Annotated in this window: 96 protein-coding genes, 1 tRNA gene and 2 pseudogenes (2 of these 99 running past the window's edge); 46 read left to right on the top strand and 53 right to left on the bottom strand. The window is 71.1% G+C overall.

Translation table 11 applies throughout. The features are described from left to right. Positions 1-871: the 3' portion of a chitinase gene (locus tag J2Z30_RS12730; RefSeq protein ID WP_044574826.1), read on the top strand. It extends 182 nt beyond the left edge of the window; 871 of the gene's 1,053 nt are visible here — the last part of the coding sequence; its start codon lies off the left edge, out of view; the stop codon is at positions 869-871. 356 nt (positions 872-1,227) lie between these two features. On the opposite strand, the gene qcrB is transcribed toward J2Z30_RS12730, so the two are convergent. The 5 genes from qcrB to J2Z30_RS12705 form a co-directional block, all read right to left on the bottom strand. Next, a complete protein-coding gene (gene qcrB, locus J2Z30_RS12725; protein ID WP_044574827.1) occupies positions 1,228-2,922 on the bottom strand; it encodes a cytochrome bc1 complex cytochrome b subunit in 1,695 nt (564 codons plus the stop codon). 177 nt (positions 2,923-3,099) lie between these two features. Then, the gene (locus tag J2Z30_RS12720; RefSeq protein WP_044574829.1) at positions 3,100-4,530 is read right to left on the bottom strand and encodes a GH1 family beta-glucosidase; all 1,431 of its coding nucleotides are present in this window, start codon (positions 4,528-4,530) and stop codon (positions 3,100-3,102) included. Positions 4,531-4,611: 81 nt separating this feature from the next. Then, positions 4,612-5,526, bottom strand: coding sequence for a carbohydrate ABC transporter permease (locus tag J2Z30_RS12715; RefSeq protein WP_044574831.1), 915 nt, complete (start codon positions 5,524-5,526; stop codon positions 4,612-4,614). 17 nt (positions 5,527-5,543) lie between these two features. Further along, entirely contained in the window at positions 5,544-6,569 is a 1,026-nt protein-coding gene (locus tag J2Z30_RS12710) for a carbohydrate ABC transporter permease (RefSeq protein WP_044574834.1), read from the bottom strand. A 7-nt stretch (positions 6,570-6,576) separates the two neighbouring features. Then, the gene (locus tag J2Z30_RS12705; protein WP_044574838.1) at positions 6,577-7,911 is read right to left on the bottom strand and encodes an ABC transporter substrate-binding protein; all 1,335 of its coding nucleotides are present in this window, start codon (positions 7,909-7,911) and stop codon (positions 6,577-6,579) included. Positions 7,912-8,190: 279 nt separating this feature from the next. On the opposite strand from J2Z30_RS12705, the gene J2Z30_RS12700 reads away from it, so the two are divergent. Both J2Z30_RS12700 and J2Z30_RS12695 read left to right on the top strand, forming a co-directional pair. After that, positions 8,191-9,237: a LacI family DNA-binding transcriptional regulator gene (locus J2Z30_RS12700; protein WP_044574841.1), complete on the top strand. Its 1,047-nt coding sequence runs from the start codon at positions 8,191-8,193 to the stop codon at positions 9,235-9,237. Between the two features lie 22 nt (positions 9,238-9,259). Further along, a pseudogene (locus tag J2Z30_RS12695) lies at positions 9,260-9,373 on the top strand (YdcF family protein); the annotation flags it as partial. Between the two features lie 82 nt (positions 9,374-9,455). Here J2Z30_RS12695 and J2Z30_RS12690 read toward each other — a convergent pair. From J2Z30_RS12690 to J2Z30_RS12680, 3 genes are all read right to left on the bottom strand, one after another. Next, positions 9,456-9,767, bottom strand: coding sequence for a hypothetical protein (locus J2Z30_RS12690; RefSeq protein WP_044574843.1), 312 nt, complete (start codon positions 9,765-9,767; stop codon positions 9,456-9,458). A 198-nt stretch (positions 9,768-9,965) separates the two neighbouring features. Next, complete coding sequence (locus J2Z30_RS12685) at positions 9,966-11,333, bottom strand: glycoside hydrolase family 6 protein (RefSeq protein ID WP_078956866.1); 1,368 nt, start codon at positions 11,331-11,333, stop codon at positions 9,966-9,968. Beyond that, positions 11,330-12,496, bottom strand: coding sequence for a glycoside hydrolase family 5 protein (locus J2Z30_RS12680; RefSeq protein ID WP_044574846.1), 1,167 nt, complete (start codon positions 12,494-12,496; stop codon positions 11,330-11,332). Before J2Z30_RS12680 ends, J2Z30_RS12685 begins: the two co-directional genes overlap by 4 nt. 315 nt (positions 12,497-12,811) lie before the next feature. Here J2Z30_RS12680 and J2Z30_RS12675 point away from each other — a divergent pair, with 315 nt between their 5' ends. From J2Z30_RS12675 to J2Z30_RS12665, 3 genes are all read left to right on the top strand, one after another. Then, positions 12,812-15,703: a glycoside hydrolase family 48 protein gene (locus tag J2Z30_RS12675; protein ID WP_209468655.1), complete on the top strand. Its 2,892-nt coding sequence runs from the start codon at positions 12,812-12,814 to the stop codon at positions 15,701-15,703. A gap of 142 nt (positions 15,704-15,845) precedes the next feature. Next, on the top strand, positions 15,846-16,118 hold the full coding sequence (locus tag J2Z30_RS12670) for a hypothetical protein (protein ID WP_044581897.1): 273 nt from the start codon (positions 15,846-15,848) through the stop codon (positions 16,116-16,118). A 53-nt stretch (positions 16,119-16,171) separates the two neighbouring features. Further along, positions 16,172-16,921, top strand: a complete 750-nt coding sequence (locus tag J2Z30_RS12665; protein WP_044574852.1) for a Clp protease N-terminal domain-containing protein — start codon at positions 16,172-16,174, stop codon at positions 16,919-16,921. Between the two features lie 35 nt (positions 16,922-16,956). Here J2Z30_RS12665 and J2Z30_RS49500 read toward each other — a convergent pair whose 3' ends face one another. Next, a complete protein-coding gene (locus J2Z30_RS49500) occupies positions 16,957-17,397 on the bottom strand; it encodes an STAS domain-containing protein (protein ID WP_308279917.1) in 441 nt (146 codons plus the stop codon). A gap of 108 nt (positions 17,398-17,505) precedes the next feature. Between J2Z30_RS49500 and J2Z30_RS12655 the strand changes: the two genes are divergently transcribed. Both J2Z30_RS12655 and J2Z30_RS12650 read left to right on the top strand, forming a co-directional pair. Beyond that, positions 17,506-17,907, top strand: coding sequence for a helix-turn-helix transcriptional regulator (locus J2Z30_RS12655; RefSeq protein WP_044574855.1), 402 nt, complete (start codon positions 17,506-17,508; stop codon positions 17,905-17,907). A gap of 36 nt (positions 17,908-17,943) precedes the next feature. Continuing rightward, entirely contained in the window at positions 17,944-18,321 is a 378-nt protein-coding gene (locus J2Z30_RS12650; RefSeq protein ID WP_044574857.1) for a MerR family transcriptional regulator, read from the top strand. A 10-nt stretch (positions 18,322-18,331) separates the two neighbouring features. Here the strand turns inward: J2Z30_RS12650 and J2Z30_RS12645 are convergent, their stop codons facing one another. Continuing rightward, entirely contained in the window at positions 18,332-19,168 is an 837-nt protein-coding gene (locus J2Z30_RS12645) for an SDR family NAD(P)-dependent oxidoreductase (protein WP_044574860.1), read from the bottom strand. Between the two features lie 120 nt (positions 19,169-19,288). Between J2Z30_RS12645 and J2Z30_RS12640 the strand changes: the two genes are divergently transcribed. Both J2Z30_RS12640 and J2Z30_RS12635 read left to right on the top strand, forming a co-directional pair. Beyond that, positions 19,289-19,918 (top strand): TetR/AcrR family transcriptional regulator, encoded by a 630-nt coding sequence (locus J2Z30_RS12640; RefSeq protein ID WP_044574862.1) that lies wholly within the window; start codon positions 19,289-19,291, stop codon positions 19,916-19,918. 523 nt (positions 19,919-20,441) lie between these two features. Next, positions 20,442-20,675 carry a hypothetical protein gene (locus tag J2Z30_RS12635; protein ID WP_209468654.1) on the top strand — a complete coding sequence of 78 codons (234 nt, stop codon included), beginning with the start codon at positions 20,442-20,444 and terminating at the stop codon, positions 20,673-20,675. Positions 20,676-21,130: 455 nt separating this feature from the next. Here J2Z30_RS12635 and J2Z30_RS12630 read toward each other — a convergent pair. The 4 genes from J2Z30_RS12630 to J2Z30_RS12615 all read right to left on the bottom strand — a co-directional run bounded on the left by J2Z30_RS12630 (position 21,131) and on the right by J2Z30_RS12615 (position 24,149). Then, positions 21,131-21,203, bottom strand: a tRNA-His gene (locus J2Z30_RS12630). Positions 21,204-21,311: 108 nt separating this feature from the next. After that, entirely contained in the window at positions 21,312-21,920 is a 609-nt protein-coding gene (gene orn / locus J2Z30_RS12625; RefSeq protein WP_044574870.1) for an oligoribonuclease, read from the bottom strand. Between the two features lie 5 nt (positions 21,921-21,925). Next, entirely contained in the window at positions 21,926-23,245 is a 1,320-nt protein-coding gene (locus tag J2Z30_RS12620; RefSeq protein WP_044574874.1) for a helix-turn-helix domain-containing protein, read from the bottom strand. A 520-nt stretch (positions 23,246-23,765) separates the two neighbouring features. Beyond that, positions 23,766-24,149 carry a hypothetical protein gene (locus J2Z30_RS12615; protein ID WP_308279916.1) on the bottom strand — a complete coding sequence of 128 codons (384 nt, stop codon included), beginning with the start codon at positions 24,147-24,149 and terminating at the stop codon, positions 23,766-23,768. Between the two features lie 497 nt (positions 24,150-24,646). Between J2Z30_RS12615 and J2Z30_RS12610 the strand changes: the two genes are divergently transcribed. Further along, positions 24,647-25,168, top strand: coding sequence for a universal stress protein (locus tag J2Z30_RS12610; protein WP_020871124.1), 522 nt, complete (start codon positions 24,647-24,649; stop codon positions 25,166-25,168). A gap of 513 nt (positions 25,169-25,681) precedes the next feature. Here the strand turns inward: J2Z30_RS12610 and glmS are convergent. From glmS to J2Z30_RS12595, 3 genes are all read right to left on the bottom strand, one after another. Beyond that, positions 25,682-27,514 carry a glutamine--fructose-6-phosphate transaminase (isomerizing) gene (glmS, locus tag J2Z30_RS12605; protein ID WP_044574881.1) on the bottom strand — a complete coding sequence of 611 codons (1,833 nt, stop codon included), beginning with the start codon at positions 27,512-27,514 and terminating at the stop codon, positions 25,682-25,684. Between the two features lie 134 nt (positions 27,515-27,648). Beyond that, complete coding sequence (locus J2Z30_RS12600) at positions 27,649-27,924, bottom strand: hypothetical protein (protein WP_044574882.1); 276 nt, start codon at positions 27,922-27,924, stop codon at positions 27,649-27,651. A gap of 134 nt (positions 27,925-28,058) precedes the next feature. Further along, the gene (locus J2Z30_RS12595; RefSeq protein WP_044574885.1) at positions 28,059-28,970 is read right to left on the bottom strand and encodes a DUF4429 domain-containing protein; all 912 of its coding nucleotides are present in this window, start codon (positions 28,968-28,970) and stop codon (positions 28,059-28,061) included. 103 nt (positions 28,971-29,073) lie between these two features. On the opposite strand from J2Z30_RS12595, the gene J2Z30_RS12590 reads away from it, so the two are divergent. Next, positions 29,074-30,729 carry a beta-N-acetylhexosaminidase gene (locus tag J2Z30_RS12590; protein WP_044574886.1) on the top strand — a complete coding sequence of 552 codons (1,656 nt, stop codon included), beginning with the start codon at positions 29,074-29,076 and terminating at the stop codon, positions 30,727-30,729. Positions 30,730-31,053: 324 nt separating this feature from the next. Here J2Z30_RS12590 and J2Z30_RS12585 read toward each other — a convergent pair whose 3' ends face one another. The 4 genes from J2Z30_RS12585 to J2Z30_RS12565 are packed head-to-tail and all read right to left on the bottom strand — an operon-like array spanning position 31,054 to position 37,402. Then, complete coding sequence (locus J2Z30_RS12585; protein ID WP_209468653.1) at positions 31,054-32,220, bottom strand: acyl-CoA dehydrogenase family protein; 1,167 nt, start codon at positions 32,218-32,220, stop codon at positions 31,054-31,056. Between the two features lie 3 nt (positions 32,221-32,223). After that, on the bottom strand, positions 32,224-33,156 hold the full coding sequence (locus tag J2Z30_RS12580) for a hydroxymethylglutaryl-CoA lyase (RefSeq protein WP_044574888.1): 933 nt from the start codon (positions 33,154-33,156) through the stop codon (positions 32,224-32,226). After that, a complete protein-coding gene (locus J2Z30_RS49495) occupies positions 33,153-35,690 on the bottom strand; it encodes an ATP-binding protein (RefSeq protein WP_245387948.1) in 2,538 nt (845 codons plus the stop codon). The genes J2Z30_RS12580 and J2Z30_RS49495 overlap by 4 nt, the downstream gene beginning before the upstream one ends. A gap of 59 nt (positions 35,691-35,749) precedes the next feature. Then, complete coding sequence (locus tag J2Z30_RS12565) at positions 35,750-37,402, bottom strand: carboxyl transferase domain-containing protein (protein WP_044574890.1); 1,653 nt, start codon at positions 37,400-37,402, stop codon at positions 35,750-35,752. Positions 37,403-37,517: 115 nt separating this feature from the next. Between J2Z30_RS12565 and J2Z30_RS12560 the strand changes: the two genes are divergently transcribed. The 3 genes from J2Z30_RS12560 to J2Z30_RS12550 all read left to right on the top strand — a co-directional run bounded on the left by J2Z30_RS12560 (position 37,518) and on the right by J2Z30_RS12550 (position 40,416). Beyond that, positions 37,518-38,141 (top strand): SACE_7040 family transcriptional regulator, encoded by a 624-nt coding sequence (locus tag J2Z30_RS12560; RefSeq protein ID WP_044574892.1) that lies wholly within the window; start codon positions 37,518-37,520, stop codon positions 38,139-38,141. A 164-nt stretch (positions 38,142-38,305) separates the two neighbouring features. Next, the gene (locus tag J2Z30_RS12555) at positions 38,306-39,463 is read left to right on the top strand and encodes an acyl-CoA dehydrogenase family protein (protein WP_044574893.1); all 1,158 of its coding nucleotides are present in this window, start codon (positions 38,306-38,308) and stop codon (positions 39,461-39,463) included. A 59-nt stretch (positions 39,464-39,522) separates the two neighbouring features. Continuing rightward, complete coding sequence (locus J2Z30_RS12550) at positions 39,523-40,416, top strand: acyl-CoA thioesterase (RefSeq protein WP_044574896.1); 894 nt, start codon at positions 39,523-39,525, stop codon at positions 40,414-40,416. Positions 40,417-40,476: 60 nt separating this feature from the next. Here the strand turns inward: J2Z30_RS12550 and J2Z30_RS12545 are convergent, their stop codons facing one another. The 3 genes from J2Z30_RS12545 to J2Z30_RS12535 all read right to left on the bottom strand — a co-directional run bounded on the left by J2Z30_RS12545 (position 40,477) and on the right by J2Z30_RS12535 (position 43,186). Then, entirely contained in the window at positions 40,477-41,286 is an 810-nt protein-coding gene (locus tag J2Z30_RS12545; protein WP_372453270.1) for a phosphatase, read from the bottom strand. Between the two features lie 165 nt (positions 41,287-41,451). Beyond that, complete coding sequence (locus J2Z30_RS12540) at positions 41,452-42,885, bottom strand: DEAD/DEAH box helicase (protein ID WP_044574901.1); 1,434 nt, start codon at positions 42,883-42,885, stop codon at positions 41,452-41,454. Between the two features lie 97 nt (positions 42,886-42,982). After that, positions 42,983-43,186: a cold-shock protein gene (locus tag J2Z30_RS12535; protein WP_020871138.1), complete on the bottom strand. Its 204-nt coding sequence runs from the start codon at positions 43,184-43,186 to the stop codon at positions 42,983-42,985. 297 nt (positions 43,187-43,483) lie between these two features. On the opposite strand from J2Z30_RS12535, the gene J2Z30_RS12530 reads away from it, so the two are divergent. The 3 genes from J2Z30_RS12530 (at position 43,484) to J2Z30_RS12520 (ending at position 44,875) form a co-directional block, all read left to right on the top strand. Continuing rightward, positions 43,484-43,783 carry an SCO5918 family protein gene (locus J2Z30_RS12530; protein ID WP_044574903.1) on the top strand — a complete coding sequence of 100 codons (300 nt, stop codon included), beginning with the start codon at positions 43,484-43,486 and terminating at the stop codon, positions 43,781-43,783. An 84-nt stretch (positions 43,784-43,867) separates the two neighbouring features. Next, positions 43,868-44,239, top strand: a complete 372-nt coding sequence (locus J2Z30_RS12525) for an ArsR/SmtB family transcription factor (protein ID WP_044574906.1) — start codon at positions 43,868-43,870, stop codon at positions 44,237-44,239. A gap of 3 nt (positions 44,240-44,242) precedes the next feature. Then, entirely contained in the window at positions 44,243-44,875 is a 633-nt protein-coding gene (locus J2Z30_RS12520) for an SRPBCC family protein (RefSeq protein ID WP_044574907.1), read from the top strand. 26 nt (positions 44,876-44,901) lie between these two features. Here J2Z30_RS12520 and J2Z30_RS12515 read toward each other — a convergent pair whose 3' ends face one another. From J2Z30_RS12515 to J2Z30_RS12500, 4 genes are all read right to left on the bottom strand, one after another. Beyond that, complete coding sequence (locus J2Z30_RS12515) at positions 44,902-45,759, bottom strand: endonuclease/exonuclease/phosphatase family protein (RefSeq protein ID WP_044581901.1); 858 nt, start codon at positions 45,757-45,759, stop codon at positions 44,902-44,904. A gap of 388 nt (positions 45,760-46,147) precedes the next feature. Then, positions 46,148-47,386 (bottom strand): sensor histidine kinase, encoded by a 1,239-nt coding sequence (locus J2Z30_RS12510; RefSeq protein ID WP_044574908.1) that lies wholly within the window; start codon positions 47,384-47,386, stop codon positions 46,148-46,150. 1 nt (position 47,387) lies between these two features. Beyond that, entirely contained in the window at positions 47,388-48,158 is a 771-nt protein-coding gene (gene cseB, locus J2Z30_RS12505) for a two-component system response regulator CseB (RefSeq protein WP_044574910.1), read from the bottom strand. A 46-nt stretch (positions 48,159-48,204) separates the two neighbouring features. Then, positions 48,205-49,740, bottom strand: coding sequence for a M1 family metallopeptidase (locus J2Z30_RS12500; RefSeq protein WP_044574912.1), 1,536 nt, complete (start codon positions 49,738-49,740; stop codon positions 48,205-48,207). A gap of 300 nt (positions 49,741-50,040) precedes the next feature. On the opposite strand from J2Z30_RS12500, the gene J2Z30_RS12495 reads away from it, so the two are divergent. The 5 genes from J2Z30_RS12495 to J2Z30_RS12475 all read left to right on the top strand — a co-directional run bounded on the left by J2Z30_RS12495 (position 50,041) and on the right by J2Z30_RS12475 (position 57,230). Then, entirely contained in the window at positions 50,041-50,964 is a 924-nt protein-coding gene (locus J2Z30_RS12495; RefSeq protein WP_044574913.1) for an alpha/beta hydrolase, read from the top strand. Beyond that, a complete protein-coding gene (locus J2Z30_RS12490; RefSeq protein WP_044574914.1) occupies positions 50,957-52,213 on the top strand; it encodes an acyltransferase family protein in 1,257 nt (418 codons plus the stop codon). The genes J2Z30_RS12495 and J2Z30_RS12490 overlap by 8 nt, the downstream gene beginning before the upstream one ends. Positions 52,214-52,223: 10 nt before the next feature. Beyond that, positions 52,224-53,579: a sensor histidine kinase gene (locus J2Z30_RS12485; RefSeq protein ID WP_044574918.1), complete on the top strand. Its 1,356-nt coding sequence runs from the start codon at positions 52,224-52,226 to the stop codon at positions 53,577-53,579. Next, positions 53,576-54,250 carry a response regulator gene (locus J2Z30_RS12480; RefSeq protein ID WP_044574920.1) on the top strand — a complete coding sequence of 225 codons (675 nt, stop codon included), beginning with the start codon at positions 53,576-53,578 and terminating at the stop codon, positions 54,248-54,250. Before J2Z30_RS12485 ends, J2Z30_RS12480 begins: the two co-directional genes overlap by 4 nt. Positions 54,251-54,479: 229 nt before the next feature. Next, positions 54,480-57,230 carry a glycosyl hydrolase family 65 domain-containing protein gene (locus J2Z30_RS12475; protein ID WP_044574922.1) on the top strand — a complete coding sequence of 917 codons (2,751 nt, stop codon included), beginning with the start codon at positions 54,480-54,482 and terminating at the stop codon, positions 57,228-57,230. A 158-nt stretch (positions 57,231-57,388) separates the two neighbouring features. On the opposite strand, the gene J2Z30_RS12470 is transcribed toward J2Z30_RS12475, so the two are convergent. Both J2Z30_RS12470 and map read right to left on the bottom strand, forming a co-directional pair. Then, positions 57,389-58,381, bottom strand: coding sequence for a helix-turn-helix domain-containing protein (locus J2Z30_RS12470; RefSeq protein ID WP_044574923.1), 993 nt, complete (start codon positions 58,379-58,381; stop codon positions 57,389-57,391). A gap of 221 nt (positions 58,382-58,602) precedes the next feature. Continuing rightward, complete coding sequence (gene map / locus J2Z30_RS12465) at positions 58,603-59,370, bottom strand: type I methionyl aminopeptidase (protein WP_044574924.1); 768 nt, start codon at positions 59,368-59,370, stop codon at positions 58,603-58,605. 75 nt (positions 59,371-59,445) lie between these two features. Here map and J2Z30_RS12460 point away from each other — a divergent pair, with 75 nt between their 5' ends. After that, entirely contained in the window at positions 59,446-59,730 is a 285-nt protein-coding gene (locus tag J2Z30_RS12460) for a helix-turn-helix domain-containing protein (RefSeq protein WP_044574925.1), read from the top strand. Between the two features lie 691 nt (positions 59,731-60,421). Next, positions 60,422-64,558 (top strand): ABC transporter ATP-binding protein, encoded by a 4,137-nt coding sequence (locus tag J2Z30_RS12455; RefSeq protein ID WP_052702103.1) that lies wholly within the window; start codon positions 60,422-60,424, stop codon positions 64,556-64,558. 169 nt (positions 64,559-64,727) lie between these two features. On the opposite strand, the gene J2Z30_RS12450 is transcribed toward J2Z30_RS12455, so the two are convergent. Continuing rightward, the gene (locus J2Z30_RS12450) at positions 64,728-65,171 is read right to left on the bottom strand and encodes a hypothetical protein (RefSeq protein ID WP_044574931.1); all 444 of its coding nucleotides are present in this window, start codon (positions 65,169-65,171) and stop codon (positions 64,728-64,730) included. A gap of 182 nt (positions 65,172-65,353) precedes the next feature. Here J2Z30_RS12450 and J2Z30_RS12445 point away from each other — a divergent pair, with 182 nt between their 5' ends. Beyond that, on the top strand, positions 65,354-66,760 hold the full coding sequence (locus J2Z30_RS12445) for a S28 family serine protease (protein ID WP_044574932.1): 1,407 nt from the start codon (positions 65,354-65,356) through the stop codon (positions 66,758-66,760). Between the two features lie 31 nt (positions 66,761-66,791). On the opposite strand, the gene J2Z30_RS12440 is transcribed toward J2Z30_RS12445, so the two are convergent. Further along, entirely contained in the window at positions 66,792-68,714 is a 1,923-nt protein-coding gene (locus tag J2Z30_RS12440; protein ID WP_044574934.1) for a glycoside hydrolase family 3 protein, read from the bottom strand. Positions 68,715-68,949: 235 nt separating this feature from the next. Between J2Z30_RS12440 and J2Z30_RS12435 the strand changes: the two genes are divergently transcribed. Beyond that, a complete protein-coding gene (locus J2Z30_RS12435; RefSeq protein WP_044574935.1) occupies positions 68,950-70,170 on the top strand; it encodes a macrolide family glycosyltransferase in 1,221 nt (406 codons plus the stop codon). Positions 70,171-70,268: 98 nt separating this feature from the next. Here J2Z30_RS12435 and J2Z30_RS12430 read toward each other — a convergent pair whose 3' ends face one another. Further along, complete coding sequence (locus J2Z30_RS12430; protein ID WP_044574937.1) at positions 70,269-71,183, bottom strand: LysR family transcriptional regulator; 915 nt, start codon at positions 71,181-71,183, stop codon at positions 70,269-70,271. Between the two features lie 97 nt (positions 71,184-71,280). Here J2Z30_RS12430 and J2Z30_RS12425 point away from each other — a divergent pair, with 97 nt between their 5' ends. Next, a complete protein-coding gene (locus J2Z30_RS12425) occupies positions 71,281-72,309 on the top strand; it encodes an EamA family transporter (protein ID WP_107073352.1) in 1,029 nt (342 codons plus the stop codon). Here the strand turns inward: J2Z30_RS12425 and J2Z30_RS12420 are convergent. The 3 genes and pseudogenes from J2Z30_RS12420 to J2Z30_RS12410 all read right to left on the bottom strand — a co-directional run. Beyond that, positions 72,293-72,937: pseudogene (locus tag J2Z30_RS12420) on the bottom strand (sugar phosphate isomerase/epimerase family protein); the annotation flags it as partial. The gene J2Z30_RS12425 and the pseudogene J2Z30_RS12420 overlap by 17 nt on opposite strands. A gap of 587 nt (positions 72,938-73,524) precedes the next feature. Next, the gene (locus J2Z30_RS12415; RefSeq protein WP_044581903.1) at positions 73,525-74,667 is read right to left on the bottom strand and encodes a methyltransferase; all 1,143 of its coding nucleotides are present in this window, start codon (positions 74,665-74,667) and stop codon (positions 73,525-73,527) included. A gap of 197 nt (positions 74,668-74,864) precedes the next feature. Then, positions 74,865-75,815, bottom strand: coding sequence for a bifunctional helix-turn-helix transcriptional regulator/GNAT family N-acetyltransferase (locus J2Z30_RS12410; RefSeq protein ID WP_245387924.1), 951 nt, complete (start codon positions 75,813-75,815; stop codon positions 74,865-74,867). 112 nt (positions 75,816-75,927) lie between these two features. Between J2Z30_RS12410 and J2Z30_RS12405 the strand changes: the two genes are divergently transcribed. Continuing rightward, complete coding sequence (locus tag J2Z30_RS12405; RefSeq protein ID WP_052701571.1) at positions 75,928-76,341, top strand: hypothetical protein; 414 nt, start codon at positions 75,928-75,930, stop codon at positions 76,339-76,341. 44 nt (positions 76,342-76,385) lie between these two features. Here the strand turns inward: J2Z30_RS12405 and J2Z30_RS12400 are convergent, their stop codons facing one another. After that, positions 76,386-77,435: a LacI family DNA-binding transcriptional regulator gene (locus J2Z30_RS12400; RefSeq protein ID WP_044574940.1), complete on the bottom strand. Its 1,050-nt coding sequence runs from the start codon at positions 77,433-77,435 to the stop codon at positions 76,386-76,388. 180 nt (positions 77,436-77,615) lie between these two features. Between J2Z30_RS12400 and J2Z30_RS12395 the strand changes: the two genes are divergently transcribed. The 7 genes from J2Z30_RS12395 to J2Z30_RS12365 all read left to right on the top strand — a co-directional run bounded on the left by J2Z30_RS12395 (position 77,616) and on the right by J2Z30_RS12365 (position 84,442). Beyond that, positions 77,616-78,773 carry a Gfo/Idh/MocA family protein gene (locus tag J2Z30_RS12395; protein WP_044574944.1) on the top strand — a complete coding sequence of 386 codons (1,158 nt, stop codon included), beginning with the start codon at positions 77,616-77,618 and terminating at the stop codon, positions 78,771-78,773. A gap of 7 nt (positions 78,774-78,780) precedes the next feature. Next, complete coding sequence (locus J2Z30_RS12390) at positions 78,781-79,728, top strand: DUF6807 domain-containing protein (protein ID WP_044574945.1); 948 nt, start codon at positions 78,781-78,783, stop codon at positions 79,726-79,728. A gap of 14 nt (positions 79,729-79,742) precedes the next feature. After that, complete coding sequence (locus J2Z30_RS12385) at positions 79,743-80,483, top strand: cupin domain-containing protein (protein ID WP_044574947.1); 741 nt, start codon at positions 79,743-79,745, stop codon at positions 80,481-80,483. A gap of 247 nt (positions 80,484-80,730) precedes the next feature. Next, positions 80,731-82,020: an ABC transporter substrate-binding protein gene (locus J2Z30_RS12380; protein ID WP_044574950.1), complete on the top strand. Its 1,290-nt coding sequence runs from the start codon at positions 80,731-80,733 to the stop codon at positions 82,018-82,020. Beyond that, positions 82,017-82,979 (top strand): carbohydrate ABC transporter permease, encoded by a 963-nt coding sequence (locus J2Z30_RS12375; protein ID WP_044574952.1) that lies wholly within the window; start codon positions 82,017-82,019, stop codon positions 82,977-82,979. Before J2Z30_RS12380 ends, J2Z30_RS12375 begins: the two co-directional genes overlap by 4 nt. Beyond that, positions 82,976-83,848, top strand: coding sequence for a carbohydrate ABC transporter permease (locus tag J2Z30_RS12370; RefSeq protein WP_044574955.1), 873 nt, complete (start codon positions 82,976-82,978; stop codon positions 83,846-83,848). Before J2Z30_RS12375 ends, J2Z30_RS12370 begins: the two co-directional genes overlap by 4 nt. Positions 83,849-83,854: 6 nt before the next feature. After that, positions 83,855-84,442: a hypothetical protein gene (locus tag J2Z30_RS12365; RefSeq protein WP_044574957.1), complete on the top strand. Its 588-nt coding sequence runs from the start codon at positions 83,855-83,857 to the stop codon at positions 84,440-84,442. A 28-nt stretch (positions 84,443-84,470) separates the two neighbouring features. Here J2Z30_RS12365 and J2Z30_RS12360 read toward each other — a convergent pair whose 3' ends face one another. After that, complete coding sequence (locus J2Z30_RS12360) at positions 84,471-85,673, bottom strand: RNA-guided endonuclease InsQ/TnpB family protein (protein ID WP_044574960.1); 1,203 nt, start codon at positions 85,671-85,673, stop codon at positions 84,471-84,473. A 152-nt stretch (positions 85,674-85,825) separates the two neighbouring features. Between J2Z30_RS12360 and J2Z30_RS12355 the strand changes: the two genes are divergently transcribed. The 5 genes from J2Z30_RS12355 (at position 85,826) to J2Z30_RS12335 (ending at position 91,901) form a co-directional block, all read left to right on the top strand. Next, positions 85,826-87,664, top strand: coding sequence for a hypothetical protein (locus J2Z30_RS12355; RefSeq protein WP_044574963.1), 1,839 nt, complete (start codon positions 85,826-85,828; stop codon positions 87,662-87,664). A 115-nt stretch (positions 87,665-87,779) separates the two neighbouring features. After that, a complete protein-coding gene (locus tag J2Z30_RS12350) occupies positions 87,780-88,940 on the top strand; it encodes a Gfo/Idh/MocA family protein (protein WP_044574965.1) in 1,161 nt (386 codons plus the stop codon). 110 nt (positions 88,941-89,050) lie between these two features. Beyond that, positions 89,051-90,220 carry a dihydrodipicolinate synthase family protein gene (locus J2Z30_RS12345; RefSeq protein ID WP_044574968.1) on the top strand — a complete coding sequence of 390 codons (1,170 nt, stop codon included), beginning with the start codon at positions 89,051-89,053 and terminating at the stop codon, positions 90,218-90,220. Beyond that, on the top strand, positions 90,217-91,050 hold the full coding sequence (locus J2Z30_RS12340; protein ID WP_044574970.1) for a sugar phosphate isomerase/epimerase family protein: 834 nt from the start codon (positions 90,217-90,219) through the stop codon (positions 91,048-91,050). The genes J2Z30_RS12345 and J2Z30_RS12340 overlap by 4 nt, the downstream gene beginning before the upstream one ends. A gap of 167 nt (positions 91,051-91,217) precedes the next feature. Beyond that, complete coding sequence (locus J2Z30_RS12335) at positions 91,218-91,901, top strand: pentapeptide repeat-containing protein (RefSeq protein ID WP_044574973.1); 684 nt, start codon at positions 91,218-91,220, stop codon at positions 91,899-91,901. A 218-nt stretch (positions 91,902-92,119) separates the two neighbouring features. Here J2Z30_RS12335 and J2Z30_RS12330 read toward each other — a convergent pair whose 3' ends face one another. The 4 genes from J2Z30_RS12330 to J2Z30_RS12310 are packed head-to-tail and all read right to left on the bottom strand — an operon-like array spanning position 92,120 to position 95,337. Then, the gene (locus J2Z30_RS12330) at positions 92,120-93,274 is read right to left on the bottom strand and encodes a methyltransferase domain-containing protein (protein WP_052701574.1); all 1,155 of its coding nucleotides are present in this window, start codon (positions 93,272-93,274) and stop codon (positions 92,120-92,122) included. Beyond that, positions 93,262-94,215: an ATP-grasp ribosomal peptide maturase gene (gene tgmB / locus J2Z30_RS12325; RefSeq protein WP_044574975.1), complete on the bottom strand. Its 954-nt coding sequence runs from the start codon at positions 94,213-94,215 to the stop codon at positions 93,262-93,264. The genes J2Z30_RS12330 and tgmB overlap by 13 nt, the downstream gene beginning before the upstream one ends. Further along, a complete protein-coding gene (gene tgmA, locus J2Z30_RS50885) occupies positions 94,212-94,493 on the bottom strand; it encodes a putative ATP-grasp-modified RiPP (RefSeq protein WP_044574977.1) in 282 nt (93 codons plus the stop codon). Before tgmA ends, tgmB begins: the two co-directional genes overlap by 4 nt. A gap of 52 nt (positions 94,494-94,545) precedes the next feature. Further along, positions 94,546-95,337: a hypothetical protein gene (locus J2Z30_RS12310; protein ID WP_063790972.1), complete on the bottom strand. Its 792-nt coding sequence runs from the start codon at positions 95,335-95,337 to the stop codon at positions 94,546-94,548. A 151-nt stretch (positions 95,338-95,488) separates the two neighbouring features. Here J2Z30_RS12310 and J2Z30_RS12305 point away from each other — a divergent pair, with 151 nt between their 5' ends. Both J2Z30_RS12305 and J2Z30_RS12300 read left to right on the top strand, forming a co-directional pair. After that, entirely contained in the window at positions 95,489-96,745 is a 1,257-nt protein-coding gene (locus J2Z30_RS12305; RefSeq protein ID WP_078956872.1) for a helix-turn-helix domain-containing protein, read from the top strand. A gap of 17 nt (positions 96,746-96,762) precedes the next feature. Next, on the top strand, positions 96,763-97,236 hold the full coding sequence (locus J2Z30_RS12300; protein ID WP_044574980.1) for a hypothetical protein: 474 nt from the start codon (positions 96,763-96,765) through the stop codon (positions 97,234-97,236). Between the two features lie 39 nt (positions 97,237-97,275). Here the strand turns inward: J2Z30_RS12300 and J2Z30_RS12295 are convergent, their stop codons facing one another. The 8 genes from J2Z30_RS12295 to J2Z30_RS12260 form a co-directional block, all read right to left on the bottom strand. Further along, complete coding sequence (locus J2Z30_RS12295; RefSeq protein ID WP_044574982.1) at positions 97,276-97,635, bottom strand: hypothetical protein; 360 nt, start codon at positions 97,633-97,635, stop codon at positions 97,276-97,278. Beyond that, positions 97,632-98,264: a SigE family RNA polymerase sigma factor gene (locus tag J2Z30_RS12290; RefSeq protein ID WP_044574985.1), complete on the bottom strand. Its 633-nt coding sequence runs from the start codon at positions 98,262-98,264 to the stop codon at positions 97,632-97,634. The genes J2Z30_RS12295 and J2Z30_RS12290 overlap by 4 nt, the downstream gene beginning before the upstream one ends. A gap of 70 nt (positions 98,265-98,334) precedes the next feature. After that, positions 98,335-98,673, bottom strand: coding sequence for a hypothetical protein (locus tag J2Z30_RS12285; RefSeq protein ID WP_044574988.1), 339 nt, complete (start codon positions 98,671-98,673; stop codon positions 98,335-98,337). A gap of 303 nt (positions 98,674-98,976) precedes the next feature. Further along, positions 98,977-99,372, bottom strand: coding sequence for a D-ribose pyranase (gene rbsD, locus J2Z30_RS12280; RefSeq protein WP_044574991.1), 396 nt, complete (start codon positions 99,370-99,372; stop codon positions 98,977-98,979). Further along, positions 99,369-100,295 carry a ribokinase gene (gene rbsK / locus J2Z30_RS12275; protein WP_044574993.1) on the bottom strand — a complete coding sequence of 309 codons (927 nt, stop codon included), beginning with the start codon at positions 100,293-100,295 and terminating at the stop codon, positions 99,369-99,371. Before rbsK ends, rbsD begins: the two co-directional genes overlap by 4 nt. Positions 100,296-100,334: 39 nt before the next feature. Further along, positions 100,335-102,284, bottom strand: coding sequence for an ABC transporter permease/substrate-binding protein (locus J2Z30_RS12270; protein ID WP_044574996.1), 1,950 nt, complete (start codon positions 102,282-102,284; stop codon positions 100,335-100,337). Further along, on the bottom strand, positions 102,274-103,842 hold the full coding sequence (locus J2Z30_RS12265) for a sugar ABC transporter ATP-binding protein (RefSeq protein ID WP_044574999.1): 1,569 nt from the start codon (positions 103,840-103,842) through the stop codon (positions 102,274-102,276). Before J2Z30_RS12265 ends, J2Z30_RS12270 begins: the two co-directional genes overlap by 11 nt. Beyond that, positions 103,839-104,855 carry a LacI family DNA-binding transcriptional regulator gene (locus J2Z30_RS12260; RefSeq protein WP_044575002.1) on the bottom strand — a complete coding sequence of 339 codons (1,017 nt, stop codon included), beginning with the start codon at positions 104,853-104,855 and terminating at the stop codon, positions 103,839-103,841. The genes J2Z30_RS12265 and J2Z30_RS12260 overlap by 4 nt, the downstream gene beginning before the upstream one ends. Positions 104,856-105,041: 186 nt before the next feature. On the opposite strand from J2Z30_RS12260, the gene recD2 reads away from it, so the two are divergent. Continuing rightward, positions 105,042-107,285 (top strand): SF1B family DNA helicase RecD2, encoded by a 2,244-nt coding sequence (gene recD2, locus J2Z30_RS12255; RefSeq protein WP_044575004.1) that lies wholly within the window; start codon positions 105,042-105,044, stop codon positions 107,283-107,285. A gap of 151 nt (positions 107,286-107,436) precedes the next feature. Beyond that, complete coding sequence (locus J2Z30_RS12250) at positions 107,437-108,726, top strand: citrate synthase (RefSeq protein WP_044575006.1); 1,290 nt, start codon at positions 107,437-107,439, stop codon at positions 108,724-108,726. Positions 108,727-109,170: 444 nt separating this feature from the next. Here J2Z30_RS12250 and J2Z30_RS12245 read toward each other — a convergent pair whose 3' ends face one another. The 3 genes from J2Z30_RS12245 to J2Z30_RS12235 all read right to left on the bottom strand — a co-directional run bounded on the left by J2Z30_RS12245 (position 109,171) and on the right by J2Z30_RS12235 (position 112,661). After that, a complete protein-coding gene (locus tag J2Z30_RS12245) occupies positions 109,171-111,480 on the bottom strand; it encodes a heavy metal translocating P-type ATPase (RefSeq protein ID WP_044575007.1) in 2,310 nt (769 codons plus the stop codon). 87 nt (positions 111,481-111,567) lie between these two features. Continuing rightward, the gene (locus tag J2Z30_RS12240; RefSeq protein ID WP_044575009.1) at positions 111,568-111,792 is read right to left on the bottom strand and encodes a heavy-metal-associated domain-containing protein; all 225 of its coding nucleotides are present in this window, start codon (positions 111,790-111,792) and stop codon (positions 111,568-111,570) included. 209 nt (positions 111,793-112,001) lie between these two features. Next, positions 112,002-112,661 (bottom strand): TetR/AcrR family transcriptional regulator, encoded by a 660-nt coding sequence (locus J2Z30_RS12235; RefSeq protein ID WP_044575011.1) that lies wholly within the window; start codon positions 112,659-112,661, stop codon positions 112,002-112,004. Positions 112,662-112,828: 167 nt separating this feature from the next. Here J2Z30_RS12235 and J2Z30_RS12230 point away from each other — a divergent pair, with 167 nt between their 5' ends. After that, positions 112,829-113,346, top strand: the start of a protein-coding gene (locus J2Z30_RS12230) for an MMPL family transporter (protein WP_044575014.1). The gene runs 1,897 nt beyond the window's last position; only the first 518 of its 2,415 coding nucleotides appear in the window; its start codon is at positions 112,829-112,831; its stop codon lies off the right edge, out of view.

Here is a 113,346-nt window from a genome sequence, read left to right as displayed (position 1 = left end):
CATCGACACCTCGCTCTACCCCGCCTACGACATGGTGGGCACCGCGGACAAGACGGGCGTCAAGGAGTTCAACCTCGCCTTCATCACCTCCGGCGGCGGCTGTACCCCCAAGTGGGGCGGCGTCACCGAGGTCGGTGACAACGAGGTGGCCAAGCAGACCGAAGCGCTGCGCGCGAAGGGCGGCGACGTCCGGGTCTCCTTCGGCGGCGCCTCCGGCTCCGAGCTGGGCCTGGCCTGCACCTCGGCGGACGAGCTCGCCGCGGCCTACGGCAAGGTCGTGGACGCCCTCAAGCTCACCAAGGTCGACTTCGACATCGAGGGCAGCGCGCTCCCGAACAAGGAGGCCAACACCCGCCGCGCCCAGGCGATAGCCAAGCTGCAGCAGCAGCACTCCGATCTGGACGTCTCCTTCACGCTGCCGGTGCTGCCGACCGGCCTCACGCAGGACGGTGTCGACCTCGTCGCCGACGCCAAGAAGAACGGCGTGAAGGTCTCCGCCGTCAACATCATGGCGATGGACTACGGCGCGTCCTTCGACGACGACATGGGCCAGTACGCGATCGACGCCGCCACCGCGACCCAGGGGCAGATCAAGGAGGCGCTCGGGCTGAGCGACGACGAGGCGTGGAAGGCCGTCGCGGTCACCCCGATGATCGGCGTCAATGACGTCAAGAACGAGATATTCAAGGTCGACGACGCCTCCCAGCTGGTGGAGTTCGCCAAGTCCAAGGGCCTGGCCTGGCTGTCGATGTGGTCCGCGACCCGCGACAAGCAGTGCCCCAGCCCGCAGGACACCGCGTCGCCGACCTGCAGCTCGATCGACCAGGAAGAGCTCGCGTTCACCAAGGCGTTCGGCACCGTCAACGGCTGACGCCTACGGCAGCTGAGACGGCGTAGCCGTCGCACAAGCCCCACATCACCACCCCCCACGGAAACCCCCCACACGGCGGGGCGCGGACGGAATCCCCCACCCACCGCGCCCCGCCGTTTCCGTCGTCCTGGAGTCCTACGGGGTGTCCGGCGGGCCACGCGGCGGAGCCGCATATCGATGCTTTCCCCTACCCGCCCCTTCCCACAACTGGGGCTCCGCCCCAGACCCCGCTCCTCAATCGCCGGAGGGGCTGATTTCAGCCCGTCCGGGGTCCAGGGGCGAAGCCCCTGGTAACGGGAAGGGGCGGGTAGGGGAAAGCAGCCCGCCGCAGGCGTACGCGTACCGCCGGACACCCCCTAAGGCCGCTGCGGTTCCTCCGCCCGTTCTTCCGCCCGCTCCTCCGCCTCGTGCTCCTCGTGCTCCGCCACCTGCTCCTTCGTGATCTTGGCGACCTGGCCGTCGCGACCGAAGTAGCTCCGGGACAGCGAGACCCGCAGGCGCTCCTTGAAGGAGAGCTTCCGGGCGACCCCGGCCTCGTCGACCGACGGCGGCAGCTCCAGCGGCAGATACTGCTCATACGCGGTCAGCGTGTACTTCTCCCCGGGCGAGAGCGGCTCGTGCACCTCGACGTACTCGCCGTGCGGCAGCCGCTGGACGGTGCCGGTCTCGCGGCCGTGCAGCAGCTTCTGCCGGTCCTTGTGCTGGAGGCCGAGACAGATCCGCTTGGTGATCACGAAGACCACGACCGGTACCACGAAGAAGCCGATCCGGCAGGTCCAGGTGATCGCGTTGATCGACAGCTGGAAGTGGGTGGCGATGAGGTCATTGCCGCCGCCCGCCAGCAGCACCGCGTAGAGGGCGGCCCAGGCGGCGCCGAAGGCGGTACGGGTCGGGGCGTTGCGTGGGCGCTCATTGAAATGGTGCTCGCGCCGGTCCCCGGTGATCCACGCCTCCAGGAACGGATAGAGCCAGATGACCAGCAGCACCGTGGGGAAGACCAGGAACGGAATCAGCACCCCGAGCACCAGGGTGTGGCCCCAGAGATTGATCTCCCAGCCCGGCATCAGCCGGATCAGCCCTTCGGAATAACCCATGTACCAGTCGGGCTGGGCGTCGGTGGACACCTGGTCGGGTCGGTAGGGGCCGTAGGACCACACCGGATTGATCTGGGCGATGGCCGACATCAGGGTGGTGACGCCGAAGACCAGGAAGAAGAATCCGCCGGACTTGGCCACATAGACCGGCCAAAAGGGCGGCCCCACGATATTCATGTTCTTCTTTCCGGGCCCCGGTTGATGGGTGTGCTTGTGGTAGACGAGCAGAATCATATGGAGCGCCAGCAGCCCGAGCATGATGCCCGGAATGAGCAGCACATGCACGGTGAACAGCCGTGGTACGACCGCCGTTCCCGGGAATTGGCCGTCGAAGAAGAAGAACGACAGATAGGTGCCGACGATCGGAACGGACAGGATCGCGCCCTCCACGAAGCGCAGACCGGTGCCCGACAGCAGATCGTCGGGCAGCGAATAGCCCATGAAGCCGTCGAACATCCCGAGGATCAGCAGACCGGCGCCGGACAGCCAGTTGATCTCGCGCGGTTTGCGGAAGACGCCGTTGAAGAACGTCCGCATCATATGGACGATCATGCTGGCGATGAAGACGATCGCCGCCCAGTGGTGAACCTGCCGCATCAGCAGTCCGCCGCGCACATCGAAGCTGATGTCCAGCGTGGACTCGTACGCCTGCGACATGCGGATGCCGGTCAGCGGCGTCCACCGGCCGTCGTAGATCACCTCGTTCATCGCCGGTTTGAAGAACAGGGTCAGATAGACACCGGTCAGAATGATGATGACGAACGTATAGAGGGCGATCTCACCGATCAGAAAGGACCAGTGGTCGGGGAAGACCTTACGCAAATTGGCCTTGGCCATCGTGAACAGGCCCACCCGGCCGTCGAACCAGCCGGCGAGGGCCTCGCCTTTTCCGGCGGGTGCGCGCCGACCGGATGGCTCATCGCGGAACCTCTGCCGACGCTCCGGAAATGCTCTCATGTCTCAATGGGTTTACCAGGCATTCTCGCGCGGTGACGGCGCCCTTCCGCCGGGTGGATCAGGGCGTAACCCCTTTGAAGGAAGAACGCTCCGGCCGGCTTGCGCCCGTGCGCCCGCCATCGCCATCCGCGGCGCCGCCCGCCCCCCAGCGGGCGGCGCCCCGGACGCGGACCCCGGTCAGACCGCCGGAAGCTCTCCGGTGCGGGCCACCCGGGCGTACCAGCGGGCGCTGGACTTCGGCACCCGGGCCTGCGTCGGATAGTCGACGTAGACCGCGCCGAAGCGCTTGCTGTAGCCGTACGCCCATTCGAAGTTGTCCATCAGCGACCACAGGAAATAGCCGCGCAGATCGGCGCCGTCCGCGATGGCCTGGTGGGCCACGGCCAGATGGGCCTGGAGGTAGTCGATCCGCCGCGGGTCGTGCACCGCGCCCTCCGCGTCCGGCTTGTCGTCGAACGCGGCGCCGTTCTCGGTGATGTACAGCGGTACGCCCGGCGCCTCACGGCTGTAGCGCATCAGCAGGTCGTGCAGCCCGGTCGGGTCGATCGTCCAGCCCATCTCGGTGCGCTCGCCCGGGGTCTGGTGGAACGCCACCCCCTCCGAGCCCGGCCACGGGGAGTGGGCACTGTCGCCGTGGCCGTCGTGACGGGCGGGCGAGCCTTCCTTGTCGGTGGCGGCTGATACCAATGACGGTGTGTAGTAATTGATGCCCAGCGCGTCCAGGGGGTGCTTGATGACGGCCAGATCGCCATCGCGGACGAACGACCAGTCGGTGATCGAGGCGGTGTCCTTGATCAGGTCGCTGGGGTACGCGCCGCGCAGCAGCGGCCCGGTGAAGACGCGATTGGCCAGCGCGTCGATACGCCGCGCCGCGTCCAGGTCCTCGGGCTTGTCGCTGAGCGGCCGGACCACGGCCGGGTTGAGGCTGATGGCGATCTGGGCGCGGGCGGGGAGCGCGGCGCGCAGCGCCTGGGCGCCGAGGCCATGGGCCAGGTTCAGATGGTGAGCGGCGCGCAGCGGGGCCAGCCGCTCGGTGCGGCCCGGCGCGTGCACCCCCGAGCCATAGCCCAGGAAGGCGCTGCACCACGGCTCGTTGAGGGTGGTCCAGAACTCGACGCGGTCGCCCAGCGCCTCCGCCACGATGCCCGCGTACTCGGCGAACCGTTCGGCGGTCTCCCGCTCCGGCCACCCGCCACCCGCGGCGGAGCCGCTGGGAAACCGGGTCTCCAGCTCCTGGGGCAGGTCCCAGTGGTAGAGGGTGACCACCGGCTGGATGCCCGCGCCCAGCAGCTCGTCCACCAGCGAGCGGTAGAAGTCGAGCCCGCGCTGCACGGCCGGTCCCCGGCCGGTCGGCTGCACCCGTGACCAGGACACCGAGAAGCGGTACGCCCCCAGGTTCAGCTCCGCCATCAGCCGGACGTCCTCGCGGAAGCGGTGGTAGTGGTCGACCGCCACATCACCGGTGTCACCGGCGAGCACCCTGCCCGGGGTGTGGCTGAAGGTGTCCCAGATGGAGGGGGTGCGGCCGTCCTCCTGGGCGGCGCCCTCGACCTGATAGGCGGCCGAGGCCGCGCCCCACAGGAATCCGGGCGGGAAGGTAAGAGTCATGGAAGCGCTCCCATTCGAGGTCGTGGGGAGGGGAAACGGGGCGAAGCGGGGAGGGAGGACGGAGTGGTGGTGGCGGGCCGCTCAGCCCTTGACCGCGCCCTGCATGATGCCCCCCACAATCTGCTTGCCGAAGAGGACGAAGGCGATCAGCAGCGGCAGGGTGCCCAGCAGCGCCCCCGCCATGATCAGTGATTGATCCGGGGTGTACCCCCGGCTCAGACCGGTCAATGCCACCTGCATGGTCGGGTTGCCGTTCTGCGTGAGCGCGATGAACGGCCAGAAGAAGTCGTTCCACGATTGGACGAAGGTGAGCATCCCTAGCACCGCCATCGCCGGACGCGCCGCCGGGAAGACGACATGCCAGATGATCCGCAGGCTGCTCGCGCCGTCCATCCGCGCCGCCTCGATCAGCTCGGTCGGCAGCGCCTGGGAGAGGTACTGCCGCATGAAGAAGACCCCGAAGGCGCTGACGAGCGTCGGCACGATGACCGCCTGGAGCTGGTCGGTCCACTCCAGCTTGGCCACCATCATGTACAGCGGCACCACGCTGAGCTGGGGCGGCACCATCATCGTCCCAATGGTGAGCATCAGCAGGATGTTCTTGAAGCGGAAGCGCAGCTTGGCGAAGGCGAAGCCCGCGATGGTCGAGAACAGCACGGTCGACACCGCGACCGTGCCCGCCACCACCGTCGTGTTGAGCAGCGCGGTGCCCATGTTGGCGCCGTTCCACGCCTTGTCCAGGTTGTTGAAGAGGTTGCCGCCGAACCACAGCGGAGGGGGTGTCTGGGCCAGCCGGGTGTTGGTGCGGGAGGCGGCGATGGCGGTCCACACCAGCGGGAAGAGCGAGCCGATGGTGAAAAGGATCAGCACGGCGTAGGTGATCTTGCCCCCGTGCAGCTGCCTGCCCGCTCGGCCGCGGCCCTTTCCGCCCCGCGGAGCGTTGCGTGCGGGAGCTGCCGGATCGAGTGTCTGCCGGGAAGAGACAGTGGCGCTCATGGTTCTCCTCGTCTCCCTCACTGGCTCTTCCGCAGCCGTCGCGCGAACAGCGCGTTGGCCGCGGCGATCAGCAGCAGGATCAGGAACATCGTCCAGGCGATGGCGGAGGCCCGGCCGAGGTGCAGGTTCACCCAGCCCTGCTCGTACATGTACAGGCCGAGCGTCTGGTACTGGTGATCGGCGCCGCCGGTGGCCGTCCCCGCGGTGTTGAACAGCAGCGGCTCACCGAAGAGCTGGGTGGCCCCGATCGTGGAGACGACGACCGTGAAGAGGATGGTGGGCCGCAGTGACGGGACGGTGACGTGCAGGAACTGCTTCCAGCGCGAGGCCCCGTCCAGCGCCGCCGACTCGTACAGATCGTTCGGCACGGCCTGCATGGCGGCCAGGTAGATCAGCGCGTTGTAGCCGGTCCACCGCCAGATGACGATCGTGGAGACCGCGATCTGCGAGGTCCAGGTGCCGTTCTGCCAGTCGATGCCGTCCAGTCCGACCAGCCCCAGAGACCAGTTGACCATGCCGTAGTCACGCCCGAAGAGCAGCGCGAACACCAGTGTGGCGGCGGCGACGGAGGTGGCGTACGGGGTGAGGATCGCCACCCGGAAGAACATCGAGGCGCGCAGCCGGTAGTTGAGCAGATGCGCGATCCCGAGGGCCATCATCAACTGGGGAACGGTGGAGATCACCCCGATGGTGAAGGTGTTCCGCAGCGCTTTCCAGAAGAACTCGTCTTCCCACAGCCTGGAGAAGTTGTGCCAGCCCGCCCACTCCATATGGGTGGGGTCGGTGAGCTCCACTTGGTGCAGCGAGGCCCACCCCGTGTACAGCAGGGGGAAGAGCCCGAAGGCGGCGAAGAAGACGAAGAAGGGGGCGACGAAGGCGTACGGGCTCCATCGCACATCCCAGCGGTAGCGGCGGCTGCGCCGGTCGCGGCGCCGCTGCTCGGCCGGGTCGGGCGCCGGCGCGGTCGCGGCGCGCGGGGCCGCGCCCCCCTGCCCTGCGGGGGGCGCGGCCGTATCAGGGGTAAAACCGGAAGGTGCGGTCATGTCCGGGTCACTGGTCCAGCGCGTTGTCGTTCGTCTTGATCGCGGCCTTCCAGCCCTCGTCGGCGGACTTGCCCTGCTGCTCGACCTGGAGCAGGCCGACATCGGTGAAGTTCTGCTTGATGACGGCGTCCTTCGGGCCCAGGATCTGCGTCGGGCTGTCCTTCGCGGCCTGGGAGAAGATCTTGCCGATGGGCGCGTTGTCGAAGTAGGGGAGCTTGGCGTCGGCCACCTGGGGAAGGTCGTACGCGGCCTGGGCGCTGGGGAAGCTCGCCTGCTTCTCGAAGAGCTTGGCCTGCTGCTCGGGCGCGGTCAGCCAGGTGGCGAGCTTGACCGCCTCGTCCTTGTTCTTCGCCGCCTGCGGCACGGAGAGGAAGGAACCGCCCCAGTTGGCGGGCTGGGGGGCGGCCGCGACGTCCCACTTGCCCTTGTACTTGTCCCCGGCGTACTCCTTGATCTGGCCGAGCATCCAGGCCGGACAGGAGACGGTGGCGAACTTGCCGTTGGCGAGCGCCTGCTGCCAGGGCTTGGTGAACTCCTGGAGCCCAGCGGAGAGTTTGGACGCGGAGGCGTCGGTCGCCAGCTTCCACGCCTTCTTGACGGCCGGGCCGTCCTTGTAGATGGGCTTCCCGCTCTTGTCGTAGTAAACCTCCGAGCTGCCGGAGACCGCCGCGTTGAACAGTCCGCCGGCCGAGTCCAGGAACGCGGCTCCGCCCGGCGCCTTCTTCGCGTAGTCCTTGCCGGCGTCGAGGTACTTCTGCCAGTCGCCCGCCCAGAGCTCGGAGACCGCGTCACGGTCGGCCGGGAGCCCGGCCTGCTGGAAGAGGTCCTTGCGGTAGCAGATCGCCATCGGGCCCACGTCCGTGCCGAGGCCGATCGTCTTTCCGTCCTTGGCGGTGGCCTGCGCCCACTTCCAGTCGAGGAAGTTCTCTTTTTTGACGCCCTCCGCCTTCGAAAGATCAACGAACTTGCCGGCCTGGGTGGTGGTGACCTCATTGATGTTGCCCACCTCGACCGCCTGGATGTCGGCGAGCCCGCTGCCCGAGCCGAGATGGGTGAGCAACTGCGGGTAGTAGTTGGAGGCCGGGTCGATCACATTCTCTTCGATCTTGATATCCGGGTGCAGCTTTGTGTACTCGTCATAGAGCCCGGCCTGTTTGAAACCCATGACGCCGTACGTGCCGACGGTCACGACCGTCTTGCCCTTGCTGTCGCCGCCGCCGGACGAGCCGGCGGATCCGTCGTCGCCGTCATCGGCGCAACCGCTGAGCAGCCCTGCTCCTAAAGCGGCGACGGCCGCGAGGACCACGGCTCCGCTGCGGTGACTACCAGTGTTCCTGCGCATTCCGTCCTCCTAGCGCCCCGCCCAACGGCTTCCGGCCAAAAAGTAGTGATACATGGCGCTTTGAGATGCATCGAGTCGGGTGGGCATCGTGCGGGTTGTGTATGGCTCAGGTACGGTGGGAGCGCTCCCAGCTGTGATGTGTTGAAGGGTCGCGGCTCCCCGCTGGGGTGTCAAGGGAGTGCGCGAAACAACTTCCCGAAACCACACTGCTGTTGAATGACCCCGCGGCCGCCCATTTGGGGGGTGGAGCTGCTCGGCATGGACGGCTGGAGGCGCGATATGGCAGGAACGCGGCGGCATGGCGCGGGGCGGGGACGGCCCACCCTCGAGGAGGTGGCGGCCCGCGCCGGAGTCGGCCGCGGCACCGTGTCCCGGGTGATCAACGGTTCGCCCCGGGTCAGCGACCGCACCCGCACGGCCGTGGAGCAGGCCGTCGCCGAACTCGGCTATGTGCCGAACCGGGTGGCCCGTGCCCTCGCCGCCAACCGTGCCGACGCCGTAGCCCTGGTCATCCCCGAGCCCGAGACCCGGCTCTTCGCCGAACCGTACTTCTCCGACATCATCCGCGGCGTCGGCGCCGAGCTCGCCGACACCGATCTCCAGCTGCTGCTCACCCTCATCCGCACCCCCAAGGAACGGCAGCGGCTCGCCGACTACCTCTCCGCGCACCGGGTCGACGGGGTGCTGCTGGTCTCCGTCCACGCGGACGACCCGCTACCGGACCTGCTGGAGCGGATCGAGATGCCCGCGGTGCTCAGCGGCCGCCGTTCGGCGCATGAAACGGTCCCGTACGTCGACTCGGACAACACCGGCGGCGCCCAGTCCGCCGTGGAGCACCTCATCGGCCGCGGCCGCGAGACGGTCGCCACCATCACCGGCCCGCTGGACATGTATGTCGCGCAGTGCCGCCTGGAGGGCTACCACGCCGCGGTCCGGGCGGCGGGCCGGGAGGTGGAGGCGGAGCTGGTGGCCTCCGCGGACTTCACCGAGGAGGGCGGCCGCCGGGCGATGCGGCAACTGCTCAGCCGGCGCCCGGACCTGGACGGGGTCTTCGCCGCCTCGGACGTGATGGCCGCGGGCGCCCGTCAGGTCCTGCGCGAGAAGGGGCGCAGCGTCCCCGGCGACGTGGCGCTGGTCGGCTTCGAGGACTCGGCCGTCGCCCGCCATATGGACCCTCCGCTCACGAGTGTCCGGCAGGCCACGGAGGAGATGGGCCGGGCGATGGTGCGGGTGCTGCTGGAGGAGATCGCGGGGCGCTCGGACCGCACGGCCAAGCGGCCACAGATGGTGCTGCCGACGCAGCTGGTACGGAGGGAGTCCTCCTGAGCCGTCAATGGGTGTGGGGCCGGTGGACGGTCCGGAGCTCGGGTTCGCCATCGAGCAGGACGTCCCGGAGGACGTGCATGCCGCGTACGAATCTCTCCTCGCCGCCGGCTTCGACAGCCGTCTCCTCAAGCCCTGACCTTCCGCCGCCGGGCGGGCTGTGTGCGATCCGTCCCCAGCCTTCGGCCGGGAGGTATGGGCATGGACCGCACCAAGACGCTCTACATACCGCTGAGGGCAATCATCAGAGCAACGACTGACAGCAGCGTACCTACGACGTAACCGACGCCACCGGCCACCACCGCCTGGATGCCCGTCAGGTGTCGGCGCATGACCAGATAGACCACCAGCCCGACCACGCAACCGACCAGCACATGGAAAAGCGCCAGTACCCAGCCGGCGCACACGGCCACGGCAAGACACCCGGTGGCCAGCAGCGCTGTCCTCGGGCTGAGGTCACGCCGAACAAGTGGATACACCACTGCGCCGGTGACCACCGCTATGACCGCGGTGACGATGTAAAACGTGATCACGACGAGCTTCCCGTTCCCGAGGGCAATTGGCTTACCGGCAACGACATCGGCATGTCTACACCAAGTGGCGCATCGGCCGCGCTCCGCCTCCAGACGCGGGGCTTGATACGCCGACGGGGCCGGCGGAGCGCGTGTGCGCGTCCACCGGCCCCGCTTCTCAGGGGACGGGTCGTGCGGTTACAGCGCCGGGTAGGCGGATTACAGCGCCGGGTAGGCGTTCTTCAGCAGCTCCTGGAACTGGGCCGAGAACCAGTGGCCCGACAGCGGAGCGTTCGCCAGCGCCCCCGACATGTTGTTGCCGTTGCGCGGGTTGCCGGTGTACGTCGGGTCGCACATCCGGTCGAAGCCCTTGCCCTCGTCGTTCGGGATCGAGGAGCTCGAGCCGTCCGACTCGCCCGGGGGCTTCATCCACACATACGCGTCGATCCCGGACGCGGGTGCCGCCTTGGGCCGCTCGCCGAGCCCGGCGCCGGACTGGTTGCACCAGTTGCCGATGTGGATCCGGCGGTCGTAGCGCCCGCCGTTGACGTACGTGTCCACGTCCGACTTCGCGCCGGGGCCGCTGGGCCGGGCCGAGCCGCCCCAGCCGTTGCGGGAGGTGTCGATCAGCGCGCCGACGTTGCTCGGGAAGCCGACGTTGACCAGCTCCTGGCGGAACGCCTGGGCGAAGGAGAGCTCGTCCACGTACCGGTTCCAGTCCACCCACTTCGACTGGCGCACGGTGGTGCCGTTGACCGAGTCGTTGACGGTGAAGTTGTTCTCCTTGAGCGCGCTGTAGTTGGCCGTGTTGACGATGATCCCGGCCACCTTGTCGACCGTGCTGCCCTCGGCCGTCGCCGCCTGCTTCAGCACCTGGGCGGTGGCGTTGAAGTTGTCGTCCCAGCCGATCCAGCCGTGGTGGCCGGCGTCCACGTAGTTGTAGACGTTGCCGATGGCGCCCAGCTTGTTCAGGGCGTAGCCGACGCCCTTCACATAGTTGCCGTTGGCCTTCATCGTGTCGCACTGCGGGGTCGCGGTGGGACGGCCGCCGGTGTTGGTGACCAGGTTGGGCAGCGAGTCGATCTCGATCGTGGTGACGATCCGCAGATTGGAGTTGGCGTACTTCGACTCGGAGAGGATCGCCGCGATCGGGTCGATGAACTGCGTCTTGTACTTGTCGATCTCGGTCGGGCCGAGCTCGCCGTTGGACGCCAGCGCGGCGCAGTCACGGCCGGGCAGGTCGTAGACCACTAACTGGACGACGGTCGGGCTGCCGCTCGACTGCTGCAGCGCCCGGTCGAGGTGGGCGCGCAGCCCCATCGCGCCGCCGGTGCCGTTGATCGCGGCGATCCGGTCCAGCCAGACGCCGGTCGGCTGGTTGGAGATCTTGCTGCCGCCGGGCTCGGCGGCGGCCTTCGCCGACCAGTCGGGGTTCACATACACCTTGGCGCCCGAGTACGGGTTGTCGACCTTCGCAGCGGCCGCCCTGCCGCTGTCCCCCTGGGCGGACGCCACGCCGGTCAGCGCCCCCATGGTCAGCGCGGAGGCGGCGAGCAGAGTGCCCGCCATTCGGATTCTGCGGCTCATTGCAATCCCTTCAAGTGATCGCGGAGTCCCACGCCGAAGTTGGTCGGCGTGCCGTTGTAATCGCTGATCAGGGACGGTCCCGAGGAACAGTCCCAGGTGTTCCAGGTCCACCCCAGATACGAGGCGCCCCTGGCGTCCAGCCAGGCCATGACCCGGTCGACATAGCCGTGGGAGCAGGTGTTCTCGCCGATCTCGCCCGCCACGAACGGGACCTGGGCGATGACCGGGGCCAGCTGTTCGTCGAAACAGCTCTCGCTGGAACAGGTGTTGAAGTTGTACGTGTGCCAGGCGGCGGCGAGGTTGCCCGCCGGGTCGTTCGGCCTGTACGTCAGCCACTGGCGCAGATCGTTGGAGTAGGCGACCCCGGGGATCAGGACCAGGTTCCTGGCGCCGGTGGCCCGTATGGCGTTCAGCAGGGTCTGCATCCCGGCGACCTGGAAGTCGATCCCGGGGCAGCTCCCGCCGTCGCGCCAGCACTTCCACGCCGCCGTGAGGTCGGAGGTGGCGCGGTCCGGGAACGGCTCGTTGAACAGGTCGAAGACCACGGCCTGGTCGCCTTTGAAGGTCTGGGCGACCGAGGTCCAGAAGGCCGGGGTGTACTGCGCGTCCGGCATCGGCTTCTGGCAGGTGGCGTACTCGGTGTCGGCGCAGTGGCTGTCCCCGCCGGTGTATCTGCCGTGGCTCCAGTGGAGTTCGACGATGGGGGTGATGCCACGGGCCTCCAGCCGGGCGACGAGCGCCTTGACGGCCGCGATGTAGTTGGCCCCTCCGTAGGCCGCGTCGATATGGGAAAGGCCCAGCCAGCACTCCTCGTTGAGCGGGATCCGGACCGCGTTGACCTTCCAGTCGGCGATGGCCTTGATGGACGCGTCGTCCACGGGGCCGTCGAAGATGCCACGCCCCTGGACGCACATGAACTCACCGCCGGAGCGGTTGACGCCCAGCAGCCGCCGGGTGGCGCCGTTCTCGTCGACGAGCTTGTTGCCTGAGGCGCGGAGCTTCGGTGGTGCCGCGTTGGGCACGGTCACCGCTGGGGCGCTCGCGGCCGAAGCGGTCGTGGCCGGGCCGCTCGCCGCCGAGGCGGTGGCGGGCACCAAGGCGGTGCCCGCCACGGATAACACCGCGGCGGCCACCAAGGCATAAAGGCGCGGGGGTGCTCGCATGGAGCGACTCCTCGAGGTCCAAGCGCCGTTCGATGCGGCGCAGACTGCTGGAACCGCTCCCACTGGTTGAGGTGACGTTAGCGCTCGACGGGCGCATGTCAACAGACCTCGTTCACGAATTATCGGTCGAAGGTGTCCGACGACCCGCTGTTGTTCAAAGACTTGACACTCCTTCAGGCTGACACGAACCTTGGGAGCGCTCCCACTGGTTCGCACATCCCCCACCACCGCACGAACCGCGAGGAGGTCCCCCAGATGCGCGTACAGCGTGGCTCGCCCTTATCCGGTCCACGACGATCAGGGGCACGACGACGGATGAGACGGCTGGTGACCACCCTGGCCGCCGCCCTCTCGCTCCCCGTGGCCATGACCGCGGCGGGCGGCGCAGCCCCCGCGCACGCCGCGGCGGTCCAGTGCGGGGTCGACTACAAGACCAATGACTGGGGCTCCGGCTTCACCGCCGATCTCACCATCACCAACCCCGGCGGCGACGCCATCGACGGCTGGACCCTCACCTACGCTTACGAGGGCAACCAGAAGCTCGCCAACGGCTGGAACGGCAGCTGGTCGCAGTCCGGCAAGACCGTCACCGTCGCCAATGCCGGGCACAACGCGAAGATCGCGGCCGGGGGCAATGTCACCACCGGCGCCCAGTTCACCTACAGCGGCACCAACGCCGCCCCCACCTCCTTCGCCGTCAACGGCGTGGCCTGCCGGGGCGCCCATCAGCCGCCCATCGCGGTGTTGAGCAGCCCGTCGCCCGGCGCCGTCTTCAGCTCCGGCGGCACGGTCCCGATGACGGCCACGGCCGCGGCGGCCGACGGGGCGGCGATCGCGAAGGTGGAGTTCTACAGCGACACCAAGCTCCTCGGCACCGACACCACCTCCCCGTACTCCTTCGACTACAGGGACGTCCCGGCCGGCGACTACTCGCTCTACGCCAAGGCGTACGACAGCCAGGGCGCCGCCGCCGAGTCCACCCCCGTCGGCATCCATGTGGCGGCCGGGCCCGCGCTGGTGGCCAGTCCCGGGCAGCTCGGGGTGCAGCAGGGCAAGACCGGGACGTTCGGCGTCAAGCTGTCCACCAAGCCGTCCGGAGACGTCACGGTCTCCGTCGGCCGCACCTCGGGCAACACCGGGCTGACGGTCTCCTCGGGCGCCGCTCTCACCTTCACCCCCGCCAACTGGGACACCGCCCAGCAGGTGACCGTCGCCGCCGCGGACTCCGGCACCGGCGCCGCGACCTTCACCGCGACCGCCGCCGGCCACACCAAGGCCGAGGTCACCGTCACCCAGCTGGCCGCCGCGAAGGTCTACGACGCCCGCTTCCTGGACCTCTACAACAAGATCACCGCACCCTCGGCGGGCTACTTCTCGCCCGAGGGCGTTCCGTACCACTCGGTGGAGACCCTGATCGTCGAGGCCCCCGACCACGGCCATGAGACGACCTCCGAGGCGTACAGCTATCTGATCTGGCTCCAGGCGATGTACGGCAAGGTCACGGGGGACTGGGCCAAGTTCAACAACGCGTGGGACCTCATGGAGAAGTACATGATCCCCACCCACGCCGACCAGCCCACCAACAGCTTCTACGACGCCTCCAAGCCGGCCACCTACGCGCCCGAGTGGGACCAGCCCTCCCAGTACCCCTCGCAGCTCAACGGCAATGTCCCGGTCGGCAACGACCCCATCGCCGCCGAGCTGAAGAGCGCGTACGGCACCGATGACATCTACGGCATGCACTGGATCCAGGACGTCGACAACGTCTACGGCTACGGCAACGCGCCCGGCAAGTGTGAGGCGGGCCCGAGCGACAGCGGCCCCAGCTACGTCAACACCTTCCAGCGCGGCCCGCAGGAGTCGGTCTGGGAGACCGTGACCCAGCCCACCTGCGACAGCTTCAAGTACGGCGGCAGATACGGCTATCTGGACCTGTTCACCGGCGATGCCGCGTACGCCAAGCAGTGGAAGTTCACCAACGCCCCCGACGCCGACGCCCGGGTGGTCCAGGCCGCCTACTGGGCCTCGGAGTGGGCCAAGGCGCAGGGCAAGGGCGGCCAGATCTCCGGCAACATCGCCAAGGCCGCCAAGATGGGCGACTATCTGCGCTACGCGATGTACGACAAGTACTTCAAGAAGATCGGCAACTGCGCCGGTGAGACCACCTGCCCGGCCGGGAGCGGCAAGAACAGCTCCCACTACCTGCTGTCCTGGTACTACGCCTGGGGCGGCGCCACCGACACCTCCGCGGGCTGGTCCTGGCGCATCGGCTCCAGCCACGCCCACGGCGGCTACCAGAACCCCATGGCGGCCTGGGCCTTGAGCTCGTACGCCGACCTCAAGCCCAAGTCCGCGACGGGCGCGAGCGACTGGTCCACCAGCCTCAAGCGCCAGCTGGAGTTCTACCGCTGGCTGCAGTCCAGCGAGGGCGCCATCGCGGGCGGCGCCACCAACAGCTGGCAGGGCCGCTACGCGACGCCGCCGTCGGGCAGCTCCACCTTCTACGGCATGTACTACGACGAGAAGCCGGTCTACCACGACCCGCCGTCCAACCAGTGGTTCGGCTTCCAGGCGTGGTCCATGGAGCGCGTCGCGGAGTACTACAACCGCACCGGTGACGCCTCCGCGAAGACGGTCCTGGACAAGTGGGTGAAGTGGGCGCTGTCCAAGACCACCGTCAACGCCAATGGCACCTACCAGATCCCGTCCACCCTCCAGTGGTCCGGCCGGCCCGACACCTGGAACGCCTCCAGCCCCAGCGCCAACGCGAACCTGCACGTCACCGTCGCCGATTACACCAACGACGTCGGCGTGGCGGCCGCGTACGCCAAGACCCTGTCCTACTACGCCGCCAAGTCCGGCGACACCAAGGCCAGGGACACCGCGAAGGCGCTGCTGGACGGCATGTGGAACAACTACCAGGACGCCCTCGGCATCGCGGTCCCCGAGACCCGCGCCGACTACAACCGCTTCGACGACCCGGTCTACGTCCCCAGCGGCTGGACCGGGACCATGCCGAACGGCGACAAGATCGACTCCAGTTCCACCTTCATGTCGATCCGCTCCTTCTACAAGGACGACCCGGCCTGGTCGAAGGTCGAGGCGTATCTGAAGGGCGGCGCGGTGCCCAGCTTCACGTACCACCGGTTCTGGGCCCAGGCGGACATCGCGCTGGCGATGGGGTCGTACGCGGACCTCTTCGAATAGCCGGTCCCGGCGCCTGACAGGCGGGGCTCCCGGGCGCGGGGCCCCGCCGCGACGGGACGGGCGGGCCGCGGACGCGGGCGAGCCGGTGCGGTCCGGCGCCTCCGAGGTGCGGCGGGAGGGCGCGGGGCGCAGCCTGGGACATATGACCGAATCCCAGGCGCCGCGCATCCACCGGCCTCCGATCGTGGTGCTCGGCGTCCAGCAGAACGATCCCCCGTTCCGTCTGGTCGAGATCGCCGGTGAGCTGGCGGGCAAGGCGCACTCGGTCCTGGATGTGATCGAGATCGCGCGGGAGGTCGGCCTGGACGACGTCGATCTGGACGATCCGGATGTGGTCCGGTGGGTGGGCGGCGACAAGTTCACCTGGACGTCGTTCTGGCCCCGGAACCGTTCGCACCGCGAACACCGGGGTTAGGTCACTGTCAACTCGACGTTGACGCCTCAGGGGTGTCAACCTATGGTTGACACATGACGAAACCAGTCGGACTCACCCATCCCGTGCGCCTCGACGACCTGATCGAGGCCATCAAGAAGGTCCACCCCGACGCCCTCGACCAGCTCACCGACGCGGTGATCGCCGCCGAGCACCTCGGCGAGGTGGCCGACCACCTCATCGGCCACTTCGTGGACCAGGCCCGCCGCTCCGGCGCCTCCTGGACCGACATCGGCAAGAGCATGGGGGTGACGCGGCAGGCGGCCCAGAAGCGCTTCGTCCCCAAGGCGTCCGGCGAACCGTCGGACCTCGACCCGAGCCAGGGCTTCGGTCGCTACACGCCGCGCGCCCGGAGCGTCGTGGTCACCTCCCAGAACGAGGCCCGCGCCGCCGCCAACGCCGAGATCCGCCCCGAGCACCTCATCCTCGGCCTTCTGGCCGAGGATGAGGGCCTGGCTGCCAAGGCGATCGCCGCCCAGGGCGTCCTCCCGGACGCCGTCCGCCAGGCCGCCACCGACGCCCTCCCGCCCGCGGCCGACTCCATGCCCGCACTGGTCCCCTTCGACGCCGACGCGCGCAAGGTCCTCGAACTCACCTTCCGCGAGGCCCTGCGGCTGGGCCACAACTACATCGGCACCGAGCACATCCTCCTCGCCCTCCTCGAACACGAGGGCGGCGCGGGCCTGTTGACCGGCCTCGGCATCGACAAGGCCGCCTCCTCGGAGTTCATCGCCCAGGCACTGACCCGCGTCGCCGAGGCCGTCAGGGACGAGGGGAAGGGATAGGGGCCGTCAGGGATGAGGGGAAGGGATAGAGGCCGTCAGGGACGGGCGGAAGGGATGGCCGAGGGCCGGAACAGCCGTGAGGTGCCGGTCAGGCCGAGGACCCGCCTGACCGTGCGGCTCGGGGAGCGGACGATGACCGTCTTGCCGTGCGCGAGTGCCTCCCGGCGGAGCCTCAGCAGCGCGTTGAGCGCCGAGCAGTCCCAGAACCTCACCGCGCTCAGGTCCACGTCAACGCCCTCGGCGGAGTCGCGGAGGGCGTTGCGCAGGGCGGCGGACATGACGGGGGCGGTCTCGTAGTCCACCTCTCCGTTGACCACGACAACCTTTCGGGGTCCCTCCGGGTAGCTGTCGATGAGGAGGATGGACGAGGGGCTCGGCGGCGTCGAGCCGGCCGATGTCCCCGGTGCCGTGCCGATCACGGGCCTGTACGGCGAGCGATGTCCAGGCTCGGGCACGGAGATGTCTCGTGCGTGCACCTGTCTGTCTCCCCTCGAGGTCGCCTCGCTGGCGTCACACGGCTTGCTATACACGAAGTCGGATTCATGTTTCCAGATGCGCTATTGTTTCGGCAATATCATGAGGCCATGGGAGGAGTGCCTGAATCGCACACTGGATGGACGTTCTTGACCAACCACGCCCGCGTGCTGGCCGCGATCGCCGATGATCCGAACGTACGGATCCGCGATATCGCCGCGCACTGCAGGCTGACCGAGCGTGCCGTCCAAAAGATCATCGGCGACCTGGAGCAGGACGGATATCTGTCCCACACCCGTGAGGGGCGTACGAACACGTACCGCATCGAGCCGGGGAAGGTTCTGCGCCACCCGGCCGAGGCCGGGCTCCCCGTGGCCTCGCTCCTCTCGCTGCTCGTCGAGGACGAGGACCGGCGCAAACACGCCGACGGTCCCCTCGGCGACGGGAGACCGGCGGAGGGTGAGGCTCCGGCCCGACCGGCCTCCGACTCCCGCGCGCCTCGACTACGCTGAAGCGCATCCCTGACGTCAGAGGCGGGAGGAGTCACGGTGCGCATCGGCGAACTCGCCGCCAGGACCGGCGTCAGCGTACGAGCGCTGCGCTACTACGAGGAACAGCGCCTGCTCACCTCGGAACGCAGCCCCAGCGGTCAGCGCCACTACGCGGACACGGCGGTCGACCGCGTCCTGTGGATCCAGTGCCTCTACGCCGCGGGCCTGTCGAGCAAGACCATCCGCGAATTCCTCCCCTGCGCGCACTCCGGCGTCGCCACCCCCGCCGGGATCGCCCGCCTGACCGCCGAACGCGACCGCATCAACGCCCAGATGGCCGACCTGGCCACGGCCCGCGATCACCTCGAGGAGGTCATCGCGGCGGCCAGCGGCACGATCGGAGGCGAAGTGAGCTGCGTCCCGCAAAGCGCCTGATCTACCGCGGTTACACCGCGTCGATCAGGTCCTGCGTGAGGTGGTGCAGGCGCAGTGCCGTTTCTCGGTCGAACGCATGGCCTTTGAGCGGCACCTGGCGTGTGGTGCGGTAAGCGGTGACGGGGGCGCCCGGCGGCTCGTCGAGGAGGCGTGCCATCGGGGCGACGGCCTTCGGTACGGAAGCCGCGAACAGGGCGAAGGATGCCTGGGCGACGGTGCGCAGCGGCTGCGGAAGGTGGTTGGGCATGCCGGTTGACACCATGCCGGGGTTGTAGCCGACGTAGCGGATGGGGGTGTCGGCGTATAGGGCGGCGAAGGCCACGCCGAGCAGGTCGTTGGCGCGGAAGGACTGCAATGTGGCCTTGGTGCCGCTGTAGCGCCGCGCCAGTTGCGGGTCGTCCCAGTGGATCCGGCCCAGGGGGATCCCGGGCGTGCCGACGTTCATGATGACCGGCCGCCGCGAGGACTCCAGAGCCTTGCGCAGGCCATGGCTGAGGACGTATCGGCTCAGGTAGGCAAGAGCGAAGCTGTGCTCGAACCCCTCGCGGGTGACGGCACGGGAGCCGAAGAGCCGGTACCGCTGGGCGCACAGGACGAGCTTGTCCACCGAGGAACAGGTGCTCTCGATCCTTGCGACGAGTTCCCTGGCCGCTGTGACCGATGTCAGGTCGGTCTCCACGAAGACGCCACGCCCATCAGCCGAGACGGCTGCCGCCTCCGCCAGCAGCGCCTCCCCCTTCGCGGGGGTGCTGCCGACCGCGAGAACGCGCGCCCCTTGGCGCAGGTAGTGCAGAGCGAGCCCTTTGCCGAGCCCGTCGGTGCCTCCGGTGATGACGACGGTTTGCATCCCCGGCTCTCCTTCCCCTCACCCGCGATGCGGATATGTCATATCCGCTTATGCGGAGGACCGTACCACGAAGCGGATATGATGTATCCGGATCGTGGTCGCATCGGCGGGAGAGACTCCATGGGCAAGAAGGCGGGCCAGGACCCTGCGGCAACAGGGGCGCGGCCGCTGAGGCGGGACGCCGAGTTGAATCGCCAACGCATCCTCCAAGCCGGACGCGAGGTCTTCGCCGCCCGTGGACTCCAGGCCACGCTCAACGACGTCGCGCACCATGCCGGGCTCGGCGTCGGCACCGTCTACCGGAAATTCCCCGACAAGCAGGCGCTCGCGGAGGCCGTCTTCACCGATGAGCTCAACCAGATCGCGGCGACGGCACACGATGCCCTGGCCGAAGACGACGCCTTCGCCGCCCTGGCCGGCTTCCTGGAGAAGGCACTGGAGCGGGCAGCGCGCAACCGCGGGCTGCGCGAGTTGATGCGCCACCCCACCTTCGAGGGCGCCGGCCTCACCCGGGCACGGCTGGAGATCACCACGCACTGCGAGGGTCTCGTGGCTCGAGCCCGAGCCCAGGGCACGCTGCGCGACGGTGTCACCGGGGCCGACATCGCACCGATCGCCGCGATGATCGATGCCGTCATGGCACTTCCCGGCGAACGCCCCTCCGAGTCGTGGCGACGCTATTTGGCGATCATCCTCGACGGGCTCCGCGCCCACCCGCGACACACGCCTGACGGCCCTGTAATCCGATAGGAAGGCCCTGCCCGCACGCCATGGGGCTCGCCCGCGATGGCCTGGTAGCTCCTCATGCCCCGGGATCTCAGCTCGGCGGCCTCGGCGTCACGACGAGCCGTGTCGGTGGTCCGGGTGGCTGCTCGCGCTCGTTCCGCTGAGGCGGGCTGATGCCCAGTCCCTCGGGGCCGATTTCGGCTTCCTGAGCGCCTTGTACCTGCTGTACGGGGCCATGGGGACTTGCGCGTTCAGCGTGCACTGCACCGCAACGGAGACCGCCACTGTGTTGTGGACAATCGTGCTGATCTACGTGCCCGTATTCGTGCAGGTGCAGCTCGACGCTGTACGTGCACCCGCCACGCGACCGCCGTGCATATGTGGGCAGGTCTTGGACTACCTGAAGTCCATCTTCAAGGCGTAGCACCCACGGCTGCCCGTGGTCGTCGGCCGCCTCGGAGTCCGTTCACTGGACCGAGGCGGCCGATCCATGTTCAGCGTGTGCTGACGGGTGACACCCACTGAACGGCGTGATCTCCTCGCGTCCATGGAGAAGCGACGGGGCGACGAGTACCGGCCGGGGATGCGGGTCCGGATGATCGACAACCGAAACCCGGCACGGCAGACGCGAGACGGAGTGATCAAGGACCGGAGCTGGGGCCGGGACCGGGGGAAGCCGATCTGGTGGTTCACAGTGGTCTTCGATGGCGATGACGACACCGAGGAGCGTGTATACAGTCCGGGTGAGATCGTCTCGGGCATTGAGAACGCCCAGTCCTGACGTCAGGCCGCCAGGTACAGGCGCTCCGTTCGTGACGGGCCGGGCCTTACGGGTGGCCAGTTCGGCAGGGGCGACGTCCAGGAGTCGGAACACCTTCCGGCCCTTATCGTCCAGCTTGTGCCGGAAGAGCGGGGTCGTGAGCTTGAGGACGTCCATCTGATCCGTCATGCCGTCGGCCCAGGCCGGTGTCACACCGCCTGGTCCGGGTGGCCTCCGGCTCGGAGTCGAAGAGCTCGGGCTGCGTGGCGCCCTCGCGGGAGCCGCACTCGTGTCAGCGGGCGGGCCAGTGGACCTGATGCGCGGTGCTGCCGTCCTTGCGGACGCGCCTGGGCATGCTCGCCATGGATGGACGGCCGGGCTCTTCTCAAGATCCCGGGTGGTCATCGGTGCGGCCGCCGGGAGAGACGAAAGCGGCCGCTGTCCCGTTTCAACAGGTCAGCGGCCGCTTCGAAGAGGGTGAGTAACGGGACTCGAACCCGCGACATCCTGGACCACAACCAGGTGCTCTACCAGCTGAGCTATACCCACCATGACCGGCGCTTTCCGCACCGGCCGAGAAAAAGTGTACAGGGTCTTCAGGGGTGCTCGCTCCCGGCTTTCGGGGAGTCGGGAGCGAGCACCGGGATGGCGGCAGGGTCAGGCGTGCCGGGCGGGCAGGACGTGCTTGGTCGCGATGGCCTTCGCCGTGTCCGAGTCCGGGCCGGGAGCGGGTACGAAGATCGATTCCCGGTAGTAGCGCAGCTCGGCGATGGACTCGTGGATGTCCGCGAGCGCGCGGTGGTTGCCGTTCTTCTTGGGGCTGTTGAAGTAGGCCCGCGGATACCAGCGGCGGGCCAGCTCCTTGATCGAGGAGACGTCGACGATCCGGTAGTGGAGGTAGCTCTCGAGCGTCGGCATGTCCCGGAGGAGGAAGCCCCGGTCGGTGCCGACCGAGTTTCCGCACAGCGGGGCCTTGCCGGCCTCGGGGACGTGCTCGCGGATGTAGGCCAGGACCTGGTCCTGGGCATCCTCGAGCGTGGTCCCGCCCTCGAGCTCGGCGAGCAGGCCGGAGGTGGTGTGCATCTCGCGCACCACCTCAGGCATGGTGACCAGCGCTTTCGCGGGGGGGCGGACAACGATGTCCACTCCATCGCCCTGGATGTTCAGCTCGGAGTCCGTGACCAGCGCGGCCACCTCGATAAGCGCGTCGTTCGCCAGCGAGAGCCCGGTCATCTCGCAGTCGATCCACACCATGCGATCGTTCATACGTCTCACCCTACGGGGCGTTCCCGCTGGCCGGGCAGGGACTGACGGCCCGGGACCCGGCCCGCGGCCTGTTCGGGCAGGCGTGGGGCGTAGGCGTCCGACTCCGGTTTGCCAGGTTCCGGATGCGGAGCGTGATGGTGGTGCGGAGGGTGCCCCGAGTGGCCGGTGGAGGCGCCGGGCGCGCCCGGCCGCCGCAGCGGCAGGGAGTGGTCGCCGACCCGGGGTTCGATCACCTCGGCGCGGTCGGGCCGGTCGGCCCGCTCCAGCCGCTCCAGGCGGTCGGGGCGGTCCGGGCGCTCCGGCCCGCCCTGGGGCCTGCGGGCGCGGTACGCGGCCCGGTAGGCGGCCGGGGAGGACCCCAGCTGCCGCCGGAAGTGCCCGCGCAGCGCGACCGGCGAGCGGAAGCCACAGCGTCCCGCGACCTCGTCGACCGAGTAGTCGGAGGTCTCCAGGAGCCGCTGCGCCTGCAGCACCCGCTGGGTGATCAGCCACTGGAGTGGAGCGCTCCCAGTGAGCGAGCGGAACCTGCGGTCGAAGGTTCTGCGGCTCATATAGGCGCGGGCCGCCAGGGCCTCGACGTCGAACTGCTCGTGCAGATGCTCGAGCGCCCACGCCACCACCTCGGCGAGCGGGTCCGCCCCGATCTCCTCTGGTAACGACCTGTCCAGATAGCGCTCCTGCCCTCCGCTGCGGCGCGGCGGGACGACCAGGCGCCTGGCGAGGGCGCCGGCGGCGTCCGCGCCGTGGTCGGTGCGCACGATGTGCAGGCACAGGTCGATCCCGGCGGCGGTGCCCGCCGAGGTCAGTACGTCGCCGTCGTCCACGAAGAGCTCGCGGGGGTCCACATGGACCGACGGATAGCGCTTGGCGAGCGTCGGCGCGTACATCCAGTGGGTGGTCGCCGGGCGGCCGTCCAGCAGCCCGGCGGCGGCCAGTACGAAGGCCCCGGTGCACAGGCCCACGATCCGCGCGCCCTCCTCGTGCGCGCGGCGCAGCGCGTCGAGCGCGGCGGCCGGTGGCGGCTGGGTTATCGACCGCCAGGCCGGTACGACGACGGTGCCGGCCCGGGAGAGTGCCTCCAGGCCGTATGGTGCGGTCAGTTCCAGTCCGCCAGTCGTTCGCAATGGCACATCTTCGCCCGCGCACACCAGAAGTCGGTACCGAGGAACTCCGGCGTCCTGCCGGTCGATACCGAAGACGGAGAGCGGGATGGAGCTTTCGAAGATGGGGCCGCCGCTGAACAGCAGCACCGCGACGATTTCTCGTCGCCGGCGTCCGGAGAGCTTGCGCGAGGTCTCCGGTACGGTCGTGGAGTCCTGGCTCATGGCACTAAGCCCCCCTCGGTGGTCGCGTCCTCTCGGTCCTGCACGTTTCCCCTCGGTCCTGAACGGTTCCCCCGCCGGTCATGGCCAAGATCGAATCTACTGTGTCGCGTGTGGTCGCCGTGACCAGTTCACCACCCGCCACTATGTCGACATGACAACTTGGCGCGAAGCATTCGATCACGAAGCGTTGCACTCGTAGCCCTCGCTGTGAAGTACGCCTTGTGCGGACACCCACTTCCCGTAGGGGGTACGTGCGCTCCGGACCCCTTTCCACGCTGGCCGGACGGGTGTTGAGCACGGCGTTTGCCAAGGAAAGAAGTGTGGCTGGAAGTTGGCTGAAAACAAGCGGGCGCAGACGTACGGATGCCTCATACGACCGGCGTACGCGCGGCTCGTACTTCTTCAGGGGGCGAGCTGTCGTCTCCCGGGCTTGAGCGGTGCTATACCGACGCTCCATCGGCGCTGAGTGCGCGGAGCGCTACGCACCGCTTCCCCGGCTCCGGGCCTTTCCGGTCGGCCCTCAGGCGCGGCGGCCACCCCGGTGCGCACCGATCCCCGTACGGCCGTGGCGGCCCCGGTGCGGGCTGACGCCGTCCGCGTCCAGCCGGGCCGCGGTGCGCTCGGAGTGGCGCAGCAGGGCGCGGCTGGCGGCCGTCACGGCGGCGAGGCCCGCGGCGGCCCCCAGGGCGGCGCCGAAGGGCAATCCGCACATGAGCAGGACGACGGGGACCACGGCGCAGCTGAAGGCCGCCCAGCGGATCACCTCGCTCACCTCGCTCGCCGCGTCGCTAGCGGGGGCCTGGACCTGAGCTAGAGGGGGGCTCGGAAGGTGGGGCCGTCCGGGTGCCCCGGCCCCGCCGCCGGGGGTGTCGCCGGGGGCGTCGTACTCGGGGGCGACAGGCACGGGCAGGGCTCCTCTCGAGCGGCCGGCGAGGTGTCGGCAGGGGCTCGGCGCGGGGGTGGCGAGGGCGCGGCGGGCGGGGGATCCGGGCAGGTGAGCCGGGCGGGCCGGGGCCGCCGTACCCGGTGCCGCTACTACAACGCCCGGCCCGCCCCCAGGTCACTGCCGGGCGGCCGCACGGCGTACCGCGGCGGCCCCGCCGAGCCGGGCCCCGGGCCGGGCCCCGGCTCGGCGGGGGACCACTTGGGGCATTGCGTTACGGGCCGCCCTCCGGCATGCTCCGGGGAACGCTTCGGGCGCTCCGCTCCCGTGGCGGCCTCTGGGCAGGTGGTGAATGCCGCCGTACCCTTGGGGGTAAGGGCTTGGAAAGATGAATCCCGGACGGATTTCGACCCCTCGAGACCGTCTCCGAGCTCCAGCGGAGCTCAAGTCCCCCGACAGCCCTCTACCTGAGCCCCCACCGATCCCTCCGCACGAGGACATCCTTCGCCGAGACACCGATGGCCGGTCACGAAATCCCCGAACCCGCGGACCGCAAGCGGGTCGCCGATCACATGGCGCACCCCGAAGCGGCGGAAGAAACACGTCATTCCTGCGATCCAGCGTTCCAGCACGGTGTTGTGGTGGGATTCGACGGTTCCATGTCGAGCGAGCGCGCCCTCGCCTATGCGATCGGCATGGCCCGGCGCTCCGGCTCCGGGCTGATCATCGTTCATGTGGCCAACCGGCTGCCGACGACGGTCTGGGCGGGCTGTGAGCCGCCGGTCTTCGTCGACGTCCCCGATCACCGCACCGAGGTGCTGGGGCTCGAGCTGGCCTGCGCCGATCATCTCTCCGAGGTGCCCTGGATCCTCGTCGAGCGAGGCGGGGACATCTGCCATGAGCTGGAGGAGGTCGGCCGGGAGTACGCGGCCGACGCCATCGTGGTGGGCTCCACGCACGGGCTGGTGGGGCGGATCTTCGGCTCGGTCGCGGGGCGGCTCGCGCGGCGGGCGCAGCGGCCCGTCGTCGTCATCCCCTGAGTCGCATCCCCTGAGCCGTCCGCCGGGCGTCGTCCTCTGAGCGTCCCCTGGGTGCCCTCGGTCCCGGGTCCCGGGTCCGCGGGCCGTCCTGGCTGCTTCCCGGGCCCTTTCGGCCCTTCTGGGCTCGCTTGGGTTCCTGAGACTCTGGACGCACCGTGCCCGGCGCGCCTCCTCGTCAAGTGACGTTGTTCAGTTCAAAACCTCTGGCGTCGGCACGACTTGGCGCGGGCGCCTGGAACCGGACACCCTCAACTCCCTTTGACCGCAGGTGAGATGGCGTCAAGTTCATCTTGACAACGGACAAACCTACCCGTGCGTAGAGGTGGATTGTGCGTTTGTGAGGGGTACAAACCGTTCGATCGTGCTGTCGCGCGGGAAGTGACGGTTCCCGCGCGACGGCCAGCCGCCGGCGTATGAGAGGCGACGTCGGCGAAGGGGAGGCGGCCCCCGCGTGCGTGGTGGCACACGCGGGGGACCGCCGAAGGATCCGCCCAGGTCGCGGGCGGTGCGGGCCTACTCGACCGTCACCGACTTGGCGAGGTTGCGGGGCTTGTCGATGTCCCGGCCGAGCGCCAGCGCCGTGTGGTAGGCGAGCAGTTGGAGCGGAATGCCCATCAGGATCGGATCGAGCTCCACCTCGTTGCGGGGTACCAGGATCGTGTGGTCCGCCTTCTCCTGCTCCCGGTGGGCCACGGCCAGGATCCGGCCGCTGCGGGCCTTGATCTCCTCCAGCGTCGCCCGGTTCTTCTCCAGCAGGTCGTCGTCCGGCAGGACCGCCACGGTCGGCACCTCGGGCTCGATCAGCGCGAGCGGCCCGTGCTTGAGTTCGGAGGCCGGGTACGCCTCGGCGTGGACGTAGGAGACCTCCTTCAGCTTCAGGGATGCCTCGCGCGCCACCGGGTAGCCGCGGACCCGTCCGACGAACATCATGCTCTTTGCGTTCGCATATTCCGCGGCGAGCTTTTTGATCTCCTCCTCGCCGCGCAGCACCTCCGCGATCTGCTCGGGCAGCTTGCGCAGCCCGGCGATGATCCGCTTGCCGTCGGCGACCGAGAGATCGCGGATCCGGCCCAGGTGCAGGGCGAGCAGCGCGAAGGCGACGGCGGTGTTGGTGAAGCACTTGGTGGAGACGACACACACCTCCGGCCCGGCGTGGACGTACACCCCGCCGTCCGTCTCCCGGGCGATCGCGCTGCCCACGACATTGACGACGCCCAGCACCCGCGCGCCCTTGCGCTTGAGCTCCTGGACGGCCGCCAGGGTGTCGTAGGTCTCGCCGGACTGGCTGACCGCGATGTAGAGGGTGTCCGGGTCCACCACCGGGTTGCGGTAGCGGAACTCGCTCGCGGGCTCCGCGTCCGCCGGGATCCGGGCCAGCTCCTCGATCAGCTGGGCGCCGATCAGGCCCGTGTGGTACGCCGAACCACAGCCGAGGATCTTGACCCGGCGCACCCCGCGCGCCTCGCGGGCGTCCAGGTTGAGCCCGCCCAGGTGGACGGTGGAGAAGCGGTCGTCGATCCGGCCGCGCAGCACCCGGTCCACGGCGTCGACCTGCTCGTGGATCTCCTTGTGCATATAGGTGTCGTGGCCGCCCATGTCGTACGACTCGGCCTCCCACTCCACGGTGGTGGGGGAGGTGGAGGTGCGGCTGCCCTCGGTGGTGTAGGTGCGGTAGTCGTCGGCCTTGAGGGTGGCCATCTCGCCGTCGTCCAGGGTGACCACCTGACGGGTGTGGCTGACCAGCGCGGCGACGTCCGAGGCGACGAACATCTCCTTCTCGCCGATCCCCAGCACCACCGGCGAGCCGTTGCGGGCGACGACGATGCGGTCGGGGAAGTCCGCGTGCAGCACGGCGATGCCGTAGGTGCCCTCGACCATCGCCAGCGCGTGGCGGACCTTCTCCTCCAGGGTGGGCGCCTGGGAGCGGCCGATGAGGTGGGCGAGCGCCTCGGAGTCGGTGTCGGAGACCAGCTCCACGCCGTCGGCGGCCAGCTTGGCGCGCAGATCGGCGGCGTTGTCGATGATGCCGTTGTGGACGACGGCGACCTTGCCGTCCGCGTCCAGATGCGGATGCGCGTTGGTGTCGTTGGGCGCGCCATGGGTGGCCCAGCGGGTGTGGGCGATGCCGGTGGTGCCCGCGAACCGCTTGGGCAGCCTGGCCTCGAGGTCCCGGACCCGGCCCTTGGCCTTGGCGGTCTTCAGCCCGGCGCTCTGGGCGCCCTTGGCGGGCTTGCCCTGGATCGCCAGCCCCGCGGAGTCGTAGCCGCGGTACTCCAGCCGCTGCAGCCCCTCCAGCAGCAGCGGTGCCACATCGCGCTTCCCGATGTATCCGACGATTCCGCACATGGTGTTCAGGCCCTCCCATTGGATCGCTCGTGCATGCTCGTGCTCGTGTCCGGCGGTGGCGGCCGCCGTCCTGGACCGCCGTCCTGGACCGGCGTCCTGGACCGGCGTCGTGGACCGGCGCCGTACCGGCGTGGTCAGCCGTAGACGATGCGGCGCAGCTGGCGCGGCGAGAGTTCGGGCGGGGCCACCGCGCGGTACGGCAGCTCGGCCGTGATCCGCTCGAAGATGTCCGCGTTGGTCAGCCCGCCGGACTGGAGTTCGCGGTGGCGGCGCCGGACGAACTCCTCCGTCGTCTCGTCGAAGTACGCCAGGACGTCCAGCACCACCCGGCCCGCCTCGCCGCGGCTGAGCGGCGTACTGCGGACCAGGTGGTCGATGAGGTCATCGTGGGACATGCGGCGGTCGAGCATCCGTAGATACTGCGATGCGGCGCGGCGTTTCGCAACATTCCTGCCCGATATCGGGCAGGGTTGGGTCTCGGTGACGGAAAATCCGGCGCTCGGTGGCGAGGAAGCTGTCCCTCAGGCGTAGGGGAAGCCGTCCCTCAGGCCTCGGAGAAGCGGCGGAGCACGGCCTGTTTGGCGGTGGTGAACTCCTCCTCGGTGAGGATCCCGCTCTGGTGAAGATCGCCGAGTTCGCGCAGCCGTCGCAGCAGGACGTCGTGATCCACCTCACCCTCGTCGCCCCCGGCGGGCGGGGCGTCCACGGGTGCCGGCTCGGGAGCGGACGCCTGGGCGGGGAGCGCCTTCACCGGGGTGCCCGGATGCGGCATCCGCGCCATGACGGCCGCCGCGACCAGCGCCATCAGCGGATCCTTCTTGAATCCGTACAGCACCACGGCATGCGGGTCGTACTTGGGCGCGGCCGTCGCCGTGGCCTTCGCCGTGATGAAGCGGAGGTAGCCGTTCTCCAGCCCGGCGGCCGGGACCCACTCCACCATCTCCAGATCGGGCAGGAGGATCGTGCGGGGGCCGCCCGACTTCTTCGACTCCTCGGTCTTCCAGTTCCAGTCCAGCCGGACCCGCTCCCCGTCGAAGGAGGCCGTGGCGTCGCCCGCCGACGCCGAGATCGGCACCGAGGGGCCGGGCAGCACATAGCGGTCGCAGGGGCCGGTCGGCACCTGCTCCAGGGTCAGGGACTGGCGGACCTCGTCGACCAGATACTCGGCGAGGTCCCTGCGGTCCGGCTCCACCGAGAGCTGATACGGATCGGCGGCGTCCGGCAGCTTGCCGCCGGTGGCCTGCAGCAGCGGGTCCGCCCCCTCGCGCAGCCGCAGCCGCAGCCGGCCCGACTTCCGCCCCGGCTCGTAGGCCACCCCGGCCAAGGCCACCAGGGGGACGGTCAGTTCGCCGAGCGCCTGCCGTACGGCAGGCACGCCGCGGTCCCGCCCCGGCACGATCCGGATCGCTTCCCCGTCAAAGCGCCAGGCGCCATCGCGCTGGGTGATTTCCGCCATGCGGTGAATTCTGACAGGCAGACAGCGACACATTGGTCTACACCTTGACCGCAACTGACCCTCGCGGTAACCAAGATGCCACGTTTCGTTGAAGGGACCCCCTGTGAGACGACGCCGTGCTCGACTTCTGTGTTCCCTGCTGCTGACCGTGGTGGCCGGGGCGGGGACCGCGGCCTCCTCCGCCTCCGCTTCTCCGGCTTCCCCCTGGTCCGCTCGCTCGTCCTCCGCTTCCGCCCAGGACCCCGCCGCGGCCGCCCCGACCGCGCTGGACCGGGTGGTGCCCGCGCCCGCGTCCGTACGGCCCGCGGCGGGCTCGTACGCGATTCGCCCGGACGCCCGCATCCGGGTGTCCGGCTCCGACGGCTCGGCGCGTTCGGCGCGCCGGGTGGGCGACTACCTGGCGCAGGTGCTGCGCCCCTCCACCGGCTTTTCGCTCCCCGTCACCACGCGATCGGGTGACGACGGCATCCGGCTGCGGCTGACGCCCAAGGCGGCCGGGGTGCGGACGCTGGGCGAGGAGGGGTACCGGCTCCAGGTGACCGGCCGCGCGATCACCCTCACCGCACGCGGCTCCGCCGGGCTGTTCCACGGCGTCCAGACCCTGCGGCAGCTGCTGCCCGCGTCCGTCGAACGCACCACCCGGCAGGCGGGCCCCTGGCGGGTCTCCGGCGGCACCATCACCGATGTGCCGCGCTACGCCTGGCGGGGCGCGATGCTCGATGTCTCCCGGCACTTCTTCGGTGTGGACCAGGTCAAGCGCTATATCGACCAACTGGCCCTCTACAAGATCAACAAGCTGCATCTGCATCTCTCGGACGACCAGGGATGGCGGATCGCGATCGACTCCTGGCCGAAGCTGGCCAGCCACGGCGGCTCGACGCAGGTCGGGGGCGGGCCCGGTGGCTACTACACCAAGGACGACTACCGCGAGATCGTGCGCTACGCGGCGAGCCGTGAGCTGACCGTCGTCCCTGAGATCGACATGCCGGGCCACACCAACGCGGCGCTCGCCTCCTACGCGGAGCTCAACTGCGACGGCGTCGCCCCGCCGCTCTACACCGGCACCGAGGTCGGTTTCAGCTCGCTGTGCGTGCCGAAGGAGGTGACGTACGACTTCGTGGACGACGTCATCCGCGAGCTCGCCGCGCTCACCCCCGGCCCCTACCTCCACATCGGCGGCGACGAGGCGCACTCCACCAGCCATGAGGACTATGTGGCCTTCATGGACCGGGTGCAGCCGGTGGTCGCCAAGTACGGCAAGACGGTGGTCGGCTGGCACCAGTTGACCGGTGCACACCCCGCGAAGGACGCGATCGCCCAGTACTGGGGGACGGACGGGAGCGAGAAGGAGGTCGCGGACGCGGCCAAGGCGGGCACCCGGCTGGTCCTCTCCCCGGCCAACCGCGCCTATCTGGACATGAAGTACAACGCCGATACGCCGCTGGGGCAGAACTGGGCCGGGTACGTCGAGGCGAAGCAGTCCTACGACTGGGACCCGGGCACGTACATCAAGGACGCCCCGGAGTCCTCGGTGCTCGGTGTCGAGGCGCCGCTGTGGTCGGAGACGCTCCAGACCAGCCCGCAGATCGAGTACATGGCCTTCCCTCGCCTCCCCGGCATCGCCGAGCTCGGCTGGTCGCCCGCGTCCACGCACAACTGGGACGACTACAAGGTGCGGGTGGCCGCACAGGGGCCCCGCTGGGACGCGATGGGCATCGCGTACTACCACTCCCCGCAGATCCCCTGGCCCACGAGCTGAGGCCTCCGCTCGGCTGAGGCCCGGGGCTCCGCCCCGGGTCCGACGCCTGCGGCGGGCTGCTCCCCTCCCCGCCCCTTCCCGAAACTGGGGCTTCGCCCCAGCCCCCGGGGCCCAGGGGGCTTCGCCCCCGGGCCCTGTTGCCTGGGGCTTCGCCCCCGGGCCCTGTTGCCTGGGGCTTCGCCCCCGGGCCCTGTACCTGGGGCTTCGCCCCCGGGCCCTGTACCTGGGGCTCTGCCCCGGGCCCTGTTGCTTGGGGCTTCGCCCCCGGGCCCCGTTACCAGGGGCGAGCCCCTGGTAACGGGAAGGGGCGGGCCCCATTGGTGCTCAGCTTGCGAAGCCCAGCTCTCGGGCGATCAGCGTGCGCTGGACCTCGCTGGTGCCCTCGCCGATCTCCAGGATCTTGGAGTCCCGCCACATCCGGGCCACCGGATACTCGTTCATGAAGCCGTAGCCACCGTGGATCTGGGTGGCCTCGCGGGCGTTGTCCACCGCGACCTCGGAGGAGTAGAGCTTCGCGATCGCCGCCTCCTTCTTGAACGGCTCGCCCAGCACCAGCCGGGAGGCCGCGTCACGCCAGGCCACCCGGGCCATATGGGCGCGCATCTCCATGTCGGCCAGCTTGAACTGGATCGCCTGGTTGGCGCCGATGGGGCGGCCGAACGCCTCGCGGGTCCTGGCGTACGTCACCGACTCGTCCACACAGCCCTGGGCGAGCCCGGTGGCCAGGGCCGAGATCGCGATCCGGCCCTCGTCCAGGATCCGCAGGAACTGGGCGTAGCCCCGGCCCTCCGCGCCCAGCAGGTTCGCGGCCGGGACCCGGCAGTCGGCGAAGGACAGCTCGCGGGTGTCCGAGGCGTTCCACCCCACCTTGGAGTAGGGGGCGGCCACGCTGAAGCCGGGGGTGCCGGACGGCACGATGATCGAGGAGATCTCGGGGCGGCCGTCGTCCTTGCGGCCGGTGACGGCGGTGACGGTGACCAGCGCGGTGATGTCCGTACCGGAGTTGGTGATGAAGCACTTGGTGCCGTTGATCACCCACTCGCCCGTGGCCTCGTCCAGCCGGGCCGTGGTGCGGGTGGCGCCCGCGTCCGAGCCGCCGCCGGGCTCGGTCAGGCCGAACGCGCCCAGGGTCTCCCCGGAGCAGAGCCCCGGCAGCCAGGTGCGCTTCTGCTCCTCCGTGCCGTAGAGGAAGATCGGCATCGCGCCGAGCGAGACCCCCGCCTCCAGGGTGATCGCCACCGAGGAGTCCACCCGGGCCAGCTCCTCCAGGGCGAGGCAGAGCGCGAAGTAGTCCCCGCCCATACCGCCGTACTCCTCCGGGAAGGGCAGGCCGAACAGGCCCATCCGGCCCATCTCGCGGACGATCTCGTACGGGAACTCATGGTGCTCCCAGTACTCCCCGATCTTGGGGGCGACCACATCATGCGCGAACGCCTCGACGGTGCGGCGCAGTTCCTCGTGTTCGGGGCTGAGACGGTGGTCGATCGGCATGGCTCAGATCTCCTTCTGGGAGAGGGCGCGGACGGTGCGGGACGGGCTGGGCCGGCCCAGATGCCGGGCCATCCACACGCTGGTGGCGGTGAGACGGCCGATGTCGACCCCGGTCTCGATGCCGAGGCCGTCGAGCATCCACACGAGGTCTTCGGTGGCGAGATTGCCCGTGGCGCTCTTGGCGTACGGACAGCCGCCGAGGCCCCCGGCGGAGGCGTCGACGGTGGTCACGCCGTGCTCGAGCGCGGCGAGAGTGTTGGCGAGGGCCTGGCCGTAGGTGTCGTGGAAGTGCACGGCCAGCCGGTCGTCGGCGACGCCCGCCTCGTTGAGCGTGTCCAGCAGCTCCCGCACATGGCCCGGGGTGGCCACGCCGATGGTGTCGCCGAGGCTGATCTCGTCGCATCCCATGTCCATCAGACGGCGGCTGACCGAGACGGTCTGGGAGATCGGGACCGGGCCCTCCCACGGGTCGCCGAAGCACATCGACAGATAGCCGCGCACGGCCACGCCCGCGTCCTTGGCCTTGGTGACCACCGGCTCGAACATCTCCAGCGCGCCGTCCACCGTGCGATTGAGATTGGCCTTGGCGAAGGACTCCGTGGCGCTGGCGAAGACGGCGATCTCGCGCGCGCCCAGCCCGAGGGCGCGGTCCAGCCCGCGCTCATTGGGCACGAGCACGGGGAGCCGGACGTCCACGTCGTCGATGAGCGCCATCAGCTCCTCGGCGTCGGCCAGTTGGGGCACCCACTTGGGGTGGACGAAGCTGGTGGCCTCGATGGTGGTGAGGCCGGCCTCGGCGAGCCGGTGGATGAACTCGGCCTTGACGGCCGCCGGGACCAGCGCCTTCTCGTTCTGCAACCCGTCCCGGGGGCCCACCTCGTGGATCCGGACCCGGGTGGGCAGCCCGGGGGCCGGGACGGTCATGGGGAGGGTCATCGCTCACGCTCCTCGCTCTGCTGCGGCTCGTGCGGGGTGACGACCGCCAGCAGCTGATCCATGGCGACCGTGCTGCCGGGGGTCACCTCGAGCTCGGTGACGGTGCCGTCGTGCGGCGCGGAGATGAGGTGCTCCATCTTCATCGCCTCGACCACCAGCAGGCCCTGACCCGCGGTGACCTCGTCGCCGACGGCCGCCTTCACGACGGTGACGGTGCCGGGCATGGGCGCGGTCAGCTCCCCGGCGTGCGCCGCGGCGGCCCCGCCGCGCAGCGCCTCCTCCACGGGGTCGTGCCCGACCACGCGCCAGGCGTCCCCGTCCCGCCCCAGCCAGTGGCTCGCGCCGTGCGCGGCATGCCGGAAGCGGTGGGTGACCCCGCCGAGGTCCAGCAACACGGTGCCCTCGTCGAGGGCAATGAGCCGCGCCCGCATACCCGCACCCGCGTCGGCACCCGTGTCGGCGTCGGCGGCCGGACGCCATGCGGCGTCCGCCTCCGCGCGGGCCGGAGCGGTGCTTGTGCCCGCGCCCGCGTCTGCGGGGGCAGGAGTGGTGGTGCCCGCGCCCGCGTCGGCCGCCGGGCGTGGGTCCGCCACGCGCGGGGCCGTGCCCGCTGCCGCGCGCGCCCCGCCGGGGCGGCGGTCCGCCGCCGCGTGGTGGGCGGCGGCCCGCTCGTCCGCCTCCGCTTCCGGGGTGCGCGCACTGGCACCGGTGACGGTGGAGTCGGGGCTGGTCCGGGTGACCAGGGCCGCCGCGCCGCCCTCGCCCGCGCCCATGGGCCGAGCGGCCACGGCCGCCGTGTTCTGTGGGCCGCCGGTCCGGCCGTTGGCGGGGGCCGCCAGGGCGCTGCCGTCGGGCTGCTCGATGCGGAGCTCCGCGTCGTGGGCGCGGCCGCGGACGCGGACCGTCACCGGGGGGTGGCCCGCTACGCGGAGGCGGTGGATTGTCCAGGCGGGGGCGCCGCCGAGGCGCCAGCCGGTGGGAACCGAGAACGGATCGACCCAAACGCCCGCGGCCGGGCCGCCGAGGCCGGAGCCGCCGGGCTCTGGGCGCCCACCGGATCCATCGCCACGCGGAGTGGCGGGCTCCAGGGCCGCCTGGCGCAGCAGGGCCGCCGTCGCGTAGACCTCCTCCGGTACGGCCGCCGGGATCAGCTGGGCCGCCGCGCGGTCGACCAGGCCCGTGTCGAGCTCGCCCGAGGCGACCGCGGGGTGGGCGGCCAGACGGCGCAGAAAGCCCGTGTTGGTGTCCACGCCGAGGACGGTCAGGGCGCCGAGGGCGGCGCGCAGCCGGCGCAGGGCGGTGGGGCGGTCGGGGCCATGGGCGATGACCTTGGCGAGCATCGGGTCGTAGACCGTGCCGACCTCGGTGCCCCGGCTCAGCCCGGAGTCGACCCGCACCCCCTCGCCCTCCGGCTCGTCCAGCGCCAGCACGGTCCCGGCCGAGGGCAGGAAGTCCACCCTGCCGTCGGCCGCCGCGCGGGCGGTCTCGGCGCAGATACGGGCCTCCACCGCGTGGCCCGCGAAGGCGATGTCGTCCTGCCCGAACGGCAGCGGCTCGCCCGCGGCGACGCGCAGCTGCCACTCCACCAGGTCGAGACCGGGCCGCCCGCCGACCGACACCGTCAGCTCGGTGACCGGATGCTCCACCTGGAGGCGGGTGTTCATCTCCATGAAGCAGTACGCCGACGGATCGTCGCCCGGCACGATGAACTCGACCGTGCCCGCGCCCACATAGCCGCACGACCGGGCCGCCGCCACCGCGGCCTCGCCCATCCGTGCCCGGGTGACCTCGTCCAGCAGCGGGCTGGGCGCCTCCTCGATGATCTTCTGATGGCGGCGCTGGAGCGAGCACTCGCGCTCCCCGAGGTGGACCACGTGCCCCTGACCGTCCGCCAGCACCTGGATCTCGATGTGCCGGGGCCGGTCGATCCAGCGCTCCACCAGCAGCGTGTCATCGCCGAAGGCGCCGCGCGCCTCCCGCCGGGCGGCCGCGATCTCGTCGGCGAGCAGCGCCTCGTCGCGGACCAGCCGCATGCCCTTGCCGCCGCCGCCCGCCGAGGGCTTCAGCAGCACCGGCATCCCGATCTCCCGGGCGGCGGCGGTGAGCTGCCCGTCCGTCAGCCCGCTGCCCGAGGAGCCCGGCACCACCGGCACCCCGGCCGCGCGCACGGTCTCCTTGGCGCGGATCTTGTCGCCCATCAGCTCGATGGCCCCGGCGGGCGGCCCGATGAAGGCGAGCCCGGCGTCGGCGCAGGCTCGGGCGAACGCCCCGTTCTCCGCGAGGAAGCCATAGCCGGGGTGGACGGCCTGGGCGCCGGTGCGCGCCGCGGCCTCCAGCAGCCGCTCGATGGACAGATAGCTCTCCGCGGCGGGGGCGGGGCCGATCCGCACCGCCGTGTCCGCCTCGCGCACATGGCGGGCGTCGGCGTCGGCGTCGCTGTAGACGGCGACCGAGCGCACTCCGAGCCGCCGCAGGGTGCGGATGACGCGCACGGCGATCTCACCGCGGTTGGCCACCAGGACGGTGTCGAACATCGCGGGCGACGGGCCGGTCGCCTTCGTACCGCTCATGCCACTCATCGGGTGCATCCCCCTCACATCCGGAAGACGCCGTAGCCGGGCGCCGCGGGCTCGGTGGCCGTACGGCCGGGCAGCGGTGCGTTGGCGCAGGCCGTAAGGGCGAGGCCGAGCACCGTGCGGGTCTCCAGGGGGTCGATCACACCGTCGTCCCACAGCCGGGCGGTGGCGTAATAGGCGTTTCCCTGCGCCTCGTACTGCTCGCGGACCGGGGCCCGGAACGCCTCCTCGTCCTCGGTGCTCCACTCCTCCCCGCGCGCCTCCATCTGGTCGCGCTTGACGGTGGCGAGCACGGAGGCGGCCTGCTCACCGCCCATCACCGAGATCTTGGCGTTGGGCCACATCCACAGGAAGCGCGGCGAATAGGCCCGGCCGCACATCGAGTAGTTGCCCGCCCCGTAGGAACCGCCGATGACGACCGTGAGCTTGGGGACGCGGGTGCAGGCCACGGCGGTGACCATCTTGGCGCCGTGCTTGGCGATACCGCCCGCCTCATAGCTGCGGCCGACCATGAACCCCGAGATGTTCTGCAGGAAGATCAGGGGGATGCCGCGCTGGTCGCACAGCTCGATGAAGTGGGCGCCCTTCTGGGCCGATTCGGAGAACAGGATGCCGTTGTTGGCGACGATGCCCACCGGGTGGCCCATGATCCGCGCGAAGCCCGTGACCAGCGTGGTGCCGAACTCGGCCTTGAACTCGGCGAACCGCGAGCCGTCCACCACCCGCGCGATGACCTCCCGCACGTCGTACGGCGTGCGCGAGTCGACCGGGACCGCCCCGTAGAGCCCGGCCGGGTCCACCGCGGGCTCCTCGGAGGGCTCCAGCGGCCACGGTGGCGACCCCTGCCGCATCGCGGACGGCGGCAGGGTGGCGACGATGGAGCGGACGATCCGCAGTGCGTGGGGGTCGTCCTCGGCCAGGTGGTCGGTCACGCCCGAGATCCGGGAGTGGACCTCGCCGCCGCCCAGCTCCTCCGCCGAGACAACCTCACCGGTGGCCGCCTTCACCAGCGGCGGCCCGCCCAGGAAGATCGTGCCCTGCCCGCGCACGATCACGGCCTCGTCGCTCATCGCCGGGACATACGCCCCGCCCGCCGTGCAGGACCCCATCACGGCCGCGACCTGCGGAATCCCGGAGCCGGACAGCCGCGCCTGGTTGTAGAAGATCCGCCCGAAGTGGTCGCGGTCCGGGAAGACCTCGTCCTGCATGGGGAGGAAGGCACCGCCGGAGTCGACCAGATAGACGCACGGCAGGCGGTTCTCCAGCGCGACCTCCTGGGCGCGCAGATGCTTCTTCACCGTCATCGGGTAGTACGTGCCGCCCTTGACCGTGGCGTCATTGGCGACCACGACCACCTCACGGCCCGACACCCGCCCGATCCCGGCGATCACCCCCGCCGCCGGGGCCTGGCCCCCGTACATCCCCTCGGCCGCGAGCGGTGCCAGCTCCAGGAACGGGGAGCCCGGATCCAGCAGTGTGTCCACCCGGTCGCGCGGCAGCAGCTTGCCGCGCGCGGTGTGCCGCGCCCGCGCCTTCTCCCCGCCGCCCAGCCGCGCCACGGCCAGCTTCTCGCGCAGCCGCGCGGCCAGCTCGCGATGCCCGGCCTCATTGGCCTTCCAGGCCTCGGACCCCGGGTCGGCGCCGCTGCGCAGCGCCGGTGCCTGCTCCATGGCTACGAGCCCCCTCGCTCGGTCCCGTGCTCGGTCCCGCTCGGTACCGTTAGTGAACGTTAACTACTCCCCACCAGGTTAACGACCACTAACCCCGCTGTCTAGAATCGAATCCATGAGCACGCAAGCACCCGCCCCGAGCCGCCGTGAGCAGATCCTCAAGGAGGCCGCCCGCCTCTTCGCCGAGCGCGGCTTCCACGGCGTCGGCGTCGATGAGATAGGCGCCGCGGTCGGCATCAGCGGCCCCGGTCTCTACCGCCACTTCCCCGGCAAGGAGGCGATGCTGGCCGAGCTGCTCGTCGGGATCAGCGGCCGGCTGCTGACGGGTGGCAAGCGGCGGGCCGCGGAGGGGGAGGGGGCCGGGCGCGCCCCCGCGGAGGTGCTGGATTCGCTGATCGAGGGGCATATCGACTTCGCCCTCGACGACCGCCCGCTGATCATCCTCCACGACCGCGAGCTCGACCGGCTCCGGGACACCGACCGCAAGCTGGTGCGCTCCCTCCAGCGGCAGTACGTGGAGCTGTGGGTCGAGGTGGTGCGGAAGGTCTACCCCCGGCTCGCCGAGGCCGAGGCCCGCGCGTGTGTCCACGCGGTCTTCGGGCTGCTCAACTCCACGCCCCACCTCGGCCGCCCCGGAGCCCTCCCGGGGCGCGCGGCCACCGCCGCACTGCTGCACCGCCTGGCTCTGGGCGCCTTCGACGGCGCCCATGGTGCGGATGGCGCGCCCCTTCGGCCGTGAACCGAGCCCTGTGGAGGCTGGACAGGCTGGGTAACTGGCGGGTAGCTTTCACTGAGCAAGCGCTTAGGTGAGTGCTGCCAAGCCATCAATTGAGGAATCACGACGGCGGCCGGGCGGATCCGCGAGAGCGGCGGCGGCTTAGCCGCGAGGAGGGCCGCGCCAATATGCGCCGTACGGTGTTCAACGAGGACCACGAGGCGTTCCGGGAGACCATCCGCGACTTCATCGCGGCCGAGGTCGTGCCGTACTACGACGAGTGGCGGGAGGCCGGTCAGGCCCCGCGCGAGTTCTACAAGAAGCTCGGTGAGCTCGGTGTCTTCGGTATCGAGGTGCCCGAGGAGTACGGCGGGGCCGGCGAGACCAGCTTCAAGTTCAACGCCGTCATCACCGAGGAGACCGCCCGCGCGGGGGTCAGCTTCGGTGGCAGCAGTGTCCACACCGCGCTGTGCCTGCCGTACCTCCTCAAGTACGCCGACGAGGAGCAGAAGCGGCGCTGGCTGCCCTCCTTCGTCTCCGGCGACATGATGACCGCCATCGCCATGACCGAGCCCGGCACCGGCTCCGACCTGGCGGGTATGAAGACCACCGCCAAGCTCTCCGAGGACGGCACCCACTACGTCCTCAACGGCGCCAAGACCTTCATCACCGGCGGCGTCCTGGCCGACCGGGTGCTGGTCTGTGCCCGCACCGCCCCGCCCACCCCCGAGGACCGCCGCGGCGGCATATCCATCCTCGTGGTGGACACCAAGAGCGAGGGCTACGCGGTCGGCCGCAAGCTGGAGAAGCTGGGCCTGAAGACCTCCGACACCGCCGAGCTCTCCTTCACCGACGTCAAGGTGCCGGTGGAGGACCTGCTGGGCGAGGAGGGCAAGGCGTTCGGCTACCTCGCCCACAATCTGCCGCAGGAGCGCCTGGGGATCGCCGTCGGGGCGTACGCACAGGCCGCGGCCGCCGTACGGTTCGCCACCGAGTACGTCCGGGACCGCACCGTCTTCGGCCAGCCGGTGGCGTCGTTCCAGAACACCAAGTTCGTGCTCGCCGACTGCAAGTCCGAGGTGGACGCGCTCGAGGCGGTCGTGGACCGGGCCCTGGACGCGCACGACGCCGGTGAGCTGACCGCCGCCGACGCCGCCTCCGCCAAGCTCTTCACCACCGAGCGCGCCGCCGTCGTCATCGACCGGTGCCTGCAGCTCCACGGCGGCTACGGCTACATGATGGAGTACCCCATCGCCCGGCTGTACGCGGACACCCGCGTCAACCGGATCTACGGCGGCACCAGTGAGGTCATGCGGTCCATCGTCGCCAAGTCGATGGGTCTGTGACGGCCGTCATGACCAGGGGCAACAGGGCCGCAATACGGGTCTGCAAGACTGCTTGAACCATGAATGACGCACTTCAGGGCCTTCTCGATCTGCTCGATCTCGAACAGATCGAGGAGGACATCTTCCGCGGCACCAGCGACGCCGCACCCCTCGTACCGCGGGTCTTCGGCGGCCAGGTCGCCGCCCAGGCCCTGGTCGCCGCGGGCCGCACCGTGCCCGCGGACCGCTCGGCGCATTCGCTGCACGCGTACTTCCTGCGGCCCGGCGACCCCGGGGCGCCCATCGTCTACACCGTCGACCGGATCCGGGACGGTCACTCCTTCACCACCCGCCGGGTGGTCGCCGTCCAGCACGGACAGCCGATCTTCCATCTCTCGGCCTCCTTCCAGCTGCACGAGGACGGCCTCGAGCACCAGGAGCCGATGCCGGACGTCCCCGACCCGCTCACCCTGCCCACCGCCGAGGAACTGCTGCCCCGCTATGAGCACCTCTTCGTCGGCCCCGGGGTGACCGAGCGGATGCTCCAGGCGCGGGCCTCGATCGATCTGCGGTACGTGGACGAGCCGCCCTTCGGCAGCGTCGGACGGCCGCGCGAGCCCAAGTCGCAGGTTTGGTTCCGGACCAACGGCAAACTGGACGGCACCGCCGACCACCCCCTGCTCCACGTCTGCCTGGCGACCTATGTGTCCGACATGACGCTGCTGGACTCCATCCTGCTCGCCCATGGGCGCGGCGGCTGGGCGGTCGGCGACATCGTCGGGGCCAGTCTGGATCACGCCATGTGGTTCCACCGGCCGTTCCGGGTGGACGACTGGCTGCTGTACGACCAGGAGAGCCCCTCCGCGTCCGGCGGCCGCGGGCTCGCCAAGGGCCGTATCTTCACTGCCGACGGGCGGCTGGCCGTCTCCGTGATCCAGGAAGGGGTCATGCGGGTGCCGCGCGAGAAGAGGTGAGCGCGGCGGGCGGTGGCCCGGAGCCGTCGGAAACCGGGCCGTCACGACCAGATCAGGTCGTCAGAACTGGGCCGTCAGCCCCGCCGCGTCCAGCAGGTACGCCGTCATCGCGTCGTAGAACCTCGGGTTGGTGACGTGGTCGTCCAGCGGGACCACCGCCGACAGCGTGCCCTCGGACTCGCCGAGGAAGAGCGCCGGGTCGTTGCAGTCCGCGTAGCCCACGGCGTCGATGCCCCGCTGCCCCGCACACCCCGCCCAGCCGTGGTCGGCGACCACCAGATCGGGCAGTGGCCGCCCTTCGCGCGCCAGCCCGTCGAGGATCGCCGCCATGGGCGCGGGGGAGTGGGTGTGCCACAGCGTGGCGCCCCGCTCCAGCATCGCCACATCGCAGAACTGGAAGACATACCCCTCGTCCGCCTGCAGCCCGCCCGGGATCTCCACGATCTCGCATCCGGCGGCCCGCAGCGCCGCCGCCGTGGCCCGGTGGACCTCCAGCAGCCCGCCCGGGTGCCCGGTGGCGAACAGCACCCGCTCGTTCGCCTCCGCCGCCTTCCGCAGCACCGACGCCATCCGGTCCAGCGCGCCGACGGTCAGCTCCGGGTCGATGGTGTCCTGCCCCGAGCGGTGCTGCGGGTCGTCCACCACACCGCAGCGCTCGGCCATGACCGCCAGCACGTCCTGCTCATCGGTCCAGCGGTCGCCCAGCTCCAGGCCCAACCAGTAGTGGCGGTCGCCGTTCGCGAGCTTGCGGTAGTGGGAGAGGTTGTTCTCACGAGGGGTGGCGACATCGCCCGCGATGCGCGTACGGACGAGATGGTCGATCAGTTCGGCACGGCTGGGCACGGCGCTGGGTATCGGCATGTGGCCCATTGTCGCCTCTCCGACGGGGTAATGGGGACATCCACCGCCGGTCGGGCGTGACACGATCATGGCGAAATGCCGGATGTCCGCCCGGACGGCCGCCGGCCGGACCCTGGGCGGGTCCTGCCCGGCCCCGCACCGGGCTCCGCACCCCGGCGGGCTCCGCACCCCGGCCTAACGGCGGGGCCGACGGCTCCTGGCGGGGCGACGGGCGGCCCGGCCCGCACGCTGTGGCTGCGGCGGCACGGGCGCGCTGATGGTCACGGGAACACCGGAGGGATCCTGTGCTCCGGTGATACGGGTGAGTTCGGGGTCGGTGGGGTGGACCCGGGCGGTCCGGGGGGTGATGCCCGCGTCGGCCATGAGACGGACCATGTCCCGGCGCTGGTCCGGAGTGACCAGCGTGATGACGCTGCCCGATCCACCCGCACGGGCGGTACGGCCACCACGGTGCAGATAGTCCTTGTGGTCGGCGGGCGGGTCGACGTTGACGACGAGATCGAGATCGTCCACATGAATGCCCCGGGCGGCGACGTTCGTGGCCACCAGCACGGTGACATGGCCGGACTTGAAGTGGTCCAGGGTCCGGGTGCGCTGCGGCTGGGACTTGCCGCCGTGCAGCGCGGCCGCCCGTACGCCGCTGGTCAGCAGATGCCGGGTCAGCCGGTCGACGGCGCGCTTGGTGTCCAGGAACAGGATGACGCGGCCGTCCCTGGCGGCGACCCGGGTGACCACGGAGCGCTTGTCGGTGTCCGCGATGTGCAGCACATGGTGCTCCATCGTGGTGACGGCACCGGCGGACGGGTCGAGCGAGTGCACGGCCGGGTCGTGGAGGAACTGGCGCACCAGCAGGCCGATGTTGTGGTCGAGGGTCGCGGAGAACAGCAGGCGCTGGCCGTCGGCGGGTACCTGCCGCAGCAGCCGGGTCACCTGGGGCAGGAAGCCCATGTCGGCCATTTGGTCGGCCTCGTCGAGGACCGTGGTGCGCACCTGGTCCAGTCGGCAGTCGCCGCGTTCGATCAGGTCCTGGAGGCGCCCGGGGGTCGCGATGACCACCTCCGCGCCGCCGCGCAGGGCCTCGGCCTGGCGGTTGATCGACATTCCGCCGACCACGGTGGCCGGACGCAGCCGCAGCCGCCGGGCATAGGGGGTCAGCGCCTCGGTGACCTGCTGGGCCAGCTCCCGGGTGGGGACCAGCACCAGGGCGAGGGGGCGGCCGCGCTCCGCGCGCTGCCCGGCGGTGCGGGCCAGCAGGGCGAGGCCGAAGGCGAGGGTCTTGCCGGAGCCGGTTCGGCCACGGCCCAGGACGTCCCGGCCGGTGAGGGCGTTGGGGAGGGCGGCCGCCTGGATCGGGAAGGGCACGGTGACACCCTGCTGGGCCAGCTCCGCGAGCAGCTCCTCCGGCATGTCGAGCTCGGAGAACGACGTGACGGCGGGCAGCACCGGGGCGGAGCCGGGCGGCAGGGCGAATTCGTTTCCGCCGTTGTTGCCGCCGGTGGAGCGGGGGCGGCCACGGTCGGCGGAGCGGCCACGGTCGGCGGAGCGGCCATGGCCGGCGGAACGGGAGGGCGCGGGTTTTTTGCGGTACGAGCGGGAGGAGCGGCTCAATGCGGTGCCTTCTGCTGGGCGCGGTCTGCGGAAACGCGTACGAGCCGAGGCCCGCACCCCTTCAGGTACGGGCCCCGGCTCGTGACAGGCGCTGCGATCAGGCGGGAACGATGTTCTCCGCCTGCGGGCCCTTCTGGCCCTGGGTGACGTCGAAGGTCACCTTCTGGCCTTCCTGGAGCTCGCGGAAGCCGCTGGTGGCGATGTTCGAGTAGTGGGCGAAGACGTCGGCGCCGCCGCCATCCTGCTCGATGAAGCCGAAGCCCTTTTCCGCGTTGAACCACTTCACGGTGCCAGTAGCCATGTCCTTCTCCTTCTTTTGGGGATCGGTCCGGAATGCGCGGTAATTGCATCCCGAGTCGCCGAAATGTCCCCATCCGGAAATGACCGGCAAAAACAAGAAATGCGCCCTGCGGCTACATACCGCCAGGCGCACACAAAGTCCATGGGTACCAAAACTGCAACTGACGGAGAGCCTATCACGTACGGCCTGGGAACGGAGGGAACCGGGTGGGCGATTTTCCCGTCGGGCTGTGCCCTCCTGCTTCGAGGTGTGACACGCTGGTGCTTCCGACTCCTCTTCTCTCCCCGTGGGGGCGCCATGCGCTGCATCATCGCCAACTTCGCCTTCGACCTGACCGCGCGCGAGGTGACGGACGCGATGAGTGGTGTCAGCCCCGAACCGATCACCGGCCCATCGGTCCAGATCGGCCGCCGTGTCTACCCGGCCAAGCAGGTCGGGGCGGTGGTCACTCGCCAGGACCGCCGCGACTTCACGGCGGGAGAGGTGGTCCGGGCCATGAAGCGCCTCGGCTTCACCTGCCATCCGGCGCCCCCGGTCGCGGCGTCCGGCGCCGTCGAGACCGCCTCCGAGCTTCTGGGGAAGCCGACGGACGGCTGACCTCTGCGGTTGGGGGGGTATCCGCGGCGCGGGAGCGTCGTTTAAGCGTTGACTTATATAAGCGGTGGCTGGCATAGTCCGGGCGTGCACGCACTCGATGTCCTCGGGGACCCCGTCCGGCGCCGGATATTGGAGCTGCTCGCCGACGGGGAGCGGTCCTCCGGCGAGGTCAGCTCCGTCGTCCGGGCCGAGTTCGGCATCTCGCAGCCCGCCGTCTCGCAGCATCTGCGGGTGTTGCGGGAGGCCGGATTCGCCTCCGTACGGGCCGAGGGCACACGGCGGTTGTACGCCGTCGAGGCCGCGCCCCTGCGGGAGGTCGACCGGTGGCTCGACCGGTTCCGGGGCTTCTGGGAGCAGCGGCTGGACGCGCTGGGGACGGAACTGGCGCGGGGCAAGCGGCAGCGGCGGCTCGATCAGGAGCGCGGCGGCGGCAGCGGAACCGATGCGGAGACATGAGTCATGAGCGAGATCGTCGACCAGATCAACCACGTCCATCGCGAGGTCGGCACCCGTGAGGTGGCCGACGGCGAGGCCCGTACCGTCCTGCTGCGGCGCACCTACGACGCCGCGATCGAGGACGTCTGGGACGCGTGCACCGACCCGGAGCGGATCAGCCGCTGGTTCCTGCCGGTGAGCGGCGACCTGAAGCTCGGCGGCCACTATCAGCTGACGGGCAACGCGGGCGGCGAGATCCTGCGCTGCGAACCCCCGCGGCTGCTCGCCGTGAGCTGGCTGTTCGGCGAGAACCCCGGCTTCAGCGAGGTCGAGGTCCGGCTGACCGCGGAGGGCGGGGAGCGGACCGTCTTCGAGCTGGAGCACATCGCCGTCGTACCGCCCGAGATGTGGGACCAGTTCGGCCCCGGCGCGGTCGGCGTCGGCTGGGACGGCGCGCTGCTCGGCCTCGCCCTGCACCTGACGGGCGAAGGCGCGCCCGCCGACCCGGAGGCGTGGCAGGCCTCGGACGAGGCGCGGGAGTTCATGACCCGCAGCAGCGAGCGCTGGGGCGCGGCGTACGAGGCCTCGGGGGCCCCGGCGGAGGTGGTGGCGGCGACGACGCGCGCCACGACGGAGTTCTACGTGCCCAAGGGGTAGGCACGGCGGCCTCCGCGTCCGGGAGCTCACAGCCGCAGCCTCGCCGCCACCGGCAGATGGTCGCTGCCGGTGGCGGGCAGCGTCCAGGACGCGCGCGGGTCCACACCGCGGACGAGTATGTGGTCGATCCTCGCCACGGGGAACGAGGCGGGCCAGGTGAGGCCGAACCCGGCGCCCGCCTCGGCCTGGGCCGAACGCAGCCGGGAGGTGACCGCGGACAAGCCCCGGTCGTCCAAGGTGCCGTTGAGATCGCCCACGAGCACGGTGCGCCGCAGTGGTTCGGCGCGCAGGGCGGTGCCGAGACGGCGTGCGGCGGCGTCACGAGCGGAGGCGGTGAAGCCCGACGTGGCGCCGAACCGGACCGACAGCAGATGGGCGACGAAGACGGCGACCGGCCCCTCGGGCGTCCGTACGACGGCGCGCAGGGAGCGTGGCCAGGGCGCGATGTCCACCGGGCGGGAGGAGTCGACGGGGTACCTGCTCCACAGCCCGACCGTGCCCCGCACCACGCGATACGGGTAGGTGCCGGCCAGTGTTCTCTCGTACGCCGCCGTCGCGGCGCCCAGCTCTTCGAGGGCCAGCACATCGGCGCCGGAGGCCGCGAGGGCGCGTGCGGTGCGCACGGGGTGCGGATTGTGCTCATCGACGTTGTGGGTCACGACAGTCAGGCCTCCGCCGTCCGCCCGCTTGTCGAGGAGCATCCCGCCGAAGAGCGAACACCAGGTGAGGGCGGGCAGGACGACGGCCACGACGGCGGTCGCGGAGCGGCGGACGAGGGCGCAGAGCAGCAGCGGCGGCACGGCCAGGCCCGTCCAGGGCAGGAACGTCTCGACGAGACTGCCGAGATGACCGACCCGGTTGGGGATCCAGGCGTGACCCAGCATCACCAGCGCGTCCGCCGCCGCGAGCCCGGCGACGACCCGGCCCCGGCCCCGGCGCCGGCACCGGACGCCGGTCGTCGGCAACCTCCTCCGCACGGCCTCGATCCGTGGACGGCCGGTGCCGGGCGCGGCCGGGGGCCCTTCCTGGGGGCCGGTGCCCGCGCGCTCCGGCCGCGGCGGCTTCGCCACGCCCGCGCCGGGTCCACGGGGGCTGTGATCGGGGGCCATCCGCAAGGCACCTCCAAAGCTGGTTGACGTATCGCGTCGCACGTCAACCACCTTGGCCGGGACGGATCTCGGCAGGGCCGTGACCGTGGATCCGGCACCGCTCGGCCGGTCATCCGTCGTGTATCGGCTTGCCGCTGTCGCGTCCGCTGTCGGCTCTGTCGCGTCAGTCCGTCGGCGGCAGCCGAAGCGTGACGACGGCCCCGCCGTCGGCGGCGTTCGCGAAGAGCAGTGACGCGCCGATGACCCGGGCCTGGCCCGAGGCGACGGTCAGTCCGAGCCCGTGGCCGCGGCCGCGCTCGGCCGCGCCGGTGCGGAAGCGCTGCGGCCCTTCCTCGAGGAGGCTGTCGGGAAAGCCGGGGCCGTGGTCGCGGACGACGACCGTCGTGCCCTCGACGGTGACCTCGACCGGCGCGGCGCCGTGCCGGTGGGCGTTGCCGAGCAGATTGGCGAGGATCCGGTCGAGCCGGCGCGGGTCCGTCTCGACCAGGGCGGGCGCGGCGCCGACCGTGAAACGTGCGTCGAGGCCGGTGCGGGCCAGTGAGCCCCGGACCATGTCCGGGAGCGCGACGGGCCGCAGATCGGCGCGTTCCACACCGGCGTCGAGACGGGAGATCTCCAACAGGTCCTCGACCAGGGTGCGCAGCACCTGGACCCGGTCCCTGACGAGGTCGGTGGCCTCGCTCTCCGGGAGCAGCTCGGTGGAGGTGACCAGGCCCATCAGCGGGGTGCGCAACTCGTGCGCGACATCGGCGGTGAAGCGCTGTTCGCCGCGCAGCCGGTCCCGCAGGCTGTCGGCCATGGAGTCGACCGTGGCCGAGATCTCGGTGATCTCGTCGCCCGCCCGGCCGCCCACCTCCGTCCTGGCGGCCAGGTCGCCCGAGGCGATGCGCCGCGCGGTGCGCGCCACCCGCCGCAGCCGCCGGTTGGGGAGTTCGGCGGCGAGGGCGGACAGGGGCACGATGACGGCCAGCGCGGCCAGCGAGTACTTCCACATGTGCCGGTCCAGGGCACCGCGGCTGAGCTGGTCCGACGTCATGTCGACCGAAACCGCCACCAGACGGCCGCCGGGCAGCCGCCGTCCGGCCCACATCCTCGGCTGGTACGGACGGCTCTCGTCGTAGACGGCGGCGATCCCCTGGGCCCGGACCATCCGCACCAGCTTCGGCGGCATCTCCCCGGGGGTGCGCACGGCGCCGTCGTCCCCGCCGCCACCGCCCGGGGCGAGGGCGGCGTCCAGGGCGGTGTAGGCCTTGGCCGCGCCCTCGTGCATGGACCGCTCGTAGGTGCTGTGGTGCACCAGGAGTCCGACCGTCAGCGCGATGCCGCAGCAGGCCGCGGCCACCAGCAGGGCGATCTTCCAGCGCAGTGAGCGCCAGTTGAGCAGGGTGCGTGGGGTGTCCACGTCAGCGCCGCAACTTGTAGCCGAAACCGCGGACCGTCTCGATCCGCCCGGCGCCGACCTTCTTGCGCAACCGCTGTACACACAGGTCGACGACCCGGCTGTCGCCGTCCCAGTCGTAATCCCAGACCGTGCGCAGCAGCGTCTCCCGGTCCAGGACGATGCCGGGATACGCGGCGAACTCCAGCAGCAGCCGCAGTTCGGTGGGGGCCAGCGCGATCGGCTCACCGGCCAGGAACACCTCCAGGCCGCCCGTGTCGATCACCAGGTCCCCGAAGCGGAGCCGGGCGCCGTGGTGGTGGCGCGGGTCGGGCCGGTGGACCGCGGCTCCGGCCGCCGCCGGGGCGCCCGGCGGCGCCGCCGGGCGCCCCGGCGGATAGGTGGCCCGCCGCAGCAGCGACCGGATCCGGGCCACCAGCACCGCGGTGTCGACCGGCTTGACGACGTAGTCGTCGGCGCCCGCCTCCAGGCCGGATATGACGTCCAGGTCGTCGCCGCGCGCCGACATCATCAGGACCGGGGCCATACTGGTCTCCCGGATCCGGCGGCACAGTCCGATGCCGTCGAGCCCCGGCAGCATCACATCCAGCAACAGCAGGTCGTGTCCGCCCGCCCGGAACAGTTCGAGACCGGTCAGCCCGTCACCGGCCGTGGCGACGCGGTAGCCGTAGCGCTCCAGAGCCATCGCGACCGATCTGCGGATCACCTCGTCGTCCTCCACGAGGAGGACCGTGACGGGGAGGGGACCACCGCCACCGGTGGCTGAATGGGACATTTTCACCAATCTGTGCGAGGGGCGGAGCCTCCATCATGCCGTCACGTCATGAGCCCTTCGGCGGCTTGGGGGCCACCCAGTCCGGGTGGCCCGGCATGGGCGGAGTCTTCTCGTCGTACAGCCAACCGTTGACGTACGCGGTGAAGTCCCGGCCGCTGATCTCGTTCGCCACCTCGATGTAGTCCCGGGTGTCGGCGTACCGTCCCCGGTACCGGTCGAAGAAGGTCCGCTCGATCTTCTTGAAGACGGTGTCACCCACCTGGTGGCGCAGCCCGGCGAGCATCAGCACACCGGCGTTGTTGGCACCGACCAGCGCGTCGATGGCCTCCTTGGGCCGGTTCGGGGGGCCGGACTGGGCGCGGCCCTCGGGGTCGAACTCGTAACGCGCCTTCAGCACGGTGTCCAGGTCCCGCCAGCCCCGGTGCACCTCGTAGCGCAGCTGGTAGTAGTCGGCGTGGCCCTCGCTGATCCAGTTGGTGTCCCAGTCGGCGACCGCGAGCGCGTCCCCGAAGTACTGGTGCACCATCTCGTGGACCATGGTCGGTTCGAGCCGCTCGGCCGGCCCTTCGAGGTTCTCGACGGCGAACGTGGACAGGGTCGCCGATTCGAAGGCCACCCCCAGATAGCCTTCGGGCACCCCGAGCACCCCGTACGTCTCCAGCGGGAACCGTCGGCCGAGCTCCTGTCCGAACCAGGACAGCTGATCGGGTACGCGGTCGACCAGCGGCTTCGCCGCCTCGTACGCGTCGGTGGCGACGTAGCTGCGCAACGGCAGCCCATGGGGACCGCGGCCGCGGATCTCCTTGTAGTGCCCGACGCCGAACTGGACGACCTGGGTGGAGATCTCGTCGCCGGTCGAGAAGACGGTGGTGGCGTCGTCGCCCGAGGTCGTCCGTGAGCGCGGTGTTCCGATGCCCACGGCCTGAAGCCCCTTCGGCGCGGTGACGCGGAAGGTGAACCGGGCCTTGTCGGTGGGGTAGTCGTTGGCGGGGAAGAACATGTGCGCCCGGTCCGGCTGGCCGAACACCACGAAGCCGTCCTTCTTGTTCACCCACGGGGTCAGGCGCGGCGCGGGGTCGGCCGGGTAGCCGGGCCGGGCCCGGTTGTCGCTCCGGTCGACGCGGTAGGCGATGTCCACATCGAACGGGCGCCCCTTCTCCAGCGCCTGCCGGGGCGTGATGTCCAGCTTCTCGCCCGCCTTGTCCACGGCGAAGCGGGCCGGTTCGCCGTGGACGGCGACCGTCTTGATCTCGTCCACGGCCGCGTCGAGGCTGAACCGGGACAGGGCCTGGGTGGCGGTGGCCCGGATCCGTACCGAGGAGTCCATCAGCGTGGTCCCGGGCCGGTAGGTGTAGCCGACGTCGTACGAGCGGACGTCGTACCCGCCGTTGCCCAGGTAGGGCAGCAGCCGATCCCCGGCGGTCCGGGCGCCGGGGGAGGCCGGAACGCCGCCGGGGGCACCGGCCCGGCCGGGCGGTCCGGCCGCCGCGGTCGCCATCACCGCCATCGAGACCGCCATCGAGACCGCCAGCGCGATGAGCGCGGTACGGCGGCGGGCCCGGTATGCGGGGGCAGGGGACATCGTGACCTCCTACGGTGAGACCGGTGCGCAACGTCGGCGCACCGGCGCCACCTTGGGCGAAGGACATCTCCCCTTCGGCGGTGCGAGGCCTCCGCGGCCGCTCAGCCGTGCATCAACCGCGTATCAGCCGTGCGCCCGAGCCCCACCGCCGGGTGGCCCGCGACCGCCTCACCGGCCCGACCCCCTACCGGTCATACCTGGGGACTACCCCGGAGATGCACTCCCCGGTGGGACGCCAACCACACGGCCGACTCCATACCTTCCGTACTCACGACATCCGTTGGCACGGAAGGAACAGCCATGGCGTCCCGTCTTCGCCGCGCCCTGCTCGCGGCGCTCGTCACCGCCTCGGTGGTGGTGCCCCTGGTGGGGGCCGCTGGGCCCAGTGAGGTGCCCGCGCCCGCGCCGGTGGCGCTCGGGCCGGTGCGCGTCGCGGGTCTTGAGCACCGGTACGCCGCCAACCGGGAGGGGATCCGGGCGGCCGAGGCGATGGCCGCCCGGCACGGGGACCGCAAGCGGGCGCGGGCGCTGCGGAAGATGCGGGGGGCGTCGCGGCACTTCCTCTCCTTCGACGGGCGGAACGGGGGCCGTGCCGTCGAGGTGTACGGGGATCTGGGGCGCGCCACGCGCATCGCGGTGCTGGTGCCGGGGTCGGACACCAACCTGGAGACGTACGGCAGGTTCCGGGACGGGGCGCTCGCGCTGAGCCGTCAACTCGGGCGCCGTACGGCCGTCATCGGCTGGCTCGGGTACAAGACGCCCGGCACCGTGTCGCCCGAGGTGCTGACCACGGGCCGGGCCACCGGTGCCGCTCCCCGACTGGCCTCATTCGTACGGGAGTTGAACGCGGCCATGCCCCGGGCGCGGATCTCGCTCCTGTGTCACTCCTACGGCTCGGTGGTCTGCGCACGGGCCGCCCGGGGGCTGAACGCCGCTGACATCGTCCTGTACGGCAGCCCCGGGACGGGGTACGAGGACGTCCGGCAGCTGCACACCCGGGCCACCGTCTGGGCCGGGCGGGGCGGGGCGGACTGGATCGGCGGGGTACCGCATGTGCGGATCCCGCTGCTGGGCACGACCATCGGCCTCGGGACCGACCCGGTCTCCCGGCGGTTCGGCGCGCGGATCTTCGACGCGGGGGACGTCGGGCACAGCGACTACCTCAAGTCCGGGTCCGGCGCCCTGGCGAGCATGGGCCGGATCGTGGAGGGCCGCGATGCGTGAGACGGTGCGTGACCCGATCCGGCTGCGTGACCTCGCCCGGCGGATCGAGGCCGCCACCCCGCCCGGCCGCGACCGCGCCGTGGACGGCCTGCGGGCCGTCGCCATCCTCGGCGTGGTGCTCGGCCACTGGCTGGTGACCGCCCTCGTGGCCGACAGCGGCACGCTGCGCGCGGCCAGCCCGCTGCGGTACCAGCCCGGACTCACCCCCGTCTCCTGGGTGTTCCAGACCCTCGCGGTGTTCTTCCTGGTCGGCGGGCAGATGGGCGCGAAGAGCCACGACTGCGCCCGCGCCCGGGGCATCACCTACCGGCGGTGGCTGCGGGCCCGGCTGGTACGGCTGTTCCGGCCCGTGGCAGCCGTGCTGACCGTATGGGCGGTGGCGGCGGGGGCGCTGCTCGGCGCCGGGGTGAGCCTGCTGACCGTGCACACGCTGCTCAAACTCGTCCTGTCCCCGCTGTGGTTCCTGCTGGTCTACGCGGTGCTCACGGCCGCGACCCCGCTGGTGGCGCGGCTGCATCCGCTGTGGCCGCTCGCCGTCGTGCTGCATGTCGACCTGATCCGGTTCGGCTTCGACGGCCCGGCCTGGCTCGGCTGGGTCAACCTGGCGGCGGGCTGGCTGGTTCCGTACTGTCTGGGCGCCGCCTGGGGCCGTGGCAGGCTGCGCGGGCGGATGGCCGGGTGGGTGCTGCTGACCGGGGGCGCGGCGGTCACCGCCGGGCTCGTCCTGTTCGGCGGCTATCCGGCGGCGATGGTCGGGGTGCCCGGCGCCTCGATCTCCAACCTCAACCCGCCCACCCTGGCGGCCGTCACCTTCGGGCTCGCCCAGTGCGGCGCGGCCCTGCTGCTGCGCGGCCCGCTGCGCCGGGTGCTGGCGCGGCCCGTCGTGTGGGCGGTGGTGGCGCTGGTCAACCTCGCCGCGATGACCGTCTTCCTGTGGCACCAGACCGCGATGATGGCGGTCAGCGTGACCACGCTGCGGCTCGCCGGACCGCAGACCGGGCTGCACACCGTGCCCGAAGGACCCGGCTGGGTGCTCGCCCGGCTGTGCTGGCTGCCGGTGTTCGCGGGGGCGCTGCTGATCTGCTGGGCGGCGTTCCACGTGTACGAGGCGGGGCGGCCGCGGAAGGGCGGTGGCGGGGTCGTCCGCGGTGGCGGCCCTGGAGCGGCCGGTGGCAGCCGGGTCGTCCGCGAGGGACGTCCCCGGAATCAGGCACGGCCGGCACAGCACGTGGAGCGGCGGAGTGTCTAGAGTCAAGGGCATGACAGGCGGCAGGATCGCGGACCGGCTGGCGGGGGGCCTGCGCACGCTGCCGCGCACGTTGGGCGAGGCCCTGCGCGCGGTGCCGGGCATCCTGCGCGAGGACCTGTGGACGGTGGCGCGCGATCCACTGCCGCGGATGCGCTGGCTGGGCCGGCTGCCCCATGGCCATGTGGTGTTGTTCGCGGTGCTCATGGCCTGGCTCAGCATGGCGCAGTTCCAGGAGCCCGCCCGCCCGGGGACGTCCCAGGACCCCGTGCCGCTGATCGGGCTCGTCGTACTCGAAGCGCTGGCCGTCCAACTGGCGCTGACCCGCCCGATACCGGCATGGTGGCTCTCGACCGCCATGCTCCTGGTGACGGCGCTGGGCGTGGACGACCGCGTCCCCGCATATGTGCTCTACCCCTGGAACTACGGCCAGCTCGCGCTGCACACCGCCGTCCTGTTGCTCCTCGCGCTGCGGGTCCGCCCGCGGATCGCCGCCGAGGCACTGCTGCTGACCCTCCTGGTGGGCGTGGTCACCGCGGCCCTCGCCACCCGGCCCCACACGGACGGCCTGGACGAGGCCGTGGTGTCCTTCACCACCGCCGTGGTGGTGGGCGCCGCGCTGCGGGGCCGCCGGGTGGCGCGGACCCGGCTGGTCGAGCAGGAGGAGCTCACCGCGGAGGAACGGGCCCGGCGCACCCTGCTGGAGGAGCGCAACCGCATCGCCCGCGAACTGCACGACGTGGTCGCCCATCACATGTCGGTGATCTCCATCCAGGCCCAGGTCGCCCCGCACCTGGCCGAGAACCCCTCCGACGAGCTCAGGGAGAATCTCGCGGGCATCCGGCAGAACGCGGTCGAGGCGCTGGCCGAACTGCGCCGTGTGCTGGGCGTGCTGCGTTCCGAGGACGCCCTGGCCGACGGCGCCCGGCATGCCCCGCAGCCCACCCTGGACCGGCTGGACGAGCTGGTGGGCACGGTGCGGGGGACCGGGATCACGATCCTTACCGATGTCACCGGGGAGCGGCGGGCGCTGCCGCCGGGCGTGGAGCTGTCGGCGTTCCGCATCGTCCAGGAGGCGCTGAGCAATGTGATGCGGCACGCGCCGGGCGCCGAGGCGCGGGTCGAGTTGGGGTACCGGCGGCACGGGCTGACCGTCCGGGTCGTCAACACCACGCCGGACCGGCCCGCACCGCCCTCGCCCGGAGCCGGGCACGGGCTGCTCGGGATGCGGGAGCGCGCTGCGATGCTGGGGGGCGAGCTGACCACCGGCCCGACGCCGGACGGCGGTTACGAGGTGATCGCCGTACTGCCCACCGACCACCCCGTCCCGTCCGCCGCCGTGCCCGAGACCGCCGAGGACCCCGTATGACAACCATCCGCGTCCTGATCGCCGACGACCAGATGATGGTCCGCCAGGGCTTCACGGTGCTGCTCAACGCCGAACCGGACATGGAGGTCGTGGGCCAGGCCGTGGACGGGGCCGACGCCATCGCCCAGGTCGCCGAACTCGCCCCGGACGTGGTCCTGATGGACATACGGATGCCGGGGGTCGGCGGTATAGAGGCCACCCGCCGGCTCACCGAAGCCGCCGACACCACCGTCAAGATCCTCGTCCTCACCACCTTCGACCTGGACGAATACGTCTACGAGGCGCTGCGCGCGGGCGCGTCCGGGTTTCTGCTGAAGGACGCCTCGGCGGATGAACTGGCCCATGCGGTACGGGTGGTGGCGGCCGGTGACGCGCTGCTGGCGCCGAACATCACCAAGCGCCTGATCGGCGAGTTCTCCCGGGTGACCGCCGCCGCCCCGCGCGGGCCGCTCCGGGCTCGGGCGGGCGATCTGACGGAGCGCGAGACCGAGGTGCTCACGCTGATCGCCCAGGGGCTGTCGAACGCGGAGATCGCGGCACGGCTGGTGGTGGCCGAGCAGACCGTGAAGACCCATGTGAGCCGGATCCTGTTCAAGCTGGGGCTGCGCGACCGGACCCAGGCGGCGGTCTTCGCGTACGAGACGGGGCTGGTGCGCCCGTCGGCGTTCTGACCCGGCCCTCCTGGGGGCGCGGATTTTTCCCGTCCCCGCCCCTTCCCGAGCCTGGGGCGGAGCCCCAGGCTCGGGAAGGGGCGGGGAGCAGCACGCCGCAGGCGGCATGTCTCGTTCTCGTATCTGAACTCGCGTTCAGATGTTGAAGACATCGCGCCATCCATTGACCTGCCGTGTTCACCTCTTTATGGTCACTGCGACCGTCACCGGCGAACCACGACGGAGAACGATGACGTACTCCCCCCTCCGGCCGCCCCGGCCCGCCCGGCTGATCGCCCCGCTCCTCGTCTGCGGGCTGATCGCCGCCGTGCCCCCGGCGTCCGCCGCTCCCGAATCCGACTCCTCCGCGGCGGCCGACGCCACCGCCGGAGGGGACTGCACGCGCGGGCCGTCCGACGGCTGGGCGCTCTCCTCCAGCCGTATCGACCCCAAGGACAGCTCCCACGCGTATGTGGGCAACGGCTATCTGGGGCAGCGGGTGCCGCCCCAGGGGACCGGGTACTCCGGAGGGGGTGACAAGACCGGATGGCCGCTGTTCACCCCCCGCTACGACGGCGCCTTCGTCTCCGGCCTCTACGCGCACAATGCGAAGACGACCGGGAACCGGCAGGTGGCCGCCGCCATCCCCACCTGGTCCACGCTGAACGTGGCCACCGGGGGCGACCGTTCGGAGACCTTCGGCTCCCGGACCTCCGCCGGGCGGATCTCCCACTACCGGCAGACGGTCTTCATGCGCTGCGGTCTGGTGCGGACCTCCCTGACCTGGACCGCGTCCGACGGGCGCGCCACCGACCTCACCTATGACATCGTCGCCGACCGCGCCAACGCGCACGTGGGCGCCGTAAGGATGCGGATGACCCCGCACTGGGGCGGGGACGCGACCGTCACCGATCTGCTCGACGGGCGCGGTGCGCGGCGGATGAGCGGGACCGGCGGTGGCGCCCATAAGGGCGGCACGGTCGATGTCGCCTTCCGTACGGATGGCACGAAGACCGACGGAGCCGTGGCCTCCACGCTGCGCCCCGGTCCTGGCGTCCGGACGGCCGAAGCGAGGACGGGCGGCACGAAGGCCGGTGGCACGGACGCGGCGCGGGATCTGTCCGCCCGCCAGGGTCTCCGCTTCCCCGTCCGCCCCGGCCGGTCCTATGAGTTCACCAAGTACGTGGGCGTGGACACCGCGCTGACCTCCCACACCCCGCGCGCCGACGCCCTCGCCGCCTCCCGCCGCGCGGCGGACCAGGGCTGGGACGGGCTGTTCGCCGCGCACAGCGCCGCCTGGAAGCGGCTGTGGCGCTCCGACATCGAGGTGGCCGGGCGCCGCCGGCGCGACCTCCAGGACTGGGTGCGCTCCGCGCAGTACGGCCTGCTGTCCGCCACCCGCGCCGGCTCCCGGAACAGCATCTCCCCGACCGGGCTGAGCAGCGACAACTACGGTGGACTGATCTTCTGGGACGCCGAGACCTGGATGTACCCCGGGCTGCTGGCCACCCATCCCGAACTCGCCAAGTCGGTGGTGGAGTACCGCTACAAGACCCGCGCCGGCGCCCGCGCCAACGCCCGCAAGCTGGGCTACCCCGGCCTGTTCTACCCCTGGACCAGCGCGAGCAAGGGCGGGCTGTGGACCGAGTGCCACAGCTGGGACCCGCCGCACTGCCGCACCCAGAACCACCTCCAGAGCGATATCGCCGTGGCGGCCTGGCAGTACTACCAGTCGACGGGCGACACCCGGTGGCTGCGCGGGCGCGGCTGGCCGGTGCTCAAGGGGATCGCCGAGTTCTGGGCGGGGCGCGCCACGCACAACGCCGACGGCAGCTACTCCATCAAGAACGTGGCCGGTCCCGACGAGTACAGCAACGGCGTGGACGACGCGGTCTTCACCAACGCCGGGGCCGCCACCGCCCTGCGCGACGCCGCCCGCGCCGCCCGCCTCCTCGGCGAGCCGGTGCCCGCCGCCTGGAACCGGATCGCCGACCGGATGCGGATCCCGTACGACAAGAAGAGCCAGGTCTTCCGGCAGTACGACGGCTACCAGGGCTCGCTGATCAAGCAGGCCGACACCGTGCTGCTGATGTACCCGCTGGAGTGGCCGATGTCCGGTCAGGCGGCCGCCAGGACGCTCGACTACTACGCGGCCCGTACCGACCCGGACGGCCCGGCCATGACGGACTCGGTGCACGCCATCGACGCCGCCGCCATCGGCGAGCCCGGCTGCTCCACGTACACCTACCTCCAGCGCGCCATCAAGCCGTTCGTCCGCGGTCCCTTCGACACCTTCTCGGAGGCGCGGGGCGAGAAGGCGGGCGCGCAGGACCCCCTGTCCGGCTCCCCGGCACAGGACTTCCTCACCGGCAAGGGCGGCTTCCTCCAGGTCTTCACCCACGGTCTGACCGGGATGCGGATGGACGAGGACGGTGTGCGGCTCGCACCGACGCTGCCGCCGCAGCTCCACGACGGTGTCACCCTGCGCGGGCTGCACTGGCGGGGCCGCACCTACGACGTGGCCATCGGCCCGCACGAGACGACCGTAAGGCTGACGGCGGGAGCGCCGATGCGGATCGAGACCCCGCACGGCGGGGAGCGGATCGTGAGCCGGGGCGCGCCCGCGGTGCTCAAGACCCGCCGCCCGGACCTCGAGCCGACCGACAACGTCGCGCGCTGCGGTAAGGCGACGGCGAGCACGGAGGAGCCCGGGATGTACGCGGGCGCCGCCGTGGACGGCAACGCGGCCACCGCCTGGGTCCCCGACGCCGTCGAGGGCACCCTCACGGCCGACCTCGGGCGCGCCGTGCGGCTGGCGGAGGTCAGCCCGGAGTGGACCCGCACCCGCCCCGCCTCCCACGAGGTGCGGACCTCGCTCGACGGCCGCCACTGGCGCGCGGGGACGACCGGCCCGGCCCGTTTCGTACGGGTCACCGTGCGGTCGGCGGACGACAAGAAGCGCGCGGGCATCGAGGAGTTGCGGGTGACCCGCGCCAAATGACCCCGTGGGGGGCCGGGATATGCGGTCCGTGCACAGCGGACGCGGTCCATGCACGCAGGATCAAGACAGTGTGCACAGGAGGCCAACGACATCCCGGCCCCGGCGGGCCCATGCTGATCGGTGACGGGTGAGCAGGGTTGCTACGGGGGGAGCCCCGCTCACCTGTTCGCCGCGAGCGCCCTATGGCGGAAGTCCCGTGGGGGCACTCCATAGGCGCCGCGGAAGGCACGGCTGAAGTCCGCGGCGTGGCTGAAGCCCCAGCGGGCGGCGATGACATGGATGGGGGTGTCGCCCAGGGCGGGATCGGCGAGGTCGCGGCGGCAGCGCTCCAGGCGCTGGGCGCGGATCCACGCGGAGACGGTGTGCCCCTGCTCCTCGAAGAGGCGGTAGAGGTACCGGAGCGAGATGTGATGGGCCGCGGCGATCGAGGCCGGGGTGAGCCCCGGGCGGTCCAGATTCTGCCGGACGAACTCCTGGACGCGTAACCGCAGGGTACGCCGACGGCTCTCGGGGGTGAGCCGGTTCTCGGCGCGCGCCTCGGCACCGGTGTCGAGCTCATGCGCGAGCAGCGCGTTGAGCAGATCGACGGCGACGGTGCCGAGGCGCGATGCGTCGGCCGGGCCGTAGGCGTCGGACTCGGTGGCCAGGCGGGTGAGGAAGTCGGCGAGCATGGCCCCGATCCCGGACCGTCCGGACAGCCGCTGCCCGAGCAGCCGCTGGAGCTCGGCGGGCGGGAACGGCAGCAGCGAGGGGCGGAGGGTGACCGTCATCCCGTCGACCCTGCCGCGCTCGCACACCGCCAGATACGGCGCGGAGGTGGAGGTGAGCATGAACTGCCGGGCGCCGACCGTGGTTTCGGCGTCCCCGTGGCATACGTCGGTCTCCCCGCGCAGGGTGAGCCGCAGATGGTAGAGCTCCGGGTCGGAGCGCCGGATGTGGGCCGCCGTCCGCTCGTTCCGCAGCGACGGTACGGAGGTGTAGGTCAGCATCACCTCGCCGATGTCCACTCCGCCCCGTACGTTCGCGCGGAAGTCGTGCTCATGGTCGCTGCGCAGCTCCATGGGTATCGACGTCAGCTCGCACAGGGCGCGCCACGCCGCGAACCGTTCCGCGGGCGGGATGTCGTCGATCCGGGGCACCGTCACGATCATCATCCTTTCGCCTGGCCGGTGGTGCGCTTTTCGATGGGCGCGACCTTAGACAGCCCTGCTAAGTGTTTGATGAACGGTCCGGTATTGAACAGTCCGCTTTTGGGCGATTCCGCGAGCGTGTGTCTGGGCGGGGCGCTGGACGGGGCGGGTGGGTGGGCGGGCGGGCGAGGCACCGCGTCCCCTCTGTCCTCCCAGATCTGTGTCTTCTCGGACCTGTCTTCTCAGAGCGCGGTCAGGATCCGTGGGCCGTCGTCCGTGATCGCCACCGTGTGCTCGCTGTGGGCGGCGCGGCTGCCGTCCGTCGTCCGCAGCGTCCAGCCGTCGGCATCGGTGGTGTACGCGTCCAGGCCACCCGCCAGGAACATCGGCTCGATGGCCAGCACCAGCCCGTGCCGCAGCGGAAAGCCCCGGCCGGGCCGCCCCTCGTTGGGGACCGGCGGGTCCTCGTGCATCCGCCGGCCGATGCCATGGCCGCCGTAGTCCTCCATGATGCCGTAGCCCGCGGTGCGCCCCACCGTCCCCACGGCATGGGAGATGTCGCCCATCCGGCCCCCCGCGACGGCCGCCGCGATCCCCGCCTCCAGCGCCTGGCGGGTGGTCTCGATCAGCCGGACGTCGGCCGGGCGCGGGGTGCCGACGGTGAAGCTGACGGCGGCGTCGCCGCTCCAGCCGTCCAGCGTCGCACCGCAGTCGACGGTCACCAGATCGCCGTCGCACAGCCGGTAGTCGCCCGGGATGCCGTGGACGATGGCGTCGTTGACCGAGGCGCAGATGACCGCGGGGAAGGGGGTGGACGCGAACTGCGGCCGGTAGCCGAGGAACGGGGAGCTCGCCCCGGCCTCGCGCAGCACCTCCCGCGCCGCCTCGTCCAGCTCGCGCAGCGAGACGCCGACGGCCGCCGCCCGCTGTGTGGCGTCGAGCGCCGAGGCCACGACGCGGCCCGCCTCGCGCATGGCGTCCAGGGACGCGTCGGTCTTGATTTCCACCATGGGTGAGCCCCTTCGCAGGACCGAACCACCGGTTCGGTGTGCACCAATTACTATACCGGTATTAGTATCACGGTCATGGTGCGCACTCCTCTCACCCCGCTGGAACGTGAACGCGGCCGCTTCCTCGGCGCCCTGCTGCGCCAGGCCCGTGGCGAACGGAGCATGGCCGAGGTCGCCGCCGCGGCCGGGATCTCCGCCGAGACGCTTCGGAAGATCGAGACCGGCCGGGCCCCGACCCCCGCCTTCTTCACCATCGCGGCCCTCGCCGCCACCCTCGGACTGACCCTGGGCGAGATCGCGGAGCGCTGCGCCGCGGTCACGGCTCCGGAGCGGGGGGAGGAGGCGGAGGAGGCGGCCTAGCCGGGACGCCCGGCGGCCCATGCCGCCTGCGGCGGGCTGCTTCCCCACCCCGAAACCGGAACTCCGCCCCAGACCCCAGCCGGGGCTCCGCCCCAGACCCCAGCCGGGGCTCCGCCCCAGACCCCGAAACCGGGGCTCCGCCCCAGACCCCGGAGCCGGGGCTCGACCCCGGACCCCGGAACCGGGGTTCGGTCCCAGGCCCGGGGCGGGGGTTCGCCCCAGGCCCCGGAGCGGGGGTTCGGCCCCAGGTCCCGTAATCGGGGCTGCGCTCCAAGTCTCGGAACGGGGGTTCGGCCTCAGGTCCCGGAACAGGGCTCCGCCCCAGACCCCAGACCGGGGCTCCGCCCCAGACCCCGAAACCGGGGCTCCGCCCCAGCCTCCGGAACCGGGCTTCGTCTCAGAGGCCGGAGCAGGGGCTCCGGGGTCCCTGGGGTACCTGGGGTACCAGGGGCGGAGCCCCTGGGATCGGGGAGGGGCGGGGAGGGGAAGCAGCCCACCGCGCCCCGATCCATTTGTTGCAGCAGGATGAAATCCGCACATCAGTGTGTTGGTGCCTTCCGGAAGCGTGTGCGGATCGGGAGGTTCACGGGTGGCGGACGTAGCGGCGGGCGCGTCGGACGAAACGGGCGAAAGGGGTGCGGGTGGGGCGGATGCGGATGGCCCGGAAGCCGGACAGGGCTGGGTAAGGCGGCTGTTCGGCTACTGCTGGCAGTACCGCAGCGATGTGCTGCTCGCCCTCGGCGCCTCGCTCGCCGGAATGGCCGTCATGGCGCTCGTCCCGCTGGTGCCGAAGCTGATCATCGACGATGTGATCGTCTCGCGCGACCGGTCCCTCGCCCCCTGGGCCACCCTGCTGATCGTCGCCGCCCTCGTGGTGTACGTCCTCACCTACGTCCGCCGTTTCTACGGCGGACGGCTCGCCCTCGACGTCCAGCACGCCCTGCGCACCGAGATGTTCGCGGCCATCGCCCGCTTCGACGGCAGACGGCAGGACAAGCTCTCCACCGGCCAGATCATCGGCCGGGCCACCAGCGACCTCCAGCTGATCCAGGGCCTGCTCTTCATGGTGCCGATGATGATCGGCAACATTCTGCTCTTCCTGGTCTCGCTCGTCGTGATGGCGGTGCTCTCGCCGCTGCTCACCGTCGTCGCCCTCGCCGTCGCCCCCGCCCTGTGGATCCTCGCCTCGCGCAGCCGCATCCGGCTCTTCCCCGCCACCTGGTACGCCCAGGGGCAGGCGGCCGCCGTCGCGGGCGTCGTGGACGGGGCCGTGACCGGTGTCCGGGTGGTCAAGGGGTTCGGGCAGGAGGCGCAGGAGACCGACAAGCTGCGCGAGGTCGGCCGGGGGCTGTTCGCCGCCCGGCTGCGGACCGTACGGCTGAACTCCCGCTACACCCCGGCCCTGCAGGCCGTCCCCGCCCTCGGCCAGGTCGCCATGCTGGCGCTCGGCGGCTGGATGGCCACCCGGGGCCAGATCACCCTCGGCACCTTCGTGGCCTTCTCGACGTATCTCGCCCAGCTCGTGGGCCCGGTACGGATGCTCACGATGCTGCTGACCATCGGACAGCAGGCGCGGGCCGGGGTCGAGCGCGTCTTCGAGCTCATCGACACCGAGCCCGTCATCGACGAGCGCCCCGACGCCCGGGAGCTTCCCGGGGACGCCCCGGCGACGGTCGAGTTCGACCGGGTGAGCTTCGGCTACGACCCCGAGCGGCCGGTGCTGTCCGAGGTGTCCCTGCGCATCGAGCCGGGCGAGACCCTGGCCGTGGTGGGCGCCTCCGGAAGCGGCAAGTCGACGCTGTCCATGCTGCTGCCGCGCTTCTACGACGTGTCGTCGGGCGCGGTGCGGATCGGCGGCCACGATGTGCGGGAGCTGACGTACGACTCGCTGCGCGGGGCGGTCGGGCTGGTGCCGGAGGACAGCTTCCTCTTCTCCGACACCGTGCGCGCCAACCTCGCCTACGGGGTGCCGGACGCGAGTGAGGAGCGGATCCGGGCCGCCGCCCGCGCCGCGCAGGCCGACGGCTTCATCTCCGAGCTGCCGAACGGCTATGACACCGAGGTCGGCGAGCAGGGACTGACCCTCTCCGGCGGCCAGCGCCAGCGGCTGGCCCTGGCCCGCGCGATCCTCACCGACCCCCGGCTGCTCGTCCTGGACGACGCCACCTCGGCGGTGGACGCGCGCGTCGAGCACGAGATCCACGAGGCGCTCCGGGGTGTCATGGCGGGCCGCACCACCCTGCTGATCGCCCACCGCCCCTCCACCCTCGCCCTCGCCGACCGCATCGCGGTGATGGACCGGGGCCGGGTCGCGGACGTGGGCACGGACGAGGAGCTGAAGGCGCGGAGCGCCGTGTACCGGAGCCTCTTGACGGACGAGACCGAGCCGCGCGGCGACGACGGCTCGGGCGGCGCGGTCGCGCCGCCGACGGGGAACGGCCCCCGGCCGTGGGCCGGGGCCGACGACCTGGCCCCGGGCGCGCCACGCGGCGCCGCCGCACACGCGCCGGGGCTCACCGGTGCGTTCGGTGGAGAGGCCGCCGCGACCGGGTTGGCCGAGCCGTGTCTCGACGGCGGGCCGCCCGCCGACGCCGACGGCACGGCGCACGGCCCCGAGGGGCGCCCGCGCCCCGCGGCGGGTTGGCGGGCGCGCGGTGGGGACGACCCCGCGCACGCCGCCGGTGAGGCGGTCCGTGATGGAGCGGCGGCCGAGCCGTGGGTGCCGTCCGACCCGGAGGGACGGGGCCGTTCGCACGGTGGGGACGACCCCGCGCACGCCGTTCGAGAGGGGGAGGGCGCCGTATGGGCGCCGGACGGGGACAGCGCCGCCTGTCCGCCGGACGGGGCCGTGGCGGGCCACCCGGCGTGCCCGAGCCATGGTGGGGTGACCCCGGAGCTATGGGTGCGGCCCGATGGTGAGCGCCGTAAGGGCGACACGGCGGCGGGCGCGGGGGCCGGGGCCGTGGCCGGTCCCGGGCTCGCGGGGGCGCTGTCCGGGATGCCGGCCACCCCCGAACTGCTCGCCAAGGTCGCCGCCCTGCCGCCCGCCACCGACATCCCCGACATCGACGAGGAGCGGGCCACCCGCCCCGAGGAGACGTACGGGCTGCGGCGGTTGCTGCGCGGCTTCGGGGCGCCGCTCCTGGTCGCGCTGGCGCTCGTCTCCGTGGACGCGATCGCCGGGCTGCTGCTGCCCGTGCTCATCCGGCACGGAATCGACCAGGGCGTCCAGCGGCTCTCGCTCGGCGCGGTATGGGCCGCCTCCGGGCTCGCGCTCCTCGTCGTCCTCGTGCAGTGGGCCGCCCAGATCGGTGAGACCCGGATGACCGGGCGGACCGGTGAACGGGTGCTCTACGCCCTGCGCGTGAAGATCTTCGCCCAGCTCCAGCGGCTCGGTCTCGACTACTACGAGCGCGAGCTGAGCGGCAAGATCATGACGCGGATGACGACCGACGTCGACGCGCTGTCCACGTTCCTCCAGACCGGTCTCGTCACCGCCGTGGTCAGCCTGCTGACCTTCTTCGGCATCCTGGTGGCGCTGCTCATCATCGACGTGGAACTCGCGCTGGTGGTCTTCCTGACCCTGCCGCCGCTCATCATCGGCACGGTGCTGTTCCGGCGCCGCAGCGTCAAGGCGTACGAACTGGCCCGCGAGCGTGTGAGCGTGGTCAACGCGGACCTTCAGGAGAGCGTGGCGGGGCTGCGGATCGTGCAGGCATTCCGGCGTGAGCGGTCCGGCCGGGAGCGGTTCGCGGCGCGCAGCGACGCCTACCGCCAGGCGCGGATCCGCGGCCAGCGGCTGATCTCGGTGTACTTCCCGTTCGTCCAGCTGCTGGCGTCCGTGGCCACCGCGCTGGTGCTCATCGTGGGCGCCGGGCGGGTCGGGGACGGCACGCTGACGGCGGGCGCGCTGGTGGCGTACCTCCTCTACATCGACCTGTTCTTCGCCCCCGTCCAGCAGCTCTCCCAGGTCTTCGACGGCTATCAGCAGGCCACCGTGTCGCTGGGCCGCATCCAGGAGTTGCTGCGCGAGCCCACCACCACACCGGTGGCCGAGGCCCCGCGCGAGGTGCGCTCGATGCGCGGCGACATCGCCTTCGACGATGTGCGGTTCCGGTACGGGGACGGCGAGGAGGCGCTGGCGGGCATCTCGCTCACCATCCCCTCGGGGCAGACCGTGGCGTTCGTCGGGGAGACCGGGGCGGGGAAGTCCACTCTGGTCAAGCTGGTGGCGCGGTTCTACGACCCGACGCGGGGCGCCGTGCGGGTGGACGGGGTGGATCTGCGCGAACTGGACCTCACCGGATACCGCGGCCACCTCGGGGTGGTCCCGCAGGAGCCGTATCTCTTCGCCGGGTCGGTGCGCGACGCCATCGCCTACGGACGGCCCGACGCGAGCGACGCGGAGGTGGAGGCCGCCGCGCGTGCGGTCGGCGCCCATGCCATGGTGGCGTCGCTGGACGGTGGCTATCTGCACGAGGTCTCCGAGCGCGGGCGCAATCTCTCCGCCGGGCAGCGGCAGTTGATCGCGCTGGCGCGCGCCGAGCTGGTGAACCCGGACATCCTGCTGCTCGACGAGGCCACGGCCGCGCTCGATCTGGCCACCGAGGCTCTGGTCAACCAGGCCACGGATCGTCTTACGGGACGGCGCACCACACTGGTCGTCGCCCACCGGCTGACCACCGCCGCCCGTGCGGACCGGGTGGTGGTCCTGGACCACGGCCGGGTCGTCGAGGACGGCACCCATGAGGAGCTGGTGGCGCGGGACGGCCGGTACGCCGCGCTGTGGCGCACCTTCACGGGTGAGACGGCCCCCGCCGTCGCGTAACCGCTCCGCTGGACGTGCCGGGATGCGTCTCGGCCGTCTGCGGTGCTCGGTCGGCTGCGGCGCCGCCGTGGCTGGTCGCGCCCACGCGGCGGAGCCGTATATGGACACAGCCCCGCGCCCCTTCGGGCCGGTAACGCTCAGCGTTCGCTCGCCGTTACGTACGGTAACGTCACGGTTCCATGCCGCTGGCCCTCGCTATGCCCTCCACCTCCCGCCGGTCCCGCTCCCGCTGCTCCGCCTCGGCCGCCACCCGCTGCTTGTGGCGGTGCAGGAAGTCGGGGTCCCCGGCCCGCTCCTGAGGCACCAGCACCTTCATGCCCTTGGCGTGCGGACTGTCGCCGAGGTCGACCACCACACGCTCGTCCTGGGAAGTGAGCAGGCCGAACAACACCAGCAGCTCGGCCTGGAGAGCGGGGGTGAACAGCTCCTTCTCCTCCGGCCCCATCCCGAGCTCGTACGTCCCCCCGCGGACGGCCGGTGAGGTGCTCAACTCGCGCAGCAGCCGCATCAGCAGCTCGAGCGAGCGAGGATCGATCCGGTCCTGCAATTCGTTCAGATACCGCGTCAGCCGCTCGGCCCGTTCACTCCGGTCGTGCCGTTCGTCTCGGTCCATACAGGCAGCATGAGCCATCACAGCCCGCTACGAAAGAGGGCGGCGGTAACAACTCTCCGTATTCGGCCTCGGGTTGGAGCGTTGACGGCATCTGGCGACGCGAGTGTGTGCCCGGATAGGTTCTCGGCGACCTGTGCGAATTCACGGGGCAATGGGTCAACACGGCAACAAGGGGAGGGTGCATGCACAAGATGCTCAGATGGCTGTTGTCGCTCGCGATACTGGTGGGGGCGGTCGGCGCGGGCGCCGGAAGCGCGTCCGCGGCACCGGCCGCCCCCGCCCAGCCGGACATCAAGGAACGTGTCCTGGCGATTCCCGGAATGCGTTTCGTGGAGGAGCAGCCCTACGAGGGCTATCGCTTCCTCGTCTTCAGCTACGCCCAGCCGGTGGACCACCGGCATCCCTCCAAGGGCATCTTCCAGCAGCGGTTCACGCTGTTGCACAAGGCCACCGACCGGCCCACGGTCTTCTACACCTCGGGCTACAACGTCACCACCGCACCCCGCCGCAGTGAGCCCACGCAGCTGGTGGACGGCAACCAGGTGTCCATGGAGTACCGCTTCTTCACTCCCTCCCGGCCCCAGCCCGCCGACTGGTCCAAGCTGGACATCTGGCAGGCCGCGAGCGACCAGCACCGCCTCTACCGGGCCCTGAAGCCCGTCTACGGCAAGAAGTGGCTGGCCACCGGCGGCAGCAAGGGCGGGATGACCGCCACCTACTACCGCCGCTTCTACCCCCGGGACATGAACGGCACCGTCGCCTACGTCGCGCCCAACGACGTGGCCGACAAGGAGGACTCCGCCTACGACCGCTTCTTCGCGGGCGTCGGCACCGCCGAATGCCGCACCAAGCTCAACGCGGTGCAGCGCGAGGCGCTGGTGCGGCGCGACGAGATCGTGAAGCGCTACCAGAAGTGGGCGGACGACGAGAAGCAGACCTTCACCGTCGTCGGCAGCGCCGACAAGGCGTACGAGAACGTGGTCCTGGACCTGGTGTGGGCCTTCTGGCAGTACCACCTGCTGAAGGACTGCGCGGACGTCCCCGCCCCGACCGCGTCCACCGACGAGCTGTACGGCTTCATCGACGAGATCTCGGGCTTCTCCGCCTACACCGACCAGGGCCTGGAGACCTACACGCCGTACTACTACCAGGCGGGCACCGAGCTCGGCTCGCCCACCTTCAAGACCCCGCACCTGGCCGGGCTGCTGCGCTACCCCGGCATCTACGCCCCGCGCAGCTATGTGCCGCGTGACATCCCGATGCGCTTCAAGCAGGGCGTGATGCGGGACATCGACAGCTGGGTCCGGCACGACGCCCACCGGATGCTCTTCGTCTACGGCCAGAACGACCCATGGGGCGCCGAGCGCTTCCGGGTCGGCAGGGGCGCCAAGGACGCGTACGTCTACACGGTGGCCGGCGGCAACCACGGCTCCAGCATCGCCCAGCTGACGGGCGACCAGAAGGCCAAGGCCACCGCCGAGGTGCAGCGATGGGCGGGCGTCAGCCCGACGAGCAAGCCCCTCGCCCGGCACAACGCCGAGCTCGACCGCCGCGAGACCGAGCGCGAGCCGGTGACGCTGCGCCCGTAGGGCGCGTCCGCGGGCCCCGACGGGGCACGGGCTAGTAGCTCAGCCCGTGCCCGATCGGGTACAGCACCCGGGAGGGGTCGTCCGCGTGCCGGACCGCTACCGGCAGCTTGCCGCGTGGCGCGGCCCGGCCCGCGATGACGCGGGCGGCGGCGCGCAGTTCCACGTCCGTCCAGCAGTAGGCGGCCAACGAGGCGCCGGGGGCCGTGTCGCGGCCGTTCAGGCGTGCGATGTCGTAGGGATTGCGCAGGGCCAGGTGCACCACCGGCACGCCGGTGGCCACCAGGCGTGCCACCAGGGTGCGCTGGGCGGAGCCGGAGGCGATGTCGTACGTCGTCACGATGACCGCGTCCCGCTCCCTCGCCGCCGTGACCGCCGCCTCGATGCGCTGCGGGGAGGGGCCGGGGGAGTCGGCGGTGCCGGTGGTGAGCGCCTCCGTGCGGAAGCCGAGGCCGGACAGGGCGCGGGCCAGGACGGACGTCGGCGGGCCGCCGGTACCGGAGGGCGCGGCGGCGTCCACGCCCACCACGAGCAGGTCGCGGTGGCGGCGCGGCGACAGCGGCAGCAGTCCGCCGCGGTTGGTGATCAGGGTGGTGGTGCGCTCGGCGATGCGGTCGGCGGTGGCGCGGTGCTCGCGGGTGCCCACTGTGCGGTTGACCGCGCGGTCGCTGGTGTACGGATCGTCGAACAGGTCCCGGCGCGCCTTGAGTTCGAGGACGCGCCGCAGCGAGCGGTCGATCCGGTCCTCGCTGATCTCGCCTGCCCGGACGGCCTTGCGCACACCCTCGAAGGCCAGGGACAGGCTCGGCGGGTTCAGCAGCTGGTCCACGCCCGCCTTGAGTGCGAGCACCGGTACCCGGTCGTCGCCGTACTTCTTCCGCACCCCCTCCATACCGAGCGAGTCGGTGACCACCACGCCGTCGTAGCCCAACTCCTCACGGAGCACACCGGTGAGGATGGGGCGGGAGAGCGTGGCCGGGTCGTCGGCCGGGTCGAGTGCGGGGAACAGCAGATGCGCCGTCATGATCGAGTCGATTCCGGCCTCGATCGCGGCCCGGAACGGCGGTGCGTCCAGCCGCTCCCACTCCTTCCGGGAGTGGGTGATCCGCGGCAGGCCCACATGGCTGTCCACGCTGGTGTCGCCGTGGCCGGGGAAGTGCTTGGCGGTGGCCGCGACCCCGGCGCTCTGATAGCCCTCCACCTGCGCCGCCACCATCCGGGCCACGGCCTTGGGATCGGCCCCGAAGGAGCGCACCCCGATCACCGGATTGCCGGGGTCGACGTTGACGTCCGCGATCGGGGCGTAGTCCTGCCGGATACCGAGCGCGGCCAGCTCCGCGCCCGCGGTGCGGGCGGCCGTGCGGGCGTCGGCCGCGCTGCCGCCCGCGCCGAGCGCCATGGCGCCCGGGAACAGCGTGGCGGGCGCGCCGACCCGGGCGACGGTGCCGTACTCCTGGTCGGTGGAGAGCAGGACGGGGACGGGCACGGAGGTGGCCAGGGCGGCCTTCTGGATGCCGTTGGAGAGCGCGGCCACCTGGTGGGGATCGCGGATGTTGTGCGCCCATCCGATGTACATCACCCCGCCCACGTGATACTTCGCGATCAGCTCGGCGGCGTTGTCGACGCCGATCTCCTTGCGGTTGGCCGCGACATCGGCGGGGTCGGGACGGGTTGCCGAATGGCCGTACACCCGCATCACGAAGAGCTGGCCGATCTTCTGGTCCAGCGTCATCCGCCCGATCAGCTCGTCGATCCGCCGGCGGTCGCGCTCATGGTCCCGGCCGGGCTCCGTGGTGGGCCGTGAGGGGGCCGCGGACGGGCTGCCGGAACCGGCGGTGGTGCGGCGCGCGGGGGCCGCGGGCGCGGGGGAGCTGTTCGTCGGTCCGCTGCACGCACCGGCCGCGGCGGCGGCCAGGGTGGCGGTGAGCAGGGCGCGGCGAGACGTCGTCGTGTGCACCCGCACTCCTTCCATGGGACGTTCGGAGGGGGCGGCCATAGGCGTGCAGGACACGCTGGGACACAAACTGCGGCCGGGTCAAGGAAAGTCGGCCTTTCCCAACGGCCCGGAAGCGCAAAGGAAAAGACTGGTTAAAGACCGTGATCTGGTGCTCGTGCGATATCGGTACTAAACTCTCGACCGGGTATGCACGGTATTTGTATAAGGCATCCGTTCTCGCTTATGTTCCGTTTTCATGACCCCACCGACGGGTGCCAAGCCCCCCACACACATAGCCATGTTCGGCATCGCGGCACACGGGCACGTCAACCCGAGCCTGGAGGTGATCCGCGAGCTGGTGGCCCGCGGCCACCGGGTTACCTACGCCATCCCCGAGTCGTTCGCCGAGAAGGTGGCCGAAACCGGCGCCGAGCCGAAGACCTACACCTCGATCCTCCATGGTGAGAATGCGCCGGGCGGCAAAGGCTCCGATCTGATCGACTACATCGAGCCGTTTCTCGCCGAGGCGGAGCAGGCGCTTCCACAGCATCTGGCCGCCTACGAGGGCGATGAGCCGGATCTGGTGATGTACGACGTCACGGCCTACCCGGCGCATGTCCTCGCCCATCGGTGGGGCGTGTCCGCCGTCGAGCTCGCGCCCAGCTTCGTGCCCTGGGACGGCTACCGCGAAGAGGTCTTCGAGCCGATGTACGCCCATATGCGGCGGTCGGAGCGCGGCCGGGCCTACTACGCGCGTTACCGCGCCTGGCTCGGGGACAACGGCCTGGCCGACACCGACCCCGACACCCTCATCGGCCGCCCCAGCCGCTGTGTCGCCCTCATCCCCGAACTGCTCCAGCCCAACGCCGACCGCGTCGACACCTCCGTCTACAGCTTCGTCGGCGGCTGTCAGAACGCCCGCCGCGACGTGGGGGAGTGGCGCCGCCCGGAGCGGGCCGCCGAGACCGACCGGATCCTGCTGGTCTCGCTCGGCTCCACCTGGACCGATGAGCCCGGTTTCTACCGCGCGTGCGTCGCGGCGTTCGGCGATCTGCCGGGCTGGTACGTGGTGCTGCAGATCGGCGAGTTCGTCGACCGGGCCGACCTCGGCGAGATCCCGGCCAATGTCGAAGTGCACGGCTGGATACCGCAGTTGAGCGTTCTGCGGAAGGCTGACGCCTTCGTCACCCACGCGGGTGCGGGCGGCGCCCAGGAGGGGCTGGCCTGCGGGGTGCCGATGGTCGCCGTACCGCAGGCCGTCGACCAGTTCCGCAACGCCGACACGCTCGAGGCGCTCGGCGTCGGCCGCCATCTGCCCAAGGAGGAGGCCACGGCCCCGGCGCTGCGCAAGGCGGTGCTCGACCTGGTGGACGACCCCGAGGTGGCCGCCCGCTGCGCCGTGCTCAAGGCGCGGATGGCCGCGGAGGGCGGGCCGGACCGGGCGGCGGACCTGATCGAGGCGGAGCTGCCGGTCTGAGGGCTGCGGAGCCACCCCGTGTACGCCCGTGAGGTGGGGCGGAGCCCGGTGGGGTAAGGGGCGGAGTCCTCCATGAGGCGGGTCGGCCCGCTGTGTGCTCAGCTCATGCGGCGCGGCCAGAGGTCGGCCAGGAGCCGCACCGTTTCGGTGATGGCGGGGCGGCGGGCCGCTCCCGGGCGCCACAGGGCGTACAGCCGCCGCACCGGGACCGGCTCAAGGGGCAGCGCCAGCACCCCGTCCGGCAGCGGACCGCGCCCCAGCCGGGGCATGAGCGCGACGCCGAGACCGGCCGCCACCAGGGCGATCTGGGTGTGGTTCTCCGCCGCCTGATACGCCAGGTCCGGCTCATGGCCCGAGGCGCGCAGCGTACGGACCAGCCAGTCGTGGCACACCGACCCCGGCGGCTGGCAGATCCACCGGCGGCCCGGCAGGTCCTCGCGGCGCAGCGGGCGCCGTGCGGCCACCCGGGCCAGCGGATGTCCGGCCGGGACGAGCAGATCGCACAGATCTTCTCCGATGACCGCCCGTTCCTGCCCCTCCGGGGCGGGCAGCGGGGCGATGTCCCAGTCATGGGCCACCGCCAGGTCGATGACCCCCTGCGCCACCAGGTCCACCGACAGATGCGGATCCACTTCGAGCAACCGGGCGTCCAGGGAGGGGTGTTCGGCCGCGAGCGAGGCCAGCACCACGGGCATCAGCCCGCGCGCCGCCGAGGCGAAGGCGCCGATCACCAGCCGGCCGGTCGGCTGACCACGCTGCTCCTCCAGGGTGGTCTCGGCCTCCTCGACGATGGCGAGCAGTTGCTGGGCGGTGGCGGCCAGATGCCGGGCCGCGTCGGTCAGCGCGATGCCCCGGCCCTGCCGCTCCAGCAGGGTCGTCCGGGTCTCCCGCTCCAACTTGGCGATCTGCTGCGATACGGCGGACGGGGTGTAGCCGAGCGCGATCGCGGCGGCGCTGACCGAGCCGTGCACGGACACCGCGTGCAGAGCCCGCAGCCGGGCCAGATCCAGCACCGTTCGCACTCCTCCTCGTACCTTTAACCGTTACTGCATCCAAGCATGAAGACATCCGCGCTGGTGCTACAAGGTCCGGGCAGCTGATCCTCGACCCATGCGACCTGTGCACATAGCCCTCGCCGTGCTGGTCACGGCCCTGTGGGGGGTCAACTTCGTGGTCATCGAGGTAGGCCTCGACCACTTCCCGCCCCTGCTCTTCTGCGCCCTGCGGTTCCTGGTGGCCGCGCTGCCCGCGGTCTTCCTGGTCGGCCCGCCGAGGGTCGCCTGGCGATGGATCCTGGGGGTGGGGCTGGCCCTGGGCGTGGCGAAGTTCGGGCTGCTGTTCATCGGGATGCACGAGGGGATGCCCGCCGGGCTGTCCTCGCTGGTGCTGCAGATCCAGGCGGTGTTCACGGCGCTGTTCGCGGCCGTCGTCCTCGCCGAACGCCCCGGTCGGCGGCGGCTGCTGGGCATGGCCGTCGCCCTCGTCGGGATCGCGGTGGCCGCCGTGGACGAGGGCACCTCGGGGCCGCTCCTCGGCTTCGTCCTCGTCGTCGCGGCGGCGGCCTTCTGGGGTGTCTCCAACGTCCTGACCCGCAAGGCGGCGCCGCCCGACGCCCTGAACTTCATGGTGTGGGTGAGCCTGGTGCCGGTGCTGCCGCTGCTCGGGCTCTCGCTGGTGTTCGAGGGCGCGCGGCCCGATGTCGAGGCGCTGAGCAGGCTCGACTGGGCCGGGACGGGCGCGATCGTCTATGTCGCCTGGGTCACCACGGTGTTCGGCTTCGGGGTCTGGGGCTTTCTGCTGCGCACCTACGACGCCTCGGCGGTCGCCCCGTTCTCGCTGCTGGTGCCGGTCTTCGGGATGTCCTCGGCGGCGCTGGTGCTGGGGGAGGGCATCAGCGCACCGCGCTGGCTGGCGGCGGCGCTGCTGGTGGGCGGCGTGGCGCTGACGTCGCTCCCGGCCGGGAGGCTGCGGCGGATGCGCCTCGGGGCGCGCCGCCACCCCGAGCTCAGGCCGCGTCGGCGAGCAGCCGCAGCAGATGCTCCCGGCCCGGGGCCAGCAGCTCCGGGAACGCTCGCGCCTGCGGATACCACCGCTTCTCGTACTCCCAGCACAGCCAGCCGTCCCAGCCCTCGCGGCTGAGCAGCTCCACGCATTCGGTCAGCGGCAGCACCCCCTCGCCCAGCGGCAGGGGGGTGGTGTCCTCGGCCGAGGCGATGTCCTTGACCTGGACGTAGCCCAGATGCGCGAAGAGCGCCGGATAGCTGGTGGCCGGGTCCTCGCCGCCCAGCCAGGTGTGCATCACATCCCAGATCGCCCCCACGCTGCCATGACCCACGAGCCCGAGGACCCGGGCCGCGTCCGCGCCCGTCCGATGCGAGTCGTGGGTCTCGAGCAACAGCCGTACGCCGAGGTCGGCGGCGCGGGGCGCGGCCGCCGCGAGCCGCCGGGCGGCCGTGGCGTCGGCCTCCTCCGGGCTCTGCTCCCCGCCGCCGGGGAAGACCCGGACATTGCGGGCGCCCAGGTCGTGGGCGAGCTCCAGCAGCTCCCCGAGCCCGGTCAGCACCGGCTCGTCCGGCCCGGTCTGGGCGGCGCGCACATATCCGGCGACGGTGAGGATCTCGACCCCGGCGTCCCGGAACTCCGCCGCCACCCTGGCCCGTTCGTCCGCCCCGATCCCCGGGTGCACCGGCTCCTCGGGGTGGGCGCGCAGCTCGATGCCGTGGTACCCGGCTCCGGCGGCGAGCCGGGCCACGTCGGGCACGGGCATACCGGGGACGCCGAGGGTGGAGAAGGCGAGCTTCATGCGGGCTCCCTTGGTAGGGGTCGTGCGGAACGTGAATCAATCCTGCCGTGCCGATCACGCCTGCGGCGTGTCTTGCCGGGTGCCCCGCCGTCGTGCCCCCTACGCGGTGTCCGGCGGTACGCGTACGCCTGCGGCGGGCTGCTCCCCTGCCCGCCCCTTCCCGAAACTGGGGCTCCGCCCCAGACCCCGCTCCTCAAACGCCGGAGGGGCTGGAAGGTGGGGCTCCGCCCCAGACCCCGTTCCGCCTTAAGCGCCGGAGGGGGTGGAAGGTGGGGCTCCGCCTCAGACCCCGTTCCGCCTTAAGCGCCGGAGGGGGTGGAAGGTGGGGCTCCGCCTCAGACCCCGTTCCGCCTTAAGCGTCGGAGGGGGTGGAAGGTGGGGCTCCGCCTCAGACCCCGTTTCGCCTTAAGCGTCGGAGGGGGTGGAAGGTGGGGCTCCGCCTCAGACCCCGTTTCGCCTTAAGCGCCGGAGGGGGTGGAAGGTGGGGCTCCGCCCCGGGCTCCGGGGATCAGGGGCGAAGCCCCTGCCACGCGGCGGAGCCGCATATCCGCTCATCCCGCCGTCAGGCGCCACAGTGACGTCACCTCCGCCGCGCGGGCCGAGTGGAGGGGGTCGGCGGGGTCGAAGGCGCGGGGGTGGACGGGGCGGATGTCCAGCCGGTCCAGGACCGTCAGGCCCGCCGTGTCGAAGGCGGCCGGCAGTTCGGCGCGTGGCCGCAGGCCGAGGTGTTCGGCGAGGTCGGAGAGGATCAGCCAGCCCTCGCCGCCGGGGGTCAGATGCCCGGCCAGCCCGTTCAGGAAGCCGTGCAGCATACGGCCGGACGGGTCGTAGACGGCGTATTCGAGCGGTGAGGAGGGCCGGGCCGGGACCCAGGGCGGGTTGCAGACCACCAGCGGGGCGCGGCCCGGTGGGAAGAGGTCGGCCCCGACCACCTCGACCCGCCCGGACAGGCCCAGCCGGGCCATGTTCTCCCGGGCGCACGCAAGCGCCCGCGCGTCCTGGTCGGTGGCCACCACCCGCTCGATGCCGCGCCGGGCGAGGACGGCGGCCAGGACGCCGCTTCCGGTGCCGATGTCGAAGGCCAGCTCGTGCGACGGCAGCGGGGCCTCGGCCACCAGGTCGACGTACTCGCCGCGCACCGGAGAGAAGACCCCGTAGTGCGGATGGATACGGTCCCCGCCCAGCGCCCGCACCTTGACGCCCTTCTCCCGCCACTCATGCGCGCCGATCAGTCCGAGCAACTCGCGGAGCGAGACCACCGAGGGGCCTTGCGCCGGGCCGTACGCCTCGGCGCACGCCTGCCGTACGTCCGGCGCCCGGCGCAGCGGAACCCCGAAGTCCGCGTCCAGCGGTACCAGCACCATCCCCAGCAGCCGGGCCCGCCGGGACTGGACCTGGCGGTGCCGGTGGAACGCCTCGGCCGGTGACGCCGCCGGTGGCCGCCGCTCCTTCGCCCGGCGCGGGCCCCGGTCGATCCGGCGCGTCAGCGCCGTCAGCAGCTGACGGGCGCCCTGGTAGTCGCCGTGCCACAGCAGCGCGGTGCCCTCGCAGACGAGGCGGTGGGCGGTGTCGGCGGGCATCCGGTCGTCCGCGATCGCGACCCGCCGGGGCGGCGGCGTACCGCTCTCGGAGCGCCACCGGGCGGTACGTGTCCGGCCGTCCTCGGTCCACTCGATGACCTGCTGGGTACTCAGGGGTACGCCCTTTGCTCTTGTGCCGTTCCGACGCGGGGCGGCAGCACGCTGCACGGATGCGTCGTCCGTACGTCGCCCGTGCGATGCCCGGGTGCTGTACGGGCCGGTGTGTGTGCGCCGATCCTTCCGGTACCGGGCTCTCCGCGCGAGCCGTTTTCCGGTCGGGGTGACGTCGCGTCAACTACTCAGCGGAGAGTTCAGCCCCGCGCGGCGTCCCGCAGCACAAGCCGCCAGTCCTGGCCGACCAGCGGCGAGCCGTAGCCCCCGTGCCGCTTCTCGGCGATCAGCTCGAACCCGGCCCGCTCATAGATCCGGCGCGCGGAGGTCAGGACGTCATTGGTCCACAGCACCAGGTCGCGGTAGCCCGCCTCGCGCGCGAAGTCGATACACGCGCCCACCAGCCGCTCGCCGATTCGCCGCCCCCGCGCCTCCGGTTCGACGAGCAGCAGCCGCAGCCGGGCCGTATCAGGCTGTTCGCCCCGTACGCACATCACCGACCCGACGGGACGGCCGTCGAGCTCCGCGATCCACGCCCGCTCGCGGGCCGGGTCGTGGCCCGCGCCGAACTCGCCGACGATCCGGGCCACCAGGGCCTCGAACTCCGCGTTCCACCCGAACTCCCGGGCGTACAGGGCGCCGTGGCGCTGCACGATCCAGCCCAGGTCCCCCGGCTCCAGTCCGCGCAGCCGCACCTCGGGCTCCGCCGGGCCGGTGAACACGCCCCGGGCGGTGGCCAGCGCCTCCCGCAGCCGCCCCAGCTCGTTCCGGGGGACCTTGGCCAGCAGCCCGGTCACCGCCTCCCGCGAGCGCCGGTCCAGGTCCGCCGCGGCCGCCCGGCCCTCCGTGGTGAGCAGCACCTCCTGGAAGCGGGCGTCGCGGTGGTGGCGCTCGCGCGTCACCAGCCCGCGCTCCTCGAACCGGCTGAGCGTCCGGCTCAGATGCGCGGCGGTGACCCCCAGGTGCTCCCGGAGCGCCGAGACATGGGTGCGCTCGCGCTGGGCCAGCTCGTAGAGGATGCGGGCCTCGCCCAGCGTGTACGGGGTGTTCAGCTGCCCTGGGTAGTCGAGGACGCCGATCAGCCGGGTGTACATCCGGTTGAAGTCGCGGACCTCGTCCACGGCCAGGTCAAGATCGTCGCGCGGCTCCATCCGGCACCCCTCCGTATCCCTGTGTCGATTTTGCTTGACCTCATAGTTGCGCCAGATCAAGTATTTGGGAAGAGGGGGGCTCCCGTCCCGGGGCGGATGTCGGCGGTTCGACGTGCCGCTCTCGGTCGACCACTACCTGACCGACGCCTGGAAGCTGTGGGGAGCGCTGGCCGAGGCCGACCGCGTTGAACTCGGCCCGGTCCCACGGGGGCGCCAGACCTGCTATCGCTGCGAGTTGCCCACCGACGAGCCGGTCATCGTCGACGTCCAGCACGGCGGCAGCGGACCCGGCCGCACGGTGTACGCCTGCCCCTCCCCACGCCCTGGCCCACCGGCGCGACCCGGTCGCCGAGGCCGCCGCCATGCGCCGCGCCCGCGAACGGGGGCACACCTGGTGACGGAGGACGAGCGCACGCTGTACGTCTGTGCCCGCTCGTGCGAGGCGGCCCGCGCCGCACAGCGCCCCGCTCACCCGGACGGCGACCGCCCGGTGATCCGCGCGCCTCGCCAGCGGACGGGCGCATAGACGGCCTCGTACGGAGGAGACCCGCCCCGCACGGAGTGCGTTGCTCAGGCGTGCGGCGGCGCCGTGGAGGCGCGGGCCATCAGCTCGGCCCGTACCATCGCCACCCCGCCCGGCGGCTGCGGCTCGCGGCCCAGGGCCAGCCGCCCGGCCCGCGCGCCCGCCTCGTGCAGCGGCAGCCGCATCGTGGTGAGGGCCGGGACCGCGTCCGCGCTGAACGGGAGGTCGTCGAAGCCCGCCACCGAGACGTCCTCGGGGATCCGCAGCCCCTGGTCGCGCAGGGCCGCGCAGACGCCGAGCGCGATGGTGTCGTTGGCGGCGACTATGGCGGTCAGGCTCCGGTCGCGGCGCAGCAGTTCGAGCGTCGCGTCATAGCCGGAGGCGCGGTCGTACAGGCCGTGGACGGTCAGCCGCTCCGCGTCCTGGTCCACCCCGGCGGCGGCCAGCGCCGCCCGGTGGCCCTCCAGCCGGTGGCGGGTCGTGGTGCGCTCGGCGGGGCCCGCCACATAGCCGATCCGGCGGTGGCCGAGGGTCAGCAGATGTTCGGTGAGCCGGCGGGCGCCGCCGCGGTTGTCGAAGGTGAGGGTGGTGGCGTCCTCGATCGGCGGGCGGCCGCACAGCACCACCCGGGTGCCGGAGGCGGCCAGCCGGGACGCCTTGGTGGCCACGGCGGCGGCGTGGTCGGGGTGCTCGACCGCGCCGCCGGTGAGCACGACGGCGGCCGCGCGCTGCCGCTGCAGCAGGGTGAGGTAGTTGAGCTCGCGCTCGGGCGAGCCACCGGTGTTGCAGATGACCGCGAGCTTCTCGCTGCCCCGGCCCGACTCCCCGGCCGGGGTGACCATTTCGGCCTGTACGGCGCCCGCGATGATCCCGAAGAAGGGGTCCGCGATGTCGTTGACGAGCACCCCGACCAGATCGGAAGTGGCGGCGGCGAGAGCGCTTGCCGGGCCGTTGACCACGTACTCCAGCTCGTCGACCGCGCGCAGCACCCGGGTCCGGGTCGATTCCGCGACCGGGTAGTTGCCACTCAGGACGCGCGACACGGTGGCCGCCGAGACCCGAGCCCGTGCCGCCACATCGGCCAGGGTCACTGCCATATTTCCTCCGTTGGGTGGTCACCTTCTGGTACACCGTGCGCGCTGGTTGGGCGCCTCCATGCTCTCACTCCATGAACGGCGCGATTCTGCACTCCAGGGTCTTGTCCTGTCATCCGGACCATGCCTAGGGTCCTCTCCAGCAAGCGCTTACCCCTGGCGACGGCGAGGAGACCTCAGCCCATGGCCGCAGCAGCCACCGCCCGTATCCGTGCCGCAGTGGTCGGCACCGGAGGAATCGTCAGCGGCAGCCATCTGCCCGCACTGCGTGATCACGACGACCGAGTGGACCTCGTCGCCGCCGTCGACGTGGCCGCGGACCGGCTCGACGCCTTCCGCGCCGCGGCGGCCGAGAGCGGCACCTTCGACGTCACCGGCTACTCCGATGTGGCCGCCATGCTGGAGGCCGAGCGCCCCGGCCTGGTCCTCATCGGCACCCCGCCCTCCCTGCACCGCGAGCAGACCGTGGCCGCCCTCGAGGCCGGCGCCTGGGTGCTGTGCGAGAAGCCGCTGTGCCTCACGCTCGCCGAGTACGACGAGATAGCCGCCGCCGAGAGGGAGGCGGGCGGCCCGTACGCCTCGGTGGTCTTCCAGCACCGCTACGGCTCGGGCGCCGTCCACGCCCGTGAGCTGCTGGCCGAGGGCGCCCTGGGCCGGCCGCTGGTGGCCCACTGCCAGACCACCTGGCACCGCGACACCGCCTACTACGCGGTGCCGTGGCGTGGCCGCTGGGAGACCGAGGGCGGCGGCCCCTCCATGGGCCACGGCATCCACCAGATGGATCTGCTGCTCCATCTCCTCGGCGACTGGACCGAGATCCGCGGCATGGCCGGACGGCTGGTCCACACCGTGGAGAGCGAGGACGTCTCCACCGCGCTGGTGCGGTTCGAGAGCGGCGCCATGGCCACCGTCGTCAACAGCGTGCTCTCGCCCGACGAGGTCAGCCGGATCCGCATCGACTGCGCGGACGCCACCGTCGAGCTGACCCACCTCTACGGCCACCGCAACGACGACTGGGTCTACACCCCCGCCCCGCACGTCCGCGACGAACCCGCCCGGCAGCGGGCGTGGCGCACCCCGGCCGCCGATCTGCCCAGCTCCCACGGGGCCCAGCTGACCGGGCTGCTGGACGCGATGCGCGACGGCGTACGGCCGCCCGGCAGCGGGCAGGACGCCCGCCGCACCCTCGAGTTCATCGCCGCGCTCTACAAGGCGGCCTTCACCGGGCAGCCCGTGCGCGCGGGCGAGATCGTGCCCGGGGACCCGTACTACGACGCCATGCACGGCGACCACCCCGCATGGGCGCCGAAGGCAGCGACCGCCACCACGAAGGAGAGCTGAGGCCGCCATGACCCAGCGCATCACCGTCACCCACACCCACGGCGAACAGATCTCGGTCGCCGCCGCCGGCGTCGAGCTGATGGCCTACGTCTACCGGCCCGACCCGGACGCCTTCGAGGCCCGTAAGCCCTACGCCCACCCGCTGCGCACCCTCGCCGGGAACCCGGTCTCCGGCTACCGGCCGAACGACCACCGCTGGCACAAGGGCCTCCAGATGACCTCCAGCCATCTGTCCGGCCAGAACTTCTGGGGCGGCAACTGCTACCTCGGCCCCGAGAAGGGCTACCAGCGGGTGGACGAGCTCGTCGGCTCGATGCGCCACGACGGCTTCGAGGAGTTCACCGTCACCGACGACCGGCTGCGCTTCGTGGAGACCCTCACCTGGGTGGAGAACGGGGGCCAGGAGTGGGCGCGGGAGCGGCGCACCATCGAACTCCACTCGGTGGAGCCGGAGGAGGGCACCTGGGCCCTGGACTGGTCCATCCACCTCACCAACATCCGCGGCGAGGCCCTGCGCTTCGGCTCCCCGACCACCGCGGGACGGGAGATGGCCGGGTACACCGGGCTCAACTGGCGCGGCCCGCGCGACTTCACCGGCGGCGACGTCATCGGCCCGGACGGGCGCGGCGGCGACGGCGAGAAGGGCGCGTCGGACCTGATGGGCGCCCCGGCCGCCGACGCCCCCTGGGTCGCCTTCACCGGTGAGCACGACGACGTGGACGGGCACTCCACGCTGCTGTTCGCCCACGCCCCGGAGAACGCCGAATCCATCCACGCCTCCCACTGGTTCGTGCGCTCCGAGCCGATCCCGTCGGTGGCCCCCTCCTGGGCGTTCTTCGAGGAGTTCGAGCTGGAGTCCGGGGAGTCCTTCGGCTACCGCTACCGGGTGGTGGTCGCGGACGGCGCCTGGGACCGGGCGCGGGCCGAGAACTACCTCAAGAACCACGGGTGGTGAGGGAATTGACCGCGATGTCCGCCCCGCTGCCGGGCGGTGTGGGCCTCTCCCACATCAGCGCGTACGAGTGGGAGGCCGCCGACGGGGTGTGCGGCGGCAGCCCCCATCTCCACCTCGCCTGCACCGAGGCGTATGTGGTCACGGCCGGACGCGGCGCCGTGCAGACCCTGACCCTCGCGGACGGGTTCACCGAGACCCCGCTGGAGCCGGGCTCGGTGGTGTGGTTCACCCCCGGCACCATCCACCGCATGGTGCAGGGCGGCGGCCTCAGGGTGACCGTGCTGATGCAGAACAGCGGGCTGCCGGAGGCCGGGGACGCCGTCTTCACCTTTCCGCCCGAGGTGCTGGCCGACCCCGAGCGCTACGCGGCCGCCGCCGCGCTGCCCGCCAAGGAGGGGCCGGAGGCCGACGCGGCCGCCCGGCGCCGCCGGGACCTCGCGATCGAGGGCTATCTGACGCTGCGGGCCGCCGCCGAGAAGGACGACGACGCGCCGCTGCGCGCCTTCCACGAGGCGGCGGCGCGGATCGTGGCGCCCAAGGTGAAGGAGTGGGAGCCGCGCTGGCGGGACGGGGCGCTCGCCGCCGCGCGGCGCACCGGTGAGCAGCTCACCGCGCTCGCCGCGGGCGACGCCGCGCACCTCGCCGAGGCGCGGGTCACCGCGACCGGACCCAGCCGCCGGGGCGGCTACGGCATGTGCGGCCGCCGGGACGAGTACGAACTGCCCGGTGTCACGCTCCCGTACTACGGCGAATAGCCGCCGTAGGCGCGCTGACCCCGGACGCCCTTCGGGCGTGTCCTCAATCTCCCCCAGCTACCGCTGGGAGGTGCCCCCTGACGGGCTGAAATCAGCCCCTCCGGCGCTTGAGGAGGGGGGTCTGGGGCGGAGCCCCAGCCACGCGGCGGAGCCGCATATCGATGCTGTGGAAGGGGCGGGTAGGGGAAAGCAGCCCGCCGCAGGCGTCAAGACAACGAAATGATCATGGAGGGAGGTCGGCCCCGGTATGCGCGGAAACAGGACAAGGACGTCCCTGGCCCTGGCCCTTGTGCTCACGCTCGGAGGGACCCTCACAGGCTGCGGCGGCGATGGCGGCGGCGGCTCGGGCGGCAAGGTCAGCCTGCGGTTCACCTGGTGGGGAAACCCCGACCGGGCCGCCCGCACCGAGGAGGCCGTCAAGCTCTTCGAGCAGCGCCACCCCGACATCGACATCGCGACGTCCTTCGCGGGCTTCGACACCTACAAGGCGAAGCTGGCCACCCAGGCGGCGGGCGGTGACGCGCCCGATGTGATGCAGCTGGACTACCGGCAGATCAACCAGTACGCGACGTCCGGCATCCTGCTGAACCTCGGCGAACACCCCGAGCTGCGCACCTCGGAGATCGACAAGGGGCTGCTGGCCACCGGGGTGGTCGACGGCAAGCAGTACGCGCTCCCGGTGGCCCGCGGCACCGAGACGGTGGCGTACGACGCCGCGCTGTGGGACAAGGCGGGCGTTCCCGAACCCACTCTGACCTGGACCTGGGACGACTGGGCCGACGCCATGCACAAGCTCTCGGCGGCCAAGGCGACGCAGGGGCGGATGGGCTCCACCGACCCGGGCCAGAGCGAGGACGTGTTCGAGATCTGGCTGCGGAGCCGGGGCAAGTCCCTCTACACCAAGGACGAGAAGCTCGGCTTCACCGCCGACGATCTGACCCGCTACTGGGAGTGGTGCACAAAGCTCCGCGAGGAGGGCGCGGTCGTGCCCGCCGAGCAGACCACCCAGATGGACGGGACGGTGGAGAACACCCCGCTGGGCCGGCTCAAGTCCGTCTCCGACTTCAACTGGGACGCGCCCACCAGCGGCTACGCGCCCATCGTCGGCGAGGGGCTGAAGCTGGCGCCGCTGCCGGTCGGCGAGGACGGTACCCCCGGGCAGTACTTCAAACCGTCGATGTTCTTCGGCGCCTCGGCCAAGACCGCACACCCCAAGCAGGCGGCCCAGTTCATCGACTTCCTGCTCAACGACAAGAAGGCGGGCGCCATCCTCGGCGCCACCCGCGGCATCCCGGCCAACGACGCCATCCGGCAGGACGTACTGCCCAAGCTGGAGGGCTTCGACCAGGTCGTCTCCGCGTACCAGAAGCAGTTCGAGGGCAGGCTCAAGGACCCGCCGCCCGCGCCGCCCAAGGGTGACGCCTCCCTGCAGACCACCTTCTCGCGCGACTACGACCAGGTCAGCTACGAGCGCATGTCGCCGCGTGAGGCGGCGGAGAACTACATCACCGAGGCGAAGGCGGAGCTGAGGCAATGACCGCGACCGCGACCCGCCCCCCGGACGCCGCGCCCCCCGCCACCGGCGGCAAGCGGGCGCCGAAGCGCGAACGGCAGGGGGCCGCCTGGGTGTTCCTGTCCCCATGGGTGCTCGGCGCCGCCGTGCTGACGCTGCTGCCCATGGCCGTGTCCCTGTATCTGTCGTTCACCGACTACGACATGTTCGACGCGCCCCGGTGGATCGGCTTCCGCAACTACACCCAGATGTTCACCGAGGACCCCCGCTACTGGCGGTCGGTCATCACCACCCTGACCTACGTCGTGATCGCGGTGCCGCTGCAGCTCCTGCTGGCGCTGGCCGTCGCGATCGCGCTGAAGTCGGTCAAGCGAGGCAAGGGCTTCTACCGCTCGGCGTTCTACGCCCCCTCGCTGCTCGGCGCGTCGATGTCCATCGCCCTGGTCTGGCGGGCGATCTTCAACGACGGCGGCTCCGTCGACAACCTGCTCTCCGGCATGGGCATCGACATCGGCGGCTGGATCAACAAACCGGGCTGGGCCATCCTGTCGGTCGCGCTGCTCACCATCTGGCAGTTCGGCGCCCCCATGGTGATCTTCCTGGCCGGGCTCCAGCAGATACCCGCCGAGCTCTACGAGGCGGCCGCGGTGGACGGGGCCTCCTGGTGGCGGCAGTTCCGCTCGATCACCATCCCGATGCTCTCCCCGGTGCTCTTCTTCAACCTGGTGCTCCAGATGATCCAGGCGTTCCAGGTCTTCACCCCCGCCTTCGCGGTCAGCGCAGGCAAGGGCGGACCCGCCGACTCCACGCTCGTCTACACGCTCTACCTCTACGACCGCGGCTTCACCGCCTCCCACATGGGCTACGCCTCCGCCATGGCGTGGGCGCTGCTGCTGGCCGTCGGGGCCGTCACCGCGGTGCTCTTCCGCACCTCCCGGGCCTGGGTCTTCTACGCCAACGACAACAACGAGGGGGCCCGATGACCACCGCCCCGATCACCACCGCCCCGGCGGCGCGGCGACGCCCCACCGGCCGGATCGTGCTGCACATCTGCCTGATCGCCGTGCTGCTGGTGATGCTCTATCCACTGGCCTGGCTGCTGGCCACCTCGTTCAAACCCGCCGACGAGGTCATCGCCAGCCTCAAGCTGCTGCCCAGCCACTTCGAATGGGGCAACTACTCCACCGCGCTGGACGGGGTGAACGAGGTCAGCGTCGGACGGCTGCTGTGGAACTCGCTGCTCATCGCGTGCGGCGCGGTGCTGGGCAACGTCATCAGCTGCTCGCTCGCCGCGTACGCCTTCGCACGGCTGCGGTTCCGGATGCGCGGTCCGCTCTTCGCGTTCATGATCGCGACGATCATGCTGCCGCACCACGCCATCCTCATTCCGCAGTACATCATCTTCAACCAGCTCGGCATGGTGAACACCTACTGGCCGATGATCCTGCCGAAGTTCCTGGCCACCGACGCCTTCTTCGTCTTCCTCATCGTGCAGTTCATGCGCGGACTGCCACGTGAGCTGGAGGAGGCTGCGCGGATCGACGGCTGCGGGCCGTTCCGCTCGTTCTTCAGCATCATCCTGCCGCTGACCCGGCCCGCCCTGATCACCACCGCGATCTTCACCTTCATCTGGAGCTGGAACGACTTCTTCACCCAGCTCATCTACCTCTTCGAGCCGGAGAAGTTCACCCTGACCCTGGCCCTGCGGTCCTTCGTGGACGCCTCCAGCCAGTCGGCCTTCGGCCCGATGTTCGCGATGTCGGTCTTCGCGCTGCTGCCCATCGTGCTCTTCTTCCTCGCCTTCCAGCGGTTCCTGGTCGAGGGCATGGCCAACTCCGGAATCAAGGGATGAGACGCCATGCCGTCCTCCGCGACCACCCGTGAACCGGGCGAGCTGACCGGCCCGCGCTTCGCCCTCTTCGCCGACGTCCTGGCGGTGGGCCTGGCCACCGCCGCCGCCTCGCTCCCGCTGATCACCGCCCCCGCCGCCATGTCCACGGCCTGCGCCGTCCTCGACCGGCGGGTACGGGAGGACGCCCCCGCCACCGCGGGCGGCTATCTGCGCGCCCTGCGGGCCCGGCTGCGCACCGGCGATCTGCTGGCCGGGGCCGGGATGCTGGCCGGCGGCGCGCTGCTGCTCTTCAACGCGCTCGCCGCCGGGGCCGGGCTGCCCGGCGCGGTCGCCTTCCGACCCGCGCTGCTCGTCGTGGCCGGGCTGCTCGCCGTCGTCCTGCTGCGGGCCTGCGCCCGCCCCGAGTCGGCCACGAGCTGGCGGGTGGCGCTGCGCTCGGCGGCGTACGCCAGTGTCCGCACGCCCCGCGCGAGCCTCGTACTGCTGCTGGCCGTGGCCACCGCCGCCGTCTGCGCCTGGGCCTATCCGCCGCTGGCCTTCCTCGTCCCCGGCCCCCTCGCCCTGGCGGCCCGAGCCACGGAGCACCACCTTTGACTTCTTCCCCTCATGTAGGAGGGGGTTCCTACGGCTCGCGCTGTAGGGGTTCCTGCTTCGTCGCCGACTGCCCGCCCGGAGTTCTCCGTTGAGGTCTTACACCGGCTCCACAGGCCGACACCGCCAGCCCGGCGGCCAGATTGTTCCGCGCCGCGTTCACGTCGCGGTCATGGGTGACGCCACAGCTGCCGCAGGTCCAGGTGCGGACGCTGAGCGGCATCGTGTTCTGCAGGGTTCCGCAGTTCGAGCACAGTTTGGTGGAGGGGAACCAGCGGTCGACCGCGATCACTTCGCGGCCGTACCACTGGGCCTTGTACTCCAGCATGCTGCGGAATTCAGACCACGCCGCGTCCGATATGGCGCGAGCGAGTCTGCCGTTCTTGAGCAGGTTCCGCACGGCGAGGTCCTCGATCACGATCGTTTGGTTTTCACGAACGAGCCGAGTGGTGATCTTGTGCAGTGTGTCGCGCCGCCGGTCGGCGATGCGGGCGTGGATGCGGGCGACCTTGCGGCGGGCCTTGGTCCGGTTGGCTCCGTCGCCCTTGGTCTTACGGGCCAGTTCCCGCTGCGCCTTGGCGAGCCGGGCGCGGTCGCGCCGTTCGTAGCGGGGGTTGGTGATCTTCTCCCCGGTCGACAGGGTCAGCAGGTGGTCCAGCCCGGCATCAACGCCGACCACCGCATCTGTGGCGGGGAGTGGCTTCAGGCCGGGGCCCTCGCACAGCAGGGAGACGAACCAGCGTCCGGCCGCGTCCTGGGAGACGGTCACCGTGGACGGTGCGGCTCCCTCCGGCAGGGGGCGGGACCACACGATGGCCAGCGGCTCGGTCATCTTCGCCAGGGTCAGCTTCCCATCTCGGAACCGGAACGCGCTGGTGGTGTACTCGGCAGACTTGCGGGACTTCTTCCGCGACTTGAACCGCGGGTACTTGGCCCGTTTGGCAAAGAAGTTCGTAAATGCGGTCTGGAGATGGCGCAGGACCTGTTGCAGCGGGACGGAGGAAACCTCGTTGAGGTACGCGAGTTCCTCCGTCTTCTTCCATGCGGTCAGCATCGCCGAGGTGGCGTTGTAGTTCACCCGCTCCTGCCGCAGTATCCACGCTTCCGAGCGTGCCGCCAGGGCCAGGTTGTAGACCTTCCGCACGCACCCGAACGTGCGCGACAGGTCAGCAGCCTGCGCATCGGTCGGGTAGAAGCGGTACTTGAACGCCCGCTTCACACGCGTAACCTCCACGTCTCACATGATATGGCATCAGTTCACTGCAGCATGCGGTTTTTGGGGATAGGCGCAAGATGCCCCGACTGCGAACCAGCATTCATTGCTCCGCTCCGCAGGAGCCCGATTCCTCCCGCCCTGAAGGGCGAGGTGTCCTCGGAGGAGATCAGATGAGTCCTTTCCCACGCTACGTTCTTCGCCGTCACTTCCTCGCCGGGACCGCCGTCGCGGGCGTGCTGTCGGCCGTCAGCGCTCCGGGTGGCGCTTCGGCCGCGAGCCGGGCCTCGGCTTCGGCCTCGGCCGAGGCCCGGGTCGACAAGCCGTTCCTGGCCCTGCTCACCGAGGCGGCCGACGCCCGGGTGGTCGAGGTGGTGGACGGGCTCGACGCCACCCTCGCCCAGCTGAACAACCTCGGCCAGGCCCGCCCCGCCGCCCGTAGCCTCCGGCTGCTCACCTCCGTCCACGTATGGGGCGACGCCGCCCACCACCACGACGGTGCGCTGATCGCGCCGATGACCCGGCTCGTGGACGCGCTGGCCGCCGCCCAGTTCGACGACGGCCTCTACGACCAGGGCGCGGTCCACTCGCCCCCGGACACCGCCTTCTCGATCGTCGATCTGGGGCTGGTGTACGGCCTGCTGGACGCGGACGGCCACACCGGCACCCGGGCGATCCGCGCCACCCTGAAGAAGATCCTGCTCAAGGCGGGCAAGGGCCTGTCCACCGGCGGGGTGCACACCCCCAACCACCGCTGGAAGGTGTGCGCCGCGCTGGCCCGGATCAACTCCTTCTGGCCCGACGCGCGCTACACCCGCCGTATCGACGCCTGGCTGGCCGAGGGCATCGACGGGTACGACAGCGGCCAGTACAGCGAGCGCAGCGCCACCTACGCGCCCATCGTCACCAACCCCTCGCTGCTGACCCTGGCCCGGCTCACCGAGCGCCCGGCCCTCTACGAGCACGTACGCCGCAACCTGGACGCCACCCTCCACCTCCTGGAGCCCGACGGGGAGGTGGAGACGGTGCACTCGCGCCGCCAGGACCAGAAGACGGTCAAGCATCAGTCCGAGTACTGGCTGCAGTTCCGGGCCCTGGCGCTCCGGGAGCGGGACGGGCGGTTCGCGGACGTGGCCGCCACCATCCAGCGGCGCGGCGCGGATCAGACCTTCGACGAGAACCCGCTCGGAGACTTCCTCGCCGAGGTGCTGGACCATCCGGAACTGGCCGCGCCGCTGCCCGAGGCGACCCCGGCGCCGTCCGCGTACACCTGGCGCGACGAGGACTGCGGGCTGGTCCGGATCGCCAAGGGGAGGACGCGGACCACGATCTTCGGCGGCACCGACTTCCCCGACGTCCACGCGATCTCCTCGGGCCTGTCCACCAACCCGACGTTCTTCAAGTGGCGCAAGGGCGCGGCCATCCTGGACTCGCTCCGGCTGTCCCCGCAGTTCTTCTCGCTCGGCCACTTCCGGGCCGAGGACGTGGAGCGCACGGCGGACGGCTGGCGGCTGTGGGCCGAGGTGCGGGCCGGATTCCACCAGCCGCTGCCGCCCCAGCACCGCCGCCCCGACGGGCGCTATCCGCTGACGGACGACGGCAGGTTCTGGTCCGCGATGGACTTTCCGCACCGCCCCAAGGAGTGGCGCACCCTGCGCACCGAGGTGCGGATCGCGGAGGCGGACGGCGGCTGGAACCTGGACCTCGAGATCGGCGAATCCGAGGTCCCGCTCGCCCTCGAACTGTGCTTCCGCGGTGGCGGAAAGCTGACCGGGGTCGACCCCGTGCCCGGCCAGAAGGACACGTATCAGCTGGTCAAGGGGTACGGGACCTATACGGCCGGCGATGACGTGATCACCTTCGGGCCCGGCAACGGCAGCGGCCCGCGCCAGCCCGCCGTCGTGGACTCCGGCGAGCGCTACAGCTGGATGGGCGGCGATCTGACCCCGGCGGGGCAGCGGGTCCTGATCACCGGGCGTTCGCCGCTGCGCTACCGGCTGAATCTGCGCTGAAGCGCTGACCGCCCCCGCCCCTGTGTTCGGTCCTCTGTACAGGGGTGGGGCGGGGCGGCTAGCGTGGATGTCTAGAAAGCGCTTACTATCACTCGCGGTGAGGAGAAGAACCCACGTGACACGCAAGACAGTGCGGATCGCCATGAACGGTGTGACCGGCCGGATGGGCTACCGCCAGCACCTCGTCCGCTCTCTCCTCGCCCTTCGCGAACAGGGCGGCCTGGACCTCGGTGACGGCACCGTGCTGTGGCCCGAGCCGCTGCTCGTCGGCCGCCGGGAGCACGCGCTCAAGGAGATCGCCGAGCACCACGGCCTCGACCCGGTCGCGGACGTCTCGACCGACCTGGACGCCGTGCTCGCGGACGACGGCGTCGACATCTACTTCGACGCGCAGGTCACCGCCGCCCGCGAGGAGGCCATCAAGAAGGCCATCGCGGCGGGCAAGCACATCTACACCGAGAAGCCGACCGCCACCGGTCTGGAGGGCGCCCTGGAGCTGGCCCGGCTGGCCGAGGCGGCGGGCATCAAGCACGGGGTGGTCCAGGACAAGATCTTCCTGCCGGGGCTGCTGAAGCTGAAGCGCCTCATCGACGGCGGCTTCTTCGGCAGAATCCTTTCCGTGCGCGGGGAGTTCGGCTACTGGGTCTTCGAGGGCGACTGGCAGGCCGCCCAGCGGCCCTCCTGGAACTACCGCGCCGAGGACGGCGGCGGCATCGTCTCCGACATGTTCCCGCACTGGGAGTATGTGCTGCACGAGCTGTTCGGCCCCGTGCGCACCGTCCAGGCGCAGGCCGCCACCCACATCCCGACCCGCTGGGACGAGCGCGGCAAGCCGTACGAGGCCACCGCCGACGACTCGGCCTACGGCGTCTTCCAGCTCGAGGGCGGCGTCATCGCGCAGATCAACTCCTCCTGGGCGGTCCGGGTGAACCGCGACGAGCTGGTGGAGTTCCAGGTCGACGGCACCGAGGGCTCGGCCGTCGCGGGCCTGCGCGACTGCCGTGTCCAGCACCGCTCGCACACCCCCAAGCCGGTCTGGAACCCCGATCTGCCCGCCACCGAGGCGTTCCGCGACCAGTGGCAGCAGGTGCCGGACAACGAGGAGTTCGACAATGGCTTCAAGGCGCAGTGGGAGCTCTTCCTGCGCCATGTCGCGCTCGACGAGCCCTGGCGCTGGGACCTGCTCGCCGGTGCGCGCGGCGTCCAGCTCGGCGAGCTGGGCCTGAGGTCGTCGGCGGAGGGCCGCCGGCTGGACGTACCGGAGCTGAGCCTGTGACCATGCACCGCCTGGACGTACCGGAGCTGAGCCTGTGACCATCCACCGCCTGGACGTACCGGAGCTGAGCCTGTGACCATCCACCGCCTGGACGTACCGGAGCTGAGCCTGTGACCATCCACCTTCCCGCGCCGGGCGGTGCGACCCGCCCCTACGAACCCCGCACCGAGCCGCTGTCGCCGACCCCCGGGGCCCCCTTCACCTCCCGCGTCGTCTTCTCGGCCGCCCATGTCGTGGCCGACCCGTACGCCGATGTGACCCCCGACAGCCCGGCCGCCGTGGACTGGGACGCCACCCTGGCCTTCCGCCGCCACCTGTGGTCCCACGGGCTGGGCGTGGCCGAGGCCATGGACACCGCCCAGCGCGGTATGGGCCTGGACTGGGCGGGCGCCGCCGAGCTGATCCGCCGCTCGGCGGCCGAGGCGAAGGCGGTCGGCGGCCGGATCGCCTGCGGCGTCGGCACCGACCAGCTGTCCGCCACCGAGATCGGCTATCCGTACGGTCTGGACGAGATCCGGGCGGCGTACGAGGAGCAGCTGGCCGTCTGCGAGGAGTTCGGCGCCCAGGCCATCCTGATGGCCTCGCGCGCCCTGTGCGCCGTGGCCAAGGGCCCCGAGGACTTCTCCGAGGTCTACGGCCATCTGCTGCGCCAGTCCGCCGAGCCGGTGATCCTGCACTGGCTCGGCCCGATGTTCGACCCGGCCCTGGAGGGCTACTGGGGCAGCACCGACCTGGACGCCGCCACCCGTACCTTCCTCGACGTCATCGCCGCCCACCCCGACAAGGTCGACGGCATCAAGGTCTCCCTGCTCGACGCACAGCGCGAGATCGACCTGCGGCGCAAGCTGCCGGACGGGGTCCGCTGCTACACGGGCGACGACTTCAACTACCCCGAGCTGATCGCGGGCGACGACCGGGGCTTCAGCCACGCCCTGCTCGGCATCTTCGACCCGCTGGGCCCGCTGGCGGCGGAGGCCGTGCGCAAGCTGGACACCGGCGACACCGCCGCCTTCCGCGCCCTGCTCGACCCGACGGTGGAGCTCTCCCGCCACCTCTTCCGGACCCCGACCCGCTACTACAAGACGGGCGTGGTGCTGCTGGCCTGGCTGGCGGGCCACCAGTCGCACTTCACCATGGTCGGCGGCCTCCAGTCGGCCCGCTCGCTGCCGCATCTGGCGCGGGCGTACGAACTGGCGGACGGGCTCGGCCTGTTCCCGGACCCGGCGCTGGCCGAGACCCGCATGAAACACCTGCTGTCCGTGTACGGAGTCACCCAATGAGCCCCGTTGTGCCCCGCCTGAGCCTCAACCAGGAAACGATCAAGCAGTGGTCGCTGCCCGAACTGGCGGAGGGCTGCGTCAAGGCGGGCGTCACGGGCGTGGGCCTGTGGCGCGAGCCGGTCCAGAAGTACGGCGTGGACGCCGCGGCTCGCCTCGTCCGCGACGCGGGCCTGACCGTCACCAGCCTCTGCCGGGGCGGCTTCTTCACCGTGAGTGAGCCCGAGGCGCGCGCCACGGCCCTGGCCGACAACCGCCGGGCCATCGACGAGGCCGCCACCCTGGGCACCGACACCCTGGTCCTGGTCTCCGGCGGCCTCCCCGCCGGCAGCCGCGACCTCTTCGCCGCCCGCGAGCGCATCGCCGACGCGCTGGCGGAGCTCGCCCCGTACGCCGCCGACCACGGTGTCCGCCTGGCCATCGAGCCCCTGCACCCCATGTACGCGTCCGACCGCTGCGTGGTCTCCACCCTCGCCCAGGCCCTCGACCTGGCCGAGCGCTTCCCGGCGGAACAGGTGGGCGTGGTCGTGGACACGTACCACATCTGGTGGGACGACACCGTCGCCGACCAGATCGCCCGCGCGGGCACGGGCGGCCGCATCGCCGCCTTCCAGCTCGCCGACTGGATCACCCCACTCCCGGAGGGCGTCCTGCTGGGCCGGGGCCAACTCGGCGACGGCTCGGTGGACTTCCGCTGGTTCCGCGAGCGGGTCGACGCGACGGGCTACACCGGCCCGATCGAGGTGGAGATCTTCAACCCGGCCCTGTGGGCCCGGGACGGCACGGAGGTCCTGGCGGAGGTCGCCGACCGCTACCGGACGCTCGTGCTGTAACGACCGCTTCTGGGGTGTGTTGGGCGGGCGTACGTCCAGGCAGCCGAACGCACCCCGGCGCGGGGCCCGGCGGCCATCGTCCGCACAGAGCCGCGGCGGAGGGGGCTCCGCGGCCTAGACTCTGGGTCTTCACCCTCCACACCATCCGGCGAATGGATCGACTTCGCATGACTCAGGCGATTCGGCGAGGCGGCAGGACCACCCGCATCAAGAACCCCACTGCCCCGAAGGTCTTAGCTACCTTGCGGCCGGCCGACATGGCGAGAGACGGCCTGGAAGACGACGCGATGATCCGTGGGGTGAAATACGATGGAACGCCCTTCGTGGCTCTCGCGGCTGAGGCTGTTGAAATGGAGGGCTGCACGTTCGACAGTTCCCGCTTCACCGGAACACGCCTGATCCGCAGCCAGTTCAGCGACTGCCGGTTCAACACCTGCGACTTCGCGGAAGTGGGTGCCCAAGATGTTTCACTGATCCGGTGCGCGGTGAACGGGAGCCGGTTTACGGGCTCGTCGTGGAGGTCTGGAACGTTCCGGGACGTGCGTATGGAGAACTGCGTCATCGCCCCTGGCCTGTTCCGCCACATGAAGCTCTACGCCGTCGCGTTCGCCGACTGCAAGATGGCGGGCGCGGACTTCCAGGGTGCCGAGCTGCACAACGTGAAATTCGAGGGCTGCGACCTGACCGGAGCACAGTGGGCCAACTGCCACATCGGTACTGCGCGGTTCGAGAACTGCACGCTCGTTGATGTTGGCGGAGGCGCGAGCCTCAAGGGCGCTACAGTGCAAGGCCCAGGGCAGATGGAATTGTCCCTGAGCCTTGCACGGGAAGCGGGAATCCTCTTCGAGTAGCTGGGTCAGACGGTGACCGCTGGCACGAAGCCTGCCCAGTCGAGGCTGGAGACGCACCGGGTGATGTGATCGAAGTCCAGCGGCTCGCCCTCGGCCCACTCGGACATCTCGGCGAGCAACTCTCCATCCGGACGGCGCGGCGGCGGGGTAGCCGACGGCCGGGAACACCGGCGCCCCTCCTGCCGGGAGGGCCCCTTCGTGCTCTGGTTACGCCTCACTCACGCGGGCAGCCTCCACGAGAGGCCCTCAGGCGTCTCGTACCAGAGGCGATGCTCTTCGTCCGAGACCGACAGGCCGAAGCGGTCCCATTTCGGCATGTCGTGATCAACGAACCACCCCCACCAGCTCTCGATGGTGTCCCAGATGCCGCGGTCGCCCGTCTCGCGGAACCGCGTCTGTTCGCCGACGAAGATGCCCTCAGCCCACGCCCCGTCGGGCATCACCAGGCGACGCATAGTGTGCCCTTCGTCGTCAGTGCCGTACTGGAGCACCGCACCGGGCAGCGTGGACGCCAGCAGGAAGGTGAAGTGGTAGCTGTCGAAGGCCGTGACCGGTACGTGGGTTTCCCCTTGTGCGCCTACTGGTCCCGATGCAAGCGGCGGGGGAGGGGCCGGCGCAGTCGTACGCGCCGCCATGAAGGATCCGCCGCCCGCCTGGAAGCGCCCCTCCAGGCTCCCGTCCGGCATGCGGTCGAGGACGGCCAGTCCCCCGCTCAGCGGCGGGAAGAGGTTCGCGACGAGTCGTCCACCGGGGGCGACAGCAGACCTCAATGTCTCGGTGATCCGCGGGAGAGCACACGTGATGATCACCTTGTCGAACGACTCCGGCGGCCAAGTCCAGTCCCTCACGTCCACGGTGAGTACGTTCGGTGTGATGCCGATGGCCTCCAGGTTGAGCAGCGCTTCGGACGTCAGGTCCGGGTCGATGTCCGCTGTTACGAGCTGGTCAGCGCTCTCCAGGCGGTGAGCGATGAGGGCGGTTTGGTAGCCGGTGCCGGTGCCCCCATCGAGGACCCAGTCTCCAGGCTGTACGTCAAGGGCTTCCAGCATCCGGGCCGTGAGGCTCGGCTGTGTGCTGGACGACGTGGGGACGCCGGTGAACAGCCCATCCGCTGACTTCGCCGTCTCCGGGTCGAGACGGGTGACGAGTGTGGCGTTGGTGTAGATGGGGTTGAGCCAGTCTCCGCCGTCCGCGGTGTCGAGCGGCTTCCATCGAGTCGGTACGCCCCCCTGATTCTGGAAATAACGTGGGACGAAGATGTGCCGAGGCACCTCCTCGAACGCCTGCTTCCAGTGAGGGGAGACCAGGTCGTCCGAGCCCTCCAGGACGCTTGCCAGATTCTCAGCGAGCGGCTTCCAGTTCACCTGCGACACCAGTTCTCCAGGGTGTGAGCGATCGAAGCAGCTAGGGGGATTTCCGGACTGTTGAGCCATGCCCACTGGCCCGAGGGGTTTGCCTCCAGGAACGTCCACTGACCGTTCGGCTGCACGATGAAGTCCATCGCAGCGTAAATGAGGGCCAGTCGAGCCATGTATCCGCGCACTCCGTTGATGATGTCGGCCGGCGTCTCGATCGGCTCGTACTCGAGCGCGGCGTAGTCGGACCGCCAATCCGTACGAGCGGCCTCGCTGTGCGCCTTGATCTTCACGCTGTGGCAGGTGTCGCCTACGACGATCAAGCGCACTTCGTACTGCTTGGGGACACGCTCCTGGAACAGGTGTGCAGTGAGCTCCACGCCGCCGAGGGCGTCAAGGTCGACCTCGCGCGTATACATGGTCTCCGAGCCCCGGGAGTGGGCAACGTGCGGCGTCCCCAGTGGCTTGGTGATCAGCGGGGCTTTGACGTCCTCCGCGAATGCCCGCGCCTCATCCGCGGAGTTCGTGATCAGCGTTCGGGGAGTGACGAGCCCCATGGAGCGTGCGGTACGAAGCTGCTGGGGTTTGAACTCCGCGGCAGACGCTCTGGATGGGTGGTTCATCCACCGGGCGGCGAGGCTCATGAGCACGCCGCCAAGGCCGATGCGGGCAGCGCCACGCGCCCAGTGGGCGTCCGACTCCGATAGCTCGGGGAACTGGAACAGACTCGGCCGGTTCCAGTAGACCGCCTTGATGTCGGCCAGCGCGACGCTTCTGCGCTTGTTGGAGAGCGTGCCGGTCCACTGTCCGTCAACGTTCCGTGCCCGTAACCCCAGTTCGTGAGGGAAGTCAGCGGTATCCATACGGAACACGGGGATATCGGAAGAGGACAGCCCCTCCACGACGAGATCGGTTCCCGCCTCGCAGGGGCCATCCACGACCAGAATGGTGTTGGTCACTCGATCGCTCCGGGGTCCCCGCCCTCATCGCTCGGCGGCGGGTTTTTGATGTCGCCGTCCTGGTTGGTCTTCTGGGACGTGGCCATGGCCGTCAGCGGAGTACCGTCCTCGAACCTGGCCGTCTGACTGACGGGGTCGTAGACCGGGCGAGGCTGCGGAACCACAGCCGACGCGGCGGGCCGGAAACGCGCTCCGGCTAACGCGTACGGGCGGATGCTGCTTGGCGCGGAGCTCACGGGGGCGCTGGCCTGTAGGGGGAGGGGCACAACCAGTTGCATGTTTTTCCTCTCACTCGATGGATGGGGAACCATCTCTCCAGCACTGTGCAGTTCAGCGCCGGAGAGGGAGTAAATTGGTGGGTCGTGGGCTGAAGGATCGAGCCAGCCACGCAGCCTCCTCGTAGGCGCACAGCAGCCGCTCCCCGGTCTCACATCCGGCGCCGGGTGTGCGGCAGGCCAGGCACCCCGCGGCGTGGTCGATGGCCGCGCGCCACGCCTCGTTGGCGAACGGGTCTTTGGTCTGCTCGACGGCTGTCCGCTCATCGTGCTGGTCTGCGGCCGTGCTGGTGAGGGTCCGCGAGCGGAGGCCGTTCCTCGGGTAGTTGGCGGCGTGCGTGGGGCAGACGTAGACGGTCTTGCGGACAGCGTCACCGCTCTCCACCTCGACCGGGATCGGTTCGTTCGTGGGCAGCTGGCAGCGGTAGCAGAGCTGGCGGCCCTCAGGTACGCGCCCGTATTCGGTGCGGTCGGCCTCGGCCAGCGCACCCCACAGGCGCCCGGCGTCGGTCAGGTAGTGGTCGGCCGAGAGGGGCACGCGCCAGTGGGTGCTGGGGCCCTTCGTCCAGGAGACGGGCGGTACGCCGAGGTAGGTGCTCTCGCCGGTCAGCTCGGTCAGAACGCGGACTTGCCGCAGGTGCCAGCTCGTTGCGGTGCCGACGGCGACGAGCCAGTAGAGGGGGCCGTGCTTGTCCTGGATCACGGCGCCGGTCTCGTCACCGAGCAGTTGCAGGGCGCGTTCTGCGATCGGTGATGCGGCGCGCACGGCATCCCACCGTTTGCCCACCGGTAACGCCTCAATGTCCTCGGTGTTCGGCGGTGTCCACGGCAGGGCTTCGGTACTCATGCGTCTCCTTCCCGATTACGGGTAGTGAGAAGACGAAACCGTACGTCATGCTGTATCGGCCAGCGCTGACCCGCGACGCGCATACGCGTATGCAGCCAGCGCATACCTGTAACGGGCAAACGGCGAGACCCAGGTACCAACGGGAGTAGGCATGAACTGGTCTTCACAGGCGATTCGGGACGCCGCCCGTCAAGGTGACTTCGGGCTGATCGTCAGCCGGGCTCGCCGCGACGCTGGCGTCTCCCAGAGTCAGCTCGGCGACGCCTGCGGGATCAGCCAGTCCGCCGTCTCTCGTCTCGAAGGGCGCGGCACAGCCTCATACGACATGACCATCCTGGCGAGAGCCGCCACGCACCTGCACGTCCCCCCGCGTCTGGTTGGCCTCGCCGACCACACAGCGGCGCATGTCGCCGAGAATGGACAGCACGACGTGCACCGGCGCAACTTCCTCGCAGGGACCGCAGCGGCGATCACCACACCGGCCCTTTCTGCTCGTCACGCCGAGCCCACAGACACCGGCCAGGCCGCGACTCTCCGTGTGGCCACGACAGCCTTCCGCCGACTGGACGGCTCCACCCCCTCCCGGCAGCTCTCCGAGCCAGTCCTGGCACACCTGCGGCTCACCCAGACCATCACCAGCGACGCCGAAACGCCCGAACAGCGAGCCCGCTTGGCCGCAGTGGGCAGTGAAGCAGCGTCCCTCGCGGGTTGGCTGGCATGGGATATGAACGACATCGGATCGGCGCGCACCTGGTACGGCGCAGCCATCAAGGCCGCGCGTACCTCCGGCGACCGACTGCTCCTCGCCTACCAGCTCGGCAGCCTGGCTGGATTCGAGGCAGACACCGGGAACGCTGCCCAGGGGCTTGCCCTCGTCCGCTCAGCTCATCGCCAGTTGGGCGACGCAGCACCGGCCATCGCCACCGCGTGGCTCGGGACGATCGAGGCACTCGCACACGCGGCGGCGGGGAATCGTCCCGCCGCGGAAACCGCGCTCGCCCAGGCTGTCCGCAGCACCGACGCCGTCCAGGACGAACAGCCGCCACCGTGGCCATGGGTGTTCACCTTCACCCACACCAAGGTCGCAGCGACCCGGCTCACCTGCGGCGCACGGCTCGGCCTCCCTGGATGGGTGGCCGCCTCCCAGGACGCAGCCGCAGTGGCCCTCACAACAAGCCACGAGAAGCAGCGTGCGCTGCTCACGCTCGACCTGGCCGCCGCGAAACTGGCGACTGGTCGACTGGATGGTGCGTTCGCTCTGGCCGGGCGGGCACTCGAGACAGGGGCACGGTATCGGTCAGGCCGAATCATCGAGCGTGTCCGCGCGGTCCGGCGGTCCTACACTTCGACGACTCCACCCAGGGTTGTCCGCGAGTTCGACGACCGACTGCACGGCGTCTACCTATGATCACGAAGGAGCGGCCCATGCGCCTCGGCATCACTGGCCACCGCGGTCTTCCCCCAGAGACGGAGCGATTGGTCCGCCGGGCCCTACAAGAGGTACTTGTGCGCTACGGGCCTGATCTGATCGGGGTCTCGTGTATCGCCGACGGCCCGGACGCCTGGTTCGCCGAGCTGGTACTGGACGCTGGCGGTCGCCTTGAGGTGGTGGTCCCTGCGGAGAAGTACCGCGAGGGCCTGCCGGAGGAGCACCACCAGACCTACGACCGTCTCATCCAGCAGGCCGCCGACATCCACCGCACGGGCATGGCGGAGTCGGACTCCCAGGCGCACATGGCCGGCAGCGAGATCCTGGTGGGTCTGGTGGATGAGCTGGTCGCTGTGTGGGACGGGCAGCCAGCTCGCGGGTACGGCGGAACGGCCGATGTCGTGGCCTACGCCGAGCGCACCGGTGTCCGGTCTCGGGTGATCTGGCCGGAGGGCGCTACCCGGGACTGACCGAGAGCGCGGCTGGCGGGGGCGTGCGAGGCGGCCGGGTCAGCGCTGGGTGGCGGTGGAGGTCGAGGGCGGAGTCGCAGGCGGAAAGGTGGGGGAGGGCCGGGTCGGAGGGGCCGTGTTCGTAGACGGGACCGAGGTGGCCGGAGGGGAGGGGCGGGGGTCCCGTGCGGGGGGTGCCGGATGTGGGCGTTCCGGGGAGCCGGACAGCAGCAGGAAGGCGACGGCCGCCGCTGCCGCCACCGTCACCGCGACGGCGGACACGACCCGCCGGATCCGCCGCGCGCCCCAGGCCGGGCCGTTGGGAGGCCGGTACGGGGAGAGATCGTGGGCGTCGATGAGGCGCGCGCGGGCGTCGAGCGCGGCGCGCAGCCGTTCCTCGATGGGAGAGGGAGTGCTCATCGGGCCGCCTCCAGCAGCTTCTCCAGGGTGACGAGCGCACGGCTCGCGGTCGACTTCACGGTGCCTCGGGAGACGCCCAGCGCCTCGGCTATCTGGGCCTCGGTCAGCTCCGACCAGTAGCGCAGTACCAGCACCTCACGCTGGCGCGGGGTGAGCCGCGCCAGCGCGTCGAGTACCTGCCGGTGCTCCTCGGCGAGCAGCAGCGGCTCGTCCACGGGCGCCCCCGGCCCCTGGTACGGCGGGGTGTACGCGCGCGCCGTACGCCGTCGGCGCAGCACCGAGCGGGCGGCGTTGACCACGGCGGTGTGCAGATAGGCGTGGGCGTCCTGGAGGCTGTCCAGCCGTGAGCCGTGCCGGCGGCAGACGGCGGCGAAGGCGTCCTGGACGACGTCCTCGGCGGTGTGCAGGTCGTCCACCAGGAAGACCGCCAGCCGGATCATGTCCAGCCGCCGGGCCCGGTACAGATCGTCCAGGGTCGGGCCGGGCTCCCCGTCGCCCCGGCCGCCCACCGGCCGCAGTACCCGTAGCCGCCGCCCGGCGCGCGGTGTCTCCACCGGCGGTGTCGAGGCGGTCGTCCGGGCACGGCGGAGCAGCCGGGCCCACCAGGGCAGGACAAGAGTGAGCTGCATCGTCCTCGTTCACCTCATCGGTGGGGCGGGGCCGGCTCCGGAACCGGCCCCGCCCCACCCGTGGCTGCGGCTAGCGACCGGCCTTGGTGGGGGCGGGCTTGGTGGGCTCGGGCGCGCTGGTGGGCGGCTCGGTGGGGGCGGGCTTGGTGGGCTCGGGCGCGCTGGTGGGCGGCTCGGTCGGGGCGGGCTTGGTGGGCTCGGGCACGCTGGTGGGCGGCTCCGTGGGCGCGGGCTTGGTCGGCTCCGGCTTCGAGGTTGCCACCGGGACCGGCTTGGCCGGGCCGGACTGGTCGCCGGTGGCCGCCTGGGCGGCGATGCCCCCGCCCACGATCAGAGCGATGCCGGCGGCCGACCCCAGGATCCAGGGGCGCAGACGGCGGTTGGGCTTCTTTGCGCGGACGTGCTGCATACGGAACGACTCCCGAAAGGATTGGGCGAACGCTGATGGGGAGGCGCGTACCGAGGGGCCGAAGGACCCGCTCCGGAACCCGCCTTCAACCCACCAGACGTGCGGCCCCACCCGAGGTTGTCGCGCCCCGGAAAAATCTTTCGCCGATCGCCGTGCAACCGTTCCGCCCCTTGGCGGGTCGTACCTGGCATCGGGCTTCCTGGGGGGATCCGGGGGGGGATCGAGAAGGAAGCCCTGGGAGGGGAAAACGAGGGGCCCGGACCACGGCCGGGCCCCTCGAAATATCACACCCTCGTCACACCCTCAGAACGGCACCCCGCACCGCAGCAGTACGTTCGCGTACGGCCGTGCCTCGCCGGTGCGCACCACCAGCCGCGCCCCCGCCGTCAGCGTCTTCAGCTCCTCGTGCGGGACCAGTTCCAGTGCGGGAGCCGGGAAGAGGCGGTCGAGCAGGGCGGTCGCCCCGGGGTTGTGCTCGCTCACCTCCCGCGCCGCCGTGGCCCGTTCGACCACCAGCTCGTCCAGCAGCCCGGTGAGCACCCGCTCGAAGGACGGCACCCCGGCCGTGAAGGCGAGGTCCACCACGAACGGCCCGTCCGGTATCGGCAGGCCCGCGTCGCACACCATCACCGTGTCGGTGTGGCCCAACAGGGCGATACCCGCGCTCAGATGGCGGTTGAGGATCCCGGACCGCTTCACAGGGCCGCCACCTCCTCGGCGCTCGGGAAGGACGCCTGCGCCCCGGCCCGGGTCACCGCGGCCGCGCCCACGCGCACCGCGAACCGCACCGCCGTCACCAGGTCGTCGTCGGTGCCGAGGCGCCAGGCGAGCGCGCCGGTGAAGGCGTCCCCGGCGCCCGTGGTGTCCACGGCCGTCACCGCGGGGCTGGGCACGAGCACCGTACGGTCGCCGTCGGCGACCAGCGCGCCCTCGCCGCCCAGGGTCACCACGACCGAGCGCGGACCGCGCGAGAGCAGGGCCTCGGCCCACTCCTCGGGGTCGTCGGAGGAGCCCACCTGGTCGTCGCTGAGCAGGAACCGCGCCTCGTGCTCGTTGACCACCAGCGGATCGCAGGCGGCCAGCACATCGTTGGGCAGCGGCGCGGCCGGCGAGGGGTTGAGCACCACCCGCGGCCCGGGGCGCTCGCCGAAGCCCGCGGCCGCCGTACGGACCACCTCGGCGACCGACTCCAGGGGGATCTCCAACTGCACCGAGACCACCCGCGCCGCGGCCAGCAGGCTCGCCGCGGCGCGGACGTCGCCGGGGGTCAGCCGGGCGTTGGCCCCCTGGGAGACCACGATGCTGTTGTCGCCCGAGGGGTCCACCGTGATGAGCGCGACCCCGGTGGGCGCGCCGCCGACGAGCACGCCCACGGTGTCGACCCCGGCCGACCGCTGCGAGTCCAGCAGCACCCGGCCGTAGTCGTCGTCGCCGACCCGGGCCAGCAGGGCCGTCCGGGCCCCCAGCCGGGCGGCGGCGACGGCCTGGTTGGCGCCCTTGCCGCCCGGGTGGACCACCAGGTCGGACCCGAGGACCGTCTCACCGGCCCCGGGGCGGCGGTCGACTCCGATCACCAGATCGGCGTTGGCCGACCCCACGACCAGCAGGTCGTAGTCGTGCATCCGCACGTCCTTTCGTTTGTCACTCGGCAGCGACGACTGTCAATTCGCGGTGACGACCTTCACCGGCACCTTCACCGTGCCGTCGATCTTCTGCCCCTTGGCGGCCTTGACGGCGTTCTCCACCACCATCCGGCCCAACTCCTTCGGCTGCTGGGCGACGGTCGCGGCGAGGGTGCCGTTCTCGACGGCCTTGAGCCCGTCCGGAGTGCCGTCGAAGCCGACGACGGCGACGGACTTGCCCGCCTTGGACCCGAGCGCCTTGACCGCGCCGAGCGCCATCTCGTCGTTCTCGGCGAAGATCCCGTCGATGCCCGGGTGGCCCTGGAGCAGATTGGTGGTCACATCCAGCCCCTTGGCCCGGTCGAAGTCGGCGCTCTGCTTGCCGACGACCTTGATGTCCGGGTACGCCTCGAGGCCCTCCGCGAAGCCCTTACCGCGCTCACGCGAGGCCGAGGTGCCGGGGGTGCCCTGCAGCACCAGGATCGTGCCCTTCTTTCCGAGCCGCTCGGCGAGCGTCTTCGCGGCCAGCTTGCCGCCCGTGATGTTGTCGGAGGCCACCAGGGTCGCGATCTTCGCCTTGTTGACGCCGCGGTCGGCGGCGAGCACCGGGATGCCCGCCTTGTCGGCGGCCCGGACGGACGGGCCCGCGGCATCGGAGTCGACCGGGTTGATGATGATCGACTTCATGTTCTGGCTGGTGAAGTTCTGAACCTGATTGGCCTGCTGGGAGGCGTCGTTCTGGGCGTCGGTGACCGTAAGGCTGATCCCGGCGCGCTTGGCCTCCTCCTGGGCGCCCGCCTTCAGCTGTACGAAGAAGGGGTTGTTGAGGGTGGAGACCGACAGACCGACCTTGGTGTCCGCGCCCCCGGAGGAGCCGGACCGCCAGACGGAGGCGCCGAAGGCGATGGCGGCGACGACCACGGCGGCCAGCGCGAACTTGCCCGCGTTGACGGCCTTCTTACGGCCGCCACCGGACGGTCCGCCCGCCGCGGCCCCGGGCGCGCCCGGTCCGGCCCCGGCGCGTCGGCGCACCGTGTCCAGGAGCACCGCCAGCGCGATGACGACACCGATGACGACCTGCTGCCAGAAGGCGGACACCTCCAGCAGGTTGAGCCCGTTGCGCAGCACCGCGAGGATCAGCGCGCCGATGAGCGTGCCGGACGCCTTACCGACGCCACCGGACAGGCTCGCGCCGCCGATGACCACCGCGGCGATCGCGTCGAGCTCGTAGCCGACCGCCGCCTGGGGCTGCGCGGAGGACAGCCGGGAGGCGAGCACGATGCCCGCGACGGCCGCGAAACCGCCGGAGAGCGCGTAGACGACCAGCTTCTGGCGGGTCACCCGGATCCCGGAGAGCCGGGCCGCCTCCTCGTTGCCGCCGATCGCGTACATCGCCCGGCCCGGGTACGTACGGCCCAGCACACCCGCGGTGATCAGACCCATCACGACCATCACGATCACCGGGACGGGCAGCCAGCCGCCGAGGGTGTCGCCGAGGCCGGACACCGAGTCGGGCACGGCTATCGGGCTGCCCTGGGAGATCACCAGGGCCAGACCGCGGCCGATCGACAGCATCGCGAGCGTGGCGATGAACGGCGGCAGCTTCCCGAAGGAGACCAGCGCCCCGCTGACCAGGCCGCAGGCGACACCGGTGGTGAGCGCCAGGAGCGCCGCGAACCACACCGGCAGCCCCTGCGAGCTGGCGGACCAGGCGAGCACGGTGGCGGACAGCGCGGCCACCGAGCCGACCGACAGGTCGATGCCCGCGGAGACGATGACGAAGGTGACGCCGAAGGCGAGGATCGCGGTGACCGCCGCCTGGACGCCGACGTTGAGGAGATTGTCGGTGGTGAGGAAGTCGCCGGACAGCAGCGCCATGGCGGCCACCAGCAGCACCAGGGCGCTCAGCGCGCCGTTGTCGAGCAGCACGCGGCGCAGCGCCGGCGAGCTCCCGGGGTCCTTCGTGGCGTCAATCGTGTCAGTGGCCACGGGAGCCCTCCTTTTCCTTGCCGCCGACCCCTTCGTCGGCGTCCTTGACGTCCTTCACTGCCAGGGCCATCACGGCGTCCTGGGTCGCTTCCCGCGCGGTCAGCTCGCCCGCGATCCGGCCCTGGGCCATGACCAGGACCCGGTCGCTCATCCCCAGCACCTCGGGCAGATCGCTGGAGATCATCAGCACGGCGTGGCCGGACGCGGTGAGTTCGTTGATGAGCTGGTAGATCTCGACCTTGGCGCCCACGTCGATCCCGCGGGTCGGCTCGTCGAGGATCAGCACCTTGCTGTCGGCGAGCAGCCACTTGCCGATGACGACCTTCTGCTGGTTGCCGCCGGAGAGGGTGCGCACCCGCTGGTCGAGACCGGCCATCCGGACGGTCAGCCGCTCGGCGACACCGGCCGCCGAGCGCCGCTGGGCGGCCCGGTCGACCAGCCCGGCGCGGGTGGCGGCGCGCAGCGTGACCAGGCCCAGGTTCTCCTGCACGGAGCCGTCCAGGACCAGGCCCTGGCCCTTACGGTCCTCGGGGACGAGGCCGATCCCGGCCCGCATGGCGGCCACCACGTCATGGCCGGGCAGCGGGCGGCCGAGCACCTCGACGGAGCCGGAGTCGTACGGGTCGGCGCCGAAGAGCGCCCGGACGACCTCCGTACGGCCCGCGCCGACCAGCCCGGCCAGGCCCACCACCTCCCCGGCCCGCACATCGAAGCCGATGTCCTGGAAGCTGCCGTTCCGGGTGAGCCCCCGGACCTTCAGCAGCGGCTCACCGGCGTCCCCGCGCTCGCGCGGGTACTGCTGCTCGATGGAGCGGCCCACCATCAGCCGCACCAGCTCGTCCTGGTCGGTGCCTGCCGGGACCTGGGTGACGCTGCGGCCGTCGCGCAGCACGGTGACCCGGTCGCCCAGGGCGGCGATCTCCTCCAGGTGGTGGGTGATGAAGACGACGCCCACGCCGTCCGCGCGCAGGGTGCGCACGATCCGGAAGAGCTTGTCGACCTCCTCGGTGGTGAGCACGGCGGTCGGCTCGTCCATGATCAGGACGCGGGCCTCCAGGCTCAGCGCCTTGGCGATCTCCACCATCTGCAGCCGGGCGATGCCGAGGTCGCGGACGCGGGTCCGGGGCGAGACGTCCACCCCGACGCGGGCCAGCAACTCGGCGGCCCGCGCGTCCATGGCCTTGCGGTCGATCATGCCGAAGCGGCGCGGCTGGCGGCCCAGGAAGATGTTCTCGGCCACGGTGAGGTCCGGGACGAGATTGAACTCCTGGTAGATGGTGGCGATGCCGAGCCGCTCGGCGTCCTGCGCGCTGTTGATCCGCACCGGCTCGCCGTCGACCAGGATCCGCCCGCCGTCGGGGCGGTGGGCGCCGGAGACCATCTTGATCAGCGTGGACTTGCCCGCGCCGTTCTCGCCCAGGAGGACATGCACTTCGCCCCGGCGCAGCTCGAAGTCCACCCCGTCCAGCGCGATCACCCCGGGGAAGGTCTTACGGACCCCCTCCATGCGCAGCAGCTCCGGCCCGCCGGGGGAGGACCGCTCGGACTCGGCACTCATGGCTTGCTCCTTTCGGGCTCGCCGCACGAGCGGCGGGTGACCAGACGGGCGGACAGGGTCACCGACTCGGCGGGCCGCCCCTCGACGAGATCGATCAGCGCCGTCACGGCGGCACGGCCGAGCGCTCCGGTCGGCTGGGCGATGGCGGTGATCGGCGGATCGGTGTGGACGAACCAGGGGATGTCGTCGAACGCGGCGAGTGCCACGTCGGCCGGCACCCGCAGGCCCCGCGCGCGGATCTCGTCCATCGCGCCGAGCGCCATCAGGTTGTCCGCGGCGAAGATCGCGTCCGGGGGGTGCGGAAGGTCGAGGAAGCGGGCGGTCACCCGGCGGCCGCTGTCCGCCTGGAAGTCGCCCTGGCCGATGTGGTCCTCGTACAGCTCCAGGCCGAATTCGCGCAGTGCGGAGCGGAAGGCGTCCACCCGTTCGCGGCCCGTGGTGGTGGCGGCGGGGCCCGCGATGATCGCGACCCGGCGGTGGCCAAGGGCGCACAGATGGGCCACCAGAGCGCGGATGGCTCCCCGCCCGTCGGTGCGGATCACCGGCACCCGGTCCAGGCCCTCGCCCTCGATCCAGCGGTCGACGAAGACCATGGGGGTGCCGGCGCGGGCGGCGGCCAGCATCATCGGGGAGCCGCCGTCGGTGGGGCTGACCAGCAGTCCGTCTATGCGGCGGTCCATGAGGGTACGCACATGGTGGTCCTGGAGGTCGGGCCGCTCGTCGGCGTTGCCGATGACCACGCTGTAGTCCAGCTCGCGGGCGGCGTCCTCGACCGAACGGGCCAGCTCGGTGAAGAAGGGATTCAGCACATCGCTGATGACCAGGCCCAGGGTCCGGGTCTGGTCGGTGCGCAGCGAGCGGGCCACCGCGTTGGGGCGATAGCCGAGGTCGGCGACCGCGGCGAGCACCCGTTCGCGGGTGTCCGCGCGGACGGAGGGGTGGTCATTGAGCACCCGTGAGACCGTCGCCACGGAGACCCCGGCACGCCGCGCCACATCTTTGATGGCCGGCATCGTCCACCTCCTTGTGGAATCGATTACATGTGATTGGAATCGATTACATGGAAGGAGGCAAGGGGTTGGCCCCCGGTGAAACCGGATCGTGATATTCCGCCGCGGAAGACACACCCGCGTTCCTTCCCCACGGACGTTGTCCACAGGCCCGAACCGCCTGTCGGCTCCCGGCGGTACGGTCGGGGCATGCTCAAACTCGCGGTGGTGGAAGGGGTCCTGGAGCGGATCACCTACGCCAATGAGGAGAACGGCTACACGGTCGCGCGGGTCGACACCGGCCGTGGCTCCGGCGATCTGCTCACCGTCGTCGGCTCGCTGCTGGGCGCCCAGCCGGGCGAGTCGCTGCGGATGGAGGGCCGCTGGGGTTCCCATCCGCAATATGGCAAACAGTTCACGGTCGAGAACTACCAGACCGTCCTCCCCGCCACCGTCCAGGGCATCCGGCGCTATCTCGGCTCCGGGCTGATCAAGGGCATCGGCCCCCGGATCGCCGACCGGATCACCGAGCACTTCGGCGTCGACACCCTCGACGTCATCGAACAGGAGCCCAAGCGGCTGGTCGAGGTCCCCGGCCTCGGCCCCAAGCGCACCAAGATGATCGCCGCCGCCTGGGAGGAGCAGAAGGCCATCAAGGAGGTGATGGTCTTCCTCCAGGGGGTCGGCGTCTCCACCTCCATCGCGGTGCGGATCTACAAGAAGTACGGCGACGCCTCGATCTCGGTCGTGAAGAACGAGCCGTACCGGCTGGCGGCCGACGTCTGGGGCATCGGCTTCCTCACCGCCGACAAGATCGCCCAGTCGGTCGGCATCCCCCATGACAGCCCCGCCCGGGTGAAGGCCGGTCTGCAGTACGCGCTGTCCCAGTCCGCCGACCAGGGCCACTGCTATCTCCCCGAGGAGCAACTCATCGCGGACGCGGTCAAGTTGCTCCAGGTGGACACCGGCCTGGTCATCGACTGCCTGGGCGAGCTCGCGGCCGAGGACGAGGGCGTGGTGCGCGAGCCGGTCCCGGGCCCGGCGGACGGCGAGCCGGTCTCCGCCGTCTATCTGGTGCCCTTCCACCGTGCCGAGATCTCCCTCGCGGGCCAGGTGCTGCGGCTGCTGCGCACCGAGGAGGACCGGATGCCCGCCTTCCGGGGCGTCGACTGGGACAAGGCGCTCGGCTGGCTGGCCGACCGCACCGGCGCCGACCTGGCGCCCGAGCAGAGCGAGGCGGTGCGGCTCGCGCTGACCGAGAGGGTCGCGGTGCTCACCGGCGGGCCCGGTTGCGGCAAGTCCTTCACCGTGCGGTCCGTGGTGGAGCTGGCCCGCGCCAAGAGGGCCAAGGTGGTGCTCGCGGCGCCCACCGGCCGGGCCGCCAAGCGGCTGTCCGAGCTGACCGGCGCCGAGGCGTCCACCGTCCACCGCCTGCTGGAGCTCAAGCCCGGCGGGGACGCGGCGTACGACAGGGACCGCCCGCTCGACGCGGACCTGGTGGTGGTCGACGAGGCGTCCATGCTCGATCTGCTGCTGGCCAACAAGCTGGTCAAGGCCGTCCCGCCCGGTGCCCATCTGCTCTTCGTCGGCGATGTGGACCAGCTGCCGAGCGTGGGCGCCGGGGAGGTGCTGCGCGATCTGCTGGCCCCCGGCAGCCCCGTCCCCGCGGTGCGGCTGACCCGGATCTTCCGCCAGGCCCAGCAGTCCGGAGTGGTCACCAACGCCCACCGGATCAACGAGGGAGTGCCGCCGGTCACCCAGGGCCTGTCCGACTTCTTCCTCTTCGTCGAGGACGACACCGAGGAGGCGGGGCGGCTCACGGTCGATGTCGCGGCCCGCCGCATCCCCGCGAAGTTCGGCCTCGACCCCCGCCGTGACGTGCAGGTTCTGGCCCCGATGCACCGCGGCCCGGCGGGCGCCGGCACGCTCAACGGACTGCTTCAGCAGGCCATCACCCCGGCCCGCCCGGACCTCCCGGAGCGCCGCGTCGGCGGCCGGGTCTTCCGCGTCGGCGACAAGGTGACCCAGATCCGTAACAATTATGAGAAAGGGGCCAACGGGGTCTTCAACGGCACGGTTGGCGTCGTCACCTCACTCGACACCGATGAGCAGCGGCTGACCGTGCGGACGGACGAGGACGAGGAGGTACCGTACGACTTCGACGAGCTGGACGAGCTGGCTCATGCCTATGCGGTGACCATCCACCGGTCACAGGGCAGTGAGTACCCGGCCGTCGTGATCCCGGTGACCACCGGGGCCTGGATGATGCTGCAGCGCAACCTCCTGTACACGGCCGTGACCCGTGCCAAGCGCCTTGTGGTGCTGGTCGGCTCGCGCCGCGCGCTGGGGCAGGCGGTGCGCACCGTCTCGGCGGGCAGGCGCTGCACCGCGCTGGATCACCGACTCGGCGGCGATGTGACAGTCGAGCGTGTCAGATGGGTTTCCGAACGATGACGAACGGGGCAGGATGGCCGTGAAGGCGGCACTGAGTGCCGCCAAAAGGCTCTTCGGCCGACCCCGAGTGCACGTTCGCTACCCGAGTAGGGGAAGGTGGGGGGAGTCAGGGCACCTCGAAGAAGAGAACCAGACGTCGGTGAGGGATGACGTGAGCGACAACTCTGTAGTACTGCGGTACGGGGACGGCGAGTACACCTACCCGGTGGTCGACAGCACCGTCGGCGACAAGGGCTTCGACATCGGCAAGCTGCGCGCCCAGACCGGTCTGGTGACCCTGGACTCCGGTTACGGCAACACCGCCGCGTACAAATCCGCGATCACCTATCTGGACGGTGAGCAGGGCATCCTGCGCTATCGCGGCTACCCCATCGAGCAGCTGGCGGAGCGCGCCTCCTTCCTGGAGACCGCCTTCCTGCTGATCAACGGGGAGCTGCCGACCGTCGATGAACTGGCGGCCTTCCGTGAGGACATCACCCGCCACACCCTGTTGCACGAGGACGTCAAACGGTTCTACGACGGCTTCCCGCGTGACGCCCACCCGATGGCGATGCTGTCCTCCGTGGTCAGCGCGCTGTCGACCTTCTATCAGGACAGCCACAACCCCTTCGACGAGAAGCAGCGCAATCTCTCGACGACCCGGCTGCTGGCCAAGCTGCCGACCATTGCCGCTTATGCGTACAAGAAGTCGGTCGGCCACCCCTTTGTCTACCCGCGCAATGACCTCGGCTATGTCGAGAACTTCCTCCGGATGACCTTCTCGGTCCCCGCGCAGGAGTACGACCTCGACCCGACCGTGGTCTCCGCGCTCGACAAGCTGCTGATTCTGCACGCCGACCACGAGCAGAACTGTTCGACCTCCACGGTCCGGCTGGTCGGCTCCTCGCAGGCCAATATGTTCGCCTCCATCTCGGCGGGCATCAACGCCCTGTGGGGCCCCCTGCATGGCGGCGCCAACCAGTCCGTGCTGGAGATGCTCGAGGGCATCCAGGCTTCGGGCGGCGACGTCGACACCTTCATCCGCAAGGTGAAGAACAAGGAAGACGGCGTGAAGCTCATGGGCTTCGGGCACCGCGTCTACAAGAACTTCGACCCCCGGGCGAAGATCATCAAGTCGGCGGCGCACGATGTCCTCTCCGCGCTCGGCAAGTCCGACGAGCTGCTCGACATCGCGCTCAAGCTGGAGGAGCACGCGCTCGCGGACGACTACTTCGTGGAGCGCAAGCTCTACCCGAACGTGGACTTCTACACCGGTCTGATCTACCGGGCGATGGGCTTCCCGACCGAGATGTTCACCGTGCTGTTCGCGCTGGGCCGGCTGCCGGGCTGGATCGCCCAGTGGCACGAAATGATCAAAGAGCCGGGCTCCCGCATCGGCCGCCCCCGCCAGATCTACACGGGTGTGGTTGAGCGCGACTTCGTCCCGGTCGAGGAGCGCTAGAGCAACGTCTGCGTCTCCGGGTGCCCCCGTCCCACTTGGGCCGGGGGCATTTCGCGTACAAGCGAGAAGCGCCCCGCTGCCGATCCCCCCACGGGTCGGAGCGGGGCGCTTCCCTTGCCCCGGAGCGGATTCCCCCCACGGGATCCGGCCGGGTGTCTACGGGCCCTTGCGGGCCGTTTGGCGACGCGATCTGCCGGGACGCGTACCTACGGGAGGGCCGCTCAAAGCTCCCCGAGTACGTCGTCCCGGCTACGCGTAGCAGGATCCGTCCCCCAAGACGTATCCCCACCGTCCCATTAGACTCGCGACCCCCCGCAATGGTTACGTTGGGTTGCCTGTGATCTGCGTCTCTTGTCATAAGGGCCATAAAAGGGCAAGAGCCTCGATTTGAAGATCAAGGCTCCGCCGTATGGGTGTTGTGCGGCTTATGGGGACTTGGTGAATCTATGTGGATGCTGTGAAGGTCCGCAGTCGCAGACTGTTCGTCACCACGAACACGGACGAGAACGCCATGGCGGCTCCCGCGATCATCGGGTTCAGCAGTCCGGCCGCGGCGAGCGGCAGCGCGGCGACGTTGTAGCCGAAGGCCCAGAAGAGATTGCCCTTGATGGTGCCGAGGGTCCTGCGCGCCAGCCGGATCGCGTCCGCCGCCACCCGCAGATCGCCCCGGACCAGGGTCAGATCCCCGGACTCGATGGCCGCGTCAGTGCCCGTGCCCATCGCGAGCCCCAGGTCGGCGGTGGCGAGGGCGGCCGCGTCGTTGACCCCGTCGCCCACCATGGCGACCGTACGGCCCTCGTCCTGCAGCCGCTTCACCACGTCCACCTTGTCCTGCGGCAGCACCTCGGCGATGACCTTGTCGATGCCGACGTCGCGGGCCACCGCCTCGGCGACCAGCCGGTTGTCGCCGGTCAGCAGTATCGGGGTGAGGCCGAGCGCCCGCAGCTGGGCGACCGCCTCGGCGCTGGTCTCCTTGACGGCGTCGGCCGCCAGGAGGACGCCGCGCGCCTCGCCGTCCCAGGCCACCGCGACCGCCGTCTGCCCCTCGGACTCGGCCGCCGCCTTGGCGGTCGCGAGGTCCCCGGGCAGCTCGATGGCCCAGGCGCCGAGCAGCTTCTCGCGGCCGACCAGCACCGCGTGGCCGTCCACCGTGCCCTGGACCCCGAGGCCGGGCTCGGAGCGGAAGTCCGCGGGCGCCGGGAGGTCGCCGATCCGCTCGGCCGCGCCGTCCGCGATGGCCCGCGCGATCGGGTGCTCCGAGGCGTGCTCCAGGGCGCCCGCGAGCCGTAGCAGCTCCCGCTCGTCCACTCCGGGCGCCGTGACGGCTCCGCGCAGCCGCATCTGCCCGGCCGTCACCGTGCCGGTCTTGTCCAGCACGACGGTGTCCACCCGGCGCGTGGACTCCAGTACCTCGGGCCCCTTGATCAGGATGCCCAGCTGGGCGCCGCGGCCGGTGCCGACCATGAGCGCGGTCGGGGTGGCCAGGCCCAGGGCGCAGGGGCAGGCGATGATCAGGACGGCGACGGCCGCGGTGAAGGCGGCGGCCGGGGCGCCCGTGGTGAGCAGCCAGCCCAGCAGGGTGCCGACGGCGATCAGCAGCACGATCGGTACGAAGATCCCCGAGACCCGGTCGGCGAGCCGCTGCACCTCGGCCTTGCCGTTCTGCGCGTCCTCGACCAGCTTGGCCATACGGGACAGCTGGGTGTCCGCGCCGACCCGGGTGGCCTCGACCACGATCCGGCCCGACGTGTTGACGGTCGCGCCCGCCACCGCGTCGCCGACCCCCACGTCCACCGGCACCGACTCGCCGGTCAGCATCGAGGCGTCCACGGCGGAGGAGCCCTCGACGACCGTGCCGTCGGTGGCGATCTTCTCACCGGGCCGCACCACGAAGCGGTCGCCGATCGCCAGCTCACCGACGGGGATCCGTACCTCGAGCCCTCCGTGCAGTACGGCCACGTCCTTGGCGCCGAGCTCCAGCAGCGCGCGCAGCGCCGCGCCCGCCCGCCGCTTGGACCTCGCCTCCAGATGGCGGCCGAGGAGGATCAGCGCGGTCACTCCGGCCGCCGCCTCCAGGTAGATCGAGGACGATCCGTCGGTGCGGGAGACGGTGAGGTCGAAGCCGTGCCGCATACCGGGCATGCCCGCGTCGCCGAAGAACAGCGCCCATGCGGACCAGCCGAGGGCCGCCAGGGTGCCGATGGAGACGAGGGTGTCCATGGTGGCCGCGCCGTGCCGGGCGTTCGTCCAGGCGGCCTTGTGGAAGGGCGCACCGCCCCAGACGACGACCGGCGCGGCGAGGGTGAGCGAGAGCCACTGCCAGTTGTCGAACTGGAGGGACGGCACCATCGCCAGCACCACCACGGGTAGGGACAGCACGAGGGAGACGAGCATGCGGTGGCGCAGGGAGTCCGGCGCGGCCTCGCCGCGCGGGTCGGCCTCCGGTGCGGCGGCGCCCTCGGGGGCGCGGGGCTCGGGCACTGCGGGGCGCGGTTCCTCGGCGGTGTACCCGGTTTTGACGACGGTGGCGATCAGGTCGGCGACCTCGATCCCTTCGCCGTAGGACACCTTGGCCTTCTCGGTGGCGAAGTTCACCGTGGCGGTGACGCCGCCGAGGCGGTTGAGCTTCTTCTCGACACGGGCGGCGCAGGACGCACAGGTCATCCCGCCGATGGCGAGCTCGACCTGCGAGGGCCCGCCGGCCGTCGCCGTGGTGTCGGCGGCGGGCCCGGCGGGCGGTGCCGTGCTGGTCATGTCTGGTCTCCTGGGAGGAGGGCCGGGCCGTACGGCGACTGTATGAGCAGGGCGGCACGGTCCGGCGGGGGTTTGGTGGGGGCTCGCTCAGGCCCGGCCGGCGAGCTCGTAGCCCGCCTCGTCCACGGCGGCGCGGACGTTCTCGTCGTCCAGCGGGGCGGCCGAGACCACGGTGACCTGGCCGGTGGACGCCACGGCCTTGACGGAGGCCACGCCGTCGAGGGCGCTGATCTCCTCGGTGACGGCGCCTTCGCAGTGGCCGCAGGTCATACCGGTCACCTTGTAGACGGTGGTGACTGCCTCGGAGCTCATGGGGTTCTCCTGTGTGGGGAAGCGTGACGGTCGGTGCGCAGGAGGCGCCGGAATGCCTCAGCGTCTCCTGGCAATCCCCACTCTATACCCCTAGGGGGTATGGATGGAAGCCGGTGGTGCGCCGGTCGGTGATGGGTGTGGTGCGCCCGCGCACACCCCTCCGCGGCCCGGGGCGGGGGAGGGGCGGGTGACGGGGTGTGGCGCGGGGGTCAGGGCCGGGCGGGGGCTCCCTCGGTGCCGAGCACCGGGGCGAGATAGCCGTACAGGGCGGTCTTCAACTCCGCGACGTACGCCTCCCGTTCCGCGCCCTCATGGCCGAGGATCAGCCCCAGCCCGGCCTTGAACAGGGCGAACGCCATGTTCGCGGTGTGGGTGCGGCGCTCGGGGGAGAGGCCGGGGTTGCGGACGCCGATCAGCTCGCCGATGCGGTCCTGGATCGAGTCGTGCAGGGCGGCGTGCTCCTCGAGGAAGTGGCCCGGTGCGTCGGACGACTGGAGCAGGGTCAGGAAGGCGGGGTTCGCACAGTTGAACTCGATCATCGGGTCGAGGACCGCGTCGATCAGTTCGCGCAGCGGCAGCGCGGCGTTCTCGAGGGTGAAGACCACTCCGTGGGTCTCCAGCATCCGGCGGTTGAGGCGCTCGCCGAGTTCGACGGCGATGGCCTCCTTGTTCGGGAAGAACTGGTACAGCGTGCCGGGGGAGACCCCGGCCTCGCGGGCGATGGCGTTGGTGCTCGCGGAGGTGTAGCCGGCGCGGCAGAAGACGCTGGCGGCGGCGTCGAGCAGTTGCTGGATCCGGCGTTCGCCGCGCGCCTGTCTGCGGCGCGGCTTCGCCGTCTCGTCGGGCTGGCCCGCCTTGCTCTCGCTCACCTGTTTTCCCCGGCTCTCCGTGTTCGATTGACAAACACGAGCGCCCGCTCGCATTCTTGAGAAACGCGAGCGGCCGCTCGTGTTTACCGCCCATGGTAATCAGCGACCCGTGCTGCCTACGGACATTTGGTGGCGGCATGGGGCACAGGTGAAGGGGACACCGCGCCATGACCGATGTCAACCGCCCACCCGACGACCGGATCGGAGGGTGGACCCGCCTGGTCACGGCGCGTCCTCGGCTGTCTCTGCTGATCGCTTTGATCTTCACCGCGCTGGCCGTCGTAGCCGGGAGTGGGGTCGCCGACCGGATGGGAAGCGGCGGCTGGGAGGACCCCGCGTCCGAGTCCGCGTATGCCACCAAGGCGCTCGAGAAGCGCTTCCCCGCCTCCCAGCCCAATCTGATCCTGCTCGTGGACAGCGGTAAGAAGACCGTGGACGATCCGGCCGTCGCCGCCGAGGCCCGGTCCCTGACCAAGAAGCTCTCGGACGAGAAGGCGGTCACCGGGGTCACCTCGTACTGGACCACCGGCGCGCCCTCGCTTCGCGCCCGGGACCGGGGCGAGGCGATCATCGCCGCGCGGATCCTGGGCGATGAGTCGGCGGCGGGCAAGGCGCTGGAGCGCATAGCGCCCCACTACCGGGGCGCCCACGGCCCGGTCGAGGTGCGGGTCGGCGGGATGGTCGC

Source organism: Streptomyces iranensis, from assembly GCF_017874715.1.
In the GTDB taxonomy this organism is placed as follows: domain Bacteria; phylum Actinomycetota; class Actinomycetes; order Streptomycetales; family Streptomycetaceae; genus Streptomyces; species Streptomyces iranensis.
The sequence above is the reverse complement of the archived record's forward strand: the minus strand, read 5'-3'. Positions and strand labels throughout refer to the sequence as shown.

Bases quoted from the DNA above. Each gene is read 5' to 3' on its own strand.
- J2Z30_RS12610 (WP_020871124.1), top strand. From the start codon at position 24,647: ATGGCCGGTCACGAAATCCCCGAACCCGCGGACCGCAAGCGGGTCGCC.
- glmS (WP_044574881.1), bottom strand. From the start codon at position 27,514: ATGTGCGGAATCGTCGGATACATCGGGAAGCGCGATGTGGCACCGCTG.
- J2Z30_RS12410 (WP_245387924.1), bottom strand. From the start codon at position 75,815: ATGGAGCCGCGCGACGATCTTGACCTGGCCGTGGACGAGGTCCGCGAC.
- J2Z30_RS12425 (WP_107073352.1), top strand. From the start codon at position 71,281: ATGCGACCTGTGCACATAGCCCTCGCCGTGCTGGTCACGGCCCTGTGG.
- J2Z30_RS12670 (WP_044581897.1), top strand. From the start codon at position 15,846: ATGACCGAATCCCAGGCGCCGCGCATCCACCGGCCTCCGATCGTGGTG.
- J2Z30_RS12495 (WP_044574913.1), top strand. From the start codon at position 50,041: ATGGCGTCCCGTCTTCGCCGCGCCCTGCTCGCGGCGCTCGTCACCGCC.
- J2Z30_RS12375 (WP_044574952.1), top strand. From the start codon at position 82,017: ATGACCGCGACCGCGACCCGCCCCCCGGACGCCGCGCCCCCCGCCACC.
- J2Z30_RS12710 (WP_044574834.1), bottom strand. From the start codon at position 6,569: ATGACCGCACCTTCCGGTTTTACCCCTGATACGGCCGCGCCCCCCGCA.
- J2Z30_RS12530 (WP_044574903.1), top strand. From the start codon at position 43,484: ATGCGCTGCATCATCGCCAACTTCGCCTTCGACCTGACCGCGCGCGAG.
- J2Z30_RS12470 (WP_044574923.1), bottom strand. From the start codon at position 58,381: ATGATCGTGACGGTGCCCCGGATCGACGACATCCCGCCCGCGGAACGG.
- recD2 (WP_044575004.1), top strand. From the start codon at position 105,042: ATGCTCAAACTCGCGGTGGTGGAAGGGGTCCTGGAGCGGATCACCTAC.
- J2Z30_RS12240 (WP_044575009.1), bottom strand. From the start codon at position 111,792: ATGAGCTCCGAGGCAGTCACCACCGTCTACAAGGTGACCGGTATGACC.
- J2Z30_RS12600 (WP_044574882.1), bottom strand. From the start codon at position 27,924: ATGCTCGACCGCCGCATGTCCCACGATGACCTCATCGACCACCTGGTC.
- J2Z30_RS12635 (WP_209468654.1), top strand. From the start codon at position 20,442: ATGGAGAAGCGACGGGGCGACGAGTACCGGCCGGGGATGCGGGTCCGG.
- J2Z30_RS12595 (WP_044574885.1), bottom strand. From the start codon at position 28,970: ATGGCGGAAATCACCCAGCGCGATGGCGCCTGGCGCTTTGACGGGGAA.
- J2Z30_RS12560 (WP_044574892.1), top strand. From the start codon at position 37,518: ATGAGCACGCAAGCACCCGCCCCGAGCCGCCGTGAGCAGATCCTCAAG.
- J2Z30_RS12585 (WP_209468653.1), bottom strand. From the start codon at position 32,220: ATGCCGATCGACCACCGTCTCAGCCCCGAACACGAGGAACTGCGCCGC.
- J2Z30_RS12680 (WP_044574846.1), bottom strand. From the start codon at position 12,496: ATGCGAGCACCCCCGCGCCTTTATGCCTTGGTGGCCGCCGCGGTGTTA.
- J2Z30_RS12400 (WP_044574940.1), bottom strand. From the start codon at position 77,435: ATGGCAGTGACCCTGGCCGATGTGGCGGCACGGGCTCGGGTCTCGGCG.
- J2Z30_RS12300 (WP_044574980.1), top strand. From the start codon at position 96,763: ATGCGCCTCGGCATCACTGGCCACCGCGGTCTTCCCCCAGAGACGGAG.
- J2Z30_RS12485 (WP_044574918.1), top strand. From the start codon at position 52,224: ATGACAGGCGGCAGGATCGCGGACCGGCTGGCGGGGGGCCTGCGCACG.
- J2Z30_RS12335 (WP_044574973.1), top strand. From the start codon at position 91,218: ATGACTCAGGCGATTCGGCGAGGCGGCAGGACCACCCGCATCAAGAAC.
- J2Z30_RS12500 (WP_044574912.1), bottom strand. From the start codon at position 49,740: ATGTCCCCTGCCCCCGCATACCGGGCCCGCCGCCGTACCGCGCTCATC.
- J2Z30_RS12290 (WP_044574985.1), bottom strand. From the start codon at position 98,264: ATGCAGCTCACTCTTGTCCTGCCCTGGTGGGCCCGGCTGCTCCGCCGT.
- J2Z30_RS12535 (WP_020871138.1), bottom strand. From the start codon at position 43,186: ATGGCTACTGGCACCGTGAAGTGGTTCAACGCGGAAAAGGGCTTCGGC.
- J2Z30_RS12700 (WP_044574841.1), top strand. From the start codon at position 8,191: ATGGCAGGAACGCGGCGGCATGGCGCGGGGCGGGGACGGCCCACCCTC.
- orn (WP_044574870.1), bottom strand. From the start codon at position 21,920: ATGAACGATCGCATGGTGTGGATCGACTGCGAGATGACCGGGCTCTCG.
- J2Z30_RS12480 (WP_044574920.1), top strand. From the start codon at position 53,576: ATGACAACCATCCGCGTCCTGATCGCCGACGACCAGATGATGGTCCGC.
- J2Z30_RS12520 (WP_044574907.1), top strand. From the start codon at position 44,243: ATGAGCGAGATCGTCGACCAGATCAACCACGTCCATCGCGAGGTCGGC.
- J2Z30_RS12555 (WP_044574893.1), top strand. From the start codon at position 38,306: ATGCGCCGTACGGTGTTCAACGAGGACCACGAGGCGTTCCGGGAGACC.
- J2Z30_RS12380 (WP_044574950.1), top strand. From the start codon at position 80,731: ATGCGCGGAAACAGGACAAGGACGTCCCTGGCCCTGGCCCTTGTGCTC.
- tgmA (WP_044574977.1), bottom strand. From the start codon at position 94,493: ATGCAACTGGTTGTGCCCCTCCCCCTACAGGCCAGCGCCCCCGTGAGC.
- J2Z30_RS12445 (WP_044574932.1), top strand. From the start codon at position 65,354: ATGCACAAGATGCTCAGATGGCTGTTGTCGCTCGCGATACTGGTGGGG.
- J2Z30_RS12460 (WP_044574925.1), top strand. From the start codon at position 59,446: ATGGTGCGCACTCCTCTCACCCCGCTGGAACGTGAACGCGGCCGCTTC.
- J2Z30_RS12620 (WP_044574874.1), bottom strand. From the start codon at position 23,245: ATGAGCCAGGACTCCACGACCGTACCGGAGACCTCGCGCAAGCTCTCC.
- J2Z30_RS12260 (WP_044575002.1), bottom strand. From the start codon at position 104,855: ATGCCGGCCATCAAAGATGTGGCGCGGCGTGCCGGGGTCTCCGTGGCG.
- J2Z30_RS12550 (WP_044574896.1), top strand. From the start codon at position 39,523: ATGAATGACGCACTTCAGGGCCTTCTCGATCTGCTCGATCTCGAACAG.
- rbsK (WP_044574993.1), bottom strand. From the start codon at position 100,295: ATGCACGACTACGACCTGCTGGTCGTGGGGTCGGCCAACGCCGATCTG.
- J2Z30_RS12720 (WP_044574829.1), bottom strand. From the start codon at position 4,530: ATGACTCTTACCTTCCCGCCCGGATTCCTGTGGGGCGCGGCCTCGGCC.
- J2Z30_RS12565 (WP_044574890.1), bottom strand. From the start codon at position 37,402: ATGGAGCAGGCACCGGCGCTGCGCAGCGGCGCCGACCCGGGGTCCGAG.
- J2Z30_RS12665 (WP_044574852.1), top strand. From the start codon at position 16,172: ATGACGAAACCAGTCGGACTCACCCATCCCGTGCGCCTCGACGACCTG.
- J2Z30_RS12545 (WP_372453270.1), bottom strand. From the start codon at position 41,286: ATGGGCCACATGCCGATACCCAGCGCCGTGCCCAGCCGTGCCGAACTG.
- J2Z30_RS12305 (WP_078956872.1), top strand. From the start codon at position 95,489: ATGAACTGGTCTTCACAGGCGATTCGGGACGCCGCCCGTCAAGGTGAC.
- cseB (WP_044574910.1), bottom strand. From the start codon at position 48,158: ATGTCCCATTCAGCCACCGGTGGCGGTGGTCCCCTCCCCGTCACGGTC.
- J2Z30_RS12265 (WP_044574999.1), bottom strand. From the start codon at position 103,842: ATGAGTGCCGAGTCCGAGCGGTCCTCCCCCGGCGGGCCGGAGCTGCTG.
- J2Z30_RS12645 (WP_044574860.1), bottom strand. From the start codon at position 19,168: ATGCAAACCGTCGTCATCACCGGAGGCACCGACGGGCTCGGCAAAGGG.
- J2Z30_RS12640 (WP_044574862.1), top strand. From the start codon at position 19,289: ATGGGCAAGAAGGCGGGCCAGGACCCTGCGGCAACAGGGGCGCGGCCG.
- J2Z30_RS12580 (WP_044574888.1), bottom strand. From the start codon at position 33,156: ATGACCCTCCCCATGACCGTCCCGGCCCCCGGGCTGCCCACCCGGGTC.
- J2Z30_RS12685 (WP_078956866.1), bottom strand. From the start codon at position 11,333: ATGAGCCGCAGAATCCGAATGGCGGGCACTCTGCTCGCCGCCTCCGCG.
- J2Z30_RS12435 (WP_044574935.1), top strand. From the start codon at position 68,950: ATGACCCCACCGACGGGTGCCAAGCCCCCCACACACATAGCCATGTTC.
- J2Z30_RS12385 (WP_044574947.1), top strand. From the start codon at position 79,743: ATGTCCGCCCCGCTGCCGGGCGGTGTGGGCCTCTCCCACATCAGCGCG.
- J2Z30_RS12715 (WP_044574831.1), bottom strand. From the start codon at position 5,526: ATGAGCGCCACTGTCTCTTCCCGGCAGACACTCGATCCGGCAGCTCCC.
- J2Z30_RS12390 (WP_044574945.1), top strand. From the start codon at position 78,781: ATGACCCAGCGCATCACCGTCACCCACACCCACGGCGAACAGATCTCG.
- J2Z30_RS12295 (WP_044574982.1), bottom strand. From the start codon at position 97,635: ATGAGCACTCCCTCTCCCATCGAGGAACGGCTGCGCGCCGCGCTCGAC.
- J2Z30_RS12515 (WP_044581901.1), bottom strand. From the start codon at position 45,759: ATGCTGGGTCACGCCTGGATCCCCAACCGGGTCGGTCATCTCGGCAGT.
- J2Z30_RS12245 (WP_044575007.1), bottom strand. From the start codon at position 111,480: ATGACCAGCACGGCACCGCCCGCCGGGCCCGCCGCCGACACCACGGCG.
- J2Z30_RS12310 (WP_063790972.1), bottom strand. From the start codon at position 95,337: ATGAGTACCGAAGCCCTGCCGTGGACACCGCCGAACACCGAGGACATT.
- J2Z30_RS12675 (WP_209468655.1), top strand. From the start codon at position 12,812: ATGAGACGGCTGGTGACCACCCTGGCCGCCGCCCTCTCGCTCCCCGTG.
- J2Z30_RS12450 (WP_044574931.1), bottom strand. From the start codon at position 65,171: ATGGACCGAGACGAACGGCACGACCGGAGTGAACGGGCCGAGCGGCTG.
- J2Z30_RS12370 (WP_044574955.1), top strand. From the start codon at position 82,976: ATGACCACCGCCCCGATCACCACCGCCCCGGCGGCGCGGCGACGCCCC.
- qcrB (WP_044574827.1), bottom strand. From the start codon at position 2,922: ATGAGAGCATTTCCGGAGCGTCGGCAGAGGTTCCGCGATGAGCCATCC.
- J2Z30_RS12655 (WP_044574855.1), top strand. From the start codon at position 17,506: ATGGGAGGAGTGCCTGAATCGCACACTGGATGGACGTTCTTGACCAAC.
- J2Z30_RS12285 (WP_044574988.1), bottom strand. From the start codon at position 98,673: ATGCAGCACGTCCGCGCAAAGAAGCCCAACCGCCGTCTGCGCCCCTGG.
- J2Z30_RS12395 (WP_044574944.1), top strand. From the start codon at position 77,616: ATGGCCGCAGCAGCCACCGCCCGTATCCGTGCCGCAGTGGTCGGCACC.
- map (WP_044574924.1), bottom strand. From the start codon at position 59,370: ATGGTGGAAATCAAGACCGACGCGTCCCTGGACGCCATGCGCGAGGCG.
- J2Z30_RS12705 (WP_044574838.1), bottom strand. From the start codon at position 7,911: ATGCGCAGGAACACTGGTAGTCACCGCAGCGGAGCCGTGGTCCTCGCG.
- J2Z30_RS12340 (WP_044574970.1), top strand. From the start codon at position 90,217: ATGAGCCCCGTTGTGCCCCGCCTGAGCCTCAACCAGGAAACGATCAAG.
- J2Z30_RS12490 (WP_044574914.1), top strand. From the start codon at position 50,957: ATGCGTGAGACGGTGCGTGACCCGATCCGGCTGCGTGACCTCGCCCGG.
- J2Z30_RS12365 (WP_044574957.1), top strand. From the start codon at position 83,855: ATGCCGTCCTCCGCGACCACCCGTGAACCGGGCGAGCTGACCGGCCCG.
- J2Z30_RS12355 (WP_044574963.1), top strand. From the start codon at position 85,826: ATGAGTCCTTTCCCACGCTACGTTCTTCGCCGTCACTTCCTCGCCGGG.
- J2Z30_RS12475 (WP_044574922.1), top strand. From the start codon at position 54,480: ATGACGTACTCCCCCCTCCGGCCGCCCCGGCCCGCCCGGCTGATCGCC.
- J2Z30_RS49495 (WP_245387948.1), bottom strand. From the start codon at position 35,690: ATGTTCGACACCGTCCTGGTGGCCAACCGCGGTGAGATCGCCGTGCGC.